The sequence below is a fragment of the Acidovorax sp. GW821-FHT11A03 genome (assembly GCF_058809075.1).
On sequence record NZ_JBXASG010000005.1, the window covers coordinates 55,730 to 168,857 of the forward strand.

Sequence of the window (113,128 nt, forward strand, 5' to 3'; positions counted from 1 at the left end):
GTTCAGGGCTTGCATGCGGTATGTCGTTATGCTGCGGCTCTTGCGCAAGAGAGCGCCATTGTCCGGGAGATAGTTGTCGTGCAGCCTGGGGCCTTGATCTTCTTCTTCATGTGGGCGGGGTGCTGCGCTGCCGCTCCCGCCATGGCGCGGGCGCCCGTCGATTCAGCGGCCGTCTGCCAGCGCGCGGCCGGCAAGCTCGATGGCCTGGTCCCGGAGTGGCGCGACCTCGTCGTGGAGTTCAAGGCCGAAGCCAGGAACCCGTCCGTGCTGGCCCTGGCCGAAGAGCACCGCCAGGGCCGCCTGAAGGCCAGCTTCCTGCACCACTGCCAGCGCGAGTGGGGCACCCACCAGGCCACCTTCGTGTGCTTCAGCGGGTCGGTCACGGCGCTGGGGCTGGCGCTGTGCTTGCAGAAGGACACCAATCCCCATGGGTGGGAGTACCGGCCCTGAGGCCGCCCCGCAACGCCGCTCAGCCCGCCTTCTGCAGGGCCAGGCCCGCATGCTCGCGCAGCGGGTGGAAGTGGATCTTGGGAAACCGCTCCTGCGCCAGGCGCACGTCATAGGGGCTGGTGCACAGGTAGGCCAGCGTATCGGCCGCGTCGTGCGCCAGGCGCAGCGGGTAGGCGTCCGTGAAGGCGCGCAGGTCGGCCGCGTTGTCGGCCGTGATCCAGCGGGCGCCCGTGTACTGGCAGCCTTCCAGGCGCACGTCGGCGTCGTACTCGGCCTTCAGGCGGTGCTGCACCACCTCGAACTGCAGCTGGCCCACGGCGCCCAGCAGCATGTTGCCGCCGGCGTCGGGCTTGAAGACCTGGATCGCGCCTTCCTCGCCCAGCTGGGCCAGGCCCTGCTGCAGCTGCTTGGTGCGCAGCGGGTTCTTGAGCACCACGGTCATGAACATCTCGGGCGCGAAGAACGGCAGGCCGGTGAACTGCAGATTGGCGCCGTCGGTGATGGTGTCCCCGAGCTGCACGCCGCCGTGGGTGGTGAAGCCGATGATGTCGCCCGCGTAGGCTTCTTCCACCGCCTCGCGGCGCTGGCTCATGAAGGTCACCACGCTGGTGGGGCGCAGTTCCTTGGCGGTGCGCTGCACCTTGAGCTTCATGCCCGGCATGTACTTGCCCGAGGCCACGCGCACGAAGGCGATGCGGTCGCGGTGGTTGGCGTCCATGTTGGCCTGCACCTTGAAGACCACGCCGGCGAAGCCCTCGTCCTCGGGCTGGATGGTCTTGACCACGGGCTGCTTGTTGACCTCGAGCGTGCTCACGCGCGGGCCGGGCGGCGGGGCCATGTCCACCAGGGCGTCGAGCACTTCCATCACCCCGAAGTTGTTCACCCCCGAGCCGAAGAACACGGGCGTGAGCTTGCCGGCCAGGAAGGCCTCGTGGTCCCAGGCGGGCGATGCGCCCACGGCCAGTTCCATGCTCTCCAGCGCCGCATCGAACTCGGCGCCGAAGCGCGCACGCAGCGTGGCCTCGTCGGACAGCGGGATGGCCTCGAAGTCCTGCGGGCGGCGCTCGCTGCCGGACTCGAACACCGTCATCGTCTGGGTGCGCAGGTTGATGATGCCGCCGAAGGCCTTGCCCTGGCCCACGGGCCAGGTCATGGGGCAGCAGGGCATGCCCAGTTCGCGCTCGACCTCGTCCATGATGTCCAGCGGGTCGCGCACCTCGCGGTCCATCTTGTTCACGAAGGTGATGATGGGCGTGTCGCGCTGGCGGCAAACCTCGATCAGGCGGCGTGTCTGCGCTTCCACGCCGTTGGCCGCGTCGATCACCATCAGCGCCGAATCGACGGCGGTGAGCACGCGGTAGGTGTCTTCCGAGAAGTCCTTGTGGCCGGGCGTGTCGAGCAGGTTGATCACGTGTTCGCGGTACAGCATCTGCATCACCGACGAGGCCACCGAGATGCCGCGCTGCTTTTCGATCTCCATCCAGTCCGAGGTGGCATGGCGGCTGGCCTTGCGGCCCTTGACGGCACCGGCGATCTGGATCGCGCCCGAGAACAGCAGCAGCTTTTCCGTCAGCGTCGTCTTACCGGCGTCGGGGTGGGAAATGATGGCAAAGGTGCGGCGGCGCCGGGTTTCTGAGGCGTAGGACACAGGGGGGTTCCAGAAGGGGGTCAGGGCGCGCTGCGGCAGGACTCTGCGGCAGTCGGCGCGGCAGGCGCAGCGGCGCCCGGAAGCGGCGATTTTACCGGCGCCCGCTGCGAACCCTCTTCCGGCCGTTCTTCAACGCCCGTTTCCGTTCAGCTGGCCTGTGCCTGCGCCTGGGCGTGCCGGGCATACATCTTCTGCATGCCGCCCAGCCAGCGCTCGTAGTCCTGGCCCTTGTTGCGGAAATACTGGGCCACTTCGGGGTGGGGCAGCACCAGGAAGCGCCTGTCCTGCATGGCGGCCAGCACGTCGCCCGCCACCTGTTCGGGCGGCAGGATGCCGTCGTGCGAGGCCGAACCGCCATCGCCCGTCACCATGGCGGTCTGCACCGACTGCGGGCACAGGCAGGCCACACCCACGCCCTTGCGGCCGTAGGCGATGCGCAGCCACTCGGCGAAGGCCACGGCGGCATGCTTGGTGACGGCGTAGGGGGCGGACTCGACGATGGTCAGTAGCCCCGCCGCCGAGGCCGTGACGAGGAAGAAGCCCTCGCCGCGCTCCACCATCTCGGGCACCACGGCGCGTGCGGCCCACACGTGGGCCATGCCGTGGATGTTCCACATGGCGTCCCACAGTGGGTCCTCGAGTTCGATGCCGCCCGGGCGGCCCAGGATGCCGGCGTTGGAGATGTAGGCATCGACCCGGCCGTAGCGCTCGCGCGTGGTGGCCACCAGCGCCTGGATGTCGGCCTCCTTGGACACATCGCAGCGCACGGCCAGGCCACCGATCTCGTCGGCCACGGCCTGCGCGGGCGCGAGGTGCAGGTCGGCCACGACCACGGCGCGGGCGCCTTCCTGCGCAAAACGCCGCGCGATGCTGCGGCCGATGCCGCTGGCGCCGCCGGTGACGATGATGACCTTGTCCTTGGGGTCCATGCAGTGCTCCGTTGGTGTTTTTTGGTGAGGGCGCCAGTGTCGGGCGGCCCGCGGGGCAAGGCAGCCGCGCAGGTGACAGGGCTTCAGTCCGGCGCGCTGGCGGCCTGCACGATGGCGGCGCAGCACAGTTGCTCCACACCGTCGGCCCACTGCCGCATGGCGGCGGGATCGAGCTGCAGCAGCAGCGCATAGCGCCGCCCACCCCAGGCCGAGAGGTGCAACGCCTGCAGCAGTGCTTGCCCGGGCGGGCGGGGCAGGTCGGTGCAGGCGGCAATCACCCGGCCCCAGGCGGCGGCCAGCTCTTCGTGCACGCGGCGGTGGTGCCGGGGCTCGGCCATCTGCGCCTCCAGCGCCAGCATGTCGGGGTGGAAGGGCGGCAGCCCGGGCGCATCCACGCCGCCCACCAGGCGCACGAGATGGTGGATGCGCTGCGTCCATGGCAGGCCCTCGGGCTGCACGGCCTCGCGGTCGATGGCGGCGAGCAGGGCCTCGACGCAGTGGCGCACATAGCCCGACAGCAGCGCTGTCTTGTTGGGGAAATAGTCGTACAGCGTGCCGACGGAAATGCCGGTTTCCAGCGCCACGTTGCGCGTGGTGAGCTTGTCCCAGCCGTCGCGTTGCCAAATCCGAACAAAGGCGTCGTAGATGGCCTGCACCGTGAAGCGCGCCCGGGCCTGGCGGGGGCGCTTGAGCGGCCTGGGGGCCGCGCTGGAGCTGGCGGCAAGGGTCTTGCGCGGCGGGTTCACCGGTTTCCGAACCCACGCGGCGGCAGGGCGCCATACAGTGCCCTGAGTGTTTTTTCACCCTTGAAACGGAGACTTCCCATGACGCTGCTCACCCGCCTGTTGACCGACAGGAATGCATTGAATCACACCCGCACCGAGGAGCTCCCCCTTGCTCCACTGCAGCCCGGCGAGGCCCTGCTGCGCGTGGACCGCGTGGCGGTGACCACGAACAACATCACCTACGCCGCCTTTGGCGACGCGATGAAGTACTGGGACTTTTTCCCCACGGGCGAAGCGGGCTGGGGCCACATGCCCGTGTGGGGCTTTGCCGACGTGGTGGCCTCCGGCGTGCAGGGCGTGGCCGTGGGCGAGCGCTTCTACGGCTACTGGCCCATTGCGAGCCATGTGCGCATGGCGCCCGTGCGCGTGACGGCCCGGGGCTTCTACGACGGCGCGGAGCACCGCCAGTCGCTCACCTCGGCCTACAACCAGTACACGCGCACCAGCGCCGACCCGGCATACCGGGCGGGCGATGAAAACTACCAGATGCTGGTGCGGCCGCTGTTCATCACCTCGTTCATGCTGGCGGACTTCCTGCAGGACAACGGATTTTTCGGCGCGCGGCGGCTGCTGTTCTCCAGCGCATCGAGCAAGACGGCCTACGGCACCGCGTTCTGCCTGGAGGGGCCCGGGCAGATCGAGCGCGTGGGGCTCACCGCGCCGCGCAACAGTGCCTTCGTGCAGGGCCTGGGCTGCTACCAGCGCACGGTGGCGTATGGCGAGCTGGAGGCCCTGGATGCCGGTGTGCCCACGCTGTATGTCGATTTCTCGGGCGACGAGGATCTGCGCTCGCGCGTGCACCACCACCTGGGCGATGCCCTGGTGTACGACTGCTATGCGGGGTCGGCGCAGAACACGCACTTCCTGCGCGACACGGCCCTGCCGGGGCCCGCGCCCGTGTTCTATTTCGCGCCGGTGCAGATCAGGAAGCGCAATGCGGACTGGGGCCCCGAGGTGGTCAACCAGAAGTTCAATGCCGCCCAGCGCGCGTTCATCGACCGCGTCGGCAGCGCGCACCAGCCCTGGATGCGGGTGCGCGAACACCAGGGTTTCGCGGCGGCGCAGGCCCTGGTCGAGGACCTGCATGCGGGCCGCATCGATCCGCAGGAAGGCCACGTGGTAGTGCTGGCGCCGTAGCGCGGCCCAAGGCACCGAGGCGGGGCGCTCCCTCGCCTCCCGCACTTGCTTTTATAATCCGCCGATCCGAGGAGCGTTGCAGCGTCCCCAGCACTGGCGGGGCGTGAGGCTCGGAGTCATCTAGCAACGACGCTCATCCACTTCTCGTGTGGTGAGCCTTCCGTCTCATCCCCGCGCTGAATGTGGTCTTTCAAACATGCTTTGGAGCACACCATCATGAACGCACGCGTCAACGCCCCGGTCAACACCGACTGCATCATTGCCGACATCGGCCTGGCCGCCTGGGGCCGTAAAGAGATCCGCATCGCCGAAACGGAGATGCCCGGCCTGATGGCCATCCGCGAGGAATTCGCCGCCAAGCAGGCGCTCAAGGGCGCCCGCATCACCGGCAGCCTGCACATGACGATCCAGACCGCCGTGCTGATCGAGACGCTGCAGGCCCTGGGTGCCGAGGTGCGCTGGGCTTCGTGCAACATCTTCTCCACGCAGGACCACGCCGCTGCCGCGATTGCCGCCAGCGGCACGCCCGTGTTCGCCGTGAAGGGCGAGACCCTGGCCGAATACTGGGACTACACCCACCGCATTTTTGACTTCGGCCCCGCCGGCACCGAAGGCGAAGGCCCCAACCTGATCCTGGACGACGGCGGCGACGCCACGCTGCTGATGCACCTGGGCAAGCGCGCCGAAAAGGACGCATCGCTGATCGCCAACCCCACCAGCGAAGAAGAAACCTGCCTGTTCGCCTCCATCAAGGCCAAGCTGGCCGTGGACCCGACCTGGTACAGCCGCAAGAGCGCGCAGATCATCGGCGTGACCGAAGAGACCACGACCGGCGTGCACCGCTTGAAGGAAATGTCGGCCAAGGGCTCTCTGATGTTCCGCGCGATCAACGTGAACGACTCGGTGACCAAGAGCAAGTTCGACAACCTGTACGGCTGCCGCGAGTCGCTGGTGGACGGTATCAAGCGCGCCACCGACGTGATGATCGCCGGCAAGGTGGCCTGCGTGGCCGGCTACGGCGACGTGGGCAAGGGCTCTGCCCAGGCCCTGCGCGCCCTGAGCGCCCAGGTCTGGGTGACCGAGATCGACCCCATCAACGCCCTGCAGGCCGCGATGGAAGGCTACAAGGTCGTGACGATGGAATACGCCGCCGACAAGGCCGACATCTTCGTGACCACCACCGGCAACAAGGACGTGATCACCCACGACCACATGAAGGCCATGAAGGACCAGGCCATCGTCTGCAACATCGGCCACTTCGACAACGAGATCCAGGTCGCGACGCTCGAGCAGTACGAGTGGGAAGAGATCAAGCCCCAGGTGGACCACGTGATCTTCCCGGACGGCAAGCGCATCATCCTGCTGGCCAAGGGCCGCCTGGTGAACCTGGGCTGCGGCACGGGCCACCCGAGCTTCGTGATGTCGTCGAGCTTCGCCAACCAGACCATCGCCCAGATCGAGCTGTTCACCCACAGCGACTACTACGAGAACGGCAAGGTCTACGTGCTGCCCAAGCACCTCGACGAGAAGGTGGCGCGCCTGCACCTCAAGAAGGTGGGCGCGATGCTCACGGAACTTTCCGACGAGCAGGCCGCCTACATCGGTGTGCCCAAGCAAGGCCCGTACAAGCCCGACACGTACCGCTACTGATCGTGCGGGTGGCTGTTGATGCTCCTTTTTTGGGAGCGGCCAGCGCTTGTGGATAAAGCGGTAGAAGCCATTTTGGCTATGAAATCCATCGTCGATTGACGAGAGAGTGACGCATGCGCGCAGATGTTTTTTTGGTGGAGTCCGGCCATGCGGCCACGCGTTCGCAGGCACAGCGGCTGATTGCTGCAGGCGTCGAGTGGCGCCTGTCGCCGCTGGCGCCCTGGCAGAAGGTGGCCAAGAACGGCGATGACATCCCGTCCGTGGCCGAGGTGAAGCTGCTGGACGATGCCGAGGCCAAGTACATCTCGCGCGGCGGGCTCAAGCTGGAAGGCGCCTTGCGGGCCACGGGCCTGCCCGTGGCCGGGCTGCGCTGCCTGGACGTGGGGCAGAGCACCGGTGGGTTCACCGATTGCCTGTTGCAGCAGGGCGCGGCGCAGGTCGTCGGCGTGGACGTGGGCCACGGCCAGCTGCACGAGCGGCTGCGCAGCGATCTGCGGGTGGTGTGCGTCGAGGGCGTGAATGCGCGCTCGCTGACCGCCGAGGCGCTGCAGCGGGCGTGCGAGGACGCGCTCTCCGAAGCCGTCGATGTGGACGAGGACAACGAGACCCAGCCCGAGGCGCCCTACAGCTGGATGCGCAACGGCGGGCTGGTGGACGACGCCTACGATGACAGCGGCGACGCCAAGGACCAGGACATCGAAGCCTTCAAGTCCGAGCGTGCGCAGCGTGCCGAGGCGCGCGCGCTGGGCACGCTGCCCGTCCAGCGCCGGCGCCGCGCCGAATGCGCGGCCGTGGACACGACCCCGTTGTTCGACGTGGTGGTGGGCGACCTGTCCTTCATTTCGCTGACCCTGGTGCTGCCTGCCATCGCCGCATTTCTGCGGCCCGACGGCCACCTGCTCATGCTGGTCAAGCCGCAGTTCGAGCTGCAGCCCGGCCAGGTGGGCAAGGGCGGCATCGTGCGCGACGAGGCGCTGTACGCCGTGGTGGAAAAGCGCATCCGTGACTGCTGCGCCGAACTGGGCCTGGCGGTGCACGCCTGGCTGGACAGCCCGATCCAGGGCGGCGACGGCAACCGTGAATTTTTTGTTTATGCGAGGAGGGCCACATGATTGCTGCCAATGCCCAGGGCATCGGTTTCCCGGTGAGCTTCGAGTTTTTCCCGCCCAAGACGCCGGAGGGGGCCGACAAGCTGCGCACCGCGCGCCAGCAGCTGTATGCGCTGCACCCTGATTTCTGTTCGGTGACCTACGGCGCGGGCGGTTCCACGCAGGAGGGCACGTTTGGCACGGTGCGCGAAATCCTGGCCGAGGGGGTCGGCGCAGCCTCGCACTTCTCGTGCATTGGCGCCACGCGCCAGTCCGTGCGCGAGCAGCTTGCCATGCTCAAGGACATGGGCGTCAAGCGCCTGGTCGCGCTGCGCGGTGATCTGCCCAGCGGCTATGGCGCGGGCGGGGAGTTCCACTACGCCAGCGACCTGGTGGCCTTCATCCGTGCGGAGACCGGCCGGGACTTCCATATCGAGGTGGCGGCCTACCCCGAGGTCCACCCCCAGGCCAAGTCGCCCGAGGCGGACCTGAAGGCGTACATCGCCAAGGTGCAGGCCGGAGCGGACTCGGCGATCACCCAGTATTTCTACAACAGCGATGCGTACTTCCGCTTCGTGGAAGACACGCAGCGCCTGGGCGCCGATGTGCCCGTGGTGCCCGGCATCATGCCCATCGGAAGCTCCACCCAGTTGATGCGTTTCTCGGACGCCTGCGGCGCCGAGATTCCCCGCTGGATCCGGCTGCGCCTGCAGTCTTTCGGCGACGACACGGCGAGCATCAAGGCCTTTGGCCTGGATGTGGTGACCGACCTGTGCGACCGGTTGCGCAGTGCCGGCGTGCCGGCCCTGCACTTCTACACGATGAACCAGAGTGCCGCGACGCTGGAGATCTGTCGCCGGCTGGGGATCTGATGCGCCAGCCGCGCGGCGATGCCGCGGTGACGGGCCCGGTGGAGGGCCGCCGGGCCGCCCTGTGGTGGAAGGTGCTCGGGGTGGTCTGCTGCGGTGTTTCGGTGTGGGGCTGCTCGTCCTGGGGGCGTGCGCAGGGGCTGTCCGCCGAGGCCGACGCACTGGCCCCGCACCTGCTGAGCGTGCCGGGCGAGGCCATGCTGATCGACCCGCCGTCGCGCCCCGGTGGGCGGGAGGATGGCACCGAAAGCCCGCAGGCCCCGCAGCTGCGCCTGCCCGCCGACGAGGTGGGCCTGGCCTCCTGGTACGGCGCGAAGTTCCACAAGCGCCGCACGGCCAGCGGAGAGCCCTTCGACATGAAGGCGCTCACCGCGGCGCATCCCACCTTGCCGTTCGGCTCGCGCGTGTGCGTGCGCAGCCAGGCCACGGGCCGTTCGGTCGTGGTCCGCATCAACGACCGGGGCCCGCACACGGGCAACCGCGTGATCGACCTGAGCCGGGGGGCCGCCGAGGTGCTGGGGATGGTGGGCCTGGGGCTCAAACCCGTGGAGCTTTTTGCGCTGGACGAGGGCGAGCGGGACTGCCCCGCCCCCTGACTGCCGCCGTCAGCCGCCGTCAGCCGCCGGATTCGAGCGTGTGCGTGGCGTGCTTGTCTTGCGCCAGCAATTCCACCATCTGCGGCAGCGCGGTCTTCAGCGCCGCCTTCAGGGTGAAGGGCGGGTTGATCAGGAACATGCCGCTGGCCGGCAGGCCGGGGCGCTTGACGTCGCCCGCGGCGTTTTCAGTGAGCTTGCTGTTCTTGACCGTGAGCGTGGCATGCAGCCAGCCCTTGCCGGCCTTGGTGGCCAGCGTCTTGAGGCGGCGCGGCAGGTCGTGGGCTTCCGGGCGCGGGATGATGGGGTACCAGAACGCATAGGTGCCGGTGGCAAAACGCTTGAGCGAGTCGGCGGCCATGTCGAGCACCTTGGCGTAGTCGCTCTTGATTTCATAGCTGGGGTCGCAGAGCACAAGCGCGCGGCGGGCCGGCGGGGGTAGGAATTTTTTGATCCCCTCAAACCCGTCTTCGTGCAGGACGGCCACCTGGCGGCCTGCCTCCAGCTGGGCCACGTTGCCCGCCAGCGCCCGCAGGTCCGTGGGATGCAGCTCGAAGAGCTTGAGCTTGTCGTGGCCGCGCAGCAGGCGCTGGGCGATGAACGGGGAGCCCGGGTACACGCGCAGCGCACTGCCCTGGTTGAAGGCGCGGACCATGTCCACATAGGCCTGCAGGGCGGGCGTGAGGGCGGGCGCGGTGGGTGCAAAAAGCCGGACGATGCCGTCCGCGGCCTCGCCGCTGGTGCTGGCATAGTCGCCATCGAGCCGGTACAGTCCCGCGCCCGCGTGGGTGTCCAGCACGGTCAGTGCCGCGTCTTTCTCGGTAAGGTGTTGCAAGGCGGCGATCAAGACCGTGTGCTTGAGCACATCGGCATGGTTGCCTGCGTGGAAGGCGTGGCGATAACTGAACATGGCCCTATGGTAACGAGTGCGCCCCCGGCGCAGCGCAGTCGATGGGGCCATGGCCCGGCGGCAGGCCCCGGGCGCGCGGTCATGATCCGATGCGAATTTGTCATGGGCCCGGGCGCTGCCTGTCCCCATGGCGCGGCACAATCGGCGCTTGTCTGACCAGGGTGTGTAACTTTTTTGGCAGACCGGAAGCCTTTTGTTTCTGTCATGCATGCTGGCATGCTTCATGATTGCGATGAAAACGGCCTTGGCACCCGTTCGCTCACAATCCCCCGCCGAAGCCCGCATTCACGCCCCATTCTCTTCACCATGATCGCAAGTTCCAGCCAAGCCTCTGCCAGTGGTGTCAGCCATGTGGATGCGCTGCCCCCCGGCACCCGCCTCGCGGAATTCGAGATCCTGGCGCTCCTTGGCGTGGGCGGGTTCGGCATGGTCTACAAGGCCTTCGACCATTCTCTGCACCGGGCGGTGGCGATCAAGGAGTACATGCCTTCGGCGCTGGCGGGCCGTGCGCAGGGCCAGTCGCTGTGGGTGCGGTCGTCGTCCGACCAGCAGACCTTCCATGCCGGGCTGGCGTCTTTCGTGGGAGAGGCGCGCCTGCTGGCCCAGTTCGACCATCCCTCGCTCGTGAAGGTGTTCCGCTTCTGGGAGGCCAACAACACCGCGTACATGGTCATGCCGCTGTACACCGGCATGACGTTCAAGCAGGCCCGCGCTCAGATGCGCACCCCGCCCCCCGAGATCTGGCTGCGCAAGGTGCTGTGGTCGGTGCTCGGCGCCCTGCGGGTGCTGCACGACGGGAAAACCCTGCACCGGGACATTTCGCCCGACAACATCTTCCTGCAGGACAGTGGCCCTCCGGTGCTGCTGGACCTGGGCGCCGCCCGGCATGCGATCAATGACCAGGACCGCAAGCACACGGCCGTGCTCAAGGTGAACTACGCACCCATCGAGCAGTATTCCGACGGCGACGAGGAACTGCGCCAGGGCCCCTGGAGCGACCTGTACTCCCTGGCCGCCGTGGTGCATGGCTGCCTGTGCAACGACACCCCGCTGCCCGCGACCCTGCGTTCCATCCGTGATCGCATGGTGTCGTTCTCCCGGGTGGCAAGAACCGTCAAGCGCCAGTTCGGCGTGGAATATTCCGCGCCCTTCGTGGCGGCGATCGCGCAATCCCTGGCGCTTAAGCCCGAGGACCGGCCGCAGAGCATCGATGCGTTCCTGCAGCTCATGGAGATGACGTCCGCGCCGGAAGGAAGCGAACATTTCGATTTCCGTGCCGATCTGGGCGACATCTGGGTCGAGCCCGCCGACCAGCCCGGCCCGGGCCTGCTCACGCCCACGGTGGATGTGACGTCCGCGGCCAGCAGCGTGGTGGAGATACCGCCCCAGGCGCCGCGCGCCGCGGCGCAGGCGCCCGCCCGCGATGCGCGCGAGGACGACCCCTCCAGGGAGGAGGCCGCGGCCGGCGGCGACACCGTGATGCTCGGGGGGCCGGACACGGTGGCCGCCGAGGCTGGAGACACGGTCTTCATCGACGCCGGGGATACCGTCGTGGCCGACGACTCCCGCTATGACGACCCTGCGGCCGGCCACCGGCACGGGGCCGCCGCGCGGCATGCGCACGATCACCGGCCGCGGCCGATGGAGCGTGAGGTTCCCCGTGCCGCAAGCAAGGCGGCCAGAACGGCGCGGCGCTCCCCCGTGGTGGTCTGGTTGGGCGTGGCCGTTTTTGCCGTGGTGGCCTCGGCGGCAGGACTGCGCTGGGCCCAGAGCAGCAAGGCGCCGCACGACGACATCATCACCGAGATGGCCGAGCGGCCGGCTGCCACGCCGCCCGCCCTGGTGGAGACCGCGCTGGCCGACATGGCTGCGAGCGCGCCGGCTGCGGTGGCTTCCCTTGACGGCGCGGCGGGCGCTGCGGTGGCTGCATCCCTGCCTGCGCCTGCCTTTGTTCCGGCCTCCGCGCCGCGCACGCCGCCCCGGACCGCGAAGCGCGCGGCGCCCGAGCCCGCACCCGTGCAGGCCGTGGTGCACGAGGAACCCCCGCCACCGCCGCCCCCGGTCGTGGCCGAGCCCAAGCCTCGCCCGCTGCCGCCGCGCGTGCCCAGTCCGCAGGAGGCCTGTGCCGACGCCAATTTCCTGGCGCGGCCCATGTGCATCCACCAGGAATGCCAGAAGCCATCGCAGGCGGGGCAGGCCGTGTGCGTGGAAAACCGCCGCCGCTATGAGGCCGAGGAGCAGCGCCGCCGCCAGACCCCCAACTGAGGGTGGCCGCCGGGGCCTGGAGCACTGTGCGCACGGGCGGCTTGCGCCCCTGGCACGCAAATTCGTATAATCGAGGGCTTCGCAGCGCTTTGTGGTCCCGCGGCGGAGACATTTTCGCCACCTAAGAGGCTTCCTTCAGAGAAGCACCGACCGTGGAAAAGGACCCGCCAAACCCTCTTCATAAGAGAAAACTCATGACTACTACTTTCAGCGCCAAGCCCGCTGAGGTCGTGCACGAGTGGTTTGTGATTGACGCGACCGACAAGGTCCTCGGACGAGTAGCCAGCGAAGTTGCTCTCCGTTTGCGCGGCAAACACAAGGCCATTTACACGCCTCACGTCGATACCGGTGACTTCATCGTCATCATCAACGCCGCCCAGCTCAAGGTCACCGGCACCAAGTCCCTGGACAAGGTGTACTACCGCCACTCGGGTTACCCCGGCGGCATCACGGCCACGAACTTCCGCGACATGCAAGCCAAGCACCCCGGCCGCGCGCTGGAAAAGGCCGTCAAGGGCATGCTGCCCAAGGGCCCCCTTGGCTACGCGATGATCAAGAAACTCAAGGTGTACGGTGGTGCTGAGCATCCCCACACCGCCCAGCAGCCCAAAGTGCTGGAAATCTAAGGAGCCTTGAGATGATTGGTGAATGGAACAATGGCACCGGCCGTCGCAAGTCCAGCGTCGCCCGCGTGTTTCTGAAAAAAGGCTCCGGCAAGATCACGGTGAACGGCAAGGACATCCAGTCCTACTTCGGCCGCGAAACCTCGATCATGATTGCCAAGCAACCCCTGGCGTTGACCAACCATGTCGAAACCTTCGACATCCAGATCAACGTCCACGGCGGTGGTGAATCCGGCCAGGCCGGCGCTGCCCGCCACGGCATCACCCGCGCCCTGATCGATTACGACGCATCCCTCAAGCCCGTCCTGAGCCAAGCCGGCTTCGTGACGCGCGATGCACGTGAAGTCGAACGTAAGAAGGTCGGCCTGCACTCCGCACGCCGCGCCAAGCAGTTCTCCAAGCGTTAAGCTGGCTGGGCACTGTCGGACACCCGCCCCTGGGCGGATGTCCAACCCCTGCAAAGCGCTCCGTCCTGGATTGCTTTACAGAGCAAAAACCGCCTCCGGGCGGTTTTTTCGTTTAAGGTGCGCTCTTTTCTCCCGGGTCTCCCCGATGACTCCCCTGTTTTCACCATGCGCCTTCGCCTTCTGCGCCGCCGGCTGACGATCAGCGCCCCCCGGGTGGCCATCCGCAGCGCCTTGCCCTGGCCCCTGCGCTGGCTGGCCTTGGCGGTGGTTTTCGGGTTCTGCGCGGCGGTGGCGCTGTGGGCCTTCGAGTTCGGCAAGTCGATCGCGGGCCTGGACTCCGTTTCCCGGGACGAATTGCTCCAGTTGCGCGCGGAGGTGGCCCGCCTGCGCGGCGTGGGCCAGGAGCAGCAGACGGTGGCCCATACGGCCGAGAGCCTGCTCGTGACCGAGCGGGCCGCCAAGGAAAGCCTGATGGCTCAGGTGCGACAGCTCGAGGCGGACAATCGGACGCTGCGCGAGGACCTGGGGTTTTTCGAGAAGCTGATTCCCGCGGCAAAGACCGAAGGGCTCGCGATTCGCAGCCTGCAGGCCGAAGTGCTGGGAGGGATGCAGCTGCGCTGGCAGGTCCTGGTGATCCAGGCCGCGCGCAATGCGCCCGAGTTCAATGGCCGGCTGGAACTGGTGCTGGCAGGCACCCAGGACGGCAAGCCCTGGACGCAGACCCAGCCGGCCCAGGGGCAGCCCCTGCAGGTCAAGCAGTACCGGCGCATCGAGGGGGTCCTCGATCTGCCGCCCAGCGCCGTGGTAAAAACCGTGACCGCCCGCGTGCTGGAAGGCACAACAGTGCGCGCCGTGCAGGCCATGGCCATCGACTAGTAGGAGCACCCGCAAGGCGCACGCGATGGCCCCGGCCAGGCTGTCGTCGTCGAGAGAGGCCCCCGCCGCAAGCGCCGGGCCCGCGCAGAGGCCGCGCCGGTGCGCGATGGGCCTGGCATCCCGTTGTTTCCCATCCGCACGCTCCTTTCGGCCGGAGCGTGTCCTTTCAGGAGTTCTCACCCATGTTTTCCCGCAAAAAGCAGCCACCGATCAAAAGCCTGGTCGCCCAGGGCACCCGGATCGAGGGGGATGTGCACTTCGCAGAAGGGATGCGCATCGATGGCGAGGTGGTGGGGGACATCCGCGCGGGATCGGAGCAGTCCAGCATTCTGGTGATTTCCGAGACGGCCCGGGTGGAGGGTGCGGTGCACGCCGACCATGTGATCGTCAACGGGCAGGTGGTGGGCCCCGTGCATGCCGCGGAATTGCTGGAACTGCAGCCCAAGGCCAAGATCACAGGCAATGTGCACTACAAGGCGCTGGAGATGCACCAGGGCGCCGTGATCGCCGGGCAGATGTGCCCTGTGGCCGTGCTGGTGGAGGAAAAGCCCCCACTGAAGTTAGCGTCAAACAGCCAGTGAACTGAATTCCCGAGCGGTCTGCAGTACTATTCACCGCAAACATTGAACCCGGAGTACCCCATGAGCGCTGTTGCCGAAAACATCCAGACCGAAATGCCCGCCCCCATTCTGTTCACGGACAGCGCGGCGGCCAAGGTGGCGGACCTGATCGCCGAAGAGGGCAATCCTGACCTGAAACTGCGCGTTTTCGTGCAGGGTGGCGGTTGCTCGGGGTTCCAGTATGGCTTCACCTTCGATGAAATCACCAACGAAGACGACACCACCATGACCAAGAATGGCGTGTCGCTGCTGATCGATGCCATGAGCTACCAGTACCTGGTCGGCGCCGAGATCGACTACAAGGAAGACCTGCAGGGCGCCCAGTTCGTCATCAAGAACCCCAACGCCACCACCACCTGCGGCTGCGGCTCCAGCTTCTCCGCCTGAGGGTGGACCTCTGCGCCGCGCCAGCGGCACGGAATGAAACGACAAGCCGCCCGGACGGGCGGCTTTTTTCATGGGGATACCCCTTTTCGTTTTCCTGGAAAAGCCATCCTGGCGCGCCATGCAGCAAGACAGATCCCTGAAAGTGCTCCTGTGGCTGGTGGCCATCGGCTTCTTCATGCAGACGCTGGACGCCACCATCGTCAACACCGCGCTGCCCGCCATGGCCCGCAGCCTTGGAGAAAGCCCGCTGCGCATGCAGTCGGTGGTGGTGGCCTATTCGCTGGCCATGGCCATGCTGATACCGGCTTCCGGGTGGCTGGCCGACCGTTTTGGTTCACGGCGCGTCTATCTGTCCGCCATCGTGCTGTTCGTGCTGGGTTCGGTGTGCTGCGCGCTCGCGCAAAGCCTGACCCAGCTGGTGGCGGCGCGCGTGGTGCAGGGGCTGGGCGGGGCGTTGCTGCTGCCGGTGGGGCGGCTGGTGGTGCTGCGCACCTTTCCGCGCGAGCAGTTCCTGCAGGCCATGAGTTTCGTTGCCATTCCGGGCCTGATCGGGCCACTGATCGGCCCCACGCTGGGCGGCTGGCTCGTGGAGGCGGCGTCGTGGCACTGGATCTTCCTCATCAATGTGCCGGTGGGGCTGGTGGGCTGCATCGCCACCCTGCGTTTCATGCCGGGCGAGCCCGTGACCTTCGTGCCCCGCTTCGACCTGGCGGGCTACCTGATGCTCGCCTTCGGCATGGTGTCGCTCTCGCTGGCGCTGGACGGCCTGGCCAGCATGGGGCTGCGCCAGGCGGGCGTGCTGGTGCTGATGGTCTTCGGGCTGGCCAGCCTGGTGGCCTACTGGCTGCACGCGGCGCGGCGGGCCGACCCGCTGTTTTCGCCGCGGCTCTTTTCCATTGACACACTGCGCATCGGTCTGCTGGGCAACCTGTTCTCGCGCCTGGGCAGCTCCTGCATGCCATTCCTGGTCCCGCTGCTGCTGCAGGTCACCATGGGCTACTCGCCCCTGCAGGCCGGCATGATGATGCTGCCCGTGGCCATCGCCGGCATGTCGATGAAGCGCTTCACCACGCCGCTGATCACCCGTTTCGGCTACCGGCAGGTGCTGGTGGGCAACACCCTGCTCGTGGGCGTCACGATGGCCAGCTTTGGCCTGGCCGCTCCCACGCAGCCCCTGTGGGTGCATGTGGCGCAGCTGGCGGTCTTTGGTGCCGTGAATTCCCTGCAGTTCACCGCCATGAACACCGTGACGCTCAAGGACCTGGAACATGCCATGGCAAGCAGCGGCAACAGCCTGCTGTCGATGGTGCAGATGGTGGCCATGGGAATGGGCGTGGCGGCCGCAGGGGCGGTGCTGGCTGCGTTCACTGATTTCTACCCTGCCGGCGGCGCCCAGGAGACGCTGAGGGCGTTCCAGGCCACGTTCGCATGCATGGGGCTCATCACCGTGGCCTCGGCGGGCATCTTCTGGCAGCTGTCGCCCCAGGACCGCGCCGGCAGCCGGGCCGCAGCCACGGCGGACGCCACGGACCACGGCTGAAGGGGGGTTCGGGGAAGGGGCCGCCAGGCCCGGCCCGGATCAGGCGGGGTAGACCGCGCCCAGCACGCGGGCGCCCACGGCCCCGGTGACGCTGGCCAGGTTGCCGGGCTGCCCGTGCAGCGCCTGCCGCGCCAGCCAGGCAAAAGCCGCGGCCTCGACCTGCAGGGCCGGCAGGCCCAGCGCATCGGTGGCGACGACCCGCACGGCGGGGCATGCGGCCTGCAGCCGCGCCATCAGGTGGGTGTTCAGGGCGCCGCCACCGCACACCGCCAGGGTGGTGCTATTATTTTGATAGCTATTGGCGCTGATGGCGCAAGCGCGGGCGGTGTATTCCGTCAGGGTGGCCTGTACGTCCACGGGGTCCGCCGATGCCCATGGCTGCAGATGCCGCGCGAGCCAGATGGGGTTGAACAGGTCGCGCCCCGTGCTCTTGGGCGGGGGCTTGTGCAGAAAGGGTTCGTCAAGCAGCGAGGCCAGCAGCGCCGGCAGCACCTGGCCGCTCGCGGCCCATGCACCGTCCGCATCGAAAGGCTGGCCGGTGTGCTGCTGGCACCAGTGGTCCATCAGCGCGTTGCCGGGGCCGCAGTCAAACCCCAGCACGCTGGCCCCCCCGGCACCCAGCACGCTGAGGTTGGAGATGCCGCCGAGGTTGAGCACCAGCACGGTCTCGTCCGCGCGGCCGAACACGCCCTGGTGGAACGCGGGCACCAGGGGCGCACCCTGGCCGCCGGCGGCCACGTCGCGGCTGCGGAAATCCGCCACCACGGTGATGCCCGTGCGTTCCGCCAGCACGGCGGGGCTGCCCAGCTGGAGGGTGTAGCCCGTTCCGTCGAATTCCTGGGGGCGGTGGCGCACCGTCTGCCCGTGGGCTCCGAGGGCGCGGATGGCGCTGGCCGGCTGTCCGCTGCGCTCCAGCAGCGCGTGCACCACCTCGGCATACGCGCGCGACAGCGCATTGCCCGCCAGCGCTGCGCGGTGCAGCTCGTTGCTGCCAGGGGTGTTCAGGGCGAGCAGTTCCGCCCGCAGCTCCGGCGCGAACGCCATGCTGGCGTGGTGCGTGACCACCATGCGGGGGCCGGAAAAATCCGCCAGCACCCCGTCGATGCCATCGAGCGAGGTGCCCGACATCAGGCCGATGTACAGATCAGACATGGCCCGGGGGATGTGCGCGCGGATGCTGCCAGCGGCTCAGTCTGCGCTGGCCTGTTCGACAAGCGCCGCAGCGGACAGCTGGATGCGCATGTTGGACGCCAGGCGCTCGAACGCGGGTCGCCCGGCCGCCGAGACGGGGGCCGCCGCTTCGCTCTGGGCGACGATGGTCTGCGGATCCTGGTGCACGCCGTTCACGCGGAATTCGAAATGCAGGTGGGGGCCGGTGGCCCAGCCGGTAGCGCCCACGGCGCCCAGCGTCTGGCCCTGTTCTACGGACTGGCCCTGGCGCACGTCGATGCGGCTCAGATGGGCGTACACGGTGACGTGCTGGTTGCGGTGCTTGACGAAGACCACGTTGCCAAAGCCGTTCTGCACGCCGGCAAACTCGACCACGCCGTCGCCCACGGTGCGCACGGAGGTGCCGGAGGGGGCCGCGAAATCGGTGCCCAGGTGAGCGCGCCAAGTCTTCAGGATGGGGTGCATGCGCATCTTGAAGCCGCTGGTCACGCGCGAGAACTCGACCGGCGAGGTCAGGTAGGCGCGGCGCATGCTCTCGCCGTCGAGCGTGTAGTAGGCGCCCTTGGCGGCGCCCGGCTCCTGGAACCACAGGGCCTGGTGGGTCTTGCCGTTGTTGACGAACTCGGCGCTCAGCACCCGGCCGCTGGACAGGGGCTCGCCGTCGGCTTCCAGGGTTTCATACACCACCGAGAAGCGGTCGCCCTTGCGCAGCGAACGGCGAAAGTCGATGTTGCCCGAGAAGAGTTCGGCCATCTGCACGGCCACGCCGTCGGGGATGTTGGAGGCATCGGTGGCGGCGAACAGCGAGCTGTGGATGATGCCGCCCGCCAGGCGGCTGCCCACCGTCATCTTGGCGGTTTCGATGCGGGAGCTGAATTTGTCGCCGTTGCGCTCGACGATGAGCCGGCGGAAGCTGCCGCTGTCGTCGGGCACCCAGCGCACGGTCAGGCGGGTCAGGCGGTGGTCGTCGGTGGTCTCGGCCGACACGGCACGGCCGGTGCGCCCGAGCACATTTTGTCGCACAGGAGTGTCACCGCGCATGAACGCGGCGGCGGCCGGGTCGGCCACGCCCAGGCGCTGCAGCAGCGATTCGGGGGTGTCGCTGCTGCGCACCTGTTCGGAGCGGAACAGCGAGAAGCCCGGGGCGTCGAGCTCGCCCAGCACGAGGTTTTCGGCCAGCGATTCGACGGGGTAGCTCACCATGCGCACCGGCAGCTCGGCCGGGTCGGGGGCGAAGGACGCCACGGCGAACGCGCCGCCGCCGCCCGTCAGCAGCAGGGCTGCGACAGCGGCGGTGATGCGTTTGGGATGTTGTTGGATCGTGCGGGACAGCCGGTCAAGCAAAGCGGTGCTGGCGGTGCGGACCGTAGTGAGGCCGTGAATCAAAGGTCTATCCCCAGGGTGAGCGTGACTTCCTGAAACTCCCCCGTTGCGACGGCGGGGCGAGGCCAGGAACACAGGCTGCCAGGCATGTGGCCATGCGACAGCGTGAAAACAGGTCGAAACGGCGGGCCTACTAGAATCCGCCTCAAGCAATGTGGGCTGAAGTATAGCGGTGCATGCTGTCTAGACATCCCAAAAAACCCTTATGAATCAATCTGCTGTTACAACAACCCCGGTCTCTGATGGTGTAAGACAGGCCCTTGAAATCTCGCTGCGCGGCGTGCAGGAACTGCTGCCGCAGGACGAATGGGTCAAGAAGCTGGCGCGCTCGGAGGCCACGGGCCAGCCGCTGCGCATCAAACTGGGACTCGATCCCACGGCACCCGACATCCACATCGGCCACACGGTGGTGCTGAACAAGATGCGGCAATTGCAAGATCTGGGCCACCAGGTGATCTTCCTGATCGGGGACTTCACGAGCCTGATCGGCGACCCTTCCGGCCGCAACAGCACGCGCCCGCCGCTCACGCCCGAGCAGATCAAGGTGAACGCCGAGACCTACTACAAGCAGGCCAGCATGGTGCTGGACCCCGCGCGCACCGAGATCCGCTACAACAGCGAATGGAGCGAGCCCCTGGGCGCGAGCGGCATGATCCAGCTGGCTTCCCGGTACACCGTGGCGCGCATGATGGAGCGCGACGATTTCCACAAGCGCTTCACCACCGGCCAATCCATCGCGGTGCACGAGTTTCTGTACCCGCTGATGCAGGGCTACGACTCGGTGGCCCTGAAAAGCGACCTGGAGCTGGGCGGCACCGACCAGAAGTTCAACCTGCTCATGGGCCGCCACCTGCAGCAGGAATACGGCCAGGAACCGCAGTGCGTGCTCACCATGCCGCTGCTGGTGGGATTGGACGGCGTGGACAAGATGTCCAAGTCCAAGAACAACTACATCGGCATCGCCGAAGAGCCCAACACCATGTTCGCCAAGGTGCTGTCGATCAGCGACACGCTGATGTGGGACTGGTACACGCTGCTGTCGTTCAAGAGCCTGGCCGAGATCGCCGCGCTCAAGGCCGAGGTCGCGGGCGGGCGCAACCCCAAGGACGCGAAGGTGATGCTGGCCAAGGAAATCACCGCGCGCTTCCACAGCGCTGCGGCGGCCGATGCGGCCGAGCAGGATTTCATCAACCGCAGCAAGGGCGGCGTGCCCGATGAGATCCCCGAAGTGTCCCTGTCGGGTGCGCCGCTGGGCATCGGTGCCTTGCTCAAGCAGGCCAACCTGGCGCCGTCCGGCAGCGAGGCCAACCGCCTGATCGATGGCGGCGGCGTGCGGGTGGATGGCAGCGTGGTCAGCGACAAGGGCCTGAAGCTCGGCGCCGGCACCTACGTGGTGCAGGTGGGCAAGCGCAAGTTTGCACGGGTGACCTTGGCCTGATTTTTAGTCAAATTGGCCACTGGCGCTTGATGGATAAGCGCTGGCAGCTATCAAAACAAAAGCGCTAGGTCCGGCCGGACCCGCGCTTTTCTGCTGTCAGTCCAGGTTGTCGTTCAGGTCCGGGTCGGGCACATCCCCGATCGCCTCGCGCGTGGCCTGGGCCTGCACCTGCAGCCAGGCGCAAAACGCCTTGATCTCCGGCCGCTGCGCGCTGCGGGGCCCCACCATCAGCCAGTAGGCCAGCGGGGAGTCGATGCGGTGGCCGGGCAGCACCTCCACCAGGTCGCCTGCGGCCAGTGCATCGGCAATCAGCGGCATGCGCGCCAGCGCCAGGCCCTGGCCGGCGAGGGCGGCCTGCACGATCTGGTGGGCGTAGTTGAAATACAGCCAGCGCTCGGGCTGCAGCTTGGCCAAATCCCGCGCGTCGAACCAGCGGCGCCAGCTGAGCCATTCCAGGTGCTGGCTGCGGTGCGCGTCGCCCGCCTCGATCAGCGTGAACTGGGTGACATCGGCCGGCGTGCGCAGGGGCTTGCCGCTCTTGAGTAGCCAGGGGCTGGCCACCACGGCCAGCTGCTCGCCAAACAGGCGCTGTCCGCCCAGGGTGCCCGCGCCCGGCATGCTGTAGCGCAGGGCCAGGTCCACGTCCGAGGTTTCCAGGTCCACCGGCACGTCGCTCGCATCAATGCGGATGTCGATGCCCGGGTTGTCGCGCTGGAACTCCTCCATGCGCGGGATCAGCCACATCGATGCGAAGCTGGCCCAGGTGGTGATGGCCACGCTGCGGCGCCCGGCCGTCTGGCGCACCAGGCGCACGGCGGCGTCCATGCGCTCGAGCGCCGGGGCCACGGCGCGCTGCAGCTGCGCGCCCGCGCTGGTCAGCTCCACCGCCCGCGTGTGGCGCAGGAACAGCGCCACGCCCACTTCTTCTTCCAGTGCCTGGATCTGGCGGCTCACGGCGGACTGGGTGAGCGCCAGCTCGTCGGCGGCGGCGCGGAAGTTCAGGTGCTTGGCCACGGCGAGAAAGGCGCGCCAATGGCCGGTGGCGACGGGGCGGGTGCGAAGGACGGCAGGGGAGTATTCGGCAGAGGCCATGGCAGGTGTCCTGGATGCGATTCATGCGTTGGCGGAATGAATAGCGTACCGCGTTTTCATTGGACTGTGTGTGCCGCCGAGCGCACCATCCAGTCTCCGAAACACCTTTTCATCGAAGCCAAGGAGCCTGTCATGTCCCCCCGCAACGTTCTGGAATCGCAACAATCCGTGCACGCCAGCCTGGCTGGCCGATCTGCGGCCGGTTGCTGGAAGCTGGCCACGGGCCAAGCGCTGTCGCTGCGCCCGCACACCCATGGCGTGCTGCAGATTGCCCAGGGGCAGGTCTGGCTCACCCTGAGCGGGTCTTTGGCGGACCTGCCCGGTGCCACGGCCGACCATCTGCTGCGGGCGGGCGAGCAGCTGGCTGTCGCGCCGGGCCAGCATGTGGTGATGGAGGCCTGGAACCCCGGCGGCGGCACCGAGCCCGTGGCTTTCCACTGGGATGGTGCGGCCGCCCCGGCGACGACCCAGCCCCACAGCCTGGCCGCCCGCGACTGGGAATGTGGCGTGGTGCAGCCGCTGCGCGACCTGGGGCATGCCCTGGGGCAGGGCGGGCGTGCCCTGGGCGCTGCGTTGGGGGAGGTGACGGGCGCGGGCGGGCGGTTTGCTGCTGGCCTGGCTCGCTTTGCTCTCAATCGGATAGCGCCACAGGGACAACGCAGGCCCGCTTGAGGACTACATGCAGGAAAAGCATCAATCGGTGCCGTGCTTTTCATTGGACGTTGTTCTGCAAGCCGCGCACCATACGGTCTTACTAGGGTTAACCCGGAGAATGCCATGACAACCTCTCACGCTCTTCATCTGTTCGCATCTTCCCGCGCCGTGGGCGCTTCGGCCGCTGGCGCCGGCACCGTGGCCGCTGGCGCCGCCGTCAGCCTGGCCCCCAGGGCCGCGATGACCTTGCGCATCGCCGAAGGCCAGGCCTGGGTGACGCTGGGCAAGGGCCTGGGCGACAGCAGCGATGTGTTTCTGTGCGCCGGCCAGTCGCTGCAGGTCGCCGCGGGCCAGTCGGTGGTGGTGGAACCCCTGAACGGCCGCCGCCTGCAGTACCGCTGGGTGCGCGGCGAGGCTGCCAGTGCCCGCCCTGCATCGTGGTGGCGCCGTGCATCCGTGGGCAACGGGGCTCCCGCCTGGGGCGACGCCGCCTGCTGCGCCTGAGGGCTCCGGCCTGATCCGGAGAGGGGCCTGCCCCGCCGGTGTTCGGGTGTGCAATAGAGCTTCAAAGAGCTGCTGGCGCTTGACCATCAAGCGCCAGCAGCTCTTTTTTTGATAGCAATGGGTGAGCGCCAGGTTGTCAGCGTGCGTCGCCGTCGCCCAGCAGCCCGATCAACTGGGCCTGCAAGGTCGTCAATATTTCATCCGACAACGCCGGCCGCGCCGCGGCGGTGGCGCGGGCCAGCACCAGCCCGCCGACCATGGTGGCCAGCATCTGCATGGCGCGGGCGCGGTCTTGGGGCTGCACGGTGGCGTCACCACCGCAGAGCAGCTGGGCAAAACGCCCGATGTTGCGCTCGATGCCCTGGGCAAACACTTCCGACAGCTCGCTGCCGGACCGGGCGGCGTCCACCGCCAGCGCGGCGGCCGGGCAACCTGTGCCCGGCGAGTCGCGGTGCTGGGGCGAGAGGTAGCTCTTGATGCGCTCGCCGATGGTGGTGTTCGGAGTGGCTCCGTCCAGCGGGGCGATGGACCAGTCGAACGCCCGCGCACAGGCCTCCTGCACCAGCGCGTCCTTGGAGGCGAAATGCCGGTACAGCCCGCCATGCGTGAGCCCGGCGTCGCGCGTGATGTCGGCCACGCCCACGCCGGTCAGCCCCCGCTCGCGGTACAGGCGGGATGCCGCGTCCAGGATGCCCTGCCGGTTCTCTGCGGCTTGTGCTTTGGAAACCTTCATGCTGCCTCTTATTGATTGCGATCGTACGCAAAAAAGTGGTGATGCCTTTATGATGACGACTGCAATCATAAAGGCGCGGATCGTTTCCGCGTGTCGCCGCAGTGCCCTGGAGCCGGTTCCTGGTGCTGCGCCCAATCTGTCTGACGAGGTGAATCCATGAAGAAGATGATCCATGGCGGCCGTGGTGCCGAGGTGTGGAGTGGTGTGTGCTGCGACAAGGCGGTGGCCTGATGCGGCGCGTCGTGGTCACGGGCATGGGCCTGGTGTCGCCGCTGGGCTGCGGTGTGGAACTGGTGTGGCGGCGCCTGCTGGCGGGGCGCTCGGGCCTGTCGCGCCTGCCGGACGCTGTCACGGACGGCATTGCCGCCAAGGTGGCGGGGCAGGTGCCGGATGTCGCTCAAGACCCCGAAGGTGGCTGGGACGTGGATGCCGTCGTCTCGTCCAAGGACCAGCGCAAGATGGACCGCTTCATTCCCTTCGCGCTGGGCGCGGCGCAGCAGGCGCTGGCGCAGGCCGGGTGGCCCCCGGCCGACGAGCGGGCGCGCGAACGCACGGCCACCGTGATCGCCTCGGGCATTGGCGGCTTTGGGGCGATCGCCGAGGCGGTGCGCACCACCGACACGCGCGGCCCGCAGCGCTTGTCGCCGTTCACGGTGCCGTCGTTCCTGGTCAATCTGGCGGCGGGGCAGGTGTCGATCCGCCACGGGCTCAAGGGGCCGCTGGGTGCGCCGGTCACCGCCTGCGCCGCCAGCGTGCAGGCGATTGGCGATGCCGCGCGCCTGATCCGCAGCGGCGAGGCCGACGTGGCCGTGTGCGGGGGCAGCGAGGCGGCCATTGACCGCGTGAGCCTGGGCGGCTTTGCGGCGGCCAAGGCCCTGGGCACCGCGTTCAACGACACGCCCGAGCAGGCCTCGCGGCCGTTTGACGCGCAGCGCGACGGTTTCGTGATGGGCGAGGGCGCGGGCATGCTGGTGATCGAGGCGCTGGACCATGCCCTCGCGCGCGGCGCGCGGCCGCTGGCCGAGCTGGTGGGCTACGGCACGTCGGCCGACGCGTACCACATCACCTCGGGCCCCGAAGACGGTGACGGCGCCGCGCGCAGCATGTGGGCCGCCCTGGCGCAGGCAGGCCTCACGGCCCAGGACGTGCAGCACCTGAACGCGCACGCCACGTCCACGGGTGTGGGCGACCGGGGCGAGCTGGCCGCCATCCGCCGGGTGTTTGGCGCGGGGGCGCAGGTGGCCATCAGCTCCACCAAGTCGGCCACCGGCCATCTGCTGGGGGCGGCGGGAGCGGTGGCGGCCATCTTCACCGCGCTGGCGCTGCGCGACCAGGTGGTGCCGGGCACGCTGAACCTGCACACGCCCGATGCGCTGGCCGAGGGGCTGGACATGGTGGCGTTGCGGCCCCGGCCGATGGCGCTCACGCACGCCATGCTCAACGGGTTTGGTTTCGGCGGGGTGAACGCCAGCCTGCTGCTGCGGCGCTGGCCGGACGCCGCATGACGCGGCTTCAGCCCCCGCAGGGGCCCATGGGGGCCGGCGCGTGGGCGCGTGTCAGAGGACGAGCTGGCTGCGCATGGACTCGAACGCGGCCAGCGCTGCTTCGCCGTCGAGCCGTTCCATGCGCGCGAGCGCATCCACGTCCTCCACCGTGCTGAAGGCCAGGCTGAACTGCTGGAAGCGGCGCGCCGCCAGCGGGCCGTTGTGCAGCACCTCGACGTTGATGTGGCGGGGGTCGTTGCGGATGCGCTCGATGAGCTTGAGCACGGCCTTCTGCGGGCCTTCCAGCTGCTGGCAGAAGCGCTGGCCGTCGAAGATCAGCAGCCCCGTGATGTCAAGCTGCGCGTTCACCAGGCGCGCGCGCCCGGCGACCTCGGCCACCACGCTGGTGGGTTGGTCGGGTGCGAGGGTGCTCACGTAGAGCACTTCGTAGAGGTCGGGGCTGGGTTTCATAGACGATCCCAATGTAGGGAGCGCCCGGTGGTTGTGCAATGTCAAAAGACATACATGTAACTATCGCGCCACCGGGCGGGGCCGTGGCATCGTGGAGCCCTTGGAATGCCGGCCGCAGTCCCTAAAATCTCCCCACCCTCCGTCACGCCATGAACCCCAGCCTGCCCACCCATGCCTGCCCGCCCACCTGCCATGAATGCAGGCTGCGCGCAACGGGGGCATTCACGGCGGTCAAGCCCGAGGTGCTGGACTTCATAGAAGGCTTTCGCACCACCACCCTGGCCGTGGAGGCCGGTGGCGCGCTGGTGCGCGAGAACGAGGTCAATGCCAGGCTGTTCACGCTGTATGCGGGCTGGGCGTTTCGCTACAAGACGCTGAGCGACGGGCGCCGCCAGATCCTGAACTTCCTGCTGCCGGGCGACCTGGTGGGGCTGCAGCAGGAGTTTGGCGAGGTGTCCACCCATGGCATCGAGGCGCTCACCGACTGCGCGCTGTGCGTGTTCCAGAACGACAGCCTGTGGGCGTTGTTTCGCGAGCACCCGCGCCTGGGCTACGACATCACCTGGCTGTCGGCGCACGAGGAGGGCCATGTGGACGACAACCTGCTGACCGCCGGCCGCCGCAACGCCACCGAACGCGTGGCCATGCTGCTGATGCACCTGTACCGGCGGCTGGACCGCATCGGGCTGGTGGAGGCCGACGGCACCGTGGCGTTTCCGCTGAACCAGCAGCACATCGCGGATGCGCTCGGGCTGTCGCTGGTGCACACCAACAAGACCCTGCGGCGGCTGGCCACCCTGGGCCTGCATGAAATCAGGAACGGGCGGCTGCGCCTGCTCAACACCCGGGCGCTCGCGCGCATCGCCGAGTACTACGACAGGCCGCCCCGCCTGATGCCGCTGCTGTAGCGGATTGCCCGGCACGGGCGGGCGCACCCGATAATCGTGGCCCAGCCTGCGCGGGGCTTCCCGCCCGGTATCGAATCTCCCCCAGAAGATCCATGACGCAACTCGACATCCTCATCATGGCGGCCGGCAAGGGCACGCGCATGAAAAGCCGGCTTCCCAAGGTGCTGCAGCGCCTGGCCGGGCGCCCGCTGCTGCACCACGTGCTCGACCAGGCGGCGCACCTGCAGGCGCGCAGCGCCATCGTCATCACCGGCCATGGTGCTACAGAAGTGGAAGCTGCCAGCGCAGGTGCAGCAAGCGCTGGGGGCACTTTGGATGTGAAATTCGTGCGCCAGGAACCCCAGCTCGGCACCGGCCACGCGGTGCTGCAGGCCGTGCCGCACCTGCGCGACGACGGCACGGCGGTCGTGCTGTCGGGGGACGTGCCGCTCACGCAGGCCGACACACTGCGCGCGCTTGTCGCGGCCTCGGCCGGCGGGCAGCTCGCGCTGCTCACCGTCACGCTGCCCGATCCCACGGGCTACGGCCGCATCGTGCGCGATGGCCAGGGCCGGGTGCGGGGCATCGTCGAACACAAGGACGCGAGCGAGGCCCAGCGCGCCATCACCGAGGTCTACAGCGGCATCATGGCCGTGCCCGCGCGCCTGCTGCGCGGCTGGCTGGCCCGCCTGACCAATGACAACGCGCAGGGCGAGTACTACCTCACCGACATCGTCGCGATGGCCGTGGCCGATGGCGTGCCCGTGGCGGCCCACCGCATCACCGATGCGCTGCAGGTGGCGGGCGTGAACAGCCCGCTGCAGCTGGCCGAGCTGGAGCGTGCGCACCAGTTGCGCCAAGCCCGGGCCTTGATGGAGCAGGGCGTGCGCCTGGCCGACCCCGCGCGGTTCGATGTGCGCGACGACACCCGCACCGGCGCGCGCGGCGAGCTGGTGTGCGGGCAGGACGTGGAGATCGACGTGAACTGCGTCTTCACCGGCCGCGTGGAGCTGGGCGAGGGCGTGAGCATCGGCGCCCACTGCTGCATCGCCAACGCGCGCATCGCTGCGGGCGCGGTGGTCCATCCCTTCACCCACATCGACGGCGAAAAGGCAGGCGCCACGGTGGGCGAGGGTGCGCTGATCGGCCCGTTCGCCCGCCTGCGCCCCGGCGCGCAGCTGGGCCGCGAAGTGCACATCGGCAACTTCGTCGAGGTGAAGAACAGCACCTTGGCCGACGGCGCCAAGGCCAACCACCTGGCCTACCTGGGCGATGCCACGGTGGGCGAGCGCGTGAACTATGGCGCGGGCGCCATCACCGCCAACTACGACGGCGCCAACAAGCACCGCACGGTGATCGAGGCCGACGTGCACGTGGGCAGCAACTGCGTGCTGGTGGCGCCCGTCACCATTGGCGCGGGCGGCACCGTGGGAGGCGGCAGCACCATCACCAAGAGCACGGCCCCGGGCGCCCTCAGCGTGGCGCGCGGCAAGCAGGTGAGCATTGCCAACTGGGCGCGCCCCGCCAAGCTGCCCAGGCCATGACACCCTCCGACGCCACCGCCGGGCAGGAGCTGCAGCTGTTGCGCGCCGAGCTGGCACGCAGCCAGCAGCAGGTGGCCGGCATGGCGGCGGCGCAGGAAGAGTTTCTGCGCGCCGTCTCGCACGACCTGCGCGCGCCGCTGCGGCACGTGACCTCGTACGGCACGCTGGTGCGCGAGGTGCTGGGCGACCTGCCGCCGGACGTCGCGCAGTCGGCTGCGGTGCAGGAGGCGCTGCGTTTTCTGGGCACCATGGACCAGTCCGCGCGGCGCATGGGGATGATGATCGACGGCCTGCTCGCGATGGCGCGTGCCCAGCGGGCGCCGCTGAACCTGCAGCCGGTGCCGCTGGCGGACGCCGTGGTCCGGGCGCGTGCCGCCCTGGCCTCCGCCGAGGCGGGCCGCGCCATCGACTGGCGCACCGCGGATGCCACCCGCCTGCCCACGCTGCAGGCCGACCCCGCCCTGCTGCAGGAGCTGCTGGTGCAATTGCTGGGCAATGCCCTCAAGTTCACGCGCCACAGCGCGCGGCCGTGCATCGCGGTGCAGGCCGAATCCGACCCCGCGGCGGCGCAGGCGGGGCAGGTCGTGTTCACCGTGCAGGACAACGGCACGGGCTTCGATCCTGCGCGCGCCGACGGCCTGTTCGGCGTGTTCCATCGCCTGCACCGCGAGAGCGAGTTCGAGGGCGTGGGCGCGGGGCTGGCGCTGTGCCAGGCCATCGCGCAGCGCCACGGGGGCGCCATCACGGCCACCGCATTGCCCGGGGCGGGTTGCACGGTGCGGGTGGCGTGGCCGGGCTCGGCGGCTGTTGCTGCCGTTGCCGCGCCATCGCGCGCCTGAGGCCGCGGTTGTCCGTGGGCAGGCCGCGGGCCCGGCGCTACGCGGCGGGCACCAGTGGCGCGGCAGCGTCCGGGCCGCCCGAGACGCGGTTGCGCCCGGCGTTCTTGGCGGCGTAGAGCGCGGCGTCGGCCGCATCGGTCCATTCGCGCACGCTGGCGTGGCCGCGCTGGGCAGGCGCCACGCCGATGCTGCTGGTAAAGCGCAGCTGCGGCAGGTTGCGCAGGCGCGTGCCCTCGGTCTGCTCGCGGATGCGCTGGGCGATGGCCATCGCGTCCCGGGCCTGCAGCCCGGGCAGGATGATGGCGAACTCGTCGCCGCCGTAGCGGCCCGCGCAGTCGCCAGCGCGCACATTGCCCCGCACCACATGGGCCAGCGCCCGCAGCGCCTCATCGCCCACGGTGTGGCCGTGGGCGTCGTTGATGTGCTTGAAGTGGTCGATGTCCATCATCAGCATGCAGGCCGGTTCGCCGGTCGCGTGGTGGTGGCGCAATGCGGCCTCGGCCTGTTCCTCCCAGTGGCCGCGCCGGTACAGGCCGGTCAGCGAGTCCACGCGGCGCAGCTCGTCCAGCTGCTGGTTCTGCCGCGCGGTCTTGCGGATCAGCCGGTAGCTCACCACGCTGACCGACAGCGTATGCAGCATCATCACCGGCAGGCACGCCACGATCACCCGCATGGAGGTCTCGGGCGCCCAGTGCATGCCGGTGGCCACCGCGCTGGCCACACCGGCCGCGAGCATCACCGGGATGGACCGGGCCCAGAGCCCGCCGATGCCGGTGGTGATCTTGTCCACCATCGTCAGCGTGACCAGCAGCGCGCTGGGCAGCAGGTTGAAGTGCATCAGCGGCACCAGCGCGGCCGTCATGGCCGAGTCGGCAAGCAGGTTGCGGATTTCAGCGCGGTAGGGGTCGGCGCTGCGCCGCGCGAGCAGGTAGGCCGCATGGGGCCAGACGAGGGCGGCCAGCACCAGCGCCGCCCAGGCCGGGAACGAGGCCTGGCGCTCCCACAGCACCACACCCACCACCATCCCGCCCAGCCCCATGCCCAGGACCCGGAGCGGGTAGATACGGCGGGGCATCTGGCGTTCGGGTGTGGGCATGGGTCCTGGTGTGCCTCTGGCGGACCCGCCGGCATGCGGTACCGCGCGAAGCCCGGCGGGCTGGAGGGTGGAAGTCTGGGGCAGCTTACCTTGCCGCGGGGCAAGAGGCCAGCAAGGCATGGCGCCCAGCGGGGGAACTGGCGGGGGATGCGCCAAGCAGGCGGTTGCTATGAAAAATATAGCTTATAGCGCTTGTCAATCCACCGATAGCGGCACTTTTGTATCAAATTTTGCCCTGCGGGTGGCGAAAAAAGCCTTGACGTTGCGCACATTGGCGTTGCCGGTGAAAAGCCGCTGCGACAGCGCCAGGTAGCCGGGCATGTCCCGTGTGTGCACCACCAGCACGAAGTCCGGCCCCGGCGAAACCCGCCAGCACTGCTGCACGGCGGCGTCCGCCACCGCGCGGGCCTCGAACGCGTCGAGCTGCTCGGCCCCCTGCCGGTCCAGCGACACCTCGACGATGCACGCCAGCCCGTGGCCCTGGAGGGCGGCCAGCCGGTCGGGCTGCAGGATGGCGACCTGCCGCTCGATGAGCCCGGCATCCTGCAGGCGCTTGACTCGGCGCAGGCAGGTGGGCGGGGAGACATGCACCCGCTCGGCCAGGGACTGGTTGCTTTGCGCGGCGTCGGTTTGCAGGAGGTTGAGCAGCTGCAGATCCACCAGGTCGAGTGCTATGGATTCCATTTTTCAAGGAAAATTGATTGAAAATTTCATCAATGATTGGTGATGAAATTAAAGTTCAAAATAAGATGAATATCAATCATTAATTTCTTGCTGTGCCGCCTACCATCGCCCCCATCGCTTTCCAACCAGGGCAACCACCATGTGCGGCATCGTCGGCGCGGTCTCCACGCGCAACATCGTTCCCATCCTCGTGCAGGGCCTGCAGCGGCTCGAATACCGGGGCTATGACTCTTGCGGCGTGGCCGTGCACGCCTCCAGCCTGGACGCGGCGCGCCCCGCCGGCCTGCAGCGCGCGCGCAGCACGGCCCGCGTGGCCGAACTGCTTGAACAGGTGCAGGCCGACCATGTGGATGGCGCCACCGGCATCGCCCACACCCGCTGGGCCACGCACGGGGCACCGGAAGTGCACAACGCCCACCCCCATTTCAGCCACGGCGCGGGCGATGCGGCGGGCACCCCGGGCCGCGTGGCGCTGGTGCACAACGGCATCATCGAGAACCACGAGGAGCTGCGCGCCGCCTTGCAGGCGCGCGGCTACGTGTTCACCAGCCAGACCGACACCGAGGTCATCGCCCACCTGGTGGACAGCCACTACAGCGGCGACCTGTTCGATGCCGTGCAGGCCACGGTTGCCCAGTTGCATGGCGCCTACGCCATCGCCGTGATGCACAAGGACGAACCCCACCGCGTGGTGGGCGCACGCGCGGGTTCGCCACTGATCCTGGGCGTGGGCAAGGATGGCTCAGAACACTTCCTGGCCAGCGACGCCATGGCCCTGGCGGGCGTCACCGACCAGATCGTGTACCTGGAAGAGGGCGACCTGGTGGACCTGCAGCTGGGCCGCTACTGGATCGTGGGCAAGGGCCGCGAGGCGCTCACCCCGGCGCAGCGCCCCGTGCGCACCGTGCTGGCCCACAGCGGCGCGGCCGAGCTGGGCCCCTACCGCCACTACATGCAAAAGGAAATCTTCGAACAGCCGCGCGCCATCGCCGACACGCTCGAAGGCGTGGAGGGCATCGTGCCCGAGCTGTTCGATGGCGCGGGCCAGCACGGCCAGCCCGGCGCTGCCGCCTGGCGCGTGTTCAAGGAGATCGACAGCGTGTTGATCCTGGCTTGCGGCACCAGCTACTACAGCGGCTGCACGGCCAAGTACTGGCTCGAGGAGATCGCCGGCATTCCCACCCAGGTCGAGGTGGCCAGCGAGTACCGCTACCGCACCAGCGTGCCCAACCCGCGCACGCTGGTCGTCACCATCAGCCAGAGCGGAGAAACCGCCGATACCCTGGCCGCCCTGCGCCATGCACAAAGCCTGGGCATGGCGCACACGCTCACCATCTGCAACGTGGCCACCAGCGCCATGGTGCGTGAATGCAAGCTGGCCTACATCACGCGCGCGGGCGTGGAGATCGGCGTGGCCAGCACCAAGGCCTTCACCACGCAGCTGGCCGGCCTGTTCCTGCTGACGCTGGCACTGGCCCAATCCAAGGGGCGCCTGACCGAAGCGCAGGAAACCGCCCACCTCAAGGCCATGCGCCACCTGCCCGTGGCCCTGCAGGCCGTGCTGGCGCTGGAGCCGCAGCTCATCAGCTGGGCCGAGGACTTCGCGCGCATGGAGAACGCGCTCTTCCTGGGCCGGGGCCTGCACTATCCCATCGCGCTCGAAGGTGCGCTCAAGCTCAAGGAAATCAGCTACATCCACGCCGAGGCCTACCCGGCGGGCGAACTCAAGCACGGCCCCCTGGCCCTGGTCACCAGCGCCATGCCCGTGGTCACCGTGGCCCCCAACGATGCGCTGCTGGAAAAGCTCAAGAGCAACATGCAGGAAGTGCGCGCCCGCGCGGGCGTGCTCTACGTGCTGGCCGATGCCGACACCCGCATCGAGAGCAGCGAGGGCATCCACGTGATCCGCATGCCCGAGCACTACGGGCCCTTGAGCCCGCTGCTGCACGTGGTGCCGCTGCAGCTGCTGGCGTATCACACGGCCTGCGCGCGGGGGACGGATGTGGACAAGCCCAGGAACCTCGCGAAGAGCGTGACGGTGGAGTGAGTGCGGGGTGTTGGTCGAAGCGCTGACTGCAAGAAATAAAGTTCGTCGGATATGAATAAAGTTCGTCGGGGATTTATCGGATTATGAAATTAGTTTGAACAAGCCTTTCTAGGCAATCACAGTGGAGGGCGCTCATAAGGAATGGGTGGGCGCTATAGGTTCACATCCACGCTGAAATTCTCCCTGAACTCCAGGTTCTCCATCCCTCCGCCCCCGAGCCTGTACCCCCTTGGGTTGGAGACCACCCGAGTCCCCCGCACCTGGTAGTCCACACTGTCATGGATATGCCCGTGGATCCAGGTGCCGGCCCGTCCCATCAGCGCCTCCAGGTCACTCGCATAGCAAGGTGAGAGCGGGTGCCCTGCAAAGTCCTCGGGAATCGACAGCGGGTGCGGTGCATGGTGGGTGACCACCACCGTGTTCTGGGGATCCCCTTGGCCCAGCTGCTCCTCCAGCCATAGCCTGCTCTCATGGTGCCGACGCGCTGCCATCGCCGGAAACAACCGGTGCTTGCGCTGCCAGTACATCTCGGGTTACCGATTCTGCGAAGGGAGTATCGCCCTATGACATCACGGATCGTGGCGCCGGGGCGACTGCGGGAGCGCTATCAAGGATTGAAGACTTTCAACCGGTTATCCGTGAAATTGCCCCTTCCTATGCGGGGCAAAGCAAGGCATTGGTTGAGACATCAAACCCAAAGAAACGCCATGACGATGAGGCACCGTCGTTCAGGCGATCAGATCAGAAGACCATCGAGCTTGCACGTCGTGAGTTTGGGCTGGCTCTCCAGTTCAATGAGACCGTGATCGTTGCAAACCGTGTGGACCCTGATCTCGCGCCGCGAGTTACTCGCTTGACGCCAAACGGCGTTTGGGAAGCGCTCGACTCTGTCGGGCGTAACAATGCGGTTCAGATCGGATTTGAGGATGCGGTTCGCGCGTACCTGGATGTGGTTCCAGCCAAGCTGACGCGCGGGGGGATTGTGTTGGCCGGCCGCAATTACCATTCAAAAACTCCTGAGTTTGAGAAAGCTCAGTCGTCGGTAGCAGGCGGGCAAGAAGTGGCCGTCAACGTCTTTGTACTGGCTGCTTGTATCCGCCATGTCTGGTTTGATTGGAATTGCAAGCTGATTGAGTTGGATGTCCGTTACGACGTTCCAGTCGACAAAGAGACGAAACACATGTCCCTCGCCGAAGCGGTCGAGTACGCCAAGTTTCAGAAAACTTGGGAGGCGATGGAACGCAGGCATCGCGCCGCAAAAAAGCACCTGCTGAATGAGGATTACCTGGAGCAGACAGGAATGGAGCTGAAGTCAGGGAGTCGCGTCGCTGGGCGGCCCAAGCGTGGCACTGCTACCGCTCGCCTGGAGCATGAAGAGGCTAGGCAAAGCGTTGAAGGGAGGAAGGCAGCATGACCCTGGCTGACTCATCCCTTTATGCGCGCCGCTACGAAGATGCACTCGCCCCAGGCGTGATCAAGCAACGCGCTGAATCATATGGTTCTCCCGTCGAGGAACTCATGTCGGTTGGAGTGGAGGAGGCCTGCCAGAAATTGGAGTGTGGACTGAAAGAGGTGCTGTTGGTCTCGGTGCAGCTGGAAAAAGCCATTCGCGCCGAAATAGAGCGGGCACTGTCTCACTCGAAGGTCGTGTACAGAAGGCCTGGTGCGGCGTTGGCTGCTGCGTACTCAGGCGTTGCACCGGGTGATGGGACGCCGCCTTCCTTCATCACCGGCCTGGCGGGTGTCGGTAAGACGCGACTTCGGCTGGCGATTCAAAGGATACTGGAGGGGAACAGGAAAATCAGTCTGGATGCTGCTCACCCTCCGGTTCCACTCATCGACTACGTCGACTGTGTGGTCGGAAAGAAGGCCAGTGTTTCTGCGGTACTGCGTACTTTTGCAAGCCCGGGGACTGCGGAGGGCAAGGTCAAGATTGGCCAAGAAGAGTTGGGATGGGAGTGTGCCCGCTGGATGCGGGTGTCCGGCGTGTGCCTGTTCGGTGGCGATGAAACACAGTTCATGGCTCAATCAGCTGGTGCCAGCACGCTCATTACAAGGACCCTCCTTGCACTTGCCGAACTGCAGGTGCCTTGGTTTGTTATAGCTAACTACTCGTTGGGATGGAAGCTGCGCAGCCGCCCTCCTGAAGCCACACAGCGGCTGCTTAGCCGACCAGTTGTGCTTTTGCCGGACCCTCCCGTCTCAGAGGACTGGGCTGCACTGCTGTCTGCATATCAGGTTGTGCTGGATGAAGCGGTGAGCTTTTCCCTTTTGGACCATCGGGTCGAGCTATGGAATCTCTGTGCGGGGCTGAAGCGGCTGCTTGTGAATCTGCTCGTCCTCAGCTATTGGATGGCTCGGAACTCGGGTTCGACTAGGGCGTCGTGGGCACATGTGCGCCAAGCTTTTAATTCGGTGAGGTACGCGGCTGCACGAGATGATGTTAATTTCCTCATAGCGCACGCAGGGCAGAAAAAAGGCCTCCGAAAAGATCTCCTGTGCCCATTCGATGGACCAGAAATACAGGCTGAAGCTGAGGTTTTCGAAGATCAGCTTCGTGCAGCGAGACAGGCGACTGTGGCTCTCAGAACGATCCAGGCATCTATGAACAGGCAAGAGCGCGACGCCATTGCCTACATCAACAAAGCCGCAAATCCCAAGCCCGAGCCGATTGCGCAGGTCATCAAGTTACAGAAGACCCGTAAGCCACGAACCCTGAATGGAATGCTCGACGCGGCGGCTGGTTTTATGGGGTCTCTTGATGACCGATCAAAGAAATAGGGTGCTGTGATGGCTGAAAAATCAAAGGTTCCAGTTGGTGAGGTAAACAGCACCAAGCGCGCTAAGGCCTACCTTGTTCGTTTGGGCGGATCTGGTGGGCGACGTTTGTTGGTCGACCTGGATCCCGAAGCCAGTGAAGCACTAGACCGGCTTGTCGCTGCGGGCTATGGATCAACAAACAAGACGGTGGTAAGTCGAGCGTTGGTCGCTGCAAGCGAGCACATTGGGGCGGACTAGTTTTGAGCTTCGTCTCAGGGATCTTAGGCATACTGCCGAGATTGCGGAAGCGAGATGCAGACAGCGGCACTATCGACTTGGGCAATCCGGCGGGTGATTCTGTGCGCTTTAGCCCCTAGGCTCGCGCAGCAACAGGCTGGTAACGACACAAGACCGTTCAAGCAGGTTAGGTAAACCGAACAGCTAGCGCGCCACCACGCATCGCTCTCACGGCATACCAGCTCAGGAGGCTAGCCATGAGCACCAGTACCACTATGCCCTGCGCGGGGGTAAGCCTTCCAGTCAGCACGGCTTCGCCAACTTCATGGCCGCCCACAATAGCTTGCCAAATGACAAGCACGGCAATCGCCATCGAAACTGGCAATAGCAATCCTGCAAAAAATGCACGCAGTGGTTTTGGAAATGGATTCTTTTTCATGAGGTTGGGATTCGCGTTGGCGTGAGGTCGATGTGGCGCCCCGACTGTAGGGTTAGCCTAGGGGGCAGTGATGCACTCATCTTAGTGAGCCGCGTACGACACCTACTGCTGTGAACACTCGATCAACATTCAGTTGGGGCGAGATATACAGTCAATGTCAAAAGTGGTTACTTGAGCTTGGGAGCTCATTTGAAGCCCGCTCTCTTTAGTGCATCTTTGAGTTGCTTCTCGATTGCTTGTTTAGCCTGCGTGGTGGCAGCCTTCATGACATCACCATACTTTCCTGTTGCGTCACACTTTGAGCATTTGATGCTATCGGTGGCTCTTGGATTCGACGGCATTTCAAATTTCTCGCTGCCGCATGAACATTTGATGGTGACGGTGCTCATCAAGAAACTCCTTTAGAACAAGATTTTTCGGGGGGGCGTTGGGATCTCTCGTGTTTCAAAAAGCCATCAGGATCTGGTTTTCACCTCACCGGGCCGCTCTGTTCGTACTGCAGGCCAAGCATTTGAAGTACGGTCCGTATCGGCCATCGTCCACATAGGCGACTGGGGATCCACACCAGTGGCAGGCCTCGCCTATGCCAGCCTCTGCTTGGTACAGGCGCCAGCAACTCCGCGCGAAGAAAGCCATCGCGACCAAAAATGCAGCTGTGGAGACCAAGCTCGTGAGGCTCACCAGACCAGCGAGCATTGGTATGGCAGCGAATTCGCGCCCAACGAAGCGGGCTGCTACACCTCCAAATACGCAAATGCCAGGAGCTGCAAAAAGATTGAGGTAAAGGCGCAGATGGTTCAGATTCATCTTGGATTCTCCAGTGCAGGCAAGGTCCGCTGATCGCATGCATCCCAAAGCATGTAGTGGTGATCGGCCAAGCTCGAAAGGTGGGCCTACACACAAACGTGTGTGAGGCCTTCACTGTCTGAAGGGCTTGACCAAAGTGCACCAAACTACTTTTCGTAGACGGGCGTGGATGCGGTCGTTGCTTTCACCAAGCTGATGCCATTGAGGGCATCATCTTTTTGCGAGTAGCCCTGCCCACTATCTGCAATGGTTCTTCCATTTATGGAAACCAGGCGCCAGCGCCATTCACCACGCGCATCTTTATACAGTTCGAATTTCATTGCACTTCCTCCTTGAGGTTTGACGGATTGTGAAATCGACGCCCCTGCGCATGAGGGGCTTTTTTTGCCCGGCTACGACTTCCCGGACTCCTTGCGGACACCTTTGAACGGCGTGCCGTCTTGCTTTTGATCCATGAATCGGCCATCGGCCGCATTGCGCTTAACCCACGTGTCTGTCACGGGGTTGTGGACCTGCGAACGTTGGCGAACTGCACCAACGCGTGCGTTGTCACCGAGAGGGGCATTTTTTGCCATGGCGGCTTCTCCTGAGTTGAGATGGCGCCAAGTTAGCATATTGAATTGCTATATAGCAACACTCAAACATGCAGATTCGCATAAAATTTTGCGATATAGCAATAGGAGGGCCGCATGGCCGCAAACCGAGGACACTTCGACTGTGAGGGGTTCTACGCAGCACTCGACGACATCAGGAAAGCGAAGAACTTTTCGTGGAAGAAGCTCGCAGACCAGAGCAAGGTGAGCGCTTCGACGCTAACCAGGATGGGCCAAGGCAAGCACCCGGACGCGGACAGTCTGACTATGCTGTCTGCTTGGGCTCAACTGAACCCAGCTGACTTCGTGACCGACGAAGATCTGAAGGCGCGCGATACCACTGTCTTGCCAAAGATGATGGCGCTTCTAAGAGCGGATCCCAACCTGAACGAAGACTCGATCAGAGCAATACAAGACGTGTTGACTGTGGCGTACCGTCGCCTTGGAAATGCACCAGATCCTAAGGAGGAGATAGATCTTGGCGGTAGCACTTCGGCGGGGGTTTAAGGCAGAGGCAGACAGATACGCTGTTGAGTTCCGGATGGAACTCCAGTTACAGGCATCTGCGCCCCTGGACATGTTCCAGTTGGCGGGGCACTTGGAAATACCTGTCATGCCTTTGAGTGCACTGGCTGAAGAAATGGATGTGGCCAACTACCGGCACTTGACCGGCGCAACTAAGAGCCCGTTTTCAGCCATCACGCTCTACATGGGTCGTAGAAGGGCCATTGTGTACAACGACTCCCATGCTCCCACGCGACAACAAAGTGACCTCGCGCATGAGCTTTCGCATGCGGTACTCGACCATCCGCCCAGTGGGCTGACAAATGAATCCGGCGGTCGTCACTACGACCAGGTTTTGGAGGATGAGGCAACTTGTTTGTCTGGCTTTCTCCTGGTTCCAAAGGCCGCCGCAATGTCAGTCGCAGCAAGCGGTGAATCTGTTGAAGAGGCCGCAGCCCGCTACAAAATCAGTCCTGCAATGATGCGTATGCGCCTAAATCAGAGTGGGGCGCTACGAATTCTTGCGCGTGCGAGAGCAAAGCGCATGTGTTGAATTGCTGCCGATTCGGTGGAAGGCTTCTTCAGTTCACTGCGCATTGATAGTCCCGACGAACTTTGTTTGCAGTTGTGCAGGCCCGGCTGCCTTCGTTATCGTTTCCGACAAACTTCGGGCTGACTCGCCAACCCATAGAAATCAATGACTTATGCGAGCCTACCCCGACGAACTTTATTTGTTTTAGTCAGCGCCGGCGCTGGTAGACCAGCTCGACGATGCGCGCGCTCAGCCAGGCAGCTGCCTCGGTCATCTTGGGCGGTTCCCGGTAGCTCGTTGTGGACAACCCCGCATGGCGACCGGCGCGGGCTCGCTGATGAACAGTTCCTCAACCATCCTGGCCGGTGCAGGTCACCTTCACCCCATTTCCCCCGCATCGCGCTGGCCTATGGTTTTTCAGCGCAGGTGTTGCGTCGCGCCGCGGTCAGTGCGGCCGACAATACATCACGCTTTCCTACATGGTTAGCGAGCAGTAGCACGAGCTTTATGTTTAGTTCGTGGCTCTGCGTCAGGTCGAGCTCGCGATGCGTCTCTATCAAACTTTCATAGAATTCGTCCGCGGCTTCGAAGTTCGGTGTCGTGATGAGATTCATATCAGTCCTGGATGGGGCTTCCGAGAGCTCGCAGCAATGCGGCCCCGACGTCTGCGGCTCGAGGTGCACGCCAGCGCGCGCATACATGCTGGTCGGGGCGCATCAACCATGCGTTGCCAGGGCGCGCGTCGTAGCGGCGGGCGAACAGACCTTCGTTGTCGCAGATCACCCTGAGACCTGGACCGTCCTGCAGTGATGTCACTCCGGTCACCACCAGTACCTTGTCAACTTCAGTTTGCGCGAGGTCGGCAGGTATTTCATTCGAATAGACCACCAATGTGAAGTCTTGACCCAATTGCCGCAGAAACCATTCTGTCTTTCCTGCGTGGGTTATCGGGGCATCTGCGGCAGGGGCACCCGGACGGATCGGCGAGTCGAATTTCTCGCTGTCTGGAGTGTTCAGAGGCGAGGTCTCCAAAGTAGCCGGAACAGACAGTCTCCCGCTGTTGACCAGTTGGCGCGCGAATGGAAATTCGGTTGCGAGATCAAGGGTCGCATCGCGAAACTGCTTGCTGATTTCGCTTTTTGGGGTGATGAAGTCGGTGGCGCGGGTTGAGTTCAGCAGGTTCTCGTCTGCGGCGTATTCACGTTCGGTGCCGTAGCTGTCCAGGAGGGCCTCAGCCGCCAGCGCTGTCGCTTTCCCTTTGAGGACAGCGTCCAGTTTCCAGGCGAGATTCTCCGCATCCTGAATGCCAGAGTTCGCGCCGCGGGCTCCGAACGGCGAAACTCCGTGGGCGCTGTCTCCTGCAAAGATCACTCTGCCATGACGAAAGCGCTCCATGCGTAGACAAACAAACGTGTAAACGCTCGCCCATTCCAGTTCGAAGGGGACTTGTCGGCCAAGCGCCTGACGCATCATTGCGTTGATGCGCGGAGTGATTCGCTCCAACTTCTTCTCTTCGTCTGGATCTGCATCCCACCCGAGCTGGAAATCGATTCGCCAGACGTTGTCGGGTTGGCGATGTAGAAGGACGCTCTGGTTCGGATGGAAAGGTGGGTCAAACCAGAACCAGCGTTCGGCGGGGAAGTCCGCAGTCATCTTGACATCGGCGATCAGGAACCGGTCCTGGAATACCTGCCCCTTGCTCTCAAGACCCATGAGCGCGCGAACGCTGGACCGTCCACCATCACACGCGACGACATAGTCGGAAGTCGCTTGATACGGGCCATCTGGCGTATCGACTCCCACAATGACTTTTCCGTTTTCGCCCTCTATCTGATCCAAGGCGACCACAGCGTTCTTCCAGCGGATTTCCAAATTGGGAAGCGCGGTTGCTCGTTGCAGCAGGTACGCTTCTGCGTAGTACTGTTGAAGATTGATAAAGGCGGGGCGTTCGTGGCCCTGTTCCGGCAGCAGGTCGAATTGGTATACCTGCTCGCTACCGCGGAACAGCCTGCCCACATTCCACGAGACGCCCTTGTCGACGCAGGCGTCGCCCACGCCCAATCGATCCCAAATTTCCAGTGTGCGCTTGGCAAAGCAGATGGCGCGCGATCCGTTCGACAGCCGATCATCGTTGTCCAGCAGCAGGACCTTCTGTCCGCGTTGAGCGAGGTCTATGGCGAGGCTGAGACCCACTGGCCCAGCGCCGATGACAACGACAGGGTGGTGCGTAGGATGCTCATTGCGCTGGTCGGGCGAAGGCTCGTAGGCAAACTTGAGTGCCTGTATCTCATGCCCTGACATGTCGGGCCGAAGTTCGAGGATGTTCATTGGGTGCTTCTGCGGGGGACTGAATTCCAGTGGCATCGCGCCTAGGCGCGATAAGCCAATCGAAGGCGGAGGCCCCAGCAAAGCAGCTGCCGATGGGGCCTGCGACGGCATCTAGCGCTTGAAATCAGGCGATTGCAGCAACTTGGTCGTTGCATCGTTCACCTGAGTGAGCTTGCCCCCTGTCCATTTGACGAAAGCGAAGTCGCTAGCGGTCAGTGCTTCATGACTTGTCGGCGAGAAGGGGCGTTCATAAGTCTTCTTGATGCCATCGATCGGCGCTTGCAGGTTTTCCAGTGCCTCGCGCATCTTTGCTCCGTCGGTGGAGCCCGCTTGCTTGATGGCGGCTACCAGCAGCAGCGTTGCGTCGTATCCATGGGCGACGAACGGAAATGCACTTGCTGCGGCCAATTTGTCCTTGGTGCGCTCAAAGAGGGCCTTCTGCTTGGGGGCGACGGCATCAACCATGGTGCGCATGAAAATTGGCTTTTCGGCCAAGGCTTGGCCCGCCGCGTCATAAAACGTGATGTTGTCTGCGGCCCAGGATGACAGGACATTCGGGAAATAGTTGACCTTCTCCATGCTGCGGACCAGCTGGCCAGTGGGCGTTCCCTGAGCCCAAACCACGAGCGTGTCCACACCTGCTGCTTTGAGTTTGCTCAGCTGTGAGGTCATATCTGTGTCACCAACAGCGAATCTCTCCGTGGCAACGACATCCAGGCCTTGCAGCTTTGCGATCTCGGTCATGTCCTTGAGCCCACCTTGGCCATAACCCGTGGTCTCCGCCACCAGGCCGAGCTTCTTGGCTCCCGCTTTTTTCGCATAGGCCATCAAACCCACCACCTGCTCCCTGTCAACGATGGAGACGCGGAACATGTAGTTTTCAGCACCCGGGCTCATCGGTTTGGTGATGTCGGTTCCGCCGCCGATCATGCCCATGGAGACAACTTTTTTCTGATTGGGAATGTGTTTCCAGGCCATCGCGTTCCCAGAGTTGGTGGGGCCAAGCACGGCTACCACCTTCTCGTTGTCGATCAACTCGCTCATGTTCTGGATCGATTTGGGTGGCTGGGATTGATCGTCACGGATCACCAGTGTGAGCTTGCGGCCAAGCACGCCCCCTGCAGCGTTGATGTCGTCAATAGCGGCGCGAATTCCGAGCACGCCTGCCGCCCCGCTTTGTGCAGATGGCGAGGCAGACAGGTCACCGTTGAACCCCAGCTTGATGTCTTGCGCTGCGGCTGCCAGTGAAACGAATGCAACTGCCGCAAGGGCCAGTCGACGTGCTGTCAGAAGGTTTCTCATGTTTGTCTCCGAGTGAAAAAGGGCGGATGCGCCGAGTTGGCGGATGTGAATCACGCACTCCGCGCTGTCAGACGCTAGTATTTATCTAGCTCGCTAAACTATAACTAGTATTTACCCTATGCAAGTGCGTTAGTCATTGTTGAATTTCGCCTGCCTGTCTGATTGGGCCTATGATTTCGCCCTATGAAACTGACTGCCCCGCAAGATGACGATTTGAGTCCGTCGCACCCTAGTGGCCGTGAGCGCCGTGGAATCCAGTCAATAGAGGTGGGGGGGGAAATACTGAAGGTGTTGGCTTCTGAGCCAAGGCCTATGGCCCTCAGGGACCTGACCAAGGCTGTCAGCATGCCTTCCGGGAAGATCCATCCCTACTTGGTGAGCTTTGGGAAGATCGGGCTCGTGGCACAGGACCCCGTAACTGGTCAGTACTTGCTGGGACCTATGGCGATCCAATTGGGGCTCACCGGGCTGCAGACTCTCAATCCCATTCGCGAAGCGACGCCCATGGCGGAGGCGTTGGCTGCTGAAACCGGGCACACGGTTGCGATCGCGGTCTGGGGAAACCTCGGGCCCGTCATCGTTCGCCTGATCGACGCTGCGTACCCGATCAACACCAACATCCGTACCGGAACGGTGATGTCGCTGGCCAATACAGCAACCGGCAGGGTGTATTCAGCTTATTTGCAAAGGCCATTGATCGACCGGATGCTTCAGGATGACTACATCCGTTTGGGCCCTGACATTGCCCATCCGCTTGATGGCAAGGCGGTTGAGGATCTGATCGAGGAGGTGAGGGCGCGGGGAATGTCGCGAGGGGTGAATCATCCAACGCCGGGGATTGTTTCGTTCTCGGCACCAGTCTTTGACTACTCCGGCGCGATTGCCCTGACTATCACGATGATGGGCCCTACGGGTACCTTTGACCCTGATTGGAATGGTCCGATGGCCGTGGCCCTGCGCACTTGTGCCCTCGCTATCTCGCAGAGGCTCGGATTCAGGAAGGCGTAGGTGAACCTCGCCAGCGGCAGGCCATCCCGGCCAATGGATGTCAGCGCGGATCCAGAGAGGCTCTTGAAGGTCCGCCTAGGCGTTTGGATACCTCTTGGCCGCATGCGCGCACGGCTGTGGCTTGGGTGCCATTCCAGTCCGTGTCAAAAGACCTTGAGCGCCCCATGAGCGTGACGCCCAGGACGATGTTGCCTGAATAGTCAAAGACGGGCGCGGCAAAGGAGCAAACACCAGGGGTGGGGTTGTTGACCGAGCGCGATACCCCATGCTTGCGCACCTCGATCAACATTCTCTGCAGTTCTTCCGTGTCGACGGGTTTCGCAATGTCCGGCCCTAAGCGCCGCTCGTCTTCCAGCAACGACTCTTCGATCAGTTTCGCGGGAAGGTATGCGGCGAACAATCGACCAGTCGCAGTACCGGCAAGGGACATTACCGTTCCAGTACGGATGTTGGTGTGCAGCGGATAGATGGCGTCAAAGAGGAAGACCATCGTCGGGCCTTGATTTCCCCAGACGGACAATCCGACGCTGTGCCCAGTTTCCCGCGCCAGCTGCTCGGCGAAGGGAGTGGCTTCGCGTACTGGATTGAGCATGCGGAGGGTCACAAGGCCTAGTTGCATTGCCGTGGGGCCTAGCCAATAGAACCCCGTCGAGGCTTCCTGGGTCACAAGCCCCAACTTGGCAAAGCTCACGAGATAGGGGTGCGCCTTTCCTGGAGCCATGTCGGCAGCTCGCGCCAGTTCTCTCAACGGCAACGGGCGACCTTGCGCACCCAGTGCGAGAAGCAACTGACCGCCGGCTTCAATAGACTGAATTCCTCGGCGCTCCTTCTCGGAACCACCTTCATTGCCGTCTTCATCAAGTGCGCCCATGGTCTTGTCCTTGGAGTTAAATTTGGCGGTCTCGTTTGCCATAGATGAATTTTTAGTCTAGTGCTTATGCATTAGGATGTCTGTGACCAGGCGCAATACGGCGCTGAATCGGGAGCCATGGGGCTTTTGTTTCCGTCTGTTCATTTTTTTGCTCTGCACTCAGGCGCCGCGCCGGAGGCTCCCGAGGCGCGTGGAGATCGCTGAGCCGCATGCTCTTGCCGCCTTTGCCTGGTTTCCGCTCCAGGCTGTGTCAAATGACCGGGTACGCCCCAGGAGTGTGACCGCCATCACAACATTGCCCGAATAGTCGAAAACCGGGGCTGCAAACGAGCTGACCCCCACTGTGGGCATATCCACGGAACGTGAGAGTCCATGTTCGTGCACCAAGCTGAGCATATCTTGCAGCTCGCTCGGCTCAACGGTTTTTGCGATATCTGGGCCCAGGCGACGGTCATCCTCCAGCAGTGACTCTTCTATGAGTTGTCGAGGTAGATAGGCCACGAACAAGCGCCCTGTTGCTGTTCCGGCAAGAGACATCACCGTCCCCACACGCATGTTGGTATGAAGGGGATAGGTCGCATCGAAAAGCGATACCACCGTCGGCCCTTGATTTCCCCAGACAGACAGTGCAACGCTGTGCCCTGTTTCTTGCGCGAGCAGTTCCGCAAGCGGTGCGGCTTCGCGTAAGGGATTGACGGTGCGAAGCGTCAGGAGGCCGAGTTCCATGGCGGTACGACCGAGCCAGTAGTGGCCGGTTGAGGCGTCTTGAGTCACCAGACCGAGTTTTGAGAGGCTCACCAAGTAGGGGTGTGCCTTTCCCGGAGCCATGTTGGCAGCCCAGGCAAGCTTCTTGAGGGGAAGAGGGTGCCCGTGGGCCTCCAGCGCAAGAAGCAGCTGCCCACCAGCCTCTATGGCTTGAATGCCTCGGCGCGCCTTGTCTGGGGCCACGTCAATTTCTTCCATCACAGATGTCCCCGTAGTCGATGCATGGTATCTGATCCATTCAATTGCATTTGATTGGGGTAAACCATTAGTCTATAAAAAATGCATTAGCACCATACTAACGTCATTGGGTCGCTAAAAGCGGCCCCTACGTCCAAGGAGTGATGACCATGAGTGAGCTGGAAACGAGCTATGACGTTTTGGTAGTTGGAACTGGAGCGTCCGGCATGTCCGCGGCCGTGACGGCTGCGTACGAGGGGTTGAAGGTACTGGTTGTCGACAAGGCGCCTGTCTATGGGGGCACCACGGCCCGGTCTGGTGGCTGGTTGTGGATTCCCGGGACAAAGCTCGCCAGGGAGCAAGGCATCAGCGAACCCCCAGGGGCGGCACGGGCATACCTGCAGCACGAAACCACTACGCATTTCGATCCCGCGCGCGTAGACGCCTTTATCGAGAACGGGCCAAAGGCCATTGATTTCTTCACGGAAAAAACGTGCGTGCAATTCGACATGCCGCCAGTGTTTCCGGACTATCACGCAGAGGCCCCCGGCGGCCAGCCAGGTGGCCGCTCCATGGTGACCCGCCCATTCGATGCCCGTGAACTCGGCGCCTATGTTTCAAAACTCGCCCCCCCCGTGCCCGAGTTGACGGTTTTCGGGATGATGCTTGGATCAGGTAAGGAGCTGTGGCACTTCTTGCGTGCCTTCAAGTCGCTCGAGTCATTCTTGTATGTTGCCAAGCGCTTCGGCGGACATCTCATGGATGTTGTCAGGTACGGCCGTGGGATGACGCTGACCAACGGCAATGCACTGGCCGGTCGGCTGGCCAAGGCCGGCATGGACCTGAACATCCCCGTGTGGCTGAATGCTCCGGTCAAAAAACTCATCGTGGAAGGCGATGCGGTCGTGGGTGCAACTGTGGTGCGGGACGGCAAGTCAGTAGAAGTTCGAGTGCGCCGAGGCGTCGTTCTTGCCTGTGGTGGCTTTCCCTACGACATCGAGCGTCGCAAGCAGTTGTTCCCACATGCGCCAACCGGCCGAGAGCACTTCACTCCGTCCCCTGCGCTGAACACCGGTGACGGGTTGCGCCTCGGCGAATCCGTAGGGGGCTGGGTCGATCCCAGCATCCCGAATGCGGCCGCCTGGTGTCCAACCTCGGTGGTCCAGCGCAAGGATGGCACCCAGGGAGTTATGCCGCACTTCATCGATCGCGCGAAGCCCGGTGTGATCGCCGTGACTTCAAGGGGGCGGCGATTTACCAACGAGGCGATGTCTTATCACGACTTCATTCAGGACCTCGTGAAAGCTTGCAAAGGGTCCGCCGAAGTGACCTGCTGGCTCGTCTGTGATCACGAGCACCTGCGCGAATATGGGTTGGGGGCGGTAGCTCCATTCCCTCTGCCCATTGGCAAGCATCTCAAAAGCGGCTATTTGAAGCGAGGCAGCAGCCTTCAGGAACTGGCGAGCCTCATCGGCGTTCCAGCCGCCGCCCTCCAAGAAGAGGTCGAAGCCTTCAATCGGGATGCCGCGTCTGGAGTGGACACAAAGTTTGCCAAGGGAAGCACCGCCTATAACCGGTATCAGGGCGACTCGCTGGTCAAGCCCAACCCCTGCATGGCCCCGATCCATAGAGGTCCGTTCTATGCCATCAAGATAGTTGTGGGTGAAATCGGGACGTTCGCAGGGCTGGCAACCGATGAGTCCTGCCAAGTCCTTTCAAAGGACCGGCAGCCAGTCAAGGGCTTGTATGCAGTTGGCAATGACGCCGCCAGCATCATGGGCGGCAACTACCCAGGCGCAGGCATCACCCTCGGTCCAGCGCTCACTTTTGGCTATGTCGTCGGTCAGACGCTCGCAAGGAAAACAAGTGAACCGACAGCCAGTCCGAATCGGACCTCTGCTGGGCGCCTGCAACCCCAAACAGCATAGATCGAATACATACCAAGAAAGACCGCAATGGAAATCTCTGAACTCATGGCGCCCAAGGTCCTCCATGGACGCATCGCGCTTGTGACCGGCGCAGGACAAGGCAATGGCAGGGCTATCGCCAAGGGCCTTGCAAAGGCAGGGGCTCGGGTCGTCGTGACGGACTTGAACGAAGAGAACGCCAAGCTTGTTGCCGCAGAAATCAGGGCCGCTGGCAGTGATGCAATCGCGTACAAGTTGGACGTGACCTCCAATGATGCTTGCCAAGCCTTGGCAAAAACTGTGGCCACTGAAATCGGCAATATCGACATCCTGGTCAATAACGCGGGCATCATCATTCGCGAGGGGCTGGACAGCCCCCAGGTGGCGTCCAACCTCGAGCGCACTCTGAATGTCAACGTGATGGGATCCTTCCTTCCATCGCATGCATGGCTGGATGCGCTGAAGCAGACCAGGGGAGTGATCATCAATGTGGGGTCTATTGCCTCGAGCACTGGAATCCCCAACGTGGTGGGCTATTCACCATCCAAGGGCGCCGTCAAACTCATGACGCAAGCCCTCGCCGTCGAGCTTGCCAAGGACGGAGTTCGGGTGAACGCAATCGCTCCCGGAGTCATCGAAACTCCGATGACTTCCTACACACGGGAGGCTCCTGAGCGACTCGACAAATTCATGCTGCGCACGCCCATGGCACGCGTCGGCCAGCCCGAAGAATTGGTCGGTCCCGTGGTTTTCCTGGCATCCGGCATGGCCTCCTATGTGACGGGGGTCACGCTTCCTGTGGATGGCGGGTTTCTCGCCTCCTGAGTCCTTGAGTCGTTTCCATCCAGATTTCCAACCCAGAACTCACCGAGTTCACCATTCCAAAAAGGAGACAGCCATGAGTATTCCTAAGCTCTTCAAGCGAGCCATCCTGGCAGCCGGCGTTGTCGCTGCTGCCACCGCAAGCGCGCAAGACATCAAGCTTGGATACAACGGAGATTTGTCCGCATCCCCATCGGCGCAAAGTGGGCAGGCAGCGGTTCTGGGCATGGAGGCCGCAATCGCCGACATCAACGCTGCAGGCGGCGTTCTGGGCAAGAAGCTGACGCTGGTTACGCGGGACGATACCTCTGCGCCTCCAAAGTCGATCCAGAACATGAGCGAATTGATCGACAGCGAGAAGGTCTCTGCGGTCTTTGGTCCGACCAACTCTGGCAATGCGATGGCCTGGAAGCACATCGCCAACCAAAAGAAGATCCCTGTGATCGGCAACGTGGGTTCGGGCACCGATATCACCAAGCCCATGAGTCCTGGTGCGGACAACTATATGTTCCGAGTCTCGATGGTGGATCGTGAGCAAGTAGCGGCCTTGATGGCCTACGTGAAAAAGAATGCTGGCCAGTCAAAAGTAATCGGTCTGATGGCGGAAACCACGGGCTATGGCCAGGGCGGTCTCAAGGACATGGAGGAAATCGCGAAGCTGCAAGATATCAAGATTGCAGCGACTGAGCGCTTCGGTGTGGGCGATACCGATATGACGTCTCAGCTGAGCAAGATGAAGTCCGCGAACGTGGACACTGTGGTGGTCTGGGCTCAGGGGACGCCCATCGCGCAGCTTGTTCGCAGCATGGAGAAGACAAATTACTTCCCCTTGGTGCTGACCTCCTGGGCTGCCGACAACATCACTTTCTATGATGCGGCAGGCAAGGCGCTTGCCGAGAAGCCAATCTTCATGCGCACGGTGAGCGAGACGCGTACACCTTCCCAGCAGAAGCTGTTTGATCGCATCGGGGCCAAACTCAAGGCGCCCGGCTCGTTCTCCTTTGCATTGCATGGCTACGACTCGGTGCAGCTCTACGCTGCGGCTGCCAAGCAAGCCAACAGCTTTGATGGCTCGGCTGTACGTGTCGCGCTGGAAGATCTGAAAGCACCGGTTCAAGGCGTACTCAAGACTTACGACAAGCCGTTCAGCAAGGCCAACCATGAGGCTCTGACAGCCAAAGACCTGGTCTGGATTCGCTGGAAGGACGGCAAGCTGATGCCCTATGCGGATCCGATCGTGAACTCGCTGAGCAGCGCGGACTTCAAGCAATAACGCGCAACGCTTGTCTGGACTGCGCGAAGCAGTCCAGGAAATCATCTCGGAGATAACAATGACAGAGGCGCTCTTGCAGGCGATTCTCAGTGGCTTGGCCGTGGGCGGTGCCTACGCCCTGGTAGCCCTGGGTTTCAGCATCACATTTACAACCACCAAGACCTTGAATTTCTCCCATGGGGAATTCGTGTCCGCGGGTGCATTCATCGGCATGAGCGCGCTCTTCCTCGTCCTCGGTCTTCCTGTGACTTCCACTACGTTCGGCCAGGCCCAGCCTGGTGCCGGTGCCCAGCTGCTGGCGCTTGTTGCAGCCCTCGGAGTGATGGGCTTTTTGGGATGGCTCCTCTACGTGATTGGCGTACGCCCTTTCGCTGGGCGGCCTGGCATGGCATGGGTCATGAGCACCCTGGGCTTTGGCGTCATCCTCCAGAGTATCGGCTTGGCCATTTGGGGCCCCAAGCCGGTGGTCGTCCCGGGACCGGTGGGCGACACTGTCATACGTCTCATGGGAGTCGGTGTGCGACCGCAGGAGCTGCTCACGTTGGGGGTCGCCGTTGTCATCATGATTGGCTTCGACTTTGTGATGAACCGAACGATGGTGGGCAAGGCCATGCGGGCTGTTGCGGCTAACGGCAACGTCGCGAGCCTCATGGGCATCAATACCAACGCAGTGATGATTGGCGCTTTCGTTGTCAGTTCTGCGCTGGCTGGCCTTTCGGGCTTCCTTCTCGCTCCTATTGCGCAGGCATCCCTTTTCATGGGCCTCACCGTGGGGCTGAAGGGATTCTCCGGCGCCATGATCGGCGGGTTGAGCAATCCACGTGGTTGTGTGATTGGCGGGTTCGTTCTCGGCGTCCTTGAGTCCCTGGTGAACCTGTGGTCGGCGCAGTGGCGCGAGGTCGCTGTTTTTGCCCTTGTCATTCTTGTTCTTGCGTTCCGGCCGACCGGTCTTTTTGGCAAGCAGATGGTGGAGAAGGTATGAAGCGCGGCCAACATCTTTTCGGGGTCATGCTTGCCGTCGCTGTTCTCGCAGGCCTGGTTTCCTTTCTGGGAAATGACTACTACCTGCGCATCGTTTTCATGATGTGCGTGTATTACCTCTGTGCTGCAGGCATGAACGTGCTTGTGGGCTATGCAGGGCAGAAGTCACTGGGCCAGGCTGGCCTGTTCGCAGCCGGGGCATATGCGGTGGCGTTGATCACAACGCGCACGGAGATCAACCCGTGGTTCGCGCTGTCGTTGGCAGCTGTTGTCTCCGGCATCTGCGGCGTGCTGATCGCGCTGCCGTCCTTGCGGGTCAAAGGACCCTATCTCGCGATGGTGACGCTGGCGTTCGGCATCGTTGTTGAAAAGCTCGTCGGAGAATGGACTGACGTTTTTGGGGGCGCCCAGGGTATCTACGGCATCAAGCCACTGACCTGGAACGGACAGCCCCTTACGTCCCTGCAATGGGTGTGGCTGGGCATCGCCCTGTGCGCGGTGACGCATCTGCTGCTGCGCAATCTTTTGCAGGGCCGTTTTGGCCGGGCGCTGCTCTCACTGCAAGCCGATGAGATCGCTTCATCTTCGGTGGGCGTCCGTGTCTATCGAGCCAAGGTCATAGCCTTTGTGGTTGCGGCAGTTACCTGTGGCATTGCTGGCGCGCTGGTGGCACAACAGAACCAGTACATCAACTCCGACTTCATCACATTCCATCTGTCGATCTTTATTCTGCTGTTGGTGCTGTTTGGTGGTGCCGGCTCGCAGTACGGCCCTTTGGTTGGAACAGTGGTTCTGACTGTGATCGACGCTGCTCTGGCCCGTTGGCCGTCAGCCCAGCACTTTCTCTATGGATTTCTGCTGCTGTTTGCGCTCTACATCATGCCGGGAGGGGTCATGGGGCTTCTTTCGAAGTGGTTCCGCCGGCCGGCGGCTGCCCCTGGCATGCCTATCAAATCCGCAGCTCCGACGCGCATTGGTCCGCAGGGAGAGGGCGAGTTGCTGGTGGCCCAAGGTGTCACCAAAAACTTCGGTGGAGTACGGCCTGCTCAAAACGTGTCTTTCCGACTTCAGCGTGGGCATATCCACGCGCTGATCGGACCCAACGGTGCGGGTAAGAGCACGATGATCAACATGCTCACGGGTCTTCTGGATCCAAGTGAAGGCTCGATCAAGTTTCTTGGCCAAGAGGTATCGAGCCGACCGGTGCATGCGATCTGTCGTATGGGGATGGGGCGCACCTTCCAAAACCTGCGGCTGTTTGCAGATCTGTCGGTTCTGGACAATGTCATGCTGGGCCGCCATACGCGCATGACGAATGGGTTTCTCGCATCCTTGTTTGCGCTACCCAGCGCTAGAAAGCAGGAAGCCGCCACCCGTGCCCGCGCCTTGCAACTGCTGGATTTGGTCGGTCTGCTGCATCTGGCCTATCAACCGGCCGGCAGCCTCCCCTATGGCCTTCAGCGCCGTGTCGAGCTGGCACGGGCGCTAGCCACTGAGCCTCAACTGCTGTTGCTTGACGAGCCAGCTGCAGGTCTCAATCCACAAGAGACAGCGGAGTTGGGCGATCTTCTTGTCCGTATTGGCAAGTGCGGTGTGACCATCTTGATGGTCGAGCACCACATGGATCTCGTCATGTCGATCTCCGACCACGTGATCGTGTTGGACTACGGGATCAAGATCGCAGAGGGAAAGCCCTCTGAAGTGCAAGCCAACCCCCGTGTCGTCGAGGCCTACCTAGGCGTTGACGAACCGGCGGACGCTCTTGTCGCCCCCTGATCTGGAAAGCACCCTATGTTGAAACTCGATTCAGTGAAGGTCGCCTATGGCGCGATCCAGGCCGTCAAAGGCGTGAGCTTGGAAGTGCGGGAGGGCGAAGTGGTCACCATCATCGGTGCGAATGGCGCGGGTAAAAGCACTCTTCTCAAAAGCATCTGCGGGCTGGAACCCGTTGCCGAAGGCAGCATACAGATTGATGGGAAGGACGTCGCGAAAGTCAGAGCACACGAGCGCGTCGCGCTGGGGGTAGCCATGTCGCCCGAGGGCAGAGGTGTCTTTGCCGACCAGACAGTTCGCGAGAACCTGATGTTGGGCGGCTACTCCCGCCGGCGCAATCCAGCAGCGATTGAAGCGGCGATCGAGCGAGAGTTCAACCGCTTCCCAAGATTGCGTGAGCGTCAGAACCAGTTGTCCGGAACCATGTCGGGCGGTGAACAGCAGATGTTGGCGATCTCGCGTGCGCTGATGAGTGAGCCACGGCTCCTGTTGCTGGACGAGCCGTCTCTCGGATTGGCGCCTTTGATCATCAAAGACATCTTCAATGCCATCCGCCAGCTGCGCGAGTCGGGTCTGACGATCCTGCTGGTTGAGCAGATGGCCAAGCAGGCTCTCGGTGTCGCAGATCGTGCCTACGTGCTCGAGACTGGCCACATCACTTTGGAGGGGACTGGTAGTGCACTCCTTAACGATCCCAAGGTCAAGGCCGCGTACCTCGGCTCACATTGACCGTCATCAATCTATTTCAGAAGGAATATCCCATGACCCAAGAAACCAAGAAGTTTGCCTCGCAAGCCGACCTTGAAGAGAAGAAGGTCACCTTTAGCCAGATATCCGAACACGCGTGGGCCTACACCGCAGAAGGCGATCCAAACACCGGCATCATCATTGGCGACGACGCAGTGCTCGTGGCTGATACACAGGCCACGCCGGCCATGGCGCAAGACGTCATCCGCCGTATTCGCGAGGTGACCGACAAGCCGATCAAATACGTCGTTCTGACGCACTACCACGCTGTGCGCGTGCTCGGTGCCAGTGCATACGGCGCAGATCACATCCTTGCGAGCCAGGACACCTACGATTTGATCGTTGAGCGTGGCGAGCAGGACAAGGCCAGCGAAATTGGTCGCTTCCCTCGTCTCTTCGCGGGAGTTGAGACCGTACCCCCTGGCATGACTTGGCCCACGATGACTTTCACCGGAAAAATGACGCTGTGGCTTGGCAAGGTGGAAGTCCAGTTGTTGCAACTCGGCCGTGGTCACACCAAAGGCGATACCGTCGTGTGGCTGCCTGGTGAGGGTGCTCTGCTGTCTGGCGATCTGGTCGAGTTCGGCGCCACACCCTATGCGGGCGACGCCTACTTCAAGGACTGGCCGCAAACCCTGAAAAATCTTGCTGCCCTCAATCCAAAGGCGTTGGTGCCAGGACGCGGAGTGGCTCTGACCACTCCTGAAGAGGTCGCCAAAGGTCTTTCAGAGACAGGTGAATTCATTGCCGACGTGTATGCGAATGTGCAAAAGGGCGTCTCTGCTGGCAAGGATCTGAACACGATCTACAAGGAGACATTCGCAGCGCTGAAGCCCAAATATGGTCACTGGGTCATCTTTGACCACTGCATGCCGTTCGATGTAACCCGTTGCTACGACGAGGCGACTCAATACGCTGATCCACGCATCTGGACTGCAGAGCGCGACATCGAAATGTGGAAGACGCTGGAAGGCTGAGGTTTCTCCTTCAGTCCCCAACCATCTGCTATCTCGGCTCGGACCGACCTTTGGGACGGTGCGGACGGGTCGGTCCGTCCCTGCATTCTGGGGATTTGCCGGCCCGCAATACCTGTCAAGGAGCAAAGCGTGATTGACCACTTGAATTCGGAACGCCGCTATCAAAGTGGCTTCGGCAACGAGCATGCCACGGAGGCCGTGCCTGGCGCGCTGCCTCAGGGGCGCAATAGCCCGCAAAGGGCTCCGTTTGACCTGTATCCCGAGCTTATTTCTGGAACTGCGTTCACTGCGCCGAGGCATGAAAACCGCCGTACATGGATGTACCGACGCCAGCCCTCGGTGGTGGCGGGGCGCTACAAGGCATACCACCAACCGTTGTGGACCACGGGTGGCGATCGCGGAACGCTCCTCGCACCAGAGCCAATGCGCTGGCATCCCATTCCTTTCGAGGAGGGCGTGGAAATCGACTTCGTTGATGGAATGCGAACCCTGGCAGCCAATGGCGACGCGGATGCGCAAGCGGGTGTTGGTTCTTTGGTGTACCTGGCGAACAAGTCCATGGACAGGCGCGCATTTGTCAATGCGGATGGTGAATTGCTCATCGTCCCCCAGCAAGGGCGGTTGGTCATCACGACCGAATTGGGCGTCCTGGATCTCAGGCCCGGGGAGATTGCAGTCTTGCCTCGTGGCTTGGTCTTCAAAGTTGCAGTGCCGGATGGACCATCGCGGGGGTATGTGTGCGAGAACTATGGTGCGCAGTTTCGCTTGCCTGAACTGGGGCCCATTGGGTCGAACGGGCTTGCGAATGCGCGAGATTTTCTGGCTCCTGTTGCTGCCTTCGAAGAGCAAACAGGTTCTTGCGAGCTGATAAAGAAATTTGGTGGGCACTTCTGGATTGCACCTGCGAAGGGTTCGCCATTTAACGTTGTGGCGTGGCATGGAAACTTGGCGCCGGTGAAGTACGACACGGCCAACTTCATGACCATCGGTTCCATCAGCTTCGACCACCCAGATCCGTCCATCTTCACGGTGCTTACTTCGCCCAGCGATACGCCTGGCACGGCGAACTGCGACTTCGTGATATTCCCGCCGCGATGGCTCGTCATGGAAGACACCTTTCGACCGCCTTGGTACCACCGCAACCTGATGAGCGAGTTCATGGGCCTGGTCTACGGCGAGTACGACGCAAAGCCTGGTGGGTTCAAACCTGGCGGTGCCAGCCTTCACAACGCGATGGTGCCGCACGGCCCTGATGAAGAGGCCTTTGAAAAGGCCTCAAGCGTGGAGCTGACACCACAGAAGCTGGACAACACCCTGGCGTTCATGTTTGAAAGCCGGTATCGCTTCATTCCTTCAGCCTTCGCACTCAGCAAGGCGCCTTTGGATCATCACTATGCCGACTGCTGGGCGGGTCTCAAGGATCAGTTCAAGCCTGCCGGAAGGAGTTGAGAGACTATGTATGACATCGACGCTACCCACGACCCGAAGCTAAAGAGCTGGGTCGATTCAGCCAATCTTGCAGGCTGCGATTTCCCAGTGCAGAACTTGCCTTTCGGGCGATTCAAGCGAGTGGATAGTCAGGGCGACTGGAAGATCGGCGTGGCCATTGGTGATCAGGTCTTGGATCTTCGGGCCGCTGGTTTGATTGACACCGACGACATGAACCTCGTCATGGGCGCTTCGACGAGCGATCGACGGGCCCTGCGTCACAAGATTTCCGAAGGCTTGCGTGACGGAAGTCCTGAACGTGCGACCTGGTTGGGCGCCCTGGTGCCGCAGGTTGAATGCGAGTACACAGTGCCTTGCCGTGTGGGCGACTACACCGACTTTTACACGAGTGTTCACCACGCGACCACGGTGGGCAAGCAGTTCCGTCCAGACAACCCATTGCTGCCCAACTACAAATGGGTACCCATTGGGTATCACGGCCGCGCATCTTCGATCGGTGTAAGCGGCGTCACCTTCAAGCGGCCCCGTGGCCAGATCAAGGCTCCCGACATGTCTGTACCTGGTTTGGGGCCGTCCAGGCGCCTGGACTATGAGCTGGAGCTGGGTTGGCTCGTAGGGGCAGGCAATCAGCAGGGAGAGTCCATCGAGATTGGAGATGCTGAGTCTCATCTCTTTGGAGTGGCCCTGTTCAACGATTGGTCCGCGCGTGATATCCAAGGCTGGGAATATCAGCCTCTGGGCCCCTTCCTCTCCAAGAATTTTGCAAGTACCTTGTCCCCTTGGATGGTGACCATGGAGGCATTGGCTCCCTTTCGCGTAGCGTTCGAGCGGCCCCCCGAAGACCCGCAACCCCTCCCGTACCTTGACGGTGACGGTAATCGCAAAAGGGGAGCATTCTCAATATCTCTTGAGGTTCTTCTGCAGACCCAAACGATGCGCGACGCGGGCGAGGGCCCTGCGCCCCTTTCAAGAACCAATTCCAGTCGAGCGGCGTACTGGACCCCCGCGCAATTGGTAGCGCACCACACTGTAAATGGGTGCAACTTGCAGGCTGGCGACTTGTTGGGGTCTGGGACCCTGTCTGGCCCAGATCCGAGTGAGGCGGGCTCGTTGATGGAGCTGACGACAAGTGGAAAGCACCCGGTCAAACTACCCAACGGAGAGGTCCGCAGCTTCCTTGAAGATGGAGATACGCTGATCCTGCGCGGGTGGTGCGAAGCCGAAGGTGCGGTGCGCATTGGGTTTGGGGATTGCGCTGGCACGGTCGCGGCGTCATGAAGAAGCGCGGAACCCATGCATCCTGAAAGTCCGCGCACTGTGAGTCGCCGGGCACTTGGGGTGCAGGTGACCCTCATCGCCGCGATGGCGATCTGGGGGCTCAATGTCACCGTGGTGAAGCAGCTGACCCTCAGCTTCGAAACTTCCATGCTCGCAGCCTTGCGGATGGTTGTGGCGCTAGCTGTCTTGTCAGGAATTCTGGTCTGGAAACGCCAGATAGTTACCGGCCTGGATTGGAAGCAAGTTCGTACCCTGGTTGGGTGCGGCGTACTGATGGTCTACCTGAATCAACTGCTCTTCGCAGAGGGGTTGCAGCGGTCTACTGCGACGAACGGCGCTCTCATCATGGCTCTCAGCCCCTTGGTGTCTGCAGTGCTTGCCGCGATCATGTTCCGTGAGCGCCTGACCCCGCAACGTCTGCTCGGTGTTGCTTTGGGCTTTGGCGGTGTTTCTGCTGTAGTGCTTAGTCACCCCGGCGCCGGACTGTCTAGTGCGAGCATTGGCGATCTGATGCTGGTGGCGGGGGTGGTGAGCTTTGCGGCCGGGGGGGCGCTGGTGCAGCGCCTTGCCCGCTCTTTACATCCCTTGACCATCAGCTGGTCCATTTACCTCGTTGGTACTTTGATGCTAGTGCTGCAGGCGGCAATCAGAAGTCCTTCCTTGGCCCCTGAGGCGATCTTCCCTGGATGGTGGCAATGGGCGCTGATCTTGTTCTCCGGGGTGATGGCCACGGCCTTGAGTAATCTGCTTTGGAACCGCGCCATTGCCTCTATTGGTGTAGCACGCACAGCGGTCTTCCTCTACTGGGTTCCTGTTTTCGGCGTGCTCTTTGCTGCGATGTTGCTGGACGAGCGTTTGACTACGTGGCACCTCGTGGGCTTTTTCGCAGTCATGGCCGGCACTTTCCTCGGCACTAGACCGCCAGTGCCGCCTTCATCGAACTCTTAAGCCTTTCAAATTTCATCATGACTATCCATGAGCCGCTGTTGTTTCAGCCTTTGAGGCTTCGAGAGCTGCAGCTGAAGAATCGCGTTGTCATATCTCCGATGTGCCAGCATGCCGCCGAAGCGGGGCGGGCCACTTCCTGGCATATGGTTCACCTCGGGAAGTTCGCACTCGGTGGCGCAGGTCTCATCTTGACGGAAAGTACTGCTGTCGACCCGCGTGGCCGTATTGGAACCGCGGATTTGGGTTTGTGGGATGACAGCCAAATCGAGCCGCTGAAGGCAGTGGTCGATTTCGTGCACGCAAACGACTGTGCAATTGGCGTCCAGCTGGCTCACGCGGGCAGAAAGTCGGGTAGCCAGCCGCTGTGGGAGGGAGGTGCGGCATTGAGTGACACGGAAATGCAAGCCGACACAGAGCCTTGGCAGCGGCTCGGCCCCAGCGCGCTCGCTGCAGGTCCAGGTTGGTCCCCGCCCCGAGCTATGGATGCTCAGGAGATTGAGGACGCGATTCAACGCTTCGTCGATGCAACAGTGCGGGCGGAAAAGGTGGGCTTTGACGTCGTGGAGGTGCACTTCGGTCACGGCTATCTAGTCGCCAGCTTTCTGTCCCCGAACTCAAACCACCGAGACGATGAGTGGGGCCGCAGCCTCGATGGCCGCATGAGACTTGCGGTCGAACTGGCAACCCGAGTGCGGGCTGTCTGGCCTGCCAGCAAGCCTCTCTTCTGCAGGCTGTCCGCAGTGGATGGCAGCGTTGACGGGTGGAGCTTGGAGGATTCGGTTGTCCTCGCACGCGAGTTGGTCAAAGTCGGCGTGGACGTCATCGACTGCTCATCGGGCGGGTTGACTGAGGAAACGCGCGCACTTCCGGTGCCACGTGGACTGGGCTTTCAGGTGCCGTTCTCTGAACGCATTCGGCATGGCGCCAATGTGCCCACGCAGGCGGTTGGAATGATCGTCGATGCGGTTCAGGCAGAGGCCGTACTTCAAGAAGGCAAGGCTGATCTGATCGCTTTGGGTCGAGAGGCCTTGTTCGATCCGTACTGGGCTCACCACGCGGCGGGTGCATTGGGTTTGGATTCGAACTACCAGCGCTGGCCCATTCGCCATGGCATATGGCTGGCAAAACGTGCACCCGGCTTGGCGCGAGCACGTGCGGAGGCTGCCGAGCAGCAGAGCTGACATAAAAGGGAAGGACACGCATATGACGGTACGCATGGGACTCATCCGAAAAAAAGTCGACTGGACTTTTGAGGATTTCAATTCATATTGGCGCGATAGCCATGGAGCGCTCGCCAGTCAGTTGCCCAATTTGCGCGAGTATTGGCAAAACCCCGTCGTGGATCGACTGCAGCGAGGTATTGACTTCGCGAGGGGGCCATGGGATTTCGATGGATTTTCGCAACTGTCTTTTGACGACGCAAAGCAGTCTGACCGAGCTTTCAGCGATAGCGATTTGGCGAACGACCTCATCCAGGACGAGCAGTATTTCCTTGGTGACTTGCACATCGTGACCGCCGAGCAGTCCGTGGTCATTCCGGTGCCTACACAGAAAGAGCGCTCCCAACTCCTAAAGCGCATGTCGGTCATCAAGCGTCTGCCGACCCTGAGCGAAGAGGAGTTCCGTCGAGAATGGAAGACTCACGGCGACCTGGTTCGCAAGATGTCTGGCGTCAGCGCCTACCGCCAGAATGTGATCACTGGACGGGAACGAGTGAAAGGACGCCCCTGTGCCTACAGCGATCTTCCTATCGACGGGATCGTCGAGCTTTGGTTCAAGGACGCGGAGACGCTTGGTGCAGCGTTCGGTTCAGACGCTGGCAAGGAAACAATGGCTCATGCCAAGACTTTTCTGTCTGAAATCACGGCGTTTGTGGTGGCCGAGCGGCAAATTCTCTGACGGTAAGGGCTTCAGATGATGAAACGTATGACGCTTCTGGCCAAGAGGGAAGGTATGGCCACGAGTGACTTCCGTGCATATTGGGCGGGGCCTCATGCGCAGCTTGCACTCGGGATGAATGGAATTGTCAAATACACGCACAACCGGGTGGACAAGGTTTTGTGGGCGAGCGATGGTGAGCCGGCCTTCACCGTGGATGGTGTCGTCGAACTGTCTTTCTCCGACGCCGAGGCCATGCGGCAGGCCCAAGCGTCAGTTGTAGGGGCCAAGTTCATTCCGGCCGACGAGCCGCAATTCCTCAGGGGTTGGACGTTGTGCGTTGTGGAGGAGCAGGGCGACGAACCTCAAGAGCAATGCACCAAGGTGCTCATTCCGTTCCATGCGCAGCCAGAGACGCGCAATGCGTTGTGGTCTGAACTGCAAGACCTGGATAAGGCTTCAGGGATGCGTTCGGTGCTGAACTGGACGGTGTCGACGGCACGGCGCGAGAGACTCTGGGCGGAGCCTGTACCTCCCACAGGGGTCATTTCCGCTTGGCTCGCCAGTGTCGCGAAGGCTCATGAAGCTTTCGAGCCCGAGTCCAGGCTCCGCCGGGTGGTCGAGACGTACACCACAGATGGCGTAGCCTATCTCGTCGATCGGCTCCATATCAGGTAAGGCGCCACCTGTCCGTGCCGGTGCGCGAATCCTTGCTTCCTTGCCGCATTCCTGGTGGAACTCTGACCGCTGTGATTGCGTGCCGCACAAGTGCGAAGGTGAACTCGGCGGTGTTTCCGACTCTAGGACAACAACCCATTTGATCAACCATGGAAAAAGCCGCATGGATGATGGGGTCTTGTTATCGACTTTCATTGGCCCGCATACGGGTTGATTCCAACCATAAAGTCCGTCGGAAGAATTCCGTGTCGCGAAATGCCAAGCGCCTCGGTTGAGGCGCTTTTGGGGCCAAGATCGCAAAGGTCTGCGGGGAGTCGGATGGGCTGCTTCAGGCTGGTTGCAGCCGCTTGTGCCCCATCTGACATACGACAGCTTTATGCGCTCAACGGGCAATCTACCAGGCAGCGCCTTGGGCCTCCCTGCAATAGCGGAGGTCCACCGTTCAAGGTTGATCGCATGCGAACGCGAACACTCGGACGAGGAGAGTGGCCATCGTGCTGCGAAAATGCGCTGCATGACGACGCCCCCTTCGCACACTGCCAATGCACAGCCCGGAAAAGCTCCCAAAGATTCCGGGAGTAACGCGACACCGCCTTCCAGGCGCGATGGCGAACAAGCCCGTCAGTTGCTGGCTGCGGCGGGTCAGCATGTGCTGACGCATGGCTTCGGGGACTGGTCATTGCGGGCCATCGCACCGCACCTTGGTACCAGCCACCGCATGCTCATCTACTACTTTGGTTCGGCCGATCATTTCTGGGAGCGTGTGCTACACGAAATCCGCCGCGACGAGGTGGCCAAGCGCCGTGAGATCCTGGGCAACGACCTCGGCATGGCAGGCAACATCGAGCGCGCATGGGACCGCTTCTCGACCGAGAGCTACTTGCCCGTGATGCAACTGCTGTTCGAGCTCTATGGCCGAGCAGTGCGAAACCCTGAGCGCCATGCGGATTTCCTACAGGACGTAGTAGCAAGTTGGCTGGAACCCCTGGAACGCCAGATGATCCACCAACTGGGTCTGCGCCCGAAAGAGGCCCGGCTGCGTGCGAGGCTGCAGCTTGCGACATTTCGTGGCCTGATGCTGGACCTGCTGGCGACAGGGGACCGCAAGGAGACCACTGCTGCCCTCAAGTACTTCGCCCAACTCATCGCGCAGCCGCCTCATCCTGACTGACTGACTGACTGACTGACTGACTGACTGACTGACTGACTGCCGCCCGAACCGCCTTCTGCTTAGCGCCCGCGCCTTCTGGCTCGGGCGCTTTTTTTTGCACTTGCGCTTTCCCTTGATTTCTGTACCATGCGGTTCATTGCAACCTGTACCACGCGGTACATACTCTTTGAAAGGGGCTGATGATGAAGCCGTTGAACCGTCGTCCGGGGTTGAAAGTGCTCGTCGCCTTGGGCGTTTTGCTGGCGCTGCCAGCGTGGTCGCAGACCTGGCCCGCGCGGCCGATCAAGCTCATCGTTCCCCAGGCCGCAGGATCGGGCAATGACGTGCTGGCGCGCACCCTGGCCGAGCAGCTCGGCAAGGGCCTGGGCCAGAGCGTGGTGGTGGAGAACCGGCCCGGCGCAAACGGCAGTGTTGCTGCGAGCTACACCGTGGGACAGCCGGCCGACGGCTACACGCTTTTTCTCGCTGGGGTGTCCAACCTGGCCTGGAATCCCTATCTCTATCAGCGTCTGAGCTACAACCCTGCGCGCGACTTTGCCGGGGTGGCCGTGTTCGCCAACACGCAGTTCGTCACGCTGGCCTCGCCCACGCTGCAGGTGCGCAGCTTTGCCGAGCTGGTGAAAAAGGCCAAGGAAGCACCGGGCCAGATCAGCTATGCATCGGCAGGCATCGGCAACTCGACCCATCTGTCGATGGAACTCGTGGCCGAGCGCAGCGGCATGAAGCTACAGCATGTGCCGTTCAACGGCGCGGGCGCCACCACCAGCCTGATGGCTGGCGACACGCCGGTCATGACGACCGTGCCCGGCGGCATTACGGAGCTGGTGCGCACCGGCAAGCTGGTGGCGCTGGCCGTGACAGGTGACAAGCGCATGGATGCATTTCCAAATGTGCCTACCTTCAAGGAGCTTGGCTATGACGTAGCTGTGCCGGGCTGGTACTCGATCGTTGCCAAGACAGGCACGCCACCGGCCATCGTGCAGAGGCTCAACACTGAGATAAACAAAGCGATCCAGACCCCTGAGGTGCGCGAGCGCCTGGCCGCGCAGACGCTGGAGCCGATCTCGGCGCCTGCCTCCGAGGTCGAGCGGCTGATGCAGCGTGACGCTGCAGCCTGGGGGCCATTCATCAAGAAACTCGACATCGCGCAATAAGCGAGCAACCCGAAGAAGGAAAAGAACGCCATGCCCCGCCTCACCACCACCGTGCGCGACGCCCGTACGCAAGCCATGCAGGCCCTGATGGACCGCTTGCGCGTTGATGCGTTGGTTTTCACCACTGCGGATTTCTTTCAGTATGCGAGCAACTTCCAGCTTGACGTCTGGCCCTGGGAGCGCCCGGTGTTCCTTTTTGTGCCGCGCCACGGCGCACCGTTCGCGGTGATGAACGAACTCTCCACCCACCACCTGCGCTTTTGCCTGGAAAAGCAGAGCTTGTGGCTGGACGCTGACCGCATTCACTACTACAGCGAGCACCCCCGCATCACGAACAGGCTGCCCTTGCCAGCGCAATTGCCCGAGGTGGTGGCCGGCCTGCTGCACTCGAACGGCTTGGCCGGTGCGCGGCTAGCGGTGGATCTCCCGCACCCGGTGCTGGCGCTGGCGCAGCGCCATTTGCCTGAGCTGGTGGTGCGCCCCTCCCACGGCGAGATGCGTGCGCTGCGATGGGTCAAGCATGCCGAGGAACTGCAGATCATGCGAGAACTCGGCAGTTTGACGGACTGGGCGCAGGACCGCTACCGCGAGCTCTACAAGGCCGGCGCCCTGGTCCAGGTAGTGGATCACACCGTGGCCGCGTTGATGGCAGAGGAAGCCGCGAGGCGGTTCCCCGGCGAGGATTTCGAAATCATGAAGTGCTGGACGTTGACCGGCCCCGCTTCGGCCTCGCCGCACGGCGATGGCGCTTCATGCGGCGCCCGCATTGCACCGGGCGACACCATCGTCAACTTCGTGCTGCCGCGCTTGAATGGCTACTACGTGGAGAACGAACGCACCTGGTTCTGCGGCGCGCCGAGCGCGCAGCAGGTGCAATGCTTCGAGACCGCGCGCGCCGCGACCGATGCCGCCGTCGCCGCCGCGCGCCCGGGCAGGCGCGTGTGCGACATGGACGCTGCGGCGCTGGCGGTGATCGAGAAGGCCGGACTGGCCGACCACGTGTTCCATCGCACGGGACATGCCGTGGGCCTGATGCTGCATGAGTACCCCGAGGACATGGCTTTCAATACGCGTGCGCTGCTGGCCGACGAGGTGTACTCATCAGAGCCCGGTCTCTATGTGTATGGCCTGGGCGGTTTCAGGCTCGATGACACGGTAGTGGTCGGTGATGAACCGGAGGTATTGGTGAAGACCCCCAAGGACCTCGCCTACGCCACAGTGGGCTAGAGGAGGTGCTCACCACACAAAGCCGCCACGCCCGGTGAATCGCAATTGATCCCATCCGGTAGTTACCCCGGTGGCTCGAGGAAGACGGCATGCCGCAGTGCCGTCCTGCCGTCCAGCCAGTCAAGCGTTGCAGGAGTAGATGGCGGCCACTGGCTTGGTGCGCGCATGCAGCAACTGAACGGCCCCAAGGACGAAAAGCACCACCGCCTCGCCCTTGAGGCCATTGCTGCGTTCGCAACAGATGGTCCGGCGCCTGCGTCGGCGGCAGGGCGTCGGGATCAAGTTCAAGGCACGTTCAATGGTCAGGATTTCCGGTTGTCGCCGGTGCCAGGCAGTGCCTGCAGATTGAACCGGACGCGGATTTTCTCGCGAAGAGCCGGATGGATTCCTTGAGGGTCCACCAGCAATCCCCACTGCTGCTTGTTGTGGTGGTGCGAAAGTTGGTGCAGCCCGAATGCGTGCATCATGGCATTGCGACGCGCTCCGACGTCTTGTGCATGGTTCACGGATTCCTTGACTGCCTTGAGGACGAAACTCCCCTTGTTGGCGATCTTCTTGGCGAGGTTCAGCGCGCTTTCCATCAACGCACCCGCCGGGAAAACCTGATTGACCATCCCGCATTGCTTTGCATCTTGAGCGGTCAGCCAGTCACCGGTCATCAGCCATTCCTTTGCCTTGCGGGAACCCAGTTCCCACGGATGCATGAAGAACTCGACGCCTGCGACGCCAAACTCGAGCGTTGGATCGCGAAACCGGGCATCGTCAGCCGCGACGATCATGTCGCAGCACCAGGCAAGCATGAGACCGCCGGCCACGCAAGACCCTTGCACCACCGCGATCGTCGGCTTGGCGAGGTTGCGCCAGCGTTCACACATCTCCAGGTAGATCTCCTTTTCCCTTCCATAGAGGCCTTCGACGCCCGGGCCGTCGAATGCAGCCCAGGTGCCCACCGTGCGGAAGTCACGCCAGGTTCTGTTGTGGTCGCCGCCCATGTCATGGCCGGCCGAAAAGTGATCGCCGTCCCCTGAGAGGATGATGACCTTCACTGCGTCATCCTGCGCGGCGCGGTCGAACGCTGCATTCAGCGCGTACGTCATCTCCATGTTCTGCGCGTTGCGCACGGCCGGTCGCGACATCGCGATGTTCACGATGTCCTGCGTGAAGTGCTCGTAGCGCACGCCGTCGTATGTGTTGGGGTCGAAGAATGTGGGCTGCATGGAAGTGGCTGCTGTGTTAGTGCTGCTGGTTGGGGTAAAGAGGGATCGGCTGTATCTTGGCTCCCGTGGCGGATGCGATGTGCTCACGCATCCGCAAGGTGATCTCAGCCTGCATTTCGCCCGGTGCGGGATGCAGTTTTTCGATGTCGTCGAGGATTGACGGGATGGGGTCGCTGACGGGGACGCCCAGCGAAAGTGCCCATTTCTCGACCTGGAAGATGAATTCCGGACTGATCCGTGGAGGAACCTCGGCGTTCATGGGGTCGCCCATGGCGTCATCCAGCGAAACAAAATCGACTGCTGCGGCCCGAAAGCAGTCCAGGATTTCCTCCAGGCAGTCCGCGGCAATGGACGTGCCATGGATCAGCCAGATGTGGATCGGGTCGCGGCCGAACACCGCCCTCGCGTTTGCCGCGTGAACACGCAACTCGTGCAGCGCGCTGGCCACATAGGCACGACGTATCTGCGCCGCCTCCTCGGGCGAACCGCGTTTCAATACCCGGCAGTACGCCGCATTCCAACGTATGTCGTGGAATCCGATGCTGACCGGGACCGGCGTGTAGCCCATGTCCTCGAGCCTGTCCAGGATGGCTCCGCACTTGCACGCGGTGTCGCCCCACAGATCCATGCAGAACCGGAAGCAGCGCCTTGGCGCCTGGTTGATGTAGCGGCCAAGGTACTTTTCTGCCTCTTCGATATCGCGGGCGTAAGTGTCTGCGTCCAACCAGTTGAGCGGTGGGTGGTTGTGCGTGTGGTTGGCCACATGATGGCCACTCTCGACCCATGTGTCGAAAACCTCCAGCAAGTTCGCGTCGTCTTCGATCGGGGCGGTGTTGGAGAACTGGTAAACCCCGGCCACGCCATGCGACTTCAAGGCGGAGATGATCGCGCGAATGTTTGATGGCACACTGTGCCTGGGAGCCATTGGCACCCCTCGAAGCAGCAGCATGTCGTCGATCGTGATCGCGATCTTCAGTCGGCCCAGGGGTGAAACGGGCAGGGGAGTCTTGTTGATGCCGGGGGTGGAATGCATGATGTCGGGACCAATCATTTGTCGGTCCCCGAGCATCGCCGCTGCACAGGCGCTCGTCTATTCAACAATACGAAAGGTGACTTTCAGCATGGAAAAGTGCAGGCGGCCGGATGTCGAAGACGGCATTTGGTCATCCACATGCTAGACCGCCCCCAGGAGCGGCCACAGGGCATGCCCAGGCGCTCTGTCCACTTCGATCTCGCCGACCTTCGCCTGATGGTGCGCATCGCCGACACCAACAGCCTCACGCGCGCTGCCGAACAGGTCCACATCTCGCTGCCTGCTGCGAGCAATCGGATCAAGCAACTTGAACAATCGGTGGCCACGCGCCTGATCAACCGGACCAGCAAGGGGCTGACGCTCACGGCCGCGGGCCAGGCGATGATCAAGCACGCGCGGCTGATCATGGAGCAGGTCGAGCTGTTGCGTGCCGAGATGCTTGATATCTCCGACGGCATCGATGGGCGCTTGCGGATCATGGCCAGCACCACTGCCATCAGTGAATTTCTGCCGCCTGTGATCGAGCAGTTCCTCGCAAGTCGGCCCGGAACCAGCATCGACTTGCGGGAACGCCTTTCAAGCGACATCGTTCGAGCGGTTGCGGAAGGGGTGGTTGATGTCGGCGTGATCCTCGAAGACGTTGGCACAACTGGTCTGGAGATTCTTCCCTATCGCACCGATCACATGGTGCTCGCTGTGCCGGCAGGACATCCTCTGGCCGAGCGGCGTTCTGTTTCTTTTGCCGAGACGCTGGATTTTGACCACGTCGGACTTTCCCAATCGAGCACGCTTCACAACTTCTTGCTGCAGCAGGCTGAAATGCTCAGGCGACACATCAATCTGCGTGCCCAAGTCGGCAATTTCGAAGCACTGTGCCGGATGGTTCAGGCACGGATCGGCGTCGGCGTGCTCACCCATCTGCCAGCCGCACGCCATGCGAAGTCGATGAACATCCGCATCGTGAGCCTGGAGGACGAGTGGTCGATTCGACCCCAGTACATCTGCATCAGAGGATTGGATGAACTGCCACCGTTCGCACGTGAATTCGTCGAGATGTTGCGCGCGGATGCACGCGATAGCCAGAGCACCGTGAGTTGATACGTTACGGGGGTTAAGCAGGGCGAAACTGCTGTTTTCCAATAGTGAATTGCCAGGAGGCCGTCGCCTCGCGAATATGCGGGTCTGGCGGACACGTGCGCCTGCTGACAACTTCAAAATTGGAGACGAATATGTGTATCAAAAATGGCGTGAAGGTCGCGATAGCTGCTGTACTCGCTTTGACGCTTCAGAGTGGATTTTCCCAGGCGTGGCCATCGAAGCCGGTGCAACTGGTCGTGCCGTACCCGCCGGGAGGCGTGCTGGACAACTTCGCTCGGCCGATGGCGGAGGCGCTCAGCAAGGAGCTTGGGCAGCCTGTGGTGATCGATAACCGGGCCGGCGCGAATGGGATCATCGGGACGACGCGGTGTGCGAAGGCCTCCGCCGACGGCTACACGCTTTGCATCAGCAACGGCGACATCATGTCGCTCAATCCACAGCTGTACTCGAAGCTGCCCTATAGCCCGAAGACTGACCTGGTTCCCGTGGTCCGCATGGCGAACATGGTGGCGGCGATCGTGGTCTCCTCCGGCGTCGGCGCGAAGAACCTCAGCGAACTGGCTGCACTGGACAAGGCGAATCCCGGGAAGGTCAACTGGGGGACTTTCGGAACGGGCAGCACCTCGCACGTGTTCTTGACCGAGTACAACCGTTTGTTTGGAACCCAGCTGACCCACGTGCCGTACAACGGCTCGGCGCCGTTGATGCAGGCCTTGTTGGCGGGTGACGTGCAGTCCGCGATGTTGGCGCACGTCGCGGTGGCCCCGTACATCGAAACCGGAAGGCTGCGCGCGATCGCCGTGATGGGTGAAAAGCGGTCCGACTTCTTCCCTGGCGTACAGACGATCAGCGAACAGAAATTCGCTTTCTCCGGCGAGAACTGGATCGGGCTGACCGCTCCTGCCGGCACGCCCCCGGCGGTCTTGGAGCGCGTCAATCTCGCAGTCAACAAGGTTCTCGCCGACCCGGGATTCCGCAAGCGCAGTCTCGAGGCCCTGGGGCTGGAGCCCGTGGGTGGATCGAGGGACGCGTTTGCGCAGTATCTCGGGCGCGAGCAGGCACTTTGGGCCGAGTTGATCTCGCACAGCAAGATCAAGCTGGACTGAGAACCAATCGGGACTTTTAGCCATATGAAACTGCATCACCCCCCCACCTTCTTCTCATTGGTGCTGCGTGCCTTGCGCAAGTACCCGGGCCGCACAGCCTTCCGCCAGGGCGAATTGGCAGTTCTCTATCAAGACGCCATCGATTTCATGGGGAAAGTTCAGGCGGTGCTGAGTTCGCACGGCATGCGCCGGGGCGCGCGCGTCGCATTGCTGACGGAAAACAGGTACGAGACCTGGTGCGCGTCCGTCGCGGCACAGGGGCTCGGCGCTGCCACCAGCTGGCTGCACCCGCTCAGTTCGCTGGACTCCCAGGTGTCCCAGATCCGAGACGTGGGTGCTACCGTCCTGATCATCGACACGGATGGATTCACAACGCGGGCCCATGAACTCGCCGAGGCGCTCCCGGGCGTTTCCGTGTTCCACGTGGGAGAGGCTGGACCCGGTGCCGATCTTCTGGCGCTTGTCGCCCGGCATGAACAGGTCGAACCGGTCGAGCGGGCGATCGCGACCGACATCGGCACGTTGAATTTCACCGGGGGCACGACCGGCCGCCAGAAGGCCATCGTGCGCGAGGCAGGTCAGGTCGCGCTGATGTCCATCGCCATGAACAGCGAACTGGAGCTGCCCGATGGCGTGCAATATTTGGCGATCGCGTTGATCAGCCATGTCACAGGACAGTTGATTGCACCGACGCTGATGCGTGGCGGCACTGTCCATTTGATAAAGAAGTTCGACGCAGGCCAGGTACTGGAGATCATCCAGCGCGAGCGCATCAGTGCAACCCTGATGGTGCCCACGATGATCTACAAGCTTCTGGATGCGCCACTCGAGGAGTTCGACCTGGACAGCCTCGAGCTCGTGGTCTATGCGGGGTCCGTCATTTCGCCGGACCGCCTGAGGGAAGCGATTCAACGCATCGGCCCGGTCTTTTCCCAGGTCTATGCGCAGACAGAATGCACCCCCATCGCGATCTTGCGCCGCAAGGATCATGATCTGGACGATCCTGCATCCCTGGCAGCGTGTGGCTACCCCATGGCGACGGCCGAAATCGCGATTCTCGACGACAGCAATCAGCCGCTGGCGGCGGGCGAAATCGGTGAGATCTGCGTGCGAAGCCCGTCGGTGATGCAAGGCTATCTCGAGCAGCCGGAAGCCACCCGGCAAGCACTGGCTGGCGAGTGGTTGCACACCGGGGACATCGGTTTTTCCGATCCGCATGGCCGCCTGTCGATTGTGGACCGCAAGAAGGACATGATCGTGTCAGGGGGCTCGAACGTCTATCCGCGGGAGGTCGAGGATGTTCTGGCCGCGCATGCCGCTGTCGCATCCGCCGCCGTGATCGGCGTGCCCCATGCCACGTGGGGTGAAGCCGTCGCGGCGTTCGTCGTGTTGCGGGACGGGGCTGAAGCCGAGGCAGCTGACCTGATCGCCTACGTGCGGGAACGCAAGGGGCCGCTGATTGCACCGAAGCAAATCATCTTCGCAGATGCGCTGCCAACGACCCCCTTTGGAAAAATCGACAAGAAGAAGCTGCGAGCGCCTTTCTGGGAGCGAGAGACGAGGTTGATTTGACGCGGGCAAGCCTCGCGTCCCGTGGCTTTTTTTTTGTGCGCCGGTGGTAAGCCAGGCGCACGCCGATAGACGCGAGAATGACCGGCCTCGGGGCGCTTCAGCAAGCCGCAGCCTGCAGCGACGGGCGCCCCGTTTTTCGGGCATGGCCGGCCTGGAGCGCACACCCTTTCTCCTGACCGGGCAACAACCCGGTCGAAGCCCGGGCGATGCAGGTCGCCCGTCCGGTCAGCGTCGTGCCGTCAAGCGACGCCAACACGGTCACTCGATGGCCACCTTGGCCGTCTTGACGTACTGGCCCCAGCGATCGATCTCGCTGAAATAGAAGTTCTGGTACGCGCGCTGATCCATGTGCTCGACGACGAAGAACATCTTCTTGGTCTGCTCGACGATGGCTGGCTCCCTGAGGGTGGCGTCGACTGCCTCGTGCACGCGCGAGATGACGTCTTCCGGCATTCCGGCCGGGCCGAAAATTCCCACCCATGGTCCCCGTTCGACATTGAGACCGATTTCTTTCAGGGTCGGGACGTCCGGAAACTCCGGCAGGCGTTGGGGCATTGAAACCGCCAGCAGGCGCAGCGTACCGCTGCGGATGTGGGGTTCCACGGTCGACAGGACGTTGATGGAACAATCGACCTGTTGAGACAGCTGGGCATTGAGCAGGGGCGCGGTGCCGTTGTAGGGCACATGCAGGAGATCGACGCTCTTGGCCACCTTCAGGGCCTCCATCATGAGGTGTCCGGACGTGGCGGTGCTCCACGAGCCGAAGCTCATCGGGGTCTTGGCATCCTTGGCCATCTGCAGGAACTGGTTCAGGTTCTTGGCTGGGTGTGAAGCGCTCACGACCAGGGCCGCAGGGAAGAAGCCCAGCGGCGCAATGGCAACAAATTCCTTCTTGGGGTCGTAAGGTGCCTTCTTCATCGCATGGGGCGCGATGGTGTGCGACTCCATGCCGCCGTAGACGAGCGTGTAGCCGTCGGCGGGGCTGCGCGCTGCCGCGACGCTACCGATGGTTCCGACGGCGCCGGGGCGGTTGTCAACCACGACGGCCTGGCCGAGCCGCTTCTGAAGACTCGTGCCCATGAGGCGCACGATCACATCGCCGCCGCCCCCCGCAGCCCAGGGGACGATGATCTTGATCGGACGGTGGGGGAACACAGCACCCTGTGCGAGCGTGGGGCACGCCCACGTTGACAACATCGTGGCGCCGAGGGAACCGAGCACGGTGCGGCGCTTGACCTGAGGTTGTGTCATGTCGATAGTCTCCAAGTTATGAAATGGGTGAACGGTCTGGCTGGCTTCGAGGCCGGCGGAATCAGCCGCCCCGCCGGCAATGGCGGCTGTCTTAGTTTTGGCGCAGCTCTTCAAGCAAGACGACCGCCCGGTCGGTGCGTACGTCGTGCTCCGCGGCCATGCGCCTGGCAACGACTTCGATCTCGTCACCCGTTGCCCCTGCGACCAGCGCGATGTTGCGTGCGTGTAGGGCCATATGGCCGCGCTGGATCCCTTCGGTGGCCAGGGCGCGCAGCGCTCCGAGGTTCTGGGCCAGGCCCACCGCGACGGCCACCTCGCCCAGTTCCTGCGCTGACCTGACGCCCATGATCTTGAGCGACAACCGGGCCAGCGGGTGTGTCTTGGTCGCGCCGCCCACCAGGCCCACGGGCATGGGCATTTCGATGGTGCCGACCAGCGCGCCCTGGGTGTCTTTCTCCCAGGTCGTCAGCGAGGTGTAGCGTCCGTTTCGGCAGGCGTAGGCATGGGCGCCGGCCTCGACCGCGCGCCAGTCGTTGCCGGTGGCAACGATGACGGGATCTATGCCGTTCATGATGCCTTTGTTGTGCGTGGCCGCGCGGTACGGATCGATGGCTGCGAAGGTGTAGGCATCGAGCACGCCTTCGATGATCTCTTCGCCGCTGCGCTCTTTGGTTCTGAGCGTTTCGGGCGTGAGCCGCACGCGGGCGCGTGACAGACGCAGGTCGGCCAGGTTGGACAGGATGCGCAGCCGCACGGTGCCGCCCGTGAGCTTCTCGACCAGGGGCGAAACCGATTCGGCCATGGTGTTGACGGTGTTGGCACCCATCGCGTCGCGCACGTCGACGATCAGGTGCATGACGACCATGGGACCGCGGGCCGTGTCGGGGAACACGTGGATCTCGATGTCGCGGCAGCCGCCGCCCAGGCCGATGAGGACCTTGTCGCGGCTGTTGGCGACCTCCAGGATCTCGTCACGGTGCTTCAGGAGCGCCAGGCGGGCGCCATAGGGGTCGGTGATGCCGATGACCTGCACCTGGGCACGCATCAGCGGTCCCGTGCTGGAGGTTTCGAAGCCGCCGCAGTCGCGGGCCAGCTTGGCCATGAACGAGGCCGCGGCCACGACGGAAGGCTCTTCGACCACCATCGGCACCAGGACATCGCGACCGTTGATCTGGAAGTTGCCGCCGATGCCGAACGGAAGTTCGAATGTTCCGATGACGTTCTCCACCATGCCGTTGGCACGTTCGACGCTGAGCGCGCCGGGCTGGTTGATGAGCGCGACGTCTCCCTCGGACAGGTTGGTGATGCGTGCGACATGTTCCAGGCGCTGCGCAGGGGTGAGTGAGCGGAAATTGGGGAGTCGTGAATCGACCATTGGGTGTCTACTGGGTGGTGGATACGGTATGGGCAAACTTTAAAACCGCCGTACCAAATAGTGAAGGTACAGTTTTGCCAAACAGTTTGCTTTCCGGGCAAAGACCGGCGATGTGTCATAGTTGATCAATGACAGTTGAAGGAAGCTCCCAGACACGTCGCCCCAGATCGGTTACCTTGCCCGTCGCGGTCGCCGACGACATCGAGCGGCAGATCCGCGACGGTGCCTACAAGGTCGGCGACAAATTGCCCTCGCTGCGTGAGATGGCCGAACTCCACAAGTACGCCAAGAACACGGTGGTCACCGCATTTGAATTGCTCGTTTCGCGTGGGCTGATTGAACCCCGCCGCGGTGCTGGGTACTTCGTGGTCGACAAACCGCCTTCCAGGGCGGCCGATGACGAGGCGGGAAGCTTGGGGCGAGCCATGGACATCGTCTGGCTGATGCGTGAGCAGCTCAAGAACGAGCCGGGAGCCTTGGCAATCGCCGATGGCTTCCCGCCAGTCGAATGGCTTTCGGATGTGAGGCTGGACAAGTACCACCAGAAAGTCGTGCGCACGGGGCTGGGCTCCCTGTTCCGCTATGGCAGCCGCTTCGGGTACGCGCCGCTGCGTGAGCATTTGGTGCGCAAACTCGCGGACTTTGGGATCGGCGCCGAACCGCGGCAGATCGTACTGACGCACGGTGCCAATGAGGCGATGGACATCGTTATTCGCTACTTCGTGCCGCCCGGCGGCAAGGTTCTGGTGGATGACCCTGGCTACTACCCTTTGTTCGGCAAGTTGAAGATGGCCAGCGCCGAGGTTCTAGGCGTGCCACGCCTGCACGATGGGCCGGACCTGGAGGCCCTGGAGCAGTTGTTGATCACCCAGCGGCCCAGGCTCTTCTTTACGCAGTCGATCGCACACAACCCGACAGGCTCGGACCTGTCCGCGGCAAAGGCCTTTCGCGTTCTGCAGCTGGCACAGAAATACGACCTGCTGATCGTTGAGAACGATCCGCTTGCGGACTTCAAGCCGACCTCGTCGCCGCGCCTGGCTTCTCTGGACCAACTCGAGCGCACGATCTACATCGGCAGCTTCTCAAAATCGTTCTCGGCCGCACTGCGCGTGGGCTTCATTGCTTGCGGCGCGGATTTGGCCAGTGACCTTGCCGATCTGAAAGCGCTGATCCACGTGAGCAGTTCTGAGTATTGCGAACGGACCGTCGATGTCATGTTGAGCGAAGGCCACTATCAACGACACCTGACCCGGTTGCGCAGTCGGCTGGGCGAAGCGACGGAGGGTGCGCGCGCGCTGTTCGAATCTGTAGGAGCGAACATCTTCGCAAAGAACGCCCAGTCCCTCTACCTGTGGGTATCCATGCCCGGGGTGGATGATTCGATGGCCCTTGCAGATTCGCTGCGCCCACACAACATCCGGTTGGCTCCGGGCAGGATTTTCAGCGTTGACACCTCCGCGACCTCGCCATGGTCACGCTATAACGTGGGGGCGGTGATGGACCCGAGGTTCAGAACAGCCCTCCAAAACGCGCTGGTGCAATTGGGCTCCTCCTAGCGTCCCACGATGCTCAAGAGCCTTGCTGCAGGTTCTCAATCGTTGTGCTTTCGTTGTTCGAGGCTCTCAAACGACGCATATCTAAACTGAGCGAGAGATCGGTAGTCACTTGTCGGTGCAGGGCACTCCAGGCTGGAATCGACCATGCGCTACCTCGGCATGAGGGGGTGATGCCTGGGAGAACTCCGGGCAGATCGATATCTGATCGACAGGCACCGAGGGTGGGGTGGCTCAGCGCCTGCGGTTCTTTTTCTGCCGTGGTCGTTCCTCACTTCTTCCAGGACCGTAGCATGAGAGCGTTGGTCACCACACTCACGCTGCTCAGGGCCATGGCAGCTCCGGCCACCATGGGATTCAGCAGTCCCAATGCCGCCAGGGGAATCCCGACCACGTTGTACGCGAATGCCCAGAACAGGTTCTGGCGGATCTTTGCGTAGGTACGCCGGGAGATATCGATGGCATCCGCGATCAGCGCAGGGTCTCCGCGCATGAGCGTGATCCCCGCCGCATGCGTGGCCACGTCCGTGCCCGTGGACATGGCAATTCCCACGTTTGCAGCCGCCAGAGCGGGCGCGTCGTTGATCCCGTCACCCACCATCGCCACCTGTCTGCCACCGGCCTTGAGCTGGGCCACGATATCCGCCTTGCCTTCCGGCAGCACATCGGCGCGAACCTGATCGATGCCCAAGGCGCGGGCCACCGCGCCTGCGCTTCCCTTGTTGTCCCCGGTGACCAGGACGGTCTGGATGCCCAGGCTGTGCAGTTGGGCAATGGCCTGTTGGGAGCTGGGCTTGACGGTGTCTCCAAACGCCAAGAGTCCCACCACTTCCGGCGCATCGGTCACGTCGGCCAACCAGGACACAGTGCGGCCTTCTTGCTGCATCTGTGCGGCGGTCACCGTCAGGCTGGCCGTGTCGACGCCTAGCTCATCCATGTAACGCGTGCTTCCCAGGCGGATCTGGCGTCCTTTGACGACAGCAGACATACCTCTGCCAGGCACGGCAGTGACCTCGGTGGCCCGAGGCACGATCACGCCCTGGATGCGCGCTGCATCCATCACCGCCTTCGCCAGCGGATGCTCGCTGCCGTTCTGAATGGCGGCCGCAAACGGCAACAGCTGATCCCGGTGGCCTTCGGCGGGTATCGCTGCCGTCAAGGTGGGCTTGCCCTCTGTCAGGGTGCCGGTCTTGTCGAACGCCACCGTGTCGATGCGGTGGGCAACTTCAAGTGCTTCGGCATCCTTGATCAGAATACCGTGGCGTGCTGCTACACCGGTGCCCGCCATGATCGCGGTGGGAGTCGCCAAGCCGAGCGCACAAGGGCACGCAATGACAAGTACCGCGACGGCATTGAGGATCGCCTGCTCCCAGTGGCCAGTGGCGAAGCCCCAGCCCATCAGTGTGATGGCAGCAAGGCCGAGCACCACGGGCACAAAGACCGCACTCACTTCATCCACTATCCGCTGGATGGGAGCCTTCTTGGCCTGTGCCGACTCCACCATGCGCACGATGCGCGACAGGGTTGACTCAGCGCCAATGGCGGTGGTGCGCACCAGCAGCAAGCCTTCCGCGTTCACTGCGCCCCCTGTCACCTTGTCACCGACGTGCTTCGCCACGGGCAGGCTCTCCCCGGTGATCAATGACTCATCCACCTGGCTGGCGCCTTCGATCACGGCGCCATCCACCGGGACTCTTTCCCCTGGACGAACAACCACCGTATCACCTACTTTCACACGTGAAAGCGGTAGATCGATGTCACCGGCATCAGTGCGCACGCGCGCAATCTCCGGGCGCAGCGCATGCAGCGCCCGGATGGCCTCAGTGGTTTGCCGCTTGGCCCGGGCCTCCAGCCACTTCCCCAGAAGGACTAGCGTGACGATGACTGCGGAGGCTTCAAAATACAGGTGGGGGGTGCCGTGCTCGGCGTGCTTGAACAACAGATACAAGCTCAAGCCGTACCCGGCCGACGTACCCAGCGCCACCAGCAGATCCATGTTTCCTGCCCCTGCACGCAGCGCCTTCCAGCCGGCACGGTAAAACCGCGCTCCCAGCCAGAACTGCACTGGCGTGGCCAAGGCGAGTTGAATCCAGCCGTTGAGTGTCCAGTCCTGGCCGAACAGCATGCCCACCATGGGCAACACCAGAGGAACGGACAGGCCCCCCGCCAGCGCGACCGGCCACCAAGGCGCAGACTGATTCGCGGGTTCAGCCGGAGTGCTCGCATCCACCATCTGGGCCTCATAGCCCGCCTTTGCAACGGCGGCTACCAGACGTTCGGGTGGCAAGCCTGCATCGAAACGAATCTGCGCACGCTCGGTGGCCAGATTGACTTCGGCATGCTTCACGCCAAGCACGGCCTTCAGCGCCTTTTCGACACGTCCAACGCACGAAGCGCACGTCATCCCGCCGATCAACAACTCCATGGATTCCTCCGCCACTGCGTATCCCGCCTTTTGCACGGCCGCAGCCAGAGCAGTGACTGCCACCGTGGCGGCGGCCACCACGGTGGCGCGCTCCGTGGCAATGTTCACGGTCACCTCGCGGACACCGGGTACGGCTTTCAGTGCCTTTTCAACCCGCCCAACGCAGGAGCCGCAGGTCATGCCCAGAATCGGGAGATTCAGGTGTGCGCTCGACAGGGCGGCGGACGAGGCCGCTTCATTCACGGGGGTATTCATGGCAATCTCCAAGTGGTGTTCAACTCCGGCGGTATCCGGCACAGCCCGGACTTTCAGGGTTGACACGGTGGGAGACGCAAACGAGTCAGCATGTCTTGGACAGGCCACCATCCGGCCACTTGACCTTGCCCCTGTGGCAAACCGGAGACTGGGCACCTCTTAACTTTTCCCCAGAGGTGAAAAATGCACGAATTCCAACTTCCCGACATGACCTGCGGACACTGTGCGGGGATGGTGAACCAGACGCTGCAGATGGCAGACCCTGACTGCAAGGTGCGGGTGGACATGTCCAGGCGGATGGTCACGGTGCAAAGCGCGGAAGACCGCAAGACACTGGCCGAGGCACTGACCGAGGCCGGATACCCACCCGCCTGATTCGGTCCGGATAAAAAAGGAACGTCCGGGGAGCTTGACATTGACACGGTGGCAAGGAGGAAAGTCCTGGCTACCCGGTTATTCCATTGCACAGGAGCATCCATGACCACACTCATGAACATCGGCGACGCGGCCAAGGCGGCAGGCGTATCGGCCAAGATGATCCGCCACTACGAGCAAACAGGATTGTTGCCAGAAGCCGAGCGCAGCGAGTCTGGCTATCGAAAGTACGGTGAGCGCGAAGTTTCGGTACTGCGTTTCATCCGGCAGTCGCGCCGCCTCGGATTCTCCATGCCACAGATTGCGGAGTTGATCGGCCAATGGGGCGACACGCACCGCACCAGTCGGCAGGTGAAAGCGATTGCCGAGCGCCATCTGGCGGATCTGGAGGAGAAGCTGCGGGAGATTGTCGAGATGAAATCGGCGTTGGAGCAGTTGGTTTCTGTGTGCGCTGGCGACGACCATGCGCATTGCGCAATCCTGGACAACTTGGCGGCGGACAGTCCGTCAAAGCCCAACCACAACGCCAGTTTCGTCAAGCCCACTCGGCGCGGAGCCAAGGCGTCCAGAACACACCTTGAAGCGACCCACGCGCCGACGAACAGTCATCTGGATCTCATGACGTGGATGCGAGGTGTCCACGTACATCGAGGGGGGCACTGAACCAGGCCGCGGGTGGGACCATGGAACCATCGCCTTGTGCCGCGATGGTGGCCGACCGTGGCAGGGCCTTCTTGTGCGGCGCGGCCTCACGCACCGGCTTGCCTGGCAGGCTCCATGGCGCTGACGACCGTCTTGCAGCCCTCATCGATCACCATGAACTGGATCTCAAAGGCGGCCGCTGTGGGCGCTTGACATTCCCACCGTGTCAAGCCTTAACGTTGCAACAAGGTCTCGCACCATCTTGAGGACTTCTTGGAGAACGCCATGAACAACGAACCCACCACACAGCGCCTGGAGAGGAATCGGACAAAAAATAGCCTCGGCAGACTTTCAACACATCGATAGGGAGGCCATCCATGCCAGCTGCAGCACCGCACGATCACGCAAGCCACGGACATCAGCATCATGAGGGCCATCACGGGCATTCACCTGCGCCATCAACAGGGTTGAAAGATCCAGTCTGCGGCATGGAGGTGACGGACCAGTCGCATCACTCGGCAGAGCACGAAGGACATCGCTACTACTTTTGCAGCGCCAAGTGCAAAACACGCTTTGTGGAAGCGCCGCAAAAATTCCTGTCTACGCCGCGGAGCGACCGTGCCCCTCAGCCCAAGCCCGCAGCGGCGCAACCCGGCACGATCTACACCTGTCCCATGCACCCGGAGGTGCAGCAGGACCACCCCGGGAACTGCCCCAGGTGCGGCATGACACTGGAGCCCATGCTGCCCACGCTGGATGAGGGAGAAAACGCGGAACTCGTGGATTTCCGGCATCGCTTCTGGTGGACGCTGCCTCTCACAGTAGTGGTCGCTGTCCTGGCGATGCTTGGGCACCGGTTGCAGTGGTTCGAGATGGCGACTCAGAGCTGGATTGAGCTGGTCCTCACGGTACCCATCGTCCTGTGGGCGGGCTGGCCCTTCTTCGTGCGCGGTGCGCAGTCGGTCGTGAACCGCAGCCCCAACATGTGGACGCTGATCAGCCTGGGCACCGGTGCCGCTTTCGTCTACAGCGTGGTCGCGGCCGTTGCGCCGGGGGTGTTTCCCGCCTCGTTCCAGGCCATGGGGCGCGTGGCGGTGTATTTCGAAGCTGCAGCCGTCATCATCTCGCTCACGCTCCTCGGCCAGATGCTGGAGCTGAAAGCGCGCTCCCAGACCTCGGCCGCCATCAAATCGCTGTTGGGCCTGACACCCAAGACGGCGCGGCGCATCGACGCCAACGGCCAGGAGAGCGACGTGCCGCTGTCCCACGTCCATGTGGGTGACCTGCTGCGCGTGCGCCCCGGGGAGAAGGTGCCGGTGGATGGCGTGGTCGTCGAGGGGAGCAGCGCCGTGGACGAAGCCATGCTCACTGGCGAGCCGGTGCCCATCGTCAAAGGGCCCGGGGATGCGGTCATCGGTGCCACGCTCAATACCAACGGAGCGCTCGTGATCCGGTCGGAGCGGGTCGGCTCCGCCACCATGCTGTCCCAGATCGTTCAGATGGTGGCCCAGGCACAGCGCTCACGGGCCCCCATGCAGCGCATGGCGGACCAGGTGGCGGGGTACTTCGTGGTGGCCGTGGTCGGTATCGCGTTGCTCACGCTCTTCGCGTGGGGCCTGTTCGGTCCTGAGCCACGGTGGGTCTATGGCCTGGTCAATGCCGTGGCCGTGCTGATCATCGCGTGTCCCTGCGCGTTGGGCCTGGCAACACCCATGTCCATCATGGTGGCCACGGGCCGGGGGGCGACCCGTGGGGTGCTGTTCAGGGACGCGGCAGCCATCGAAAACCTGCGCAAGGTGGACACGCTGATCGTGGACAAGACTGGCACCCTCACAGAGGGCAAACCCTCCTTCGAGCGTGTGGTGGCCATGCCCGGCATATCCAACGACGAAGTGTTGCGTCTGGCTGCCAGCCTGGACCAAGGCAGCGAGCACCCGCTGGCCGACGCCATTGTGCAGGCGGCCCGCGCCAAGGGGCTGGCCCTGGACAAGCCCGAGGACTTCGAGTCCGGGTCGGGCATCGGCGTACGCGGACGGGTCGGCGGGCGCCAGATCGCCCTGGGAAACACGGTCCTCATGGAGCAGGTGGGCGTTTCTGCGGATCCGCTGCTTGCGCAGGCAGAGGCCTTGCGCGCCACAGGCGCCAGCGTGATGTACTTGGCGGCCGATGGCCAGCTTCAAGGCCTGCTGGCGGTCTCGGATGCCATCAAGGCCAGCACGCCGGAAGCGCTGGCGACCTTGCACGCGGCGGGACTGCGCATTGTCATGGCCACGGGCGACGGCATGACCACCGCCAAGGCGGTGGGGGCCAAGCTGGGGATTGATGAGGTCCATGGCGAGGTCAAGCCTGCGGACAAGCTGGCCCTGGTGTCGCGGCTGCAGGCCGAAGGCCGTGTTGTCGCCATGGCGGGGGACGGGATCAACGACGCACCCGCCCTTGCCAAGGCGGATGTGGGGATCGCGATGGGCACCGGCACCGACGTGGCGATGAACAGCGCACAGGTCACCTTGGTCAAGGGCGATCTGCGGGGTATTTCCACAGCGCGGGAACTGTCCGAGGCGACGGTGGGCAACATGAAGCAGAATCTCATGTTCGCCTTCCTCTACAACGCGCTGGGCATACCGATTGCGGCAGGACTGTTGTATCCCTTCACCGGCTGGCTGCTGTCGCCGATGATCGCGGCCCTGGCGATGAGCCTGAGTTCTGCCTCGGTGATCACCAACGCCCTGCGGCTTCGCAAGGGCTGAGATGGACTCGCAGGCACCGAGTTGATCTGGGTGAGGTCCCTGGCCGGCATTTCCGCAAGACAGCAAGGAAACCGGCATCCTGTCAGCATGCACGGTGCTCGCAGGCCCGTTTTCGACGGCTTCGGCCTGGCGGGCACCACGACGGTGATGGAAGCCGTCTGCGGTGCCGCTCCGGGGGGCTCGGTGGGCCATGGGCCCGAATCGATCGATGCGCTTGCGCGGCTTTTTGCCGACTCGCATTCAATGCCAATTGCGATGAGCGATGAGCGGTCCAATCATGTGGTCCTGACGGCGCCCACATGCCGCATCCGGCATGACGGGGTCGTCTCGTATGCTCTCTACAGAGAATGACTCCCAGATGGATACCTCCCAGGAACCCGATATGAAGCCCCCGCTCACACCAACCGGCATCACCCTCTACGGCAACCGTGAATCTGGCCATAGCAACAAGGTGCGCCTGGCATTGGTGTTTGGGCAGGTTGAGCATGACTATATCCATATCGACATCTTTGTGCCGCCTGAACAACGACCAGAGCCATTTCGCAGCCTGGCGCGTTTCAATGAGGTACCGCTCCTGGTGTGGGGAGCGGAGAGTTTCGTGCAGTCCAACGCCATTCTGTGCCTGCTGGCAGAGCGCCTGCAGCGCCTGGGTGGCGAGAGCCCGCAGCGCATGGCGCGTGTGCGTGAATGGCTGTTCTGGGAAGCCAATCGTCTCGGCCTGTCGCTGCCACATGTTCGGTTTGCCCGCCAGTTTGCCCCGCAGGAGTATCCCGGCGGCACACCGGAATGGCTGCTGGCGCGCTATCAGCGCGACATAGCGCGGCTTGAGGCCGAACTGAGCGACGGACGTGCATTCATCCTCGACGAGCAACTATCGGTCGCTGATTGCGCGCTCTGCGGCTACCTGTTCTGGGCGGATGACGTGGGGCTCGATGTTCCGCCACGCGTGCGTGCCTGGCTGCGTCGAATCCAGCAACTGCCGGGCTGGCAGCCTCCTCGCGAACTGCTGTCCGCTGCGCCTTGATCTGGCCCTGGCAGCGCCACCATGAAAAGCCGCTGCAATGGACGCAACCGGATGGCGTGCCCGCGCGTTGCGTTCACGCGCATATGCCTCAGCTGACGGGCATCCACCGGCAGCGCGCCCGTGTGACTGCTTGGCGCGGCCCTATGCGGTCTGCGCACATTGCTTGTCGGGTTCGCACCGTGCCTGCCGTTGCAACAGCGGACGTCCGCGCAGCCGACCGAAGTGAGGACGCGCAGTTGGGCGACATATTTCGCAATTGAAAAGGAGTTGCAGCTTGAACGCGTCATGGTGTCCACCGTTATCGCTTGGTGGACACCATGACGAGCGCCTAACGCAATCCATTTACTACGGGACGAGCGCGCGCTTGCGACGGATCAGGCCCATCATGACCATCAAGCTGGACAGCATGACAAGTCCCCATTCCGAGAGCGTGGGAATCGATGCCGGAGCATTGGCCGCTTCTACGGCGATGACGCGCGACTGCGTATTGTTGGATGTATCACCGTCGCCTGCTGCACCCGTTGTGCCGTTGGCGGTAGCCGTCCCCAAGGTCGTGGGGGTGCCGCTCACCTGGCATGTCACCGTCTGGCCTTGGGGAATGGCGTTCCCTGCGACCCATGCCGAGGCCCCAGGGCTGACCGTGCAGGAGCTCGTGGACAGGCCCGGAGGCAGACCGGCGACAGAGCAACTCGTGCTGGCCACCGCATCGGCAGAACCAGCGTTGGTGCAGGTGTAGCTCCCTGTGTAAGAGACACCCACTCTTGCGGTGGCAGGCAACCCGCTCACATCCACCAGTACATCCGGGGCCGTCGTCATAGACACAGGCTTCGATGCTGTGTTGTTGCCGACATTGATGTCGCCCGTGGCGCCGGTGGAGCCGTTCACGGTCAACCCACCAGAGCTGGTTGGCGTGCCGCTCACCGCACAGGTGACGAAGGCCCCCGCAGGTACGGCGTTTCCAGCGGTCCAGGCGCCGCCTGTGCTGATGCTGCAGGCCCCCTGGTTCACCCCTGCCGGGAGCCCTCCCACGGCGCAGGTGGTGCCGGTGAGCGCCGTGGCGGCACCGATGTTCTGGCACGTGAAGCTACCGCTGTAGGGCACACCAACTGTCCCTGAGGGCGGAATACCTGCCAAGTCGATCGCCATGTCAGGCGTAGGTAGAACACCAGCGATGGCGATGATGGCGGTACGTTCATTGTTCAGCGTATTCGGATCGTTGTCGGCCCCGGTGGTCACATGCACGGTCACGCTACCCGTTGTGGTGGGTGTTCCAGAAACTTGACATGTCACAGTCTCTCCGGAAGGCACAGTACCTGGCTGGGTCCAGGGCGTATTGGCCGGGCTGACGGTACATGCGGAGACGCCCACGCCTGCGGGCAGGTTTGCGGCATCGCATGTTGCAACATCCGCGGCAGCAGCCCCCTTGTTGGTGCAGGTATACGAGCCGGTGTAAAGCGTGCCTACATTGGCAGTCGGTGGCAGGTTCAGAGTCACCGCATCCACGTCCATGTCGCTGAGCGTCGAAGGGCTTACCAGATCCGTTTTCCACATGGGGCCGGGAAGCGGATCGACCGCGTCACCCGCGATGGTGTAGTTCCCGTTGTTGATGGGCCCCATTGCCCCATCGGGAACAACTACGGTGACAGTAAAAGACCCCGACTGCCCCGGCGCCAACGTACCCACGTTGCAACTCAGGGAGCCGCCTGGCGTTGGCGGTGTGGCAGTGGCGCCACCAGAAGCCGGCGTGCAGTTTCCTCCGCTGGAAGACACGTAGGTCACGTTCTGAGGGACGGCCGAATTGTCTTGCGGCATCACCGGCGTCACAGTGGCGTTGCTCACTGGGTCGCTGGTCTTGTTGGTGTAGGTATAGGTGTAGGTGATCTGAGTGCCATTGGCGCTGCTGACAGACACGGGGCCAGAGACGCTCACCCACAACACGTCGGGGAGCCTGAAGCTAAAGCTGTCCACATGCACATGGCCTTCGTGCCCGCCAGGAGAGCAACCCGCCGCCACCAGTTCAAGCTCGATCCAGTCGCCCACCTGCAGTTTGGCATTGCCGGGGGCTATGTCAAAAGTGATGAATTCCGAATAGGCGTAGTTCCGGGTGTTGTTCGTGGTGTCATGCCACACGGTCCCTGGCTGGTTGGAGAAGTTGAAGGTGAAGAACAACTGGCCAGGGGAGCTCGCGGGGGCACCGGGCACAGGAACAGGGGTGGAATCCACGGCCGACGTGATCTTGCGCACTTCGACCGCAAAGTAGGGCTGTTCTTCGGAGAAATGCCCACCGGAAACGCTGGAAACATATACCGCACCATTTGTCACGTTGATGGCGTTGCTGGTCAGCGTAATTTGCGTGTCACTGTCAACGGAAAGTACCTGACGATCCGTATTGTTTGTGCCAAGACGCACATAGTTTCCAGGGCTCACCGTGGCCGTGAAATTGGTCCCCGTGCCTGTGACGATGGCGGAGCCGGAAGCAGCACTCACGGTGCCGCCCAGCACTTTGATCAATCCTGGGTTGTCAAGCACGGGCGTCATGGCGAAGCGAACGTGTACCTTGCCATCTGCGTCCACATCGGCAGCCGTCACTTGGGCGCGTTGCCGAATGGAGCTGGCACGGGAAGCATGGCTCGTGTACTGCACGGGCGGGTTCCCCAGGGTCGGGCTGCCACTTCGGGCGATATGACGCGTTGCCTGGGTGGATCCAAGTGGATTCAGATTCACCAAAGCACTGTTGTTGCCAGCAAAGGGCCAGCGCAAGGAGGCAGCGGGGATGGCGCCAGTGAGCAGATGATCCTGTTGGCTGCGAGCGCCCGCGCCGCCTGCATCCAGCACCACGGACAGGTCCGTGGCATCTGGTGCCGTCCCCGTGGTGGTATAGAGATTGGGGTCATATCCTGCGTCACCAGCATTGGCCCGAAGATTCAGATCCTTGATGGATTTGGGGTTGATGGTGTGCGTACTAACTGTGGGCACGCCGTTGTTCTGCAGAGTCGTTTTGATCCATTCGCTGCCAAACGTGCCGCCCTCAAACCCGCCATTGACGAATTCGGCATGCGCCGGATGCGCTGCCAGAAGCATCCCCCCAACACCTATCGCGGCGACGCCGCGCAGGAACTTGTGAACCAAGGCATGCATGGTTCTCCAACCATTTGTTCTTTTCAACACGATTCCCTCTTTGGATTTAAACGCTGCTCAGAACGGTGAAGCAGTGAGCAGACATACAACAAACAACTTTCGGATCGTGGGTCCGCGTCATGAAACGAGGGGCCCAGCGAAAAAATCCAGCCCACTGTCCAAAGTGGGCGCAATGCCTGCGGCATCACACAAAGGACATTCAGCGCGTTACGGCAGTGCGGAAATCACGTCGAGATTCGATACGCCGAAAACGACGCACGGTCTTGCCAACGCCAATGGACTAGCCAATCTGCAGATAACTAACCGGCGCCTCCGGGGTTTCCCGGTCAGCCCTCCAGGCCCAACCCGTGGCCGACAAGTGCTACAGCGCGCCGATTGGACGCTGTGCAGCGCAGGTGCGACTGCATCCGAACGCCAGGACGCGGACTTCACTGCCGAGTCATCCCCCTCGGCACGGTCTCGAGTAAATTGCCGCCGGCATTTCGCTCATCAGCGGTTTGATGCGCGGACTGCAAGTGCGCCTTCCTGCGATGCAGCTCTTCAGGCCGCCACGCACGGCGATTTCAAGCCGTCATGTGGTGTCAAGCAAGGCTCCGCATAGGTGCCCATGCAAAGGCAACCGTGCAATCAGTGGGGCGAGCGATTTTTGTGACATGGCGAAATAGGACGTTGGGGCAAATTGCTCCAGCTGCCCAATACTCATGTCACATACGGTAACTCGCCATAAATCAAAAATCCGAGAATTGACTATTGTTTGCAATCTCGATCACGGCCTGATCGATGGGGGCCATGCCTGCGCTACGTGCGGCGAGCCCCACCTGTGAACGGACGTATTGCACTTCGGTATCCCCGGCAGTGCGGCGCCCCCCATGCCGCAGATGAAGTCCTTTGCACTGAAGCAAACGGGGGCAACCGCCGGATGTGCTCGATACCGGCCCCCTTCCCCATGCGGCCTTCCATTCGGTGGCGTAGCGTGCGCTGCCGGGTTCGTTCACGCGGAAGGTGATCAAGCCTTGTGGCTGGGCCTCTCGCAGAGCTGCGTGCGGGGCGATGAACACGGCATGGGCACGGGTTTTCGGGTCGAAAAGCGCCCTGTGGTGGCACCCTGTTCAGGGCGTTCACGGGGACCGATTAACATTGGTAGCAATTCTTATTCTCAATTGCATACATGTTGATCGGTATTCTTCTGACCTTTGCGTGTGGCTGGCTGGTTCTGCGCGCCACCCCCCGTGCGGACGGGCCGCACCAGAGGTGGCCGTACGCAGCGCTGGGAGTGGCGGCGGCGCTGGTCGCTGTAGGTGGCATCCACGCCAGCGGCATGGGGCTGGCCGTGTCCATCGCCTTTGTGTTGGGGGTGGCCATGCTGGCGATACCCTGCCTGAGCTACTGCCAGGCCAGGCGCCGTGGCGCTTCCAAAAGAGCTGTGCGATGAGTCGTCGCAAAGATCCCGACGCAGCGCCCCGTCATCTGCTCTTCAAGGGATTGACGGGTTTTCTTCTTGGCTTTCCATTGGCACTGTGGCTCAGTTGGCTGCTGATGTACGGCGGGCTCTTGCCAAGCCATGTGCCGGTACGCGACCAAATTGCCATGTGGCTGGCGGTCCTGCTGTGGGCGGCCGTGCCGTGCGCGGCATTCCTGGCCCGAAGCCGTCGGCAATGCCTGGCAGTTTTCCTGCTGGCCAATGCAGCTGCTTTCACCGCCTGGAAGGTATTGCAATGAAGGCGCAGACCGTTCGCGACTACCTGGCGGTTCACACCTGGGTTGGCATCCTCTGCGGGCTGGTGTTGTACGTCGCCTTCTACGCTGGCGCGTTCTCGATGCTGGAAGCCGAGATCACCCGCTGGACCCAGCCACCGGCCGCCGTATCCCGTGCGATCAGCAATGACGGCGACGCGCTGGCCAAAGTCTTCCTCGACGCGAACCCGGACTTCAAGGGCCGCGTGCGTTTGCGCTGGCCCAGTGCGGACCACACCCAGCCCGCGCTTGCGCACATGGTGCGCGGCCAGGACGCGGTGTGGTGGCAACTGGGCAACGATGGTCAATTGCACCGCATGCACTCCATGCCGCGCGAGGACGACACCAGCGGCAATTTTGTGGACTACCTGCATCGCAAGGGTGGCCTGCCCATTCCGCTGGAATTGGCCGAGCCGCTGATCGGCCTCGTGTCTCTGGCCTATGCGCTGGCCCTGGTGTCAGGCATCGTGGTGCTGTTGCCTTCGCTGGTGAAGGACTTGTTTTATCTGCGCCTGGGATCCAACCTCAAGCGCATGTGGCTGGATGTGCACAACCTGCTGGGCGTGGCCAGCCTGCCGTTTCACCTTGTCATCGCACTGAGCGCCGCCGTGTTCGGGCTGCACGACATGGTCTACCTGGCGCAGGACAAGTTCGTCTATCAGGAAGGCCTGCGCGCCACCGTCGCGCGCGACAGTGTCAAGCCGCCGCAGGTGGCGCGCGCAGACTGGCTGCCTCCGAGCGAGATCATGCGCCGCGTACAGGAGCAGGCGCCGGGATTTGCGCCCCTGGGCCTGGACTACGTGATGCTCCCCAGCGGCCCCGTGGGGCTGGTGGGGGGCGTGGATGAACGGCACTTCCAGCGCGCCTCGCGCTACGGCCTGGCTTTCGTGAACCTGGGCAGCGGCGAAATCTACGATCGCAACTATCTGCCGGGTGCCAGCGGCTATGCGTCGACGGCGCTCCTCAGCAGCCTGTTCGCGCTGCACTTCGGCAGCTATGGTGGCGACACGGTGCGCATCCTGTACCTGCTGCTGGGGCTGTCGGGTGCGCTGCTGTTCTACACCGGGAATTTGCTGTGGATAGAGACGCGGACCCAGCGCGCGCGCAAACCGCAAGACGGGCAGCCCATGAGGCGGCCGCGCCATGTGCGTGTCGTGTCCGCGCTCACGCAGGGTGTGTGCCTGGGCTGCGCTGCGGCGCTACCCGCGACGCTTGCCCTGGCGCACTGGTTCGCGCCGAGGGTGGGCGACATCGACATGCTCCACCAGGGTGTGTACTACACGCTGTTTCTCGCCTGCATCGCCTGGGCGATCTGGCGCGGCACGGAACGCGCTGCGCCCGGCCTGTTGTGGTTCACGGCGATCTGCAATGCGCTGGTACCCGTGGCCGCCGTGCTGGACCCCAGTCCGGACGGGGTACTGCTGGGCCTGACCTGCCTGCTGCTGGCACTGTTCTTCGGATGGCTGGGTTGGCGCCAGCGCGCCAAGGTGCATCCGGTCGGCGTGGCTGCCTGATGTGCATGCTCAACACTTCATTTTCATAGCTGTCTGCGCTTGCTGCATAAGCGCTGGAGGCCAATTTGACTTCCAGAAACAGGCCTACCGTACTCAGTCGCCAGCAGGGTGTCGGTTACAACATGAAATATAATGAGAATTATTTTCATTCGTATCAAATAACGGCAAGAAGCAATGTCCAACAAAGCATCCTTTGGCCGCACCGGCCGGCTTACTCCCATCGCTCTGGCGCTGCTGGCTTTCAGCGCCTCCGTCGCAGGGCAGACCGCGGACGGCGGCATGGCCGCCGCCACGCTGGAGCAAGTCAATGTGCGCAGCAAGTACGAACGTGAAGACCTGCCGACCCGTGCGCCCGGCCACAAGGCCGCATCGGGCGCGCGCCTGGGCATCCTGGGCGCCACGTCCATCCTGGAGGCGCCCGTGCATGTCAACGCCTACACGCGCGAGCTGGCCGAGGACTGGTCGGCCCTCACGCTGCAGGACGTGCTGGAGAACGACTCGTCGGTCGTCTTCATCACCAACAAGAACCACCTGCTGCAGAACTTCAACCTGCGCGGCCTGGACATGAGCGCGATGGACATCGCCACCAACGGCCTGTACGGCATCGCCCCGGCCAATGCGGTGCCGGTGGAGATGTTCGAACGCATCGAGGTGCTGCGCGGCCCGAACGTGCTGCTCTCGGGCATGCCGCCCAACAACAGCGTGGCCGGCACCGTCAACATGGTCACCAAGCGCGCACTGGCGCAGCCCATCGCCGACCTGACGATGACCTACGCCACGCATTCATACCTGCAGGGCCATGCCGACGTGGGCAAGCGCTTCGGCGATGAAAAGCGCCTGGGTATCCGCTTCAACGGCGTCTATGGCAGCGGCGAGATGGGCGCCAAGGAAGAGGACCAGACCCGCCGCGTGGGGGCTCTGGCGCTGGACTACCTGGGCGACCGCGCGCGCTTCTCGCTGGACGTGTACAGCAGCGTCACCAAGATCGAGGGCGGCAGCCCGGGCATGTTCAACTTTCTGGGCAACGCCCAGATCCCCGGCGTGGGCCGCCTGCTGGCGCCGCCCGAGGGCGACACCAACATGTTCCGCGGCACGCACGGGCAGTACGACAACAGCGGCGCGCTGGCCCGCGCCGAGGTCGACTTCACGCCCGACTGGCAAGGGTACTTCGCGATAGGTGGCTCCGAGGCCGAGGGCAACGGCCTGCTGTTCGGCACGCGCGCCTTCGTCACCGGCGCGGACGGCACCACGCGCGGCGCGATCTACAACGTCCACACCGAATCCGAGCGCCGCACGGCCGAGACGGGCGTGATCGGCAAGTTCGACACCGGCAGCGTCAAGCACCGCCTGCAGCTTTCGGCCAATATCCTCAAGCACAAGGAAGGCACGGTCAACACCGCCTGCAACTACTGCTACACCACCAACATGTACAACCCCGTGGCGCCCACCTTTCCCGCAGCGCCCAAGTGGACCGGCTACACCACCGTGAACGACTACCGCTCGCTGGCCGTCGCCGACACCATGGCCTTTGCCCATGAAACCGTGCTGCTGACAGTGGGCGGGCGCCACCAGACCGTGAAGATGCCGCTGCAAAAATACAGCGAAAGCCGTTTCTCCCCCATGCTCGCCGCCGTGGTACGGCCCTGGGGGGATTCCCTCTCGCTCTTTGGCAATTACACCGAAGGCCTGGAGCCCGGCCAGATTGTTGGAGTGGGCTACGCCAACACGGGTGAGGCCCTGCCACCGAAGCAGACCAAGCAGTTCGAACTGGGCGTGAAGCTGCAGACGGGTGCGCTCACGCACACCGTCAGCGCCTATGAGATCAAGCGCCCCTCCTTCGTCACCAACAGTGCCAACCGCATGGTCGATGACGGCGAGCAGCGGCTGCGCGGCCTGGAGTGGAGCATGTACGGCATGTTGACCAAGGACCTGTCGCTGCTGGGCGGCGTTACCCACATCGAATCCGAGCAGCGCAACACCGGCCGCGATACCTACGGCACGCCTGAGCTGCGCGCGCGCATCGGCCTGGATTGGCAAACGCCCGTGCAAGGTCTGAAGGTGGGCGGCCGCGTGGTCCATACCAGCTCGCAGTGGGCGGATTCGGGCAACAAGCTGCGCGTGCCCTCCTGGAACCGCCTGGACCTGAATGCCAGCTACGCCACCAGGTTCGGCAGCATGCCCGTGCGCTTCAACGCCAGCGTGGAAAACGTGGCCGACAAGAAGTACTGGATCGGCATCTTCGGCGACGGCTTCGTGATGCCAGGCGCACCGCGCACCTTCAAAGTGTCTGCGACCGTGTCGTTCTGATACGGGGGACAGGCCCGCTGCAGGAATGGCGCTTTTCAGCGTGGCCTGACTTTCGAAAGCACCGGCGAGGACCGCTTGTGGCGCGGCGGTGGGTCCTCGCCGGTACTGTCCGTCCGCGGCAACGGCAGGCGCTGGGCCGCGATGCCGCTCAGGAAGTCAAAGCACTTTGGTGAGCGTGACGATCACGCGCGACTTGTTGACGGGGCCGAAGAATTCTTTCTTGCTGGCGCCCGCCACCGCAGCGCCCAGCGACACACCCGAGCCGAAATCGTAGGCACCGCCCACGCTGTAGTCCATGAAGTTGGGGGCCGTGATGTCGCCACCAAAGCGGGTGAAACCCACGGATGCCTTCAGCGTGATCTTGGGGGCCACTTCGTGCGCGAACGCCAGGTTCAGGTAGCCGGTGTTGCGGCCCTTGAAGCCGGGGCCGGCGTAGGCGAAGTAGTCCTTGGACAGTGTGTGCGAGTACCGGGCGGTCAGGGGGCCGAACGTGGCCGCGCCATAGACTTCGGTGGTGTTGCCGTTGCTGTTGCCGGGGTAGATGTAGGTCAGCACGCCCAGGTCCAGGTCCGCGTCGCCGGCCTTGAACTTGTAGCCCCCGTACACGTCGGATTCGAGCGAGTTGCCCGACAGCCAGTCCACGCTGGAGTTCCAGTTGCCCACATAGAAGCCGGATTCACCAAAGGCATAGTCAAAGCCGCCTTGCAGCGCCGGCTTGACGGCCCTGGCCTTGGAGGTGTCCTGGTCCTGGCCGCGGAACTTGTAGTTGGTGGTCAGGCTGACGTTGCCGGTGAGCTGGGCGCTGGCCAGCACGGGAAGGGTGGCGAAGAGCGCAGTGGCGAGCACTTTGGAGCATGAGAAGGCCATGGAGGAAATCCTGCGGAAACAAACGAAGGTGCAAGCGTAGGAAAACGTGCATATAAAGTTCGTAAAGAATGCGGGCAAAGCCGTAAATGTTGCCGAGCGCCGACGGACGCCACGAATCGCCAACCACACACCGTGACGCGCTGGCAACATCGCCGGCATCCAGTGTTGCGTGAGGTGCTGTGATGTTGATCAACTGCGTCGTGTATGAGGATGGCACCAAGCTCGCCGACATTCCTGTCCGTGAGATCCGTGAGCACATATCGCTCCCCGGGTGCTTCGTGTGGGTGGCATTGCATGACGCCACCCCGGAAGAACTTGACGAGTTGCAAAAGGAGTTCGGCCTGCATCCCCTGGCGGTGGAAGATGCCCGCCATGGCCATCAGCGGCCCAAAGTCGAGGAATACGGGCCTTCTCTTTTTGTGGTTCTTCATCTCCTGGAGTCGGGTGGCGACCACGAGACCGTCACGAGGCTGGGCGAACTCAATGTGTTCGTGGGCAGTAACTATGTGGTGTCGGTGCGCAACCGCAGTGAGCGAGGCTTCTGGGATGTGCGGGAGCGTTGTGAGAGAGAGCCTGAACTCTTGCGCAGCGGGCCGGGATTTGTGCTGTATGCGCTGATGGACGCGGTGGTCGATCGCTACTTCCCGATCATCGATGCCCTCGAGGTGGAGCTTGAAACGATCGAGCAACAGATATTCACCAAGGGTGTCGCGCGGACCAGTATCCGGCGGCTCTATGAACTCAAGCAGCGCCTTACCCTGCTCAAGCACGCCGTTGCCCCGTTGCTGGAAGGTGCGGCCAAGCTGCACGGTGGCCGGGTGCCGCAAATCTGTGCTGGCTCTCAGGAGTATTTCCGCGATGTGGTGGACCACCTTGGCCGGATCAACACCTCCATCGACTCCATTCGCGACACGATCGGGACGGCAATCCATGTCAATCTGTCCATGGTCACCATCGAGGATGGCGAGGTCGTCAAGCGCCTGGCTGCGTGGGCCAGTCTGTTTGCCGTGTGCACGGCGTTCGCGGGAATCTGGGGCATGAATTTCGAGCACATGCCGGAGCTCAAGTGGCGCTACGGATACGCGGCTGCGATCGCCCTCATCGCCACCACCTGTTGCTATCTCTACTATCGCTTTCGCAAGGCGGGCTGGCTCTAGATAGCAGGTGCGGAGCCGTCCGGCGCGCGGGTTCCAGCAGCCAGGCGCCGGTAGATCGGTGGCCCTCGCAAGGGTCGCATTTTTACGCCGTTTTTACGGCGACCTCCCCAGTCTGTGCACACTTTTTACAGCGACATCCTGAGAATCAAACACACGTTTTGATGCAGGAGTTGTCGATGGACATGATCTGGATAGCCGCATTGGCGGCTCTGTGGGTGGCCATGGCCGAGGCCGTGGTTTTGCTGGGCAAATTCGGCCCGGCCAAGGGTGAGCGCGCATGATCGGCCTCGAAGTGCTTTATGGCTTTGGCGCGCTTGTGGCCATTGCCTTGCTGGCCTATCTCGTGTTCGCGCTGATCTGCGCGGAGGAGTTCTGACATGGAAACCTCTGCCTGGAGCCTGCTCGGGCTCTTTCTGATTGCGCTTGGCGTCCTGGCATGGCCGTTGGGCAAATGGCTGGCCGCCCTGTGTGAGGGCCGGTTGCCTCGGTGGATGCATGTGGCCGAAAAACCGCTCTACAAGATGGCCGGGGTGGCTCCCGATCAGTCGATGCACTGGCACGGCTATGCGCTGGCACTGTTGGCGTTCAATGCCATCGGTGCATTGGCGGTGTATGGCCTGCAGCGCCTGCAGCACCTGCTGCCGCTCAATCCCCAGGGAATGGGGGCGGTATCCGGCGACTCGTCGTTCAACACTGCCATCAGTTTTGTTGCCAATACCAACTGGCAGGGCTACGCGGGTGAATCCACGATGAGCTATCTCACGCAGATGCTTGGCCTTTCCGTTCAGAACTTCTTGTCAGCTGCCACCGGTATCGCCGTGGCGTTCGCGTTGGCCCGCGGCTTTGCGGCCCGGCGCACCGACGGACAGGGATATGTCGGAAACTTCTGGACCGACGTCACCCGGATCACGGCTTGGGTGCTTGTGCCGGCCTCCTTTGTAATCGCGCTCGTTCTGGTCGGGCAGGGCGTCATCCAGAATTTTGACGCCTACAAGGAGGTCGCAACCCTGGAGCAGACGGCCTATGAAGTGCCCAAGCTGGATGGTGCAGGCCAGCCCGTGACAGGTGCCGACGGAGCACCGGTCATGGAGGGCAGGACCAGCAAGACCCAGACTCTGGCCATGGGACCGGTGGCCTCGCAGGAGGCGATCAAGATGCTCGGCACGAACGGCGGTGGGTTCTTCAACGCCAACTCCGCCCATCCCTATGAGAACCCCACCGCCTTGACGAACTTCGTGCAAATGCTGGCGATCTTTCTGATTCCCGCAGCCTTGTGCTTCGCATTTGGCCGTGTTGTTGGCGACCAGCGCCAGGGCGTCGCGATCCTGGCGGCGATGACGGTGATGTTCGTCGTGGCCGTCGTGGCCGTTGTCGCGGCGGAACAGGCCGGCAATCCGCAATGGAGTGCGCTGGGGGTGGACCAATCCGTCAGCACCCTGCAATCGGGCGGGAACATGGAGGGCAAGGAAGTGCGGTTCGGAATCACCGCGTCAGCGCTTTTCGCGGCCGTGACCACCGCTGCCTCATGTGGCGCCGTGAACGCGATGCATGACTCGTTTACGCCTCTGGGAGGCATGGTGCCTCTGGTTCTCATGCAACTGGGCGAGGTCGTGTTTGGTGGCGTGGGCACCGGCCTCTATGGCATGCTGGTATTCGCCATCCTTGCCGTGTTCATGGCGGGTCTCATGATCGGCCGGACGCCCGAGTATTTGGGCAAGAAGATCGAGGTGCGCGAAATGAAGCTCACATCGGTCGCCATTCTGGTCACGCCGATCCTGGTGCTCGTGGGTACCGCGGTTGCCGTGAGTGCGGGCGCAGGACAGGCCGGCGTTGCCAACCCTGGCGCCCATGGGTTCTCCGAAATCCTCTATGCATTGACATCCGCCGCCAACAACAACGGCAGCGCGTTTGCGGGGCTGTCTGCCAATACGCCGTTCTATAACGTACTGCTGGGGCTGGCAATGTGGTTTGGCCGCTTTGGAGTGATCGTGCCCGTCCTGGCCATCGCTGGTTCGCTGGCCGCGAAGAAGCGCCTGCCGGTGACGGCAGGCACCATGCCCACCCATGGGCCGCTGTTCGTGGTTCTTCTCGTGGGGACCGTGCTTCTGGTGGGGCTTCTCAACTACGTGCCTGCCCTGGCTTTGGGTCCGATGGTCGAGCACCTGATGCTCTGGGCCAAGTGAGGTTTGCCGATGACTAAAAAGAATACTTCTACTTCTCTGCTGGATCCTGTCCTGATCCGGACAGCGTTTTGGGGGGCGCTGGCCAAGCTCAGCCCGCTGGTTCAATGGCGCAACCCGGTGATGTTCATCGTGTACATCGGCAGCATCTTCACCACGCTGCTGTGGCTGCATGCCCTCAACGCACCGGCGGATGCGAGCATGCGCCCGGGCTTCGTGCTGGCCATCACCGTCTGGCTCTGGTTTACGGTGCTGTTCGCCAACTTCGCCGAAGCGTTGGCCGAAGGCCGCAGCAAGGCCCAGGCAGCCTCCTTGCGTGGATTGCGCAAGGAAACCTGGGCCAAGAAACTCAAGGAGCCGGTCCATGGTTCCGCGTTCCTGCCGGAGCAGGCCACCAACTTGCGCCGCGGCGACGTGGTGCTGGTGGAGGCGGGCGATGTGATTCCGCTGGATGGTGAAGTGATCGAGGGCGTAGCCTCTGTCGACGAAAGTGCCATCACCGGCGAATCTGCGCCGGTGGTTCGCGAGTCCGGTGGGGACTTCTCCGCCGTGACGGGCGGCACCCGCGTGCTTTCCGATTGGCTCGTGGTGCGCGTGTCCGTGAATCCAGGCGAGTCTTTCCTGGACCGGATGATTGGAATGGTGGAGGCCGCCAAGCGGCAAAAGACGCCCAATGAGGTCGCCTTGACGATCTTGTTGGTGGCATTGACGATTGTGTTCCTGGTGGTCACCGTCACCCTGCTGCCTTTTTCGATCTTCAGCGTGCAGGCGTCAGCGGCTGGGACTGTCGTCTCTCTGACGGCCCTGGTGGCCCTGCTGGTGTGCCTCATCCCGACCACTATCGGTGGACTGCTGTCGGCCGTTGGCGTGGCTGGCATGAGCCGGATGATGCAGGCCAACGTGATTGCGACCTCGGGGCGGGCCGTGGAGGCCGCAGGAGATGTCGATGTGCTCCTGCTGGACAAGACCGGGACCATTACCCACGGGAATCGCCAAGCCAGTGCGTTCCTGCCTGCTCCAGGGGTTTCACCTGGCCGCCTGGCCCGCGCAGCCTTGCTGGCATCGCTTGCGGACGAGACGCCTGAAGGGCGCAGCATCGTCGAGCTGGCCCGCCGTTCGGGCACCCCCGACGAGAATCCGCAGGGCGTGCTGCTTGTGCCTTTCACTGCGCAGACGCGGATGAGCGGTGTCGACCTCCCTGCCGTCGAAGCGTCCGGGCAGCCCGCAACCATGCTGCGCAAGGGAGCCGTGCAAGCCATTGCGCGGCATGTGGAAGCGCTGGGGGGCGCCATGCCACACGAAGTGGCGGCCGCCGCCGACCAGGTGGCGTACCGGGGAAGCACCCCCCTGGTGGTGACGGAAGGGCGTCAGGTGCTCGGTGTTGTGGAACTCAAGGATGTCGTGAAGGTCGGCATCAAGGAGCGCTTCGCCGAGTTGCGCCGCATGGGCATCCGCACCGTCATGATCACGGGTGACAACAAACTCACGGCAGCCTTCATCGCCGCGGAGGCCGGGGTCGATGACTTCCTGGCGGAGGCGACCCCGGAGGACAAACTGGCGCTGATCCGCAAGTACCAGTCGGAAGGACGACTGGTGGCGATGACCGGTGACGGCACCAACGATGCGCCGGCATTGGCGCAGGCCGATGTCGCCGTGGCGATGGGGAGCGGAACGCAAGCCGCCAAGGAAGCTGGCAACATGGTCGACCTGGACTCCAACCCGACAAAACTCCTGGAGGTCGTTGAGACTGGCAAGGCGCTCTTGATGACGCGAGGCTCTCTCACGACGTTCTCGATAGCGAACGACGTGGCGAAGTATTTCGCCATCATTCCGGCCATTTTCGTGTCGACCTATCCGCAGCTTTCCGCGCTCAACGTCATGCAGCTGGCGAGCCCGTCGTCTGCCATCTTGTCGGCCGTGATCTTCAATGCGCTGGTGATCGTCTTCCTGATCCCCCTGGCATTGCGAGGGGTGCGGTATCGCCCTGTGGGGGCGGCGGCCCTGCTGCGCCGCAACCTCGCGATCTATGGCCTCGGAGGTTTGATCGTGCCGTTTGTCGGCATCAAGCTGATTGACTGGATACTGGTGGCCGTAGGGCTGATTTGAGGAACCTTCCATGAAAAACATTCTTCGCCCAGCACTTGTCGTGTTTGTAGCCCTCAGCGCGCTGACGGGCTTGCTGTACCCCTTGGCCGTTACCGGAGCGGCGCAGGCCGTTTTCCCCCACGAGGCTGCGGGAAGCCTTTTGCAGCGCAATGGCCAGGCCGTTGGCTCTTCGTCGATCGGCCAGAATTTCACGGAACCCGCGCATTTCTGGGGGCGTCCGTCGGCCACGGCGCCCATGCCCTACAACGCGACGGCGTCGGGCGGCTCCAACCAGGGGCCCCTCAATCCGGCGTTGAACGATGCGGTCAAGGCCCGCGTGGAGGCATTGCGCGCGGCCGACCCCGGCAATCTGGCGCCGGTGCCCGTGGACCTGGTGACGGCGTCCGCCAGCGGTCTGGATCCGCATATCAGCGTCGCGGCGGCACAGTACCAAGCCGCCCGCGTGGCGCGGGCCCGCCACGTCCCCGTGGCGAGCGTGAATGCCCTTGTCGACAAGCTCACCGAAAAGCCGATCCTGGGCCTGCTTGGCGAACTCAGGGTGAACGTACTGGCACTGAATCTTGCCTTGAATGATGCACGGTAGCAGCGCATCCCGCCTTTTGTCATTCTTGCCCATGGGGCCCGCTTGGAGCCAGGCACGCCATGGCTGACATGCAGCGCCCAGACCCCGATGCGTTGATCGCGCAACTGCGCGCGCAGGAGGCGCAGACCACGCGCGGCAAGCTGCGCATCTACTTCGGCGCCAATGCAGGGGTGGGCAAGACCTGGGCCATGCTCAGTGCGGCGCAGCGGGAGCGTGGTGCTGGCCGCGACGTTCTGATCGGGGTGGTGGAAACCCATGGCAGAGCCGAGACGGCGGCCTTGCTCGCGGGATTGGATGCATTGCCCCTCAAGGAGGTGGAGTACCGTGGCCGGCTGCTCCTTGAATTTGACCTGGACGCGGCCCTTGCACGCAAGCCGGCCATCCTCCTGGTGGATGAGCTTGCCCACTCCAACGTGCAGGGATCCCGCCATGCCAAGCGCTGGCAGGATGTCCAGGAACTGCTCGCCGCGGGCATCGATGTGTGGACTGCGCTCAATGTCCAGCATCTGGAGAGCCTCAATGGGACCGTGGGTGCGATCACGGGGATCAGGGTCCATGAGACGGTGCCCGACACCGTGCTGGACGACGCGGACGAAGTGGTGCTTGTCGACGCCACCCCCGATGAACTGATATCCCGCCTGAGTGCAGGGAAGGTGTATGTCCCCCAGCAGGCTGAGCGTGCGGCCCAGAGCTTCTTCCGCAAGGGCAACCTGATTGCCCTGCGCGAAATCGCACTGCGCCGCACCGCTGAGCATGTGGAGGACGACGTCCTGGGATGGCGGATCGAACAGTCAGGCACTCCCGGCGAGCGCGTGTCTGCCGCCTGGAACACCTCGGGCAGCATACTGGCGTGTGTCGGGCCGAACGAAGATGCCGCGCAGACCGTGCGCGCGGCCGCGCGCCTGGCAGGGCAGCTCAATGTGAAGTGGCATGCCGCATACGTGGAGACACCGCGCCTGCAGAGGCTGGACGCACCGCAGCGCGACAGGATTCTGGCCGTGCTGCAACTGGCGCAGGAGCTGGGCGCCGAGACGGCGGTGCTGACGGGCGACCACGTTGCGCCGGCCCTGGCTGCACAGGCGCTTCACCTCAATTGCGCCACCCTGGTCCTGGGTCGTCCTGCGCCGCGGCGCTGGTGGCAGAAGTGGCCTTCGACCAGGGAGGTGGGCCGGGAAATCGCGGGACTTGCCCCCTCGCTTGATATCGTGGAAACGGCGCGCGCGGGTAGTTCGAGGCGGTTGCCGCAGGCACTCTGGAGCCACAAAGTCGGCGTTGAGGCCAGGGAAACCGACGAGGCCGCACACCCGCGCTGGCAGGGCTTCCTCTGGGCGCTCGGTGCCAGCATTGCGGTCACGTTGATGGCGACTCTGTTGCACGGCGTCCTGGAGTTGACCAACATCGTGATGCTGTACCTGGTCGGCGTTGTCGGGGTCGCCATGCGATTCGGGCGCGTGCCTGCGGCGATGGCCGCACTGCTCAATGTGCTGGCCTTCGATTTCTTCTTCGTATCACCGCGGCTGTCTTTCGCGGTCAGCGACGTGCAGTACGTGGTCACTTTTGCCGTGATGCTCGGGGTGGGACTTCTGGTGGGACAGCTCACAGCCGGCCTCAGGTTCGCGGCCGGAGTGTCCAACAGCCGGGAGCGCCGGGCCCAATCGCTGTTCGAGCTTGCGCGCGAGCTGTCGGCGGCCCTGGAGACGAGCCAGGTCATCGAGATCGGCGCGGCGGCTGTGCAGGGGCATTTTGGCGGCAGGGCGGTGGTGGTTGCATTGGACGCGTCGGACCGCCTTCACTACCCCGATGATCTGCCCCAGGAATTTGACAAAAGTGTGGCCGACTGGACCTTGCGGCAAGGACAGAGCGCGGGGCTGGCCACGAGCACCCTGGCGGCGCAGGCATGGCGCTATGTCCCCCTCAAGGCGCCCATGAGGGTGCGCGGTGTGCTGGCGCTGGAGCCCGCGCACCCAAGGTGGCTGCTGATTCCGGAGCAGGCTCAGCAACTCGATACCCTGGCCCGGCAGATCGCCATCGCGCTCGAACGTGTGCACTACGTCCACATCGCGCAAAAGGCGGTGGTGGACATGGAGTCCGAGCGGCTGCGCAATGCCTTGCTGGGCGCTGTCTCCCATGATGTGAGAACACCGCTGACGGCGCTGATCACGCTGGCCGAATCGCTCAAGGGGTTGCCGACGGAGGAGCACGATGCCGTGGCACAAGCCATCGTGCATCAGGCGCACCAGCTCAACGCGCTGGTCAGCAACCTGCTGGACATGGCCAGGCTGGAAAGTGATGTTTCGGGACAAAGTGTCCACTTGCGGCGTGATTGGCAGTCGGTCGAGGAAGTCGTGGGCGCCTCGATACGCGCCGCCAAGCCCGCGCTGAAGGAGTTGACCGTTCGCACGGAAATCCCCGCCCATTTGCCGCTGGTGGAGTTCGATCCCGTCCTCATTGAGCGCGTGCTGGTGAATTTGCTTGAGAATGCCGCCAAGTACGGCGCACCGCCCGTTGTCATCAAGGCGTTTGCGACAGAAGGGAGTCTGGTGTTGACCGTGACGGACCACGGGCCTGGCCTGCCACCCTCTGTGCGTGGCAAGGAACACCTGCTGTTCGAGAAATTCACCCGGGGACAGGCTGAATCGGCGACACCGGGCGTGGGCCTGGGGTTGGCGATCTGCAAGGCGGTGGTGCACGCGCACGGCGGAACGATCTCCGCTGCCAGCGCAACCGGGGGCGGGGCGGAATTCACCATCACGCTCCCGCGCCGAGAGCCTCCCCCCGATCCCGATTTGGAAGATATGGAGCGGGGCGTTGCCGCCCCGGGATACGATGCAAATACGTACCGTGCTGGTGGTTGAGGATGAGCCGCAGATCCGGCGCTTCGTTCGCAGTGCGCTCGAAGCAGAAGGATGGCAGGTTCATGAAGCCGCGACGGTGCGCGAAGGACTGTCTGCGGCGGGTACCCGCCAGCCCGATCTGCTGGTGCTGGACCTGGGATTGCCTGACGGCGATGGCATTGACCTGATCCGCGACGTGCGGGGCTGGTCCGCCGTGCCGATCATCGTCCTGTCTGCGCGCACCGATGAGGCCGACAAGGTCTCCGCACTCGACGCTGGAGCGGATGACTATCTCACCAAGCCCTTTGGTACGGGGGAGCTTCTGGCGCGCGTGCGTGCCAATCTTCGCCGTCCGCGTGCGGCGACAGGAAATGGGCTCACCGTGGATGGGGTGGAGCCAGCTTTTCATTTTGGCGACGTGGAGGTGGACCGCAGCGCTCGGCTGGTACGCAAGGGCGGGGTTGAAGTCCACCTGACGCCGACCGAGTACCGCATGCTGTCGGTGCTGGTCGCCAATTCGGGAAGGGTCATCACCCAGAAACAGCTGCTCCGCGAAGTGTGGGGGCCGATGCGGTCGGACCAGAGCCACTACCTGCGCATCTACATGGGGCATCTCAGGCAGAAGCTCGAGGCAGATCCGGCGCAGCCTCGTCACCTGCTGACCGAATCGGGAGTGGGGTACCGACTCGCGGTGTGACTCCACAAGCGATGAACTCCAGGGCTGCAGCGGTGCGCCTGGCGCGTTTCCCCCATTGCGTGATGTGGCCGCGGAATTTGACAACGAATTGACGGTTGGCCCCCCAGTTTTTACGAACGATTTACACCAGTCTTTCTAGACTGGGTGCATGTTCAACAGATGCCACTGCCCCCTTTTTTTGAAGGTGGCCCCCGTGGTGAAAGACATGCTGCAAACATATGCAGGGATCAGCCTGCACCGGGTGGCCATGCTGCCCTTCCCCGGGGAGTGCGACGGCCCGGCCTCTCTGGTGGCGCTGCCCCTGGTCGCTTCATGCACTGACGCACAGGATTTGCGAAAGACACTTCATTCGGCTCTGGGCGCCCGGTTGCGGGGGTACCGAATGTGTCTGGACAGGCCCCGCGAGCGGGCAAGTCTCAGCTTGCTTGTGCAACGCAAGGATGTATTGCACACCGTGTGCTGCGTGATGCGCGTGTTGCCGCACGCCGAGTTTGGCCGCGTGGTGAAAGTCGCTGGTGCTGAGGAATTCCCGTGCCATTGACATCGCTCCGCATCCAGTGGGCCCCATCCATGGGAGCGTGGCTGTCGGATCGCAGGCGTTGCGATCCCGGAAGGTCAATCCATGGATGACTGGGTGCATGTGTCGCTGGCGCTGCTGGTACTGTTGGTTCCGATCGGCGTCGCGTGGATGGCGTTGAAGCTATCTGACCGGGGGGCGCGCAAATCCGGGCGCGGTCTTCGATGAAGCCGTCTGCCCATCGGAGCAAGGTGGAGCCGGCGAACCGTGGCGATCTGGCCGCGCTGGATCGGCTGGAGCGCGCGGCTTTCGAGAACGACAGAATCTCGTTCAGAAGTTGGCAACGCATGCTGGCCAGCCCGTCGGCCCGCGTTCTCGTGTGCAGATCGAGCGAAGTCTTGGAGGGGGCCTGCGTGGTATTGCGCCGCAAGGGATCCTCTGTAGCTCGCCTGTACTCGATCGCTGTGGCGTCTGCCGCACGGGGTTCCGGCATGGCCGGTGAACTTTTGGTCGCGGCGATCAGGGACGCGCGAGAAGCCGGGTGCGCGGTTTTGAGGCTGGAGAGCAGGACTTCCAATGTCTGCGCACACCGCCTGTTCCTTCGCCATGGATTCGTGGGGATGGGTCGCAAGCTTGCCTACTACGGCGATGGCGAAGCCGCTTTGTGCTTTCAGAAGGATCTCTTCGACGACGCGCGGGCGCGAGAAGGGAACGCCTCTCGGGTGCGGCACTACGCCCAGACGCTGGATTTCACCTGTGGGCCCTGCGCATTGCTGATGGCCATGTCTGCCGTGGACCCGTCCATCCCTGTCAATCAAGCCGCCGAAATCCGCCTATGGCGTGAGGCCACAACGGTCTTTATGGCGGCGGGCCATGGTGGGTGTGGTCCTTTCGGACTTGCGCATGCGGCATTGCGCCGCGGCTTTGACGTGTCGGTCTATGCAGCGGCTGGCGCATCACTCTTCATGGACAGTGTGCGCGACCCTCTCAAGAAAGACGTCATCCAGCTGGTGGAAAACGACTTCCGGTTGGAACTGGAGGCTCACCGCGTTCCTGTCCATGCCCGGCCCGTCTCTCCCGAAAGCGTGATTGAGCAATTGCGCATGGGAAGCCTGCCCATTGTCCTCATCAGTCTGTGGCGGCTTCACCGGGAGAAAACGCCACATTGGGTGGTAATCACCGGCTTTGACGGCGCGGTTTTTCGCCTTCTGGACCCTATGGCGCGTTCCAGTGACCCGGACGGCGGAGTGTCCATCAGCTTTGGTGAATTCAAGAAGATCGCCAAGTACGGGCGCCGCAGGCGCACTGCCGCGGTCGTCATCTCCGGAAAGAAATAAATTGTCTTCAGAACATGTGATCGTGGTGGAGAAGCTCGCAGACTTTCGATGGAGCGAGCCCGAGATCAGAGTCATCACCGCCGATCAATTCGTCGCGGAGGAGCCGGATGCCCGGGGGCGTTTTCGCAAGGTCACGAACCTTTGCCGGACTTATGGCTATCTCAGCATGGGCTACTACTGCTCCCTGCTGGCGGAGGCGCGTGGCGACCGGGTCACCCCCAGCGTGGACACCATACTCAGCCTTCAGCGCAAGCGAATGCAGCCTGATGAAGCGTTCGTGCAGCTCAATAGACTGGTCGGTCCGCTGAAGGAAATCCCCGGCTCCGTGAATACGCTGACCTTGCATGTGTTCTTCGGGGTCATGGAGGACCCCGTGCTGGCGCCGCTGGCTCGAAAGAGCTTTGAACTGTTCCGTTGTCCATTGATGGAGATCACCCTCGAACGGCAGGAGCAGTCCGCAAACTGGCAGCTCGGCGGAATACAGGCGTTGGACCTTCGCGATGTCGAGCCTGCGCGCGATGAGGTCTTTGTTCGAGCGCTCCGCCAGTACACGCGGCGCAGCTGGCGCCCCATGGTCGCCATGCCCCTGCCCCGGATGGACCTCGCGGTCCTGCACGATCCGGATGACCCGCTTCCTCCGTCCAGTCTCAGGACGCTCAAGAAGTTGGTTGATGTGGGGCAGGACATGGGAATTGCGGTGGAGCTTATCGAGAAGAAGGACTTCTCCCGCCTGACCCAGTTCGATGCGCTGTTCATTCGGGAAACCACCGCGGTGACGCACCATACCTTTCAGTTTGCGAGAAAGGCTGTCGCCGAGGGCATGCCGGTCATAGACGACCCCGTGTCCATCCTGCGCTGCACGAACAAAGCCTTTTTGGCGGAGCTTCTGCGCGAGCATGCCATTGCCACACCGGTGACGCGCATGGCCAGCCGGCGCACGCTGGCCGGCATGGAGCACACGCTGGACTACCCCGTGGTGGTGAAAGTACCGGATGGTGCGTTCAGCCGCAGTGTCAAGAAGGCGGAGAGCTTTGAGCATCTCCAGGACATTGCGAAAGGCATGCTCAGGGAATCGGAAATCATCCTGCTGCAGGAGTACATGTACACAGACTTTGACTGGCGCGTCGGGGTTCTGGCGGGGCAAGCGGTCTTCGCGGCGAAGTACTTCATGTGCAATGGGCACTGGCAGATACTGCAGCACACAGCAAATGGCAAGTACACGGAGGGGCGGGTGCAGGGCGTACCGCTGCAAGATGTGCCCACAGAGGTGCTGGCGGCAGCCGTCAACTCCGCGCGCCTGGTTGGCAATGGATTTTATGGGGTGGACATCAAGGCCACGGCCTCTGGTGTCTATGTCATCGAGATCAACGACAACCCCAATCTCGATGTTGGCATGGAAGATGCAGCATTGGGCGACAAGCTGTATTCCACTTTGCTCTCGCACTTCCTGCTGCAGGTGGAACGCCGATTCACATCCACTGCGCAGCGTGGCAGCGCGTCTCGTTTGCAACCTGACGCGGTGGCGCCTGGGTAGTTCGACGCGGGAACATTTGGCGGCTTTCTTACGGACGGCGGGCCTGCTCGGAAATGGGCCGATCGCCGATGCGGTGGACCCATCCTCCGCTGTTTTGGTTAGCATGGTTTCCGAAGCCCGGTTTTCGGCAGGTCGCGAGGAAATCCGGGATTGATTTCCTGGCTGCACCACGTGACATGGGCGCTGGCGCCCACGCCGTGACGGCTGAATGAACCGCCACTCGGCGCACGGTGCCCACGCCGCAAGTGTGTTGCTCGGCATCACGAACCAGACGAAAGGCCACTGCATGTCAACCGAGTCCCATCCCGCCTGCGTGCGGGAGTTGCGCCAGGTCCTGTTGTGGCCCCTGCGCCTGATGCCGGTGCGGGGTTCCGAGGGGCGGCACGCCAAGCCCTGGCAGGTGCTGGCGGACATGGGCGAGGCCTCGCCCTGGCGCGAGGTGGTGGATGAATTCACGGGCGACAGCGATCGTTTTCACGAGCGCCACTACAACGAGTTCGTGACCTTCTTGCCCTACGTGCAGCGCTTCCTGTACGGCGAGGGGCGTAGCCAGAAAGGCAGCAGCGCCGCAGGTTCACCGATGCGGGTGTTCCGGCGCAGCGACGTCAGCGCCGTGCGGGCGGTGCTGCACCCCGGTGCGCCACCGATCACGCTCGACATCGTCCATGTGGACCTTTACTTTTTCCTCGACCTGGATCTGGTGCTGCTCAATGTCGAGGTCAGTGCCCGCGACCTGGCGCTGGCCCAGGCACAGGAGCTGCTGTACCGCTTTGGCCGCGGCTACCCCGCCGGCTGGGACGCCAACGGCCATGCGCAGCACTGCCTGTACAGCGCCGAGTGGCTGGACGCCGCCGGGCAGGTGCTGGCCCAGTCCGATGCCAACCAGCGTGACCTCTTCATGGCCCATGTCAGCAGCCACCGTGCTCCGCGCATCGCGGCCCACTGGGCCTGGCTGCTGGAGCCCCTGGTGAGCGACCATTCCGAGCGCAGTGGGCCTCTGCGCTACCGCCAGATCGAGTACTACCGCATGCCGCAACTGGCCTTTCTGGCGTTGGACAACCCGCGCGCACTGAGCCGCAGCGACTTCGTTCGCCTCGGCCTGGTGACCGGGGCGGCCACCTCCAGCGACGACGCCAGCCTGCCCTACGCCGAAGAGCATCTGGCCGACTTCGAAAACCGGTTTTGTTACGACCGATTCTGGAGCCACAGTGGCGCGGCTCCCAACACGCGGTATCTTTGCAGCGGCCATTCGCTGCTGGTGCTGGGCGATGCCCACAGCCCGTTTTTTGTCTGCCGCGACCGGGGGGTGCTGGCGCAGTTCCGGCACCAGCATTTCTTGTTGTTCCTGATCGCGCATTTTCAGAAAGCGGCGCTGCTGATGTTCTCGGACCGGCTGGCCGAGGCACTGAAAAACCTGGACATTGCCGACGCCGCCAGCGTGCGCCGCTTCAAGCGCACGATCCGTGACAGCTTTGCCGGCTTTCTGCGCTTCACGCACCGCTACTGGTTCCACGAGGTGTCCGAACAGGCGCAGGTGCGTGCCCTGTTCCGCATGTGCGCCAACCACCTCGGGCTGGACCCGCTGTACACGGAGGTCAAGGAGCGCATTGGCGAAATGAACCAGTACCTGGACGCGGACAGCCTGCGCCGCCAGGCCAACACCGTCGTCAGGCTGACGGTCGTGACCATCTTTGGCCTGATCGGCACCGTGACCACGGGCTTCCTGGGCATGAATTTGCTGGCCGAGGCCGATGCTCCCCCGGGCCGCAAGCTGGGGATTTTTGCCGTCGTGTTTGCCTTGACCACCTTGCTGACGGTTTACACCATGGTCAAGTCCAAACGCCTGTCGGACTTTCTGGACGTGCTTTCAGACGAACGCGCCAGTGCCTGGCAGAAAGTCAAGGCGCTGGGGCTGGTGTGGCGGCGCACAGGAGAATGAGGTGTGCTGCCCATGCCCCTGCTGGCCGTTCATCGCCGAGTTTTGACCAGGCAGTGACTGTTGTCGCCGATGGCACCCTTCCGTTGGAAAATCGCGCGTGACGGCAGTCGCTGTGTGGCCTACAGTGGTCATCCACCTTCGATGCAGCGACAGGCATGCACGCACGATTCAGTTGCGCCGTCCTGCCGCCCGCTGTGCCTGCAACGTCGATTCGGCCCTGCCGTGTGCAGGTTTCGAACGCCGTGCGGCCAGGCAACAGCCAGTTCTTTGCCCGAGCCGGAGGCGGCAGGCGCAGGCAGGCAGCCAGGTCGCTTGCAAGCTTTTTGTGCGAGGAGGATAATTCGCTGTTATGAAAAATCTCACCAACGTGATCAAGGCATCGTTCGCCCCCTAGTTGCGCCCCTCGATCGCGTGTCGGAGGGCTGTGCGCCTTCCGGTCCATAAAACCCCGGCAGGCTCCACCTCCGGGGTTTTTTGTTTTTTTCAGACTTTCTCACCACCCAATCTATGCGTACCTACGACAAGTTGATTGCCACGATTCCCGGCCGCCGGAGCTTGAGTTCCGTGCGCCCGGGCTTCGGCGACAGCACAACACCGATTCAACGCTAGCCTGAAGGCGAATCCATCTCGCCTGGGCTGGCAGATAGCCAACCAGGCGGCAGCTGCTCGCAGAGCCGGGCGCAGCCGCAAGAGATTGAAAGATTCGCCATGAGAAATTCACGCAACACCAGCAATGCCCATCTGCGCAACCTCGGCGTCATCGCCCACGTCGACGCGGGCAAGACCACGACCACCGAACGCATCCTGTTCTACACGGGCGAAAGCCACCGCATCGGCGAAGTGCACGACGGCACGGCGCACATGGACTTCGATCCGCAGGAGCAACAGCGCGGCATCACCATCAACAGCGCGGCCGTCACCGTGCACTGGAAGGGCACGCAGCTCAACCTGATCGACACGCCCGGGCACATTGACTTCAACATCGAGGTGAACCGCTCGCTGCGCGTGCTCGATGGCGCAGTCGTTGTGTTCGACGGCGTGGCCGGCGTGGAGCCACAGACCGAGACCAACTGGCGCCTGGCCGACAAATACCGTGTGCCGCGCATCGCGTTCATCAACAAGCTCGACCGCGTGGGAGCCGACTTCCACCGCGTGGTGGCCATGATGGAAGAACGCCTGGGCGTGCGCGTGGTGCCGCTGCAGATCCCCATCGGTGCGGAAGGCGACTTCCGCGGCGTGGTGGACTTGCTGAGCCTGCGCGCCCGCATCTGGGACAAGGACGACGCGAGTGCGCCCTACCGCGAAGCCGACGTGCCCGCCGAGCTGCTCGAGCAAGCCGTGCGCGCACGCGCCCGCCTGGTAGAGGCCGCCGTGGAGCAGGACGAAGCCGCGCTGCAGGCCTACGTGAACGGCGAAGAGGTCGCTGTGGACGTGCTGCATGCCGCCCTCCGCAAGGGCGTGCTGGCAGGCACCTTCGTGCCCGCGCTGGCCGGCTCGGCCTTCAAGAACCGCGGCGTGGAGCCTTTGCTCGACGCCGTGGTGGACTACTTGCCCTCTCCGGACGACATCGTGCGCGAAGGCGGCGAGACCGCTGCGGACCCGTTCAAGGCCCTGGCGTTCAAGGTCGTCACCGACGACCACGGCGCCAAGGTGTTCGTGCGCGTGTACAGCGGCCGTCTGGGCCGGGGCGACGTGGTGCTCAACACCAGCACGGGCAAGACCGAGCGCGTGTCGCGCCTGTACGAAGTGCATGCCGACAAGCACATCGAGCGCGACGAGCTGGTGGCGGGCGACATCGCCGCCGTCGTGGGCCTCAAGGACACGCTGACGGGGCACACGCTGAGCGACCCGGCCCACCCCGTGGTGCTGGAGCAGATCAGCGTGCCCGAGCCGGTGATCCACGTGGCCATCGAGCCCAAGGCGAGCGCGGACCAGCAAGGCCTGTCCAAGGCCCTGCAGTCCCTGTTGCGCGAAGACCCGAGCCTGCGCCTGCAGCACGATGCCGAATCCGGCCAGACCATTCTGTCCGGCATGGGCGAGCTGCAGCTCGAGGTCTCGATCGAGAAGCTGCGCGCACGCCACGGCGTCAACGTGTCGGTCGGCCGTCCCCAGGTGGCCTACCGCGAAACCATTTCGAAGAGTGTGGAGGTACACCATGTGCACAAGAAGCAATCGGGCGGCCCCGGCCAGTTCGCCGAGGTGAGGTTGCTGCTCGAACCCCTGCCAAGGGGCGAAGGCATCCGCTTTGACAACCGCATCGTCGGCGGCGCCGTGCCGCGCGAGTTCATCCCTGGGGTGGAGGCCGGCATCCGCCGCGCCGCCCTCACGGGCGTGGTGGCGGGCTTCCCCGCCGTGGACTTCGCGGCCACGCTGGTGGATGGCAGCTTCCACGAGCGTGACTCGTCCACGCTGGCCTTCGAGCTGGCGGCCATGGCCGCCTTCCGCGAAGGTTTTGCGAAAGCGGCACCCCAGGTGCTGGAGCCCGTGATGGCCGTGGAGGTCATCACCCCGGCCGAGTACCTGGGCGACAGCATCGGCGACCTGAACCGCCGCCGCGGCATCGTGCGCGGCCAGGGCCAGCGCGGCAATGCCGCCACGGTCGAGGCCGAGGTACCGCTGAAAGAGATGTTCGGCTACATCGGCAGCCTGCGCGCCTTGTCTTCGGGCCGCGCGCAGTACTCGATGCAGCTGGACCACTATGGGGTGGTGCCTGCGGGGGAGATGGCTGCGTTGGTGCCGTGAATTGAATCAGCGCGATAGGCCGGAATCGATGGCCTGGCAGCGCAAGACGGGAGGGGCGTGGACGGATGTCTGCGCCCCTTTTTTTTTGTCTGCGATGGGAGCCTGGATGGCGGCGTCGGTTCAGGAGCGAGCTTGCGGACGGCCCCAGACTGTCGGCGGTCACGGCGACCCGCTGCCATCAGCGCGATCGCCGCCGAACAACTCGAACACCATGCCACGCAGCCACTGGTTCACTGGTTCGCGATGCACCTTGGCATGCCAGAACACACTGATCGGTGCCTCGGGCAACTTGACCGGGTGCGTGCGCAATGTCAGCCCGAAGGGATCGATCAGCTTGAGTGCCAGGAGCTCGGGCACCGTCGCCACCAGCGCCGTGCCTTGCAGGATGTGGCCCACACTGACAAAGTGCGGCACGCTCAGCCGCACAAGGCGGTCGATGCCGGCCTTCTGGATCAACTCGTCGACTTTGCCGTGCCCCGTGCCCGCGGCGACGATCACCAGGTGCTCCGCTGCCTTGTAGTCGGCGAGCAGCAGCTTCGGCCGGTCCAGCGTGTGGCCCTTGCGGAACAGGCACACATAGCGCTGGCGAAACAGCCGCCGCTGGAAGAAGCCCGCCTTGAGCTGGGGCAGCAGGCCGATGGCCAGGTCCACCTTGCCAGACTCCATATCGTCGCGCAGATTGGTCGCGTTGTTGCGCACGGTATTCAGCGTCACACCGGGCGCTTCCCGCCCCAGGCGCTCCAGCAGCGCTGGAAGGAAGACGATCTCTCCAATGTCCGTCATGCCGATGGTGATGGTGCGCTTGAGCGTGGCCGGCGTGAACTGCATGCGCTGGTTCAGTCCACTGTGGATCATGCCCAGCGCGTATCCGACCGGTTCGCCGAGTTGTTCGGCAAAGGGCGTGGGCACCATGCCGCCCGACGTGCGCAGGAACAACTCGTCGCCGAAGATTCGGCGCAGCTTGGCCAGCGCATTGCTGACGGCAGGCTGGGTGAGGCCCATGTTGTCGGCCACCTTGGACACGCGCCGCTCGACCATGAGTTGCTGAAACAAGACCAGCAGGTTCAGATCGATGTCAGATAACTCCATCGCCACTCCATCAGTGCGGGTGATATGAAGCGGCAATGGTATTGCAGCCGATGATTCTTATGCACAATCGCATGAATGATCTCGCAGCCCGCCCGCCATGGACATTCTTGTTCAGCCGCTTAACCGCGTGATCCGTGCCGCACCGGGCGTGAATCTGCTCGACGCCCTGCGCGCGGCGCAGGTTCCGATGTCCTACTCCTGCCTCTCCGGCCGCTGCGGTATCTGCCGCTGCCGGGTGCTCGATGGCGAGGTGTTCGATGGGGGGCGTGAGCAGCAGCGCCCGCTGGACGGCATGGACGGTGCCGTGCTGGCCTGCCAGACCTATGTGACCGAGGCCTGCACGATCGAAGTGCCGGCGCCCGAGGAGGCCGTGGTGCACCGGGCGCGTGTGGCCAAGGCCACTGTCGCGGCCATCGAGCCATTGGCGGTCGACATCCGGCGCCTGCTGCTCAAGGTTAGCAAGCCGATCGCATTCTCACCGGGCCAGTACGCGCAGATCGCTTTCACGCCGGCCCACGTGCGTCCCTATTCCATGGCGAGCTTGCCGGGCGAAGAGCTGCTGGAGTTCCACGTGCAGCTGATGCCCAGGGGCCGGGTCAGCGGCTACATCGTGGATCAACTGAAGGCAGGGGATGCCGTCAAGGTCAGCGGGCCGTTGGGTGCAGCCTATCTGCGCCAGCAGCACACCGGGCCGATACTGTGCGTGGCGGGAGGTACGGGGCTGGCACCTGTGCTTTCGGTGGTGCGTGGCGCCGTGGCCGCCGGCATGCGCAACCCCATTCACCTGTACTTCGGGGTGCGCTCGCCACGCGAGCTGTACGGCCTCACCTGGCTGGACCAGCTGCGCCACGCACATCCTGCGCTGCAGGTGCATGTGGTGGTGGCCTCGGGCGCGGACCCTGCGGCGCAGCGGCGCGGGCTGGTGACCCAGGCCATCGAACAGGACCACGCCAGCCTGCGCGGCTGGCATGCGTATCTGTGCGGCTCACCGCCGATGGTGGAGACGACCACGCTGGTGGCGCTGGGCAAGGGCATGGAGCCGGCCCACATCCATGCCGAGGCCTTTTACATGCAGGGCGACTGAGGTTCAGCCCGCATCGGGCTGCGCACTGGGCGCGGCTTGCCGGAACGCGTCCAGTTGCCCGCAGGCCAGGTCCACCGCCTGCACCCGCGGCCAGCGCGCCAGGTCGACCTTGAAGCGGCGCGCGCTCTCCACCTGCGGCACCAGGTAGACATCGGCCAGCGTAGGGTGCTTGCCAAAGCAGAAGTCGCCACGCCGCCGGTCGCTCGCGAGCAGTGTTTCGATGGCGTCGAAGCCCGCGCCGATCCAGGTGCCGCACCAATCGTTCACGGCTGCCTCGTCCGCGCCAAAACGGTGGCGCAAGGCTTCCAGGATGCGCCGGTTGTTGACCGGGTGGATATCGCAGCCCACGATGGCCGCGAGTGCGCGCACCTGGGCACGCTCTGCGGCATCGGTGGGGAGCAGCGGCGGACTCGGATGGCGCTCTTCGAGCCATTCGATGATGGCCGGCGACTGGGTCATCAGGCGGTCGTCCGTCTCCAGGACCGGCACGAACTGCTGCGGATTGATCGCCTTGAAGGCCTGCGCCAGATGCTCCTCGCGCCGCAGATCGACCGCGACCTGCTCGTACGAAAGGCCTTTCAGGTTCAGCGCGATGCGCAGGCGGTGGGACGTTCCACTGCGGAAGAAGGTGTAGAGCTTCATGGTCAGTCCAGAGCGATCTTGGCGCGCTTGACGACATCACCGAACGTGCGCGAATCGCGTTCGATGGCGCGGAGCAGCTCGCTCGGCGGGCCAATGTAGGGCTCGAATCCGAACGTCGCCAGGCGTTCCCTGACCTCGGCGGTCGCGAGCACCTTGCCCACATCGGCATTGATCTTCTCGATCGACGCCTTCGGTGTGCCGACAGGAGCGAACAAACCCACCCAGGTCTTCACCTCGAACCCCGCCGGCCCGCCCGCCTCGCCGACGGTCGGGATATCGGTGAAGCCCGCCAGACGCTTGGGTGCGGCGAGCGCCAGGAACTTCACCTTCTTGGCCTGGTACATCGGTCCGGCCGTCGCCGCCGTGCCGAACGCCCACTTGATGTCACCGGTGGCGACGGAGGTGTAGACGTTCCCCATGTCCTTGTAGGGCACGTGCATCATCTTCGTATCGGTCGCGGCTTCGAGCATTGCCGCGCCGACATGGGCCACGCTGCCGATGCCCCATGATCCATAGGTGATCTCGCCGGGTGCCGCCTTGGCTGCCTTGATCAGGTCTCCCATGTCTTTCCACGGCGAATTGGCCGCCACCACCACGAAGAAGTTGGTGAAGTACACCGGTGCCACCGGCTCGAAGTCTTTCAGCGGGTCGTAGGGCAGTTGCTTGAACACATGCGGCTGCAAGGCCATGTGCGTGTTGTCCACCTGCAGCACGGTGTAGCCGTCAGGCGCTGCGCGTTTGGCGTCGCCAATGGCGATGAAGCCGTTGGCGCCCGGCTTGTTGTCGATGACCAGTTGCTGGCCCCAGTGGCGCGACAGCCTTTCACTGAGGATGCGCATCACCGCGTCCGGGCCGCTGCCCGGGGAATACGGCGCGACGGACCGCACGGGCTTGGTGGGGTATGTCTGCGCCGCTGCGCCGGGCAAGCCCGCAGCGGTCAGCAGGGCCCAGGCGCAAAGCGCAGCGGCCGTGCGGGAAATGGAAGTACGGATGGCTGTGGTCATGGCTATGTCTCCTTGTCATTGGGGCCGGAATCGGCCTGTTGTTTCGTGGCTGATCAGTGGGGTGGGCAAGCGCGGCATGTGGGCCGGAGGCCTCCGGCTCAACCGGTGGTCTGGGCGCGGTGGGCGTGCAGCGCCTCGAAAATCGGCGCGTCGCTGAAACGGAAAAGGTCGAGCGCACCCGAGGCGGATGCCTCGGCCGAGAACGGCTGCCACGACGGCACCACGAACAAGTCGCCGCGCGCCACGTGCCAGGTGCGCTCTCCCACGGTCACGGTGCCACTGCCGTCGAACACCTGGAACACGGACGAGCCCACCTCGCGATGGACGCGCGTCGCGCCGCCCGCGCGCACGCGGTGCATCTCGGTGCGCATCGTCGGCAGCACGTCGCCGCCGGTGGCAGGGTTGGTAAAGCGCACCGCCGCATGCCCCGGGCTCAGCGTGCCGGCCTGGCCTTCGGTCTCCAGGGCGAGCTGATCGGCCAGCGCGCGGTCGGTGTCCACCCAGCGGTAGGCCAGGAGCGGGGTGGCGGGCTGCGCTCCCGCCATCGAGACGGGGCGCAAGCCGGGGTGGCCCCAGAGCCTTTCGGAGTACGAACGCTCCGCCGTGGTGCGCTCGGCGGGCGAAATCCGCTCGCGCCCGACCTCGAAGAACTGGCTCTCGGTGTAGTAAGAGAACGGAATGTCCAGGCCATCGATCCAGGCCATGGGCTCGGTGGCGGCGTTGTGGTGGGCGTGCCAGTTCCACCCTGCCTGCGGCAGGAAGTCGCCGCGCGACATGCGCACCGCATCGCCATTGACCACCGTCCAGACGCCCTCGCCCTCCACCACGAAGCGGAAGGCGTGCTGCGTGTGCCGGTGCTCGGGAGCATCTTCACCCGGCATCAGGTACTGGATGGCGGCCCACAGCGTGGGCGTGGCGAACGGACGGCCGCCCAGCGCCGGGTTGGCCAGCGCGATCGCGCGGCGCTCGCCACCGCGGCCCACGGGCACGATCTCGCCGGCCTGCGCGGCCAGTGCCTTCAGCCGGTCCCAGCGCCACAGGTGAGGCACGGCCTTGGATTG

The 113,128-nt window shown here is 63.5% G+C and carries 100 protein-coding genes and 1 riboswitch (2 of these 101 cut by a window edge); of the genes, 67 read left to right on the forward strand and 33 right to left on the reverse strand.

What is annotated here, in order from left to right:
* A protein-coding gene (locus tag AC1RVY_RS13495; RefSeq protein ID WP_492244668.1) for an HAD family hydrolase crosses the window boundary here: on the reverse strand, positions 1-15 show its 5' portion. 843 nt of this gene lie to the left of the window's left edge; 15 of the gene's 858 nt are visible here — the first part of the coding sequence; its start codon is at positions 13-15; its stop codon lies off the left edge, out of view.
* Between the two features lie 63 nt (positions 16-78).
* Between AC1RVY_RS13495 and AC1RVY_RS13500 the strand changes: the two genes are divergently transcribed.
* Positions 79-450: a hypothetical protein gene (locus AC1RVY_RS13500; protein WP_492806838.1), complete on the forward strand. Its 372-nt coding sequence runs from the start codon at positions 79-81 to the stop codon at positions 448-450.
* A gap of 19 nt (positions 451-469) precedes the next feature.
* Here the strand turns inward: AC1RVY_RS13500 and AC1RVY_RS13505 are convergent, their stop codons facing one another.
* The 3 genes from AC1RVY_RS13505 to AC1RVY_RS13515 form a co-directional block, all read right to left on the reverse strand.
* On the reverse strand, positions 470-2,098 hold the full coding sequence (locus tag AC1RVY_RS13505) for a peptide chain release factor 3 (RefSeq protein WP_218296249.1): 1,629 nt from the start codon (positions 2,096-2,098) through the stop codon (positions 470-472).
* A 146-nt stretch (positions 2,099-2,244) separates the two neighbouring features.
* Positions 2,245-3,027: an SDR family oxidoreductase gene (locus AC1RVY_RS13510; protein WP_492806839.1), complete on the reverse strand. Its 783-nt coding sequence runs from the start codon at positions 3,025-3,027 to the stop codon at positions 2,245-2,247.
* A gap of 83 nt (positions 3,028-3,110) precedes the next feature.
* Complete coding sequence (locus AC1RVY_RS13515; RefSeq protein WP_492806840.1) at positions 3,111-3,773, reverse strand: TetR/AcrR family transcriptional regulator; 663 nt, start codon at positions 3,771-3,773, stop codon at positions 3,111-3,113.
* Positions 3,774-3,851: 78 nt separating this feature from the next.
* On the opposite strand from AC1RVY_RS13515, the gene AC1RVY_RS13520 reads away from it, so the two are divergent.
* The 5 genes from AC1RVY_RS13520 to AC1RVY_RS13540 all read left to right on the forward strand — a co-directional run bounded on the left by AC1RVY_RS13520 (position 3,852) and on the right by AC1RVY_RS13540 (position 9,152).
* Complete coding sequence (locus tag AC1RVY_RS13520) at positions 3,852-4,949, forward strand: DUF2855 family protein (RefSeq protein ID WP_369643457.1); 1,098 nt, start codon at positions 3,852-3,854, stop codon at positions 4,947-4,949.
* A 62-nt stretch (positions 4,950-5,011) separates the two neighbouring features.
* Positions 5,012-5,091: riboswitch (S-adenosyl-L-homocysteine riboswitch) on the forward strand.
* A gap of 74 nt (positions 5,092-5,165) precedes the next feature.
* The gene (gene ahcY / locus AC1RVY_RS13525; RefSeq protein ID WP_218339859.1) at positions 5,166-6,599 is read left to right on the forward strand and encodes an adenosylhomocysteinase; all 1,434 of its coding nucleotides are present in this window, start codon (positions 5,166-5,168) and stop codon (positions 6,597-6,599) included.
* 113 nt (positions 6,600-6,712) lie between these two features.
* Positions 6,713-7,711, forward strand: coding sequence for a TlyA family RNA methyltransferase (locus AC1RVY_RS13530; RefSeq protein WP_492806841.1), 999 nt, complete (start codon positions 6,713-6,715; stop codon positions 7,709-7,711).
* A complete protein-coding gene (gene metF / locus AC1RVY_RS13535) occupies positions 7,708-8,559 on the forward strand; it encodes a methylenetetrahydrofolate reductase [NAD(P)H] (RefSeq protein WP_218296243.1) in 852 nt (283 codons plus the stop codon). The genes AC1RVY_RS13530 and metF overlap by 4 nt, the downstream gene beginning before the upstream one ends.
* Positions 8,559-9,152, forward strand: coding sequence for a septal ring lytic transglycosylase RlpA family protein (locus AC1RVY_RS13540; RefSeq protein ID WP_369643454.1), 594 nt, complete (start codon positions 8,559-8,561; stop codon positions 9,150-9,152). Before metF ends, AC1RVY_RS13540 begins: the two co-directional genes overlap by 1 nt.
* 19 nt (positions 9,153-9,171) lie before the next feature.
* On the opposite strand, the gene AC1RVY_RS13545 is transcribed toward AC1RVY_RS13540, so the two are convergent.
* Positions 9,172-10,059 carry a 23S rRNA (adenine(2030)-N(6))-methyltransferase RlmJ gene (locus tag AC1RVY_RS13545; protein WP_218296241.1) on the reverse strand — a complete coding sequence of 296 codons (888 nt, stop codon included), beginning with the start codon at positions 10,057-10,059 and terminating at the stop codon, positions 9,172-9,174.
* A 306-nt stretch (positions 10,060-10,365) separates the two neighbouring features.
* Here AC1RVY_RS13545 and AC1RVY_RS13550 point away from each other — a divergent pair, with 306 nt between their 5' ends.
* From AC1RVY_RS13550 to mdtD, 7 genes are all read left to right on the forward strand, one after another.
* Positions 10,366-12,324, forward strand: a complete 1,959-nt coding sequence (locus AC1RVY_RS13550; RefSeq protein ID WP_492806842.1) for a serine/threonine protein kinase — start codon at positions 10,366-10,368, stop codon at positions 12,322-12,324.
* A gap of 194 nt (positions 12,325-12,518) precedes the next feature.
* Positions 12,519-12,950 carry a 50S ribosomal protein L13 gene (gene rplM / locus AC1RVY_RS13555; RefSeq protein WP_008907237.1) on the forward strand — a complete coding sequence of 144 codons (432 nt, stop codon included), beginning with the start codon at positions 12,519-12,521 and terminating at the stop codon, positions 12,948-12,950.
* Between the two features lie 11 nt (positions 12,951-12,961).
* Positions 12,962-13,354, forward strand: coding sequence for a 30S ribosomal protein S9 (gene rpsI, locus AC1RVY_RS13560; RefSeq protein WP_005798582.1), 393 nt, complete (start codon positions 12,962-12,964; stop codon positions 13,352-13,354).
* 165 nt (positions 13,355-13,519) lie between these two features.
* The gene (locus AC1RVY_RS13565) at positions 13,520-14,230 is read left to right on the forward strand and encodes a DUF6776 family protein (RefSeq protein WP_218296239.1); all 711 of its coding nucleotides are present in this window, start codon (positions 13,520-13,522) and stop codon (positions 14,228-14,230) included.
* A gap of 182 nt (positions 14,231-14,412) precedes the next feature.
* Entirely contained in the window at positions 14,413-14,811 is a 399-nt protein-coding gene (locus AC1RVY_RS13570) for a bactofilin family protein (protein ID WP_218296238.1), read from the forward strand.
* 60 nt (positions 14,812-14,871) lie between these two features.
* Positions 14,872-15,237, forward strand: a complete 366-nt coding sequence (gene erpA / locus AC1RVY_RS13575; RefSeq protein ID WP_008907234.1) for an iron-sulfur cluster insertion protein ErpA — start codon at positions 14,872-14,874, stop codon at positions 15,235-15,237.
* Positions 15,238-15,355: 118 nt separating this feature from the next.
* Complete coding sequence (mdtD, locus tag AC1RVY_RS13580; protein ID WP_492806843.1) at positions 15,356-16,777, forward strand: multidrug transporter subunit MdtD; 1,422 nt, start codon at positions 15,356-15,358, stop codon at positions 16,775-16,777.
* 39 nt (positions 16,778-16,816) lie between these two features.
* On the opposite strand, the gene AC1RVY_RS13585 is transcribed toward mdtD, so the two are convergent.
* Positions 16,817-17,929, reverse strand: a complete 1,113-nt coding sequence (locus AC1RVY_RS13585) for an anhydro-N-acetylmuramic acid kinase (protein ID WP_492806844.1) — start codon at positions 17,927-17,929, stop codon at positions 16,817-16,819.
* Between the two features lie 36 nt (positions 17,930-17,965).
* Complete coding sequence (locus tag AC1RVY_RS13590; RefSeq protein ID WP_218339853.1) at positions 17,966-19,333, reverse strand: M23 family metallopeptidase; 1,368 nt, start codon at positions 19,331-19,333, stop codon at positions 17,966-17,968.
* 202 nt (positions 19,334-19,535) lie between these two features.
* Here AC1RVY_RS13590 and tyrS point away from each other — a divergent pair, with 202 nt between their 5' ends.
* The gene (gene tyrS, locus AC1RVY_RS13595) at positions 19,536-20,768 is read left to right on the forward strand and encodes a tyrosine--tRNA ligase (RefSeq protein ID WP_492806845.1); all 1,233 of its coding nucleotides are present in this window, start codon (positions 19,536-19,538) and stop codon (positions 20,766-20,768) included.
* Between the two features lie 96 nt (positions 20,769-20,864).
* On the opposite strand, the gene AC1RVY_RS13600 is transcribed toward tyrS, so the two are convergent.
* Positions 20,865-21,860 (reverse strand): LysR substrate-binding domain-containing protein, encoded by a 996-nt coding sequence (locus AC1RVY_RS13600; RefSeq protein ID WP_218296233.1) that lies wholly within the window; start codon positions 21,858-21,860, stop codon positions 20,865-20,867.
* A gap of 132 nt (positions 21,861-21,992) precedes the next feature.
* Between AC1RVY_RS13600 and AC1RVY_RS13605 the strand changes: the two genes are divergently transcribed.
* Complete coding sequence (locus AC1RVY_RS13605; RefSeq protein ID WP_369643450.1) at positions 21,993-22,532, forward strand: DUF2917 domain-containing protein; 540 nt, start codon at positions 21,993-21,995, stop codon at positions 22,530-22,532.
* Positions 22,533-22,637: 105 nt separating this feature from the next.
* The gene (locus tag AC1RVY_RS13610) at positions 22,638-23,018 is read left to right on the forward strand and encodes a DUF2917 domain-containing protein (RefSeq protein WP_369643449.1); all 381 of its coding nucleotides are present in this window, start codon (positions 22,638-22,640) and stop codon (positions 23,016-23,018) included.
* Positions 23,019-23,154: 136 nt separating this feature from the next.
* Here AC1RVY_RS13610 and AC1RVY_RS13615 read toward each other — a convergent pair whose 3' ends face one another.
* A complete protein-coding gene (locus AC1RVY_RS13615; protein ID WP_492806846.1) occupies positions 23,155-23,751 on the reverse strand; it encodes a TetR/AcrR family transcriptional regulator in 597 nt (198 codons plus the stop codon).
* A gap of 230 nt (positions 23,752-23,981) precedes the next feature.
* Here AC1RVY_RS13615 and fabF point away from each other — a divergent pair, with 230 nt between their 5' ends.
* Positions 23,982-25,256, forward strand: a complete 1,275-nt coding sequence (gene fabF / locus AC1RVY_RS13620) for a beta-ketoacyl-ACP synthase II (protein WP_218339849.1) — start codon at positions 23,982-23,984, stop codon at positions 25,254-25,256.
* A gap of 51 nt (positions 25,257-25,307) precedes the next feature.
* On the opposite strand, the gene AC1RVY_RS13625 is transcribed toward fabF, so the two are convergent.
* On the reverse strand, positions 25,308-25,706 hold the full coding sequence (locus tag AC1RVY_RS13625) for a BLUF domain-containing protein (RefSeq protein ID WP_218296229.1): 399 nt from the start codon (positions 25,704-25,706) through the stop codon (positions 25,308-25,310).
* Positions 25,707-25,855: 149 nt separating this feature from the next.
* On the opposite strand from AC1RVY_RS13625, the gene AC1RVY_RS13630 reads away from it, so the two are divergent.
* From AC1RVY_RS13630 to AC1RVY_RS13640, 3 genes are all read left to right on the forward strand, one after another.
* A complete protein-coding gene (locus AC1RVY_RS13630; RefSeq protein ID WP_218296228.1) occupies positions 25,856-26,614 on the forward strand; it encodes a Crp/Fnr family transcriptional regulator in 759 nt (252 codons plus the stop codon).
* Positions 26,615-26,706: 92 nt separating this feature from the next.
* Positions 26,707-28,137, forward strand: coding sequence for a bifunctional UDP-N-acetylglucosamine diphosphorylase/glucosamine-1-phosphate N-acetyltransferase GlmU (glmU, locus tag AC1RVY_RS13635; protein ID WP_492244651.1), 1,431 nt, complete (start codon positions 26,707-26,709; stop codon positions 28,135-28,137).
* Entirely contained in the window at positions 28,134-28,976 is an 843-nt protein-coding gene (locus tag AC1RVY_RS13640; protein WP_218296226.1) for a sensor histidine kinase, read from the forward strand. The genes glmU and AC1RVY_RS13640 overlap by 4 nt, the downstream gene beginning before the upstream one ends.
* 37 nt (positions 28,977-29,013) lie before the next feature.
* On the opposite strand, the gene AC1RVY_RS13645 is transcribed toward AC1RVY_RS13640, so the two are convergent.
* Together AC1RVY_RS13645 and AC1RVY_RS13650 are read right to left on the reverse strand one after the other, a co-directional pair.
* Complete coding sequence (locus AC1RVY_RS13645; RefSeq protein ID WP_492806847.1) at positions 29,014-30,072, reverse strand: diguanylate cyclase; 1,059 nt, start codon at positions 30,070-30,072, stop codon at positions 29,014-29,016.
* Positions 30,073-30,267: 195 nt separating this feature from the next.
* Positions 30,268-30,756: an Lrp/AsnC family transcriptional regulator gene (locus tag AC1RVY_RS13650; RefSeq protein ID WP_492806848.1), complete on the reverse strand. Its 489-nt coding sequence runs from the start codon at positions 30,754-30,756 to the stop codon at positions 30,268-30,270.
* Between the two features lie 139 nt (positions 30,757-30,895).
* Between AC1RVY_RS13650 and glmS the strand changes: the two genes are divergently transcribed.
* Positions 30,896-32,803: a glutamine--fructose-6-phosphate transaminase (isomerizing) gene (gene glmS, locus AC1RVY_RS13655; protein ID WP_369643442.1), complete on the forward strand. Its 1,908-nt coding sequence runs from the start codon at positions 30,896-30,898 to the stop codon at positions 32,801-32,803.
* Between the two features lie 152 nt (positions 32,804-32,955).
* Here the strand turns inward: glmS and AC1RVY_RS13660 are convergent, their stop codons facing one another.
* Complete coding sequence (locus AC1RVY_RS13660; RefSeq protein WP_492806849.1) at positions 32,956-33,330, reverse strand: hypothetical protein; 375 nt, start codon at positions 33,328-33,330, stop codon at positions 32,956-32,958.
* 149 nt (positions 33,331-33,479) lie between these two features.
* On the opposite strand from AC1RVY_RS13660, the gene AC1RVY_RS13665 reads away from it, so the two are divergent.
* Together AC1RVY_RS13665 and AC1RVY_RS13670 are read left to right on the forward strand one after the other, a co-directional pair.
* The gene (locus tag AC1RVY_RS13665; protein ID WP_492806850.1) at positions 33,480-34,217 is read left to right on the forward strand and encodes a hypothetical protein; all 738 of its coding nucleotides are present in this window, start codon (positions 33,480-33,482) and stop codon (positions 34,215-34,217) included.
* Positions 34,214-35,584 (forward strand): hypothetical protein, encoded by a 1,371-nt coding sequence (locus AC1RVY_RS13670; RefSeq protein ID WP_492806851.1) that lies wholly within the window; start codon positions 34,214-34,216, stop codon positions 35,582-35,584. Before AC1RVY_RS13665 ends, AC1RVY_RS13670 begins: the two co-directional genes overlap by 4 nt.
* Positions 35,585-35,987: 403 nt before the next feature.
* Here AC1RVY_RS13670 and AC1RVY_RS13675 read toward each other — a convergent pair whose 3' ends face one another.
* From AC1RVY_RS13675 to AC1RVY_RS13685, 3 genes are all read right to left on the reverse strand, one after another.
* Positions 35,988-36,239, reverse strand: coding sequence for a hypothetical protein (locus AC1RVY_RS13675; RefSeq protein ID WP_492806852.1), 252 nt, complete (start codon positions 36,237-36,239; stop codon positions 35,988-35,990).
* A gap of 185 nt (positions 36,240-36,424) precedes the next feature.
* On the reverse strand, positions 36,425-36,628 hold the full coding sequence (locus AC1RVY_RS13680) for an ECs_2282 family putative zinc-binding protein (RefSeq protein WP_492806853.1): 204 nt from the start codon (positions 36,626-36,628) through the stop codon (positions 36,425-36,427).
* Between the two features lie 564 nt (positions 36,629-37,192).
* Complete coding sequence (locus tag AC1RVY_RS13685; RefSeq protein WP_492806854.1) at positions 37,193-37,366, reverse strand: YegP family protein; 174 nt, start codon at positions 37,364-37,366, stop codon at positions 37,193-37,195.
* A 369-nt stretch (positions 37,367-37,735) separates the two neighbouring features.
* On the opposite strand from AC1RVY_RS13685, the gene AC1RVY_RS13690 reads away from it, so the two are divergent.
* On the forward strand, positions 37,736-38,146 hold the full coding sequence (locus AC1RVY_RS13690; protein ID WP_057271550.1) for a helix-turn-helix domain-containing protein: 411 nt from the start codon (positions 37,736-37,738) through the stop codon (positions 38,144-38,146).
* 34 nt (positions 38,147-38,180) lie between these two features.
* Positions 38,181-38,696 carry an ImmA/IrrE family metallo-endopeptidase gene (locus AC1RVY_RS13695; RefSeq protein ID WP_492806855.1) on the forward strand — a complete coding sequence of 172 codons (516 nt, stop codon included), beginning with the start codon at positions 38,181-38,183 and terminating at the stop codon, positions 38,694-38,696.
* A 386-nt stretch (positions 38,697-39,082) separates the two neighbouring features.
* On the opposite strand, the gene AC1RVY_RS13700 is transcribed toward AC1RVY_RS13695, so the two are convergent.
* The 3 genes from AC1RVY_RS13700 to AC1RVY_RS13710 form a co-directional block, all read right to left on the reverse strand.
* Positions 39,083-39,289: a DUF2783 domain-containing protein gene (locus AC1RVY_RS13700; RefSeq protein WP_218296222.1), complete on the reverse strand. Its 207-nt coding sequence runs from the start codon at positions 39,287-39,289 to the stop codon at positions 39,083-39,085.
* 1 nt (position 39,290) lies between these two features.
* Positions 39,291-41,003 carry an FAD-dependent oxidoreductase gene (locus tag AC1RVY_RS13705; RefSeq protein ID WP_218296221.1) on the reverse strand — a complete coding sequence of 571 codons (1,713 nt, stop codon included), beginning with the start codon at positions 41,001-41,003 and terminating at the stop codon, positions 39,291-39,293.
* A 111-nt stretch (positions 41,004-41,114) separates the two neighbouring features.
* A complete protein-coding gene (locus AC1RVY_RS13710; protein ID WP_218296220.1) occupies positions 41,115-42,305 on the reverse strand; it encodes an ABC transporter substrate-binding protein in 1,191 nt (396 codons plus the stop codon).
* A 183-nt stretch (positions 42,306-42,488) separates the two neighbouring features.
* Here AC1RVY_RS13710 and AC1RVY_RS13715 point away from each other — a divergent pair, with 183 nt between their 5' ends.
* A complete protein-coding gene (locus tag AC1RVY_RS13715) occupies positions 42,489-43,313 on the forward strand; it encodes an IclR family transcriptional regulator (protein ID WP_218296219.1) in 825 nt (274 codons plus the stop codon).
* A gap of 40 nt (positions 43,314-43,353) precedes the next feature.
* On the opposite strand, the gene AC1RVY_RS13720 is transcribed toward AC1RVY_RS13715, so the two are convergent.
* Positions 43,354-44,184 carry an IclR family transcriptional regulator gene (locus tag AC1RVY_RS13720; RefSeq protein ID WP_218296328.1) on the reverse strand — a complete coding sequence of 277 codons (831 nt, stop codon included), beginning with the start codon at positions 44,182-44,184 and terminating at the stop codon, positions 43,354-43,356.
* Between the two features lie 159 nt (positions 44,185-44,343).
* Positions 44,344-45,147, reverse strand: a complete 804-nt coding sequence (locus AC1RVY_RS13725) for an IclR family transcriptional regulator (RefSeq protein ID WP_218296218.1) — start codon at positions 45,145-45,147, stop codon at positions 44,344-44,346.
* Positions 45,148-45,296: 149 nt separating this feature from the next.
* On the opposite strand from AC1RVY_RS13725, the gene AC1RVY_RS13730 reads away from it, so the two are divergent.
* The 16 genes from AC1RVY_RS13730 to AC1RVY_RS13805 all read left to right on the forward strand — a co-directional run bounded on the left by AC1RVY_RS13730 (position 45,297) and on the right by AC1RVY_RS13805 (position 63,389).
* A complete protein-coding gene (locus tag AC1RVY_RS13730) occupies positions 45,297-47,054 on the forward strand; it encodes an FAD-dependent oxidoreductase (RefSeq protein ID WP_218296217.1) in 1,758 nt (585 codons plus the stop codon).
* Between the two features lie 27 nt (positions 47,055-47,081).
* Positions 47,082-47,858: an SDR family NAD(P)-dependent oxidoreductase gene (locus tag AC1RVY_RS13735; protein WP_255594778.1), complete on the forward strand. Its 777-nt coding sequence runs from the start codon at positions 47,082-47,084 to the stop codon at positions 47,856-47,858.
* A gap of 73 nt (positions 47,859-47,931) precedes the next feature.
* The gene (locus tag AC1RVY_RS13740; protein WP_218339808.1) at positions 47,932-49,128 is read left to right on the forward strand and encodes an ABC transporter substrate-binding protein; all 1,197 of its coding nucleotides are present in this window, start codon (positions 47,932-47,934) and stop codon (positions 49,126-49,128) included.
* Between the two features lie 58 nt (positions 49,129-49,186).
* A complete protein-coding gene (locus AC1RVY_RS13745; protein ID WP_218296215.1) occupies positions 49,187-50,110 on the forward strand; it encodes a branched-chain amino acid ABC transporter permease in 924 nt (307 codons plus the stop codon).
* Positions 50,107-51,885 carry a branched-chain amino acid ABC transporter ATP-binding protein/permease gene (locus AC1RVY_RS13750; protein ID WP_492806856.1) on the forward strand — a complete coding sequence of 593 codons (1,779 nt, stop codon included), beginning with the start codon at positions 50,107-50,109 and terminating at the stop codon, positions 51,883-51,885. Before AC1RVY_RS13745 ends, AC1RVY_RS13750 begins: the two co-directional genes overlap by 4 nt.
* A gap of 15 nt (positions 51,886-51,900) precedes the next feature.
* Positions 51,901-52,611 carry an ABC transporter ATP-binding protein gene (locus AC1RVY_RS13755; RefSeq protein WP_369643433.1) on the forward strand — a complete coding sequence of 237 codons (711 nt, stop codon included), beginning with the start codon at positions 51,901-51,903 and terminating at the stop codon, positions 52,609-52,611.
* Positions 52,612-52,643: 32 nt separating this feature from the next.
* A complete protein-coding gene (locus AC1RVY_RS13760) occupies positions 52,644-53,606 on the forward strand; it encodes an MBL fold metallo-hydrolase (RefSeq protein WP_492806857.1) in 963 nt (320 codons plus the stop codon).
* Positions 53,607-53,735: 129 nt separating this feature from the next.
* Complete coding sequence (gene hmgA / locus AC1RVY_RS13765; protein WP_492244644.1) at positions 53,736-55,055, forward strand: homogentisate 1,2-dioxygenase; 1,320 nt, start codon at positions 53,736-53,738, stop codon at positions 55,053-55,055.
* A 6-nt stretch (positions 55,056-55,061) separates the two neighbouring features.
* Positions 55,062-56,333 (forward strand): fumarylacetoacetase, encoded by a 1,272-nt coding sequence (fahA, locus tag AC1RVY_RS13770; protein WP_492806858.1) that lies wholly within the window; start codon positions 55,062-55,064, stop codon positions 56,331-56,333.
* Between the two features lie 15 nt (positions 56,334-56,348).
* Complete coding sequence (locus AC1RVY_RS13775; RefSeq protein ID WP_255591052.1) at positions 56,349-57,281, forward strand: DMT family transporter; 933 nt, start codon at positions 56,349-56,351, stop codon at positions 57,279-57,281.
* 17 nt (positions 57,282-57,298) lie between these two features.
* Positions 57,299-58,462, forward strand: a complete 1,164-nt coding sequence (locus AC1RVY_RS13780; RefSeq protein ID WP_492806859.1) for an NADH:flavin oxidoreductase/NADH oxidase — start codon at positions 57,299-57,301, stop codon at positions 58,460-58,462.
* Positions 58,463-58,484: 22 nt separating this feature from the next.
* Positions 58,485-59,180 (forward strand): EthD domain-containing protein, encoded by a 696-nt coding sequence (locus AC1RVY_RS13785; RefSeq protein WP_218296209.1) that lies wholly within the window; start codon positions 58,485-58,487, stop codon positions 59,178-59,180.
* Between the two features lie 15 nt (positions 59,181-59,195).
* Positions 59,196-59,837 carry an EthD domain-containing protein gene (locus tag AC1RVY_RS13790; RefSeq protein WP_369643427.1) on the forward strand — a complete coding sequence of 214 codons (642 nt, stop codon included), beginning with the start codon at positions 59,196-59,198 and terminating at the stop codon, positions 59,835-59,837.
* A gap of 718 nt (positions 59,838-60,555) precedes the next feature.
* A complete protein-coding gene (locus tag AC1RVY_RS13795) occupies positions 60,556-61,008 on the forward strand; it encodes a TetR/AcrR family transcriptional regulator (protein WP_255594777.1) in 453 nt (150 codons plus the stop codon).
* Positions 61,009-61,190: 182 nt separating this feature from the next.
* Complete coding sequence (locus AC1RVY_RS13800; RefSeq protein ID WP_492806860.1) at positions 61,191-62,162, forward strand: Bug family tripartite tricarboxylate transporter substrate binding protein; 972 nt, start codon at positions 61,191-61,193, stop codon at positions 62,160-62,162.
* Between the two features lie 30 nt (positions 62,163-62,192).
* Positions 62,193-63,389: a M24 family metallopeptidase gene (locus AC1RVY_RS13805; protein ID WP_369643424.1), complete on the forward strand. Its 1,197-nt coding sequence runs from the start codon at positions 62,193-62,195 to the stop codon at positions 63,387-63,389.
* Positions 63,390-63,691: 302 nt separating this feature from the next.
* On the opposite strand, the gene AC1RVY_RS13810 is transcribed toward AC1RVY_RS13805, so the two are convergent.
* Positions 63,692-64,606: an enoyl-CoA hydratase gene (locus AC1RVY_RS13810; protein ID WP_492806861.1), complete on the reverse strand. Its 915-nt coding sequence runs from the start codon at positions 64,604-64,606 to the stop codon at positions 63,692-63,694.
* Positions 64,607-64,622: 16 nt separating this feature from the next.
* Entirely contained in the window at positions 64,623-65,639 is a 1,017-nt protein-coding gene (locus AC1RVY_RS13815) for a polysaccharide deacetylase family protein (protein ID WP_492253917.1), read from the reverse strand.
* Positions 65,640-65,810: 171 nt separating this feature from the next.
* Between AC1RVY_RS13815 and AC1RVY_RS13820 the strand changes: the two genes are divergently transcribed.
* From AC1RVY_RS13820 to AC1RVY_RS13830, 3 genes are all read left to right on the forward strand, one after another.
* Positions 65,811-66,737 (forward strand): LysR family transcriptional regulator, encoded by a 927-nt coding sequence (locus AC1RVY_RS13820; protein WP_492806862.1) that lies wholly within the window; start codon positions 65,811-65,813, stop codon positions 66,735-66,737.
* Between the two features lie 131 nt (positions 66,738-66,868).
* The gene (locus AC1RVY_RS13825; RefSeq protein WP_492806863.1) at positions 66,869-67,843 is read left to right on the forward strand and encodes a Bug family tripartite tricarboxylate transporter substrate binding protein; all 975 of its coding nucleotides are present in this window, start codon (positions 66,869-66,871) and stop codon (positions 67,841-67,843) included.
* A 24-nt stretch (positions 67,844-67,867) separates the two neighbouring features.
* Positions 67,868-69,415: an AMP-binding protein gene (locus AC1RVY_RS13830; RefSeq protein WP_218339796.1), complete on the forward strand. Its 1,548-nt coding sequence runs from the start codon at positions 67,868-67,870 to the stop codon at positions 69,413-69,415.
* Between the two features lie 258 nt (positions 69,416-69,673).
* Here AC1RVY_RS13830 and AC1RVY_RS13835 read toward each other — a convergent pair whose 3' ends face one another.
* Together AC1RVY_RS13835 and AC1RVY_RS13840 are read right to left on the reverse strand one after the other, a co-directional pair.
* A complete protein-coding gene (locus AC1RVY_RS13835) occupies positions 69,674-70,666 on the reverse strand; it encodes a Bug family tripartite tricarboxylate transporter substrate binding protein (protein ID WP_218296201.1) in 993 nt (330 codons plus the stop codon).
* Between the two features lie 91 nt (positions 70,667-70,757).
* Positions 70,758-72,041 carry a hydroxymethylglutaryl-CoA reductase, degradative gene (locus AC1RVY_RS13840; RefSeq protein ID WP_218296200.1) on the reverse strand — a complete coding sequence of 428 codons (1,284 nt, stop codon included), beginning with the start codon at positions 72,039-72,041 and terminating at the stop codon, positions 70,758-70,760.
* A 128-nt stretch (positions 72,042-72,169) separates the two neighbouring features.
* Here AC1RVY_RS13840 and AC1RVY_RS13845 point away from each other — a divergent pair, with 128 nt between their 5' ends.
* Positions 72,170-73,597 carry an aminotransferase-like domain-containing protein gene (locus AC1RVY_RS13845; protein WP_492253915.1) on the forward strand — a complete coding sequence of 476 codons (1,428 nt, stop codon included), beginning with the start codon at positions 72,170-72,172 and terminating at the stop codon, positions 73,595-73,597.
* A 268-nt stretch (positions 73,598-73,865) separates the two neighbouring features.
* Here AC1RVY_RS13845 and AC1RVY_RS13850 read toward each other — a convergent pair whose 3' ends face one another.
* Complete coding sequence (locus AC1RVY_RS13850; protein ID WP_492253914.1) at positions 73,866-76,274, reverse strand: heavy metal translocating P-type ATPase; 2,409 nt, start codon at positions 76,272-76,274, stop codon at positions 73,866-73,868.
* Positions 76,275-76,457: 183 nt separating this feature from the next.
* Here AC1RVY_RS13850 and AC1RVY_RS13855 point away from each other — a divergent pair, with 183 nt between their 5' ends.
* The 4 genes from AC1RVY_RS13855 (at position 76,458) to AC1RVY_RS13870 (ending at position 81,062) form a co-directional block, all read left to right on the forward strand.
* Positions 76,458-76,649, forward strand: a complete 192-nt coding sequence (locus AC1RVY_RS13855) for a heavy-metal-associated domain-containing protein (protein ID WP_218296197.1) — start codon at positions 76,458-76,460, stop codon at positions 76,647-76,649.
* Positions 76,650-76,751: 102 nt separating this feature from the next.
* Positions 76,752-77,312, forward strand: coding sequence for a Cu(I)-responsive transcriptional regulator (cueR, locus tag AC1RVY_RS13860; RefSeq protein WP_369643419.1), 561 nt, complete (start codon positions 76,752-76,754; stop codon positions 77,310-77,312).
* Positions 77,313-77,668: 356 nt separating this feature from the next.
* Positions 77,669-80,038, forward strand: coding sequence for a heavy metal translocating P-type ATPase (locus AC1RVY_RS13865; RefSeq protein ID WP_492806864.1), 2,370 nt, complete (start codon positions 77,669-77,671; stop codon positions 80,036-80,038).
* Positions 80,039-80,396: 358 nt separating this feature from the next.
* Complete coding sequence (locus AC1RVY_RS13870) at positions 80,397-81,062, forward strand: glutathione S-transferase family protein (protein WP_492806865.1); 666 nt, start codon at positions 80,397-80,399, stop codon at positions 81,060-81,062.
* Between the two features lie 345 nt (positions 81,063-81,407).
* Here the strand turns inward: AC1RVY_RS13870 and AC1RVY_RS13875 are convergent, their stop codons facing one another.
* Together AC1RVY_RS13875 and AC1RVY_RS13880 are read right to left on the reverse strand one after the other, a co-directional pair.
* Positions 81,408-84,230, reverse strand: coding sequence for an IPTL-CTERM sorting domain-containing protein (locus tag AC1RVY_RS13875; RefSeq protein WP_492806866.1), 2,823 nt, complete (start codon positions 84,228-84,230; stop codon positions 81,408-81,410).
* 698 nt (positions 84,231-84,928) lie between these two features.
* Positions 84,929-85,258 (reverse strand): hypothetical protein, encoded by a 330-nt coding sequence (locus AC1RVY_RS13880; protein WP_492806867.1) that lies wholly within the window; start codon positions 85,256-85,258, stop codon positions 84,929-84,931.
* A gap of 370 nt (positions 85,259-85,628) precedes the next feature.
* Between AC1RVY_RS13880 and AC1RVY_RS13885 the strand changes: the two genes are divergently transcribed.
* The 3 genes from AC1RVY_RS13885 to AC1RVY_RS13895 all read left to right on the forward strand — a co-directional run bounded on the left by AC1RVY_RS13885 (position 85,629) and on the right by AC1RVY_RS13895 (position 89,755).
* A complete protein-coding gene (locus AC1RVY_RS13885; RefSeq protein WP_218296194.1) occupies positions 85,629-85,919 on the forward strand; it encodes a hypothetical protein in 291 nt (96 codons plus the stop codon).
* Positions 85,916-87,448: a PepSY-associated TM helix domain-containing protein gene (locus AC1RVY_RS13890; RefSeq protein WP_492806868.1), complete on the forward strand. Its 1,533-nt coding sequence runs from the start codon at positions 85,916-85,918 to the stop codon at positions 87,446-87,448. Before AC1RVY_RS13885 ends, AC1RVY_RS13890 begins: the two co-directional genes overlap by 4 nt.
* 174 nt (positions 87,449-87,622) lie before the next feature.
* Positions 87,623-89,755: a TonB-dependent receptor gene (locus AC1RVY_RS13895; protein WP_492806869.1), complete on the forward strand. Its 2,133-nt coding sequence runs from the start codon at positions 87,623-87,625 to the stop codon at positions 89,753-89,755.
* A gap of 156 nt (positions 89,756-89,911) precedes the next feature.
* Here AC1RVY_RS13895 and AC1RVY_RS13900 read toward each other — a convergent pair whose 3' ends face one another.
* The gene (locus AC1RVY_RS13900; RefSeq protein WP_369643413.1) at positions 89,912-90,622 is read right to left on the reverse strand and encodes a TorF family putative porin; all 711 of its coding nucleotides are present in this window, start codon (positions 90,620-90,622) and stop codon (positions 89,912-89,914) included.
* A 182-nt stretch (positions 90,623-90,804) separates the two neighbouring features.
* Between AC1RVY_RS13900 and AC1RVY_RS13905 the strand changes: the two genes are divergently transcribed.
* The 13 genes from AC1RVY_RS13905 to fusA all read left to right on the forward strand — a co-directional run bounded on the left by AC1RVY_RS13905 (position 90,805) and on the right by fusA (position 108,248).
* Positions 90,805-91,779, forward strand: a complete 975-nt coding sequence (locus tag AC1RVY_RS13905; RefSeq protein ID WP_218296190.1) for a magnesium and cobalt transport protein CorA — start codon at positions 90,805-90,807, stop codon at positions 91,777-91,779.
* A gap of 277 nt (positions 91,780-92,056) precedes the next feature.
* Entirely contained in the window at positions 92,057-92,155 is a 99-nt protein-coding gene (gene kdpF / locus AC1RVY_RS13910; protein WP_218296189.1) for a K(+)-transporting ATPase subunit F, read from the forward strand.
* Between the two features lies 1 nt (position 92,156).
* On the forward strand, positions 92,157-93,962 hold the full coding sequence (gene kdpA / locus AC1RVY_RS13915; RefSeq protein WP_492806870.1) for a potassium-transporting ATPase subunit KdpA: 1,806 nt from the start codon (positions 92,157-92,159) through the stop codon (positions 93,960-93,962).
* A gap of 9 nt (positions 93,963-93,971) precedes the next feature.
* Complete coding sequence (kdpB, locus tag AC1RVY_RS13920) at positions 93,972-96,065, forward strand: potassium-transporting ATPase subunit KdpB (RefSeq protein WP_218339786.1); 2,094 nt, start codon at positions 93,972-93,974, stop codon at positions 96,063-96,065.
* Positions 96,066-96,075: 10 nt separating this feature from the next.
* Complete coding sequence (kdpC, locus tag AC1RVY_RS13925; RefSeq protein WP_492806871.1) at positions 96,076-96,648, forward strand: potassium-transporting ATPase subunit KdpC; 573 nt, start codon at positions 96,076-96,078, stop codon at positions 96,646-96,648.
* 59 nt (positions 96,649-96,707) lie between these two features.
* A complete protein-coding gene (locus AC1RVY_RS13930; RefSeq protein ID WP_492806872.1) occupies positions 96,708-99,503 on the forward strand; it encodes a DUF4118 domain-containing protein in 2,796 nt (931 codons plus the stop codon).
* On the forward strand, positions 99,475-100,179 hold the full coding sequence (gene kdpE, locus AC1RVY_RS13935) for a two-component system response regulator KdpE (RefSeq protein ID WP_255591049.1): 705 nt from the start codon (positions 99,475-99,477) through the stop codon (positions 100,177-100,179). The genes AC1RVY_RS13930 and kdpE overlap by 29 nt, the downstream gene beginning before the upstream one ends.
* Before the next feature lie 196 nt (positions 100,180-100,375).
* Positions 100,376-100,720 (forward strand): hypothetical protein, encoded by a 345-nt coding sequence (locus tag AC1RVY_RS13940; RefSeq protein WP_492806873.1) that lies wholly within the window; start codon positions 100,376-100,378, stop codon positions 100,718-100,720.
* A gap of 81 nt (positions 100,721-100,801) precedes the next feature.
* On the forward strand, positions 100,802-100,924 hold the full coding sequence (locus tag AC1RVY_RS13945; RefSeq protein ID WP_255591048.1) for a hypothetical protein: 123 nt from the start codon (positions 100,802-100,804) through the stop codon (positions 100,922-100,924).
* Positions 100,921-102,033 carry a GNAT family N-acetyltransferase/peptidase C39 family protein gene (locus AC1RVY_RS13950; protein ID WP_492806874.1) on the forward strand — a complete coding sequence of 371 codons (1,113 nt, stop codon included), beginning with the start codon at positions 100,921-100,923 and terminating at the stop codon, positions 102,031-102,033. The genes AC1RVY_RS13945 and AC1RVY_RS13950 overlap by 4 nt, the downstream gene beginning before the upstream one ends.
* A gap of 1 nt (position 102,034) precedes the next feature.
* Positions 102,035-103,567: a RimK family ATP-grasp domain-containing protein gene (locus AC1RVY_RS13955; protein ID WP_218339781.1), complete on the forward strand. Its 1,533-nt coding sequence runs from the start codon at positions 102,035-102,037 to the stop codon at positions 103,565-103,567.
* A gap of 286 nt (positions 103,568-103,853) precedes the next feature.
* Positions 103,854-105,506, forward strand: coding sequence for a hypothetical protein (locus AC1RVY_RS13960; protein ID WP_492806875.1), 1,653 nt, complete (start codon positions 103,854-103,856; stop codon positions 105,504-105,506).
* A 708-nt stretch (positions 105,507-106,214) separates the two neighbouring features.
* Positions 106,215-108,248, forward strand: coding sequence for an elongation factor G (gene fusA / locus AC1RVY_RS13965; protein ID WP_492806876.1), 2,034 nt, complete (start codon positions 106,215-106,217; stop codon positions 108,246-108,248).
* Between the two features lie 159 nt (positions 108,249-108,407).
* On the opposite strand, the gene AC1RVY_RS13970 is transcribed toward fusA, so the two are convergent.
* Positions 108,408-109,337: a LysR family transcriptional regulator gene (locus AC1RVY_RS13970; protein ID WP_492806877.1), complete on the reverse strand. Its 930-nt coding sequence runs from the start codon at positions 109,335-109,337 to the stop codon at positions 108,408-108,410.
* Positions 109,338-109,434: 97 nt separating this feature from the next.
* Between AC1RVY_RS13970 and AC1RVY_RS13975 the strand changes: the two genes are divergently transcribed.
* Positions 109,435-110,421, forward strand: coding sequence for a 2Fe-2S iron-sulfur cluster-binding protein (locus tag AC1RVY_RS13975; protein ID WP_492806878.1), 987 nt, complete (start codon positions 109,435-109,437; stop codon positions 110,419-110,421).
* Positions 110,422-110,424: 3 nt separating this feature from the next.
* Here the strand turns inward: AC1RVY_RS13975 and maiA are convergent, their stop codons facing one another.
* From maiA to AC1RVY_RS13990, 3 genes are all read right to left on the reverse strand, one after another.
* A complete protein-coding gene (maiA, locus tag AC1RVY_RS13980; RefSeq protein WP_218296177.1) occupies positions 110,425-111,063 on the reverse strand; it encodes a maleylacetoacetate isomerase in 639 nt (212 codons plus the stop codon).
* 2 nt (positions 111,064-111,065) lie between these two features.
* A complete protein-coding gene (locus AC1RVY_RS13985) occupies positions 111,066-112,067 on the reverse strand; it encodes a Bug family tripartite tricarboxylate transporter substrate binding protein (RefSeq protein ID WP_492806879.1) in 1,002 nt (333 codons plus the stop codon).
* 98 nt (positions 112,068-112,165) lie between these two features.
* Positions 112,166-113,128: the 3' portion of a cupin domain-containing protein gene (locus AC1RVY_RS13990; protein ID WP_492806880.1), read on the reverse strand. The gene runs 162 nt beyond the window's last position; 963 of the gene's 1,125 nt are visible here — the last part of the coding sequence; its start codon lies off the right edge, out of view; its stop codon occupies positions 112,166-112,168.

What these genes read in the sequence shown, in the direction of transcription:
- AC1RVY_RS13510 (WP_492806839.1), bottom strand. Translation starts at nt 3,027, where the DNA reads ATGGACCCCAAGGACAAGGTCATCATCGTCACCGGCGGCGCCAGCGGC.
- AC1RVY_RS13520 (WP_369643457.1), top strand. Translation starts at nt 3,852, where the DNA reads ATGACGCTGCTCACCCGCCTGTTGACCGACAGGAATGCATTGAATCAC.
- ahcY (WP_218339859.1), top strand. Translation starts at nt 5,166, where the DNA reads ATGAACGCACGCGTCAACGCCCCGGTCAACACCGACTGCATCATTGCC.
- AC1RVY_RS13530 (WP_492806841.1), top strand. Translation starts at nt 6,713, where the DNA reads ATGCGCGCAGATGTTTTTTTGGTGGAGTCCGGCCATGCGGCCACGCGT.
- metF (WP_218296243.1), top strand. Translation starts at nt 7,708, where the DNA reads ATGATTGCTGCCAATGCCCAGGGCATCGGTTTCCCGGTGAGCTTCGAG.
- AC1RVY_RS13540 (WP_369643454.1), top strand. Translation starts at nt 8,559, where the DNA reads ATGCGCCAGCCGCGCGGCGATGCCGCGGTGACGGGCCCGGTGGAGGGC.
- AC1RVY_RS13545 (WP_218296241.1), bottom strand. Translation starts at nt 10,059, where the DNA reads ATGTTCAGTTATCGCCACGCCTTCCACGCAGGCAACCATGCCGATGTG.
- AC1RVY_RS13550 (WP_492806842.1), top strand. Translation starts at nt 10,366, where the DNA reads ATGATCGCAAGTTCCAGCCAAGCCTCTGCCAGTGGTGTCAGCCATGTG.
- rplM (WP_008907237.1), top strand. Translation starts at nt 12,519, where the DNA reads ATGACTACTACTTTCAGCGCCAAGCCCGCTGAGGTCGTGCACGAGTGG.
- rpsI (WP_005798582.1), top strand. Translation starts at nt 12,962, where the DNA reads ATGATTGGTGAATGGAACAATGGCACCGGCCGTCGCAAGTCCAGCGTC.
- AC1RVY_RS13565 (WP_218296239.1), top strand. Translation starts at nt 13,520, where the DNA reads ATGCGCCTTCGCCTTCTGCGCCGCCGGCTGACGATCAGCGCCCCCCGG.
- AC1RVY_RS13570 (WP_218296238.1), top strand. Translation starts at nt 14,413, where the DNA reads ATGTTTTCCCGCAAAAAGCAGCCACCGATCAAAAGCCTGGTCGCCCAG.
- erpA (WP_008907234.1), top strand. Translation starts at nt 14,872, where the DNA reads ATGAGCGCTGTTGCCGAAAACATCCAGACCGAAATGCCCGCCCCCATT.
- mdtD (WP_492806843.1), top strand. Translation starts at nt 15,356, where the DNA reads ATGCAGCAAGACAGATCCCTGAAAGTGCTCCTGTGGCTGGTGGCCATC.
- AC1RVY_RS13585 (WP_492806844.1), bottom strand. Translation starts at nt 17,929, where the DNA reads ATGTCTGATCTGTACATCGGCCTGATGTCGGGCACCTCGCTCGATGGC.
- tyrS (WP_492806845.1), top strand. Translation starts at nt 19,536, where the DNA reads ATGAATCAATCTGCTGTTACAACAACCCCGGTCTCTGATGGTGTAAGA.
- AC1RVY_RS13600 (WP_218296233.1), bottom strand. Translation starts at nt 21,860, where the DNA reads ATGGCCTCTGCCGAATACTCCCCTGCCGTCCTTCGCACCCGCCCCGTC.
- AC1RVY_RS13605 (WP_369643450.1), top strand. Translation starts at nt 21,993, where the DNA reads ATGTCCCCCCGCAACGTTCTGGAATCGCAACAATCCGTGCACGCCAGC.
- AC1RVY_RS13610 (WP_369643449.1), top strand. Translation starts at nt 22,638, where the DNA reads ATGACAACCTCTCACGCTCTTCATCTGTTCGCATCTTCCCGCGCCGTG.
- AC1RVY_RS13615 (WP_492806846.1), bottom strand. Translation starts at nt 23,751, where the DNA reads ATGAAGGTTTCCAAAGCACAAGCCGCAGAGAACCGGCAGGGCATCCTG.
- fabF (WP_218339849.1), top strand. Translation starts at nt 23,982, where the DNA reads ATGCGGCGCGTCGTGGTCACGGGCATGGGCCTGGTGTCGCCGCTGGGC.
- AC1RVY_RS13625 (WP_218296229.1), bottom strand. Translation starts at nt 25,706, where the DNA reads ATGAAACCCAGCCCCGACCTCTACGAAGTGCTCTACGTGAGCACCCTC.
- AC1RVY_RS13630 (WP_218296228.1), top strand. Translation starts at nt 25,856, where the DNA reads ATGAACCCCAGCCTGCCCACCCATGCCTGCCCGCCCACCTGCCATGAA.
- glmU (WP_492244651.1), top strand. Translation starts at nt 26,707, where the DNA reads ATGACGCAACTCGACATCCTCATCATGGCGGCCGGCAAGGGCACGCGC.
- AC1RVY_RS13640 (WP_218296226.1), top strand. Translation starts at nt 28,134, where the DNA reads ATGACACCCTCCGACGCCACCGCCGGGCAGGAGCTGCAGCTGTTGCGC.
- AC1RVY_RS13645 (WP_492806847.1), bottom strand. Translation starts at nt 30,072, where the DNA reads ATGCCCACACCCGAACGCCAGATGCCCCGCCGTATCTACCCGCTCCGG.
- AC1RVY_RS13650 (WP_492806848.1), bottom strand. Translation starts at nt 30,756, where the DNA reads ATGGAATCCATAGCACTCGACCTGGTGGATCTGCAGCTGCTCAACCTC.
- glmS (WP_369643442.1), top strand. Translation starts at nt 30,896, where the DNA reads ATGTGCGGCATCGTCGGCGCGGTCTCCACGCGCAACATCGTTCCCATC.
- AC1RVY_RS13660 (WP_492806849.1), bottom strand. Translation starts at nt 33,330, where the DNA reads ATGTACTGGCAGCGCAAGCACCGGTTGTTTCCGGCGATGGCAGCGCGT.
- AC1RVY_RS13670 (WP_492806851.1), top strand. Translation starts at nt 34,214, where the DNA reads ATGACCCTGGCTGACTCATCCCTTTATGCGCGCCGCTACGAAGATGCA.
- AC1RVY_RS13675 (WP_492806852.1), bottom strand. Translation starts at nt 36,239, where the DNA reads ATGAAAAAGAATCCATTTCCAAAACCACTGCGTGCATTTTTTGCAGGA.
- AC1RVY_RS13680 (WP_492806853.1), bottom strand. Translation starts at nt 36,628, where the DNA reads ATGAGCACCGTCACCATCAAATGTTCATGCGGCAGCGAGAAATTTGAA.
- AC1RVY_RS13685 (WP_492806854.1), bottom strand. Translation starts at nt 37,366, where the DNA reads ATGAAATTCGAACTGTATAAAGATGCGCGTGGTGAATGGCGCTGGCGC.
- AC1RVY_RS13690 (WP_057271550.1), top strand. Translation starts at nt 37,736, where the DNA reads ATGGCCGCAAACCGAGGACACTTCGACTGTGAGGGGTTCTACGCAGCA.
- AC1RVY_RS13695 (WP_492806855.1), top strand. Translation starts at nt 38,181, where the DNA reads ATGGAACTCCAGTTACAGGCATCTGCGCCCCTGGACATGTTCCAGTTG.
- AC1RVY_RS13700 (WP_218296222.1), bottom strand. Translation starts at nt 39,289, where the DNA reads ATGAATCTCATCACGACACCGAACTTCGAAGCCGCGGACGAATTCTAT.
- AC1RVY_RS13705 (WP_218296221.1), bottom strand. Translation starts at nt 41,003, where the DNA reads ATGAACATCCTCGAACTTCGGCCCGACATGTCAGGGCATGAGATACAG.
- AC1RVY_RS13710 (WP_218296220.1), bottom strand. Translation starts at nt 42,305, where the DNA reads ATGAGAAACCTTCTGACAGCACGTCGACTGGCCCTTGCGGCAGTTGCA.
- AC1RVY_RS13715 (WP_218296219.1), top strand. Translation starts at nt 42,489, where the DNA reads ATGAAACTGACTGCCCCGCAAGATGACGATTTGAGTCCGTCGCACCCT.
- AC1RVY_RS13720 (WP_218296328.1), bottom strand. Translation starts at nt 44,184, where the DNA reads ATGGGCGCACTTGATGAAGACGGCAATGAAGGTGGTTCCGAGAAGGAG.
- AC1RVY_RS13725 (WP_218296218.1), bottom strand. Translation starts at nt 45,147, where the DNA reads ATGGAAGAAATTGACGTGGCCCCAGACAAGGCGCGCCGAGGCATTCAA.
- AC1RVY_RS13730 (WP_218296217.1), top strand. Translation starts at nt 45,297, where the DNA reads ATGAGTGAGCTGGAAACGAGCTATGACGTTTTGGTAGTTGGAACTGGA.
- AC1RVY_RS13735 (WP_255594778.1), top strand. Translation starts at nt 47,082, where the DNA reads ATGGAAATCTCTGAACTCATGGCGCCCAAGGTCCTCCATGGACGCATC.
- AC1RVY_RS13740 (WP_218339808.1), top strand. Translation starts at nt 47,932, where the DNA reads ATGAGTATTCCTAAGCTCTTCAAGCGAGCCATCCTGGCAGCCGGCGTT.
- AC1RVY_RS13745 (WP_218296215.1), top strand. Translation starts at nt 49,187, where the DNA reads ATGACAGAGGCGCTCTTGCAGGCGATTCTCAGTGGCTTGGCCGTGGGC.
- AC1RVY_RS13750 (WP_492806856.1), top strand. Translation starts at nt 50,107, where the DNA reads ATGAAGCGCGGCCAACATCTTTTCGGGGTCATGCTTGCCGTCGCTGTT.
- AC1RVY_RS13755 (WP_369643433.1), top strand. Translation starts at nt 51,901, where the DNA reads ATGTTGAAACTCGATTCAGTGAAGGTCGCCTATGGCGCGATCCAGGCC.
- AC1RVY_RS13760 (WP_492806857.1), top strand. Translation starts at nt 52,644, where the DNA reads ATGACCCAAGAAACCAAGAAGTTTGCCTCGCAAGCCGACCTTGAAGAG.
- fahA (WP_492806858.1), top strand. Translation starts at nt 55,062, where the DNA reads ATGTATGACATCGACGCTACCCACGACCCGAAGCTAAAGAGCTGGGTC.
- AC1RVY_RS13775 (WP_255591052.1), top strand. Translation starts at nt 56,349, where the DNA reads ATGCATCCTGAAAGTCCGCGCACTGTGAGTCGCCGGGCACTTGGGGTG.
- AC1RVY_RS13780 (WP_492806859.1), top strand. Translation starts at nt 57,299, where the DNA reads ATGACTATCCATGAGCCGCTGTTGTTTCAGCCTTTGAGGCTTCGAGAG.
- AC1RVY_RS13785 (WP_218296209.1), top strand. Translation starts at nt 58,485, where the DNA reads ATGACGGTACGCATGGGACTCATCCGAAAAAAAGTCGACTGGACTTTT.
- AC1RVY_RS13790 (WP_369643427.1), top strand. Translation starts at nt 59,196, where the DNA reads ATGATGAAACGTATGACGCTTCTGGCCAAGAGGGAAGGTATGGCCACG.
- AC1RVY_RS13795 (WP_255594777.1), top strand. Translation starts at nt 60,556, where the DNA reads ATGCTCATCTACTACTTTGGTTCGGCCGATCATTTCTGGGAGCGTGTG.
- AC1RVY_RS13800 (WP_492806860.1), top strand. Translation starts at nt 61,191, where the DNA reads ATGAAGCCGTTGAACCGTCGTCCGGGGTTGAAAGTGCTCGTCGCCTTG.
- AC1RVY_RS13805 (WP_369643424.1), top strand. Translation starts at nt 62,193, where the DNA reads ATGCCCCGCCTCACCACCACCGTGCGCGACGCCCGTACGCAAGCCATG.
- AC1RVY_RS13810 (WP_492806861.1), bottom strand. Translation starts at nt 64,606, where the DNA reads ATGCAGCCCACATTCTTCGACCCCAACACATACGACGGCGTGCGCTAC.
- AC1RVY_RS13815 (WP_492253917.1), bottom strand. Translation starts at nt 65,639, where the DNA reads ATGCATTCCACCCCCGGCATCAACAAGACTCCCCTGCCCGTTTCACCC.
- AC1RVY_RS13820 (WP_492806862.1), top strand. Translation starts at nt 65,811, where the DNA reads ATGCCCAGGCGCTCTGTCCACTTCGATCTCGCCGACCTTCGCCTGATG.
- AC1RVY_RS13825 (WP_492806863.1), top strand. Translation starts at nt 66,869, where the DNA reads ATGTGTATCAAAAATGGCGTGAAGGTCGCGATAGCTGCTGTACTCGCT.
- AC1RVY_RS13830 (WP_218339796.1), top strand. Translation starts at nt 67,868, where the DNA reads ATGAAACTGCATCACCCCCCCACCTTCTTCTCATTGGTGCTGCGTGCC.
- AC1RVY_RS13835 (WP_218296201.1), bottom strand. Translation starts at nt 70,666, where the DNA reads ATGACACAACCTCAGGTCAAGCGCCGCACCGTGCTCGGTTCCCTCGGC.
- AC1RVY_RS13840 (WP_218296200.1), bottom strand. Translation starts at nt 72,041, where the DNA reads ATGGTCGATTCACGACTCCCCAATTTCCGCTCACTCACCCCTGCGCAG.
- AC1RVY_RS13845 (WP_492253915.1), top strand. Translation starts at nt 72,170, where the DNA reads ATGACAGTTGAAGGAAGCTCCCAGACACGTCGCCCCAGATCGGTTACC.
- AC1RVY_RS13850 (WP_492253914.1), bottom strand. Translation starts at nt 76,274, where the DNA reads ATGAATACCCCCGTGAATGAAGCGGCCTCGTCCGCCGCCCTGTCGAGC.
- AC1RVY_RS13855 (WP_218296197.1), top strand. Translation starts at nt 76,458, where the DNA reads ATGCACGAATTCCAACTTCCCGACATGACCTGCGGACACTGTGCGGGG.
- cueR (WP_369643419.1), top strand. Translation starts at nt 76,752, where the DNA reads ATGACCACACTCATGAACATCGGCGACGCGGCCAAGGCGGCAGGCGTA.
- AC1RVY_RS13865 (WP_492806864.1), top strand. Translation starts at nt 77,669, where the DNA reads ATGCCAGCTGCAGCACCGCACGATCACGCAAGCCACGGACATCAGCAT.
- AC1RVY_RS13870 (WP_492806865.1), top strand. Translation starts at nt 80,397, where the DNA reads ATGGATACCTCCCAGGAACCCGATATGAAGCCCCCGCTCACACCAACC.
- AC1RVY_RS13885 (WP_218296194.1), top strand. Translation starts at nt 85,629, where the DNA reads ATGAGTCGTCGCAAAGATCCCGACGCAGCGCCCCGTCATCTGCTCTTC.
- AC1RVY_RS13890 (WP_492806868.1), top strand. Translation starts at nt 85,916, where the DNA reads ATGAAGGCGCAGACCGTTCGCGACTACCTGGCGGTTCACACCTGGGTT.
- AC1RVY_RS13895 (WP_492806869.1), top strand. Translation starts at nt 87,623, where the DNA reads ATGTCCAACAAAGCATCCTTTGGCCGCACCGGCCGGCTTACTCCCATC.
- AC1RVY_RS13900 (WP_369643413.1), bottom strand. Translation starts at nt 90,622, where the DNA reads ATGGCCTTCTCATGCTCCAAAGTGCTCGCCACTGCGCTCTTCGCCACC.
- AC1RVY_RS13905 (WP_218296190.1), top strand. Translation starts at nt 90,805, where the DNA reads ATGTTGATCAACTGCGTCGTGTATGAGGATGGCACCAAGCTCGCCGAC.
- kdpF (WP_218296189.1), top strand. Translation starts at nt 92,057, where the DNA reads ATGATCGGCCTCGAAGTGCTTTATGGCTTTGGCGCGCTTGTGGCCATT.
- kdpA (WP_492806870.1), top strand. Translation starts at nt 92,157, where the DNA reads ATGGAAACCTCTGCCTGGAGCCTGCTCGGGCTCTTTCTGATTGCGCTT.
- kdpB (WP_218339786.1), top strand. Translation starts at nt 93,972, where the DNA reads ATGACTAAAAAGAATACTTCTACTTCTCTGCTGGATCCTGTCCTGATC.
- kdpC (WP_492806871.1), top strand. Translation starts at nt 96,076, where the DNA reads ATGAAAAACATTCTTCGCCCAGCACTTGTCGTGTTTGTAGCCCTCAGC.
- AC1RVY_RS13930 (WP_492806872.1), top strand. Translation starts at nt 96,708, where the DNA reads ATGGCTGACATGCAGCGCCCAGACCCCGATGCGTTGATCGCGCAACTG.
- kdpE (WP_255591049.1), top strand. Translation starts at nt 99,475, where the DNA reads ATGCAAATACGTACCGTGCTGGTGGTTGAGGATGAGCCGCAGATCCGG.
- AC1RVY_RS13945 (WP_255591048.1), top strand. Translation starts at nt 100,802, where the DNA reads ATGGATGACTGGGTGCATGTGTCGCTGGCGCTGCTGGTACTGTTGGTT.
- AC1RVY_RS13950 (WP_492806874.1), top strand. Translation starts at nt 100,921, where the DNA reads ATGAAGCCGTCTGCCCATCGGAGCAAGGTGGAGCCGGCGAACCGTGGC.
- AC1RVY_RS13960 (WP_492806875.1), top strand. Translation starts at nt 103,854, where the DNA reads ATGTCAACCGAGTCCCATCCCGCCTGCGTGCGGGAGTTGCGCCAGGTC.
- fusA (WP_492806876.1), top strand. Translation starts at nt 106,215, where the DNA reads ATGAGAAATTCACGCAACACCAGCAATGCCCATCTGCGCAACCTCGGC.
- AC1RVY_RS13970 (WP_492806877.1), bottom strand. Translation starts at nt 109,337, where the DNA reads ATGGAGTTATCTGACATCGATCTGAACCTGCTGGTCTTGTTTCAGCAA.
- AC1RVY_RS13975 (WP_492806878.1), top strand. Translation starts at nt 109,435, where the DNA reads ATGGACATTCTTGTTCAGCCGCTTAACCGCGTGATCCGTGCCGCACCG.
- maiA (WP_218296177.1), bottom strand. Translation starts at nt 111,063, where the DNA reads ATGAAGCTCTACACCTTCTTCCGCAGTGGAACGTCCCACCGCCTGCGC.
- AC1RVY_RS13985 (WP_492806879.1), bottom strand. Translation starts at nt 112,067, where the DNA reads ATGACCACAGCCATCCGTACTTCCATTTCCCGCACGGCCGCTGCGCTT.